This is a genomic window from Halorubrum sp. CGM5_25_10-8B (genome assembly GCF_005435095.1).
Taxonomy (GTDB): domain Archaea; phylum Halobacteriota; class Halobacteria; order Halobacteriales; family Haloferacaceae; genus Halorubrum; species Halorubrum ezzemoulense.
In genome coordinates this window covers 113,632-228,974 of sequence record NZ_SGTY01000005.1, presented here as the reverse complement: position 1 = coordinate 228,974, position 115,343 = coordinate 113,632, and the positions used below count along the sequence as shown (strand labels likewise).

The 115,343-nt window shown below is 57.7% G+C and carries 84 protein-coding genes, 9 pseudogenes and 1 CRISPR repeat array; of the genes and pseudogenes, 57 read left to right on the top strand and 36 right to left on the bottom strand.

Annotated features, from left to right (window positions below):
• Positions 1–11: 11 nt before the first annotated feature.
• Complete coding sequence (locus EXE51_RS06635; protein WP_049933511.1) at positions 12–398, bottom strand: nuclear transport factor 2 family protein; 387 nt, start codon at positions 396–398, stop codon at positions 12–14.
• 902 nt (positions 399–1,300) lie between these two features.
• Positions 1,301–2,458, bottom strand: a complete 1,158-nt coding sequence (locus EXE51_RS06625; protein ID WP_137692293.1) for a Fic family protein — start codon at positions 2,456–2,458, stop codon at positions 1,301–1,303.
• 661 nt (positions 2,459–3,119) lie between these two features.
• Between EXE51_RS06625 and cas6 the strand changes: the two genes are divergently transcribed.
• The 12 genes and pseudogenes from cas6 (at position 3,120) to EXE51_RS06565 (ending at position 21,183) form a co-directional block, all read left to right on the top strand.
• Positions 3,120–3,926, top strand: a complete 807-nt coding sequence (cas6, locus tag EXE51_RS06620) for a CRISPR-associated endoribonuclease Cas6 (protein ID WP_137692292.1) — start codon at positions 3,120–3,122, stop codon at positions 3,924–3,926.
• Positions 3,913–6,075 (top strand): type I-B CRISPR-associated protein Cas8b/Csh1, encoded by a 2,163-nt coding sequence (cas8b, locus tag EXE51_RS06615; RefSeq protein ID WP_137692291.1) that lies wholly within the window; start codon positions 3,913–3,915, stop codon positions 6,073–6,075. Before cas6 ends, cas8b begins: the two co-directional genes overlap by 14 nt.
• A gap of 1 nt (position 6,076) precedes the next feature.
• The gene (gene cas7b / locus EXE51_RS06610; protein WP_137692290.1) at positions 6,077–7,159 is read left to right on the top strand and encodes a type I-B CRISPR-associated protein Cas7/Csh2; all 1,083 of its coding nucleotides are present in this window, start codon (positions 6,077–6,079) and stop codon (positions 7,157–7,159) included.
• A 2-nt stretch (positions 7,160–7,161) separates the two neighbouring features.
• Positions 7,162–7,959, top strand: a complete 798-nt coding sequence (cas5b, locus tag EXE51_RS06605; RefSeq protein WP_137692289.1) for a type I-B CRISPR-associated protein Cas5b — start codon at positions 7,162–7,164, stop codon at positions 7,957–7,959.
• Positions 7,959–10,589 (top strand): CRISPR-associated endonuclease Cas3'', encoded by a 2,631-nt coding sequence (locus EXE51_RS06600; RefSeq protein ID WP_137692288.1) that lies wholly within the window; start codon positions 7,959–7,961, stop codon positions 10,587–10,589. The genes cas5b and EXE51_RS06600 overlap by 1 nt, the downstream gene beginning before the upstream one ends.
• Positions 10,586–11,134: pseudogene (locus EXE51_RS06595) on the top strand (CRISPR-associated protein Cas4). Before EXE51_RS06600 ends, EXE51_RS06595 begins: the two are co-directional and overlap by 4 nt.
• Positions 11,135–11,136: 2 nt before the next feature.
• Positions 11,137–12,132, top strand: a complete 996-nt coding sequence (gene cas1b, locus EXE51_RS06590; protein WP_137692287.1) for a type I-B CRISPR-associated endonuclease Cas1b — start codon at positions 11,137–11,139, stop codon at positions 12,130–12,132.
• A gap of 1 nt (position 12,133) precedes the next feature.
• Positions 12,134–12,394 carry a CRISPR-associated endonuclease Cas2 gene (cas2, locus tag EXE51_RS06585; RefSeq protein ID WP_137692286.1) on the top strand — a complete coding sequence of 87 codons (261 nt, stop codon included), beginning with the start codon at positions 12,134–12,136 and terminating at the stop codon, positions 12,392–12,394.
• 103 nt (positions 12,395–12,497) lie between these two features.
• A CRISPR array of direct repeats spans positions 12,498–16,734; the repeat unit is 30 nt; unit sequence GTTTCAGACGAACCCTCGTGGGGTTGAAGC.
• Positions 16,735–16,893: 159 nt separating this feature from the next.
• Entirely contained in the window at positions 16,894–17,295 is a 402-nt protein-coding gene (locus EXE51_RS06580; protein WP_137692285.1) for a hypothetical protein, read from the top strand.
• Entirely contained in the window at positions 17,292–18,725 is a 1,434-nt protein-coding gene (locus tag EXE51_RS06575; RefSeq protein ID WP_137692284.1) for a hypothetical protein, read from the top strand. Before EXE51_RS06580 ends, EXE51_RS06575 begins: the two co-directional genes overlap by 4 nt.
• Before the next feature lie 713 nt (positions 18,726–19,438).
• Positions 19,439–20,587, top strand: a complete 1,149-nt coding sequence (gene sfnG / locus EXE51_RS06570) for a dimethylsulfone monooxygenase SfnG (protein ID WP_137692283.1) — start codon at positions 19,439–19,441, stop codon at positions 20,585–20,587.
• Positions 20,587–21,183, top strand: coding sequence for an NADPH-dependent FMN reductase (locus EXE51_RS06565; protein ID WP_137692282.1), 597 nt, complete (start codon positions 20,587–20,589; stop codon positions 21,181–21,183). Before sfnG ends, EXE51_RS06565 begins: the two co-directional genes overlap by 1 nt.
• A 1,026-nt stretch (positions 21,184–22,209) precedes the next feature.
• On the opposite strand, the gene EXE51_RS06555 is transcribed toward EXE51_RS06565, so the two are convergent.
• Positions 22,210–23,268 (bottom strand): PAS domain-containing sensor histidine kinase, encoded by a 1,059-nt coding sequence (locus tag EXE51_RS06555; protein ID WP_137692280.1) that lies wholly within the window; start codon positions 23,266–23,268, stop codon positions 22,210–22,212.
• 356 nt (positions 23,269–23,624) lie between these two features.
• Between EXE51_RS06555 and EXE51_RS06550 the strand changes: the two genes are divergently transcribed.
• From EXE51_RS06550 to ppk1, 3 genes are all read left to right on the top strand, one after another.
• On the top strand, positions 23,625–23,843 hold the full coding sequence (locus tag EXE51_RS06550) for a hypothetical protein (protein WP_137692279.1): 219 nt from the start codon (positions 23,625–23,627) through the stop codon (positions 23,841–23,843).
• 169 nt (positions 23,844–24,012) lie between these two features.
• Positions 24,013–24,885 carry a hypothetical protein gene (locus EXE51_RS06545; RefSeq protein ID WP_137692302.1) on the top strand — a complete coding sequence of 291 codons (873 nt, stop codon included), beginning with the start codon at positions 24,013–24,015 and terminating at the stop codon, positions 24,883–24,885.
• A 796-nt stretch (positions 24,886–25,681) separates the two neighbouring features.
• Positions 25,682–28,063: a polyphosphate kinase 1 gene (gene ppk1 / locus EXE51_RS06535; RefSeq protein ID WP_137692277.1), complete on the top strand. Its 2,382-nt coding sequence runs from the start codon at positions 25,682–25,684 to the stop codon at positions 28,061–28,063.
• An 88-nt stretch (positions 28,064–28,151) separates the two neighbouring features.
• On the opposite strand, the gene EXE51_RS06530 is transcribed toward ppk1, so the two are convergent.
• The 3 genes from EXE51_RS06530 to EXE51_RS06515 all read right to left on the bottom strand — a co-directional run bounded on the left by EXE51_RS06530 (position 28,152) and on the right by EXE51_RS06515 (position 30,638).
• Positions 28,152–28,835: a metallophosphoesterase family protein gene (locus tag EXE51_RS06530; protein ID WP_137692276.1), complete on the bottom strand. Its 684-nt coding sequence runs from the start codon at positions 28,833–28,835 to the stop codon at positions 28,152–28,154.
• A 412-nt stretch (positions 28,836–29,247) separates the two neighbouring features.
• Positions 29,248–30,183, bottom strand: coding sequence for a metallophosphoesterase (locus EXE51_RS06520; protein WP_137692275.1), 936 nt, complete (start codon positions 30,181–30,183; stop codon positions 29,248–29,250).
• Positions 30,180–30,638, bottom strand: coding sequence for a hypothetical protein (locus tag EXE51_RS06515; protein WP_137692274.1), 459 nt, complete (start codon positions 30,636–30,638; stop codon positions 30,180–30,182). Before EXE51_RS06515 ends, EXE51_RS06520 begins: the two co-directional genes overlap by 4 nt.
• 146 nt (positions 30,639–30,784) lie before the next feature.
• Here EXE51_RS06515 and EXE51_RS06510 point away from each other — a divergent pair, with 146 nt between their 5' ends.
• The 7 genes and pseudogenes from EXE51_RS06510 to EXE51_RS06480 all read left to right on the top strand — a co-directional run bounded on the left by EXE51_RS06510 (position 30,785) and on the right by EXE51_RS06480 (position 40,643).
• Positions 30,785–32,689 carry an ABC transporter substrate-binding protein gene (locus tag EXE51_RS06510; protein WP_137692273.1) on the top strand — a complete coding sequence of 635 codons (1,905 nt, stop codon included), beginning with the start codon at positions 30,785–30,787 and terminating at the stop codon, positions 32,687–32,689.
• A gap of 83 nt (positions 32,690–32,772) precedes the next feature.
• Positions 32,773–33,813 (top strand): ABC transporter permease, encoded by a 1,041-nt coding sequence (locus EXE51_RS06505; protein WP_137692272.1) that lies wholly within the window; start codon positions 32,773–32,775, stop codon positions 33,811–33,813.
• Between the two features lies 1 nt (position 33,814).
• Positions 33,815–35,248 (top strand): ABC transporter permease, encoded by a 1,434-nt coding sequence (locus tag EXE51_RS06500; protein ID WP_137692271.1) that lies wholly within the window; start codon positions 33,815–33,817, stop codon positions 35,246–35,248.
• Positions 35,245–36,285, top strand: a complete 1,041-nt coding sequence (locus EXE51_RS06495; protein ID WP_137692270.1) for an ABC transporter ATP-binding protein — start codon at positions 35,245–35,247, stop codon at positions 36,283–36,285. The genes EXE51_RS06500 and EXE51_RS06495 overlap by 4 nt, the downstream gene beginning before the upstream one ends.
• Positions 36,282–37,799 (top strand): ABC transporter ATP-binding protein, encoded by a 1,518-nt coding sequence (locus EXE51_RS06490; protein WP_137692269.1) that lies wholly within the window; start codon positions 36,282–36,284, stop codon positions 37,797–37,799. The genes EXE51_RS06495 and EXE51_RS06490 overlap by 4 nt, the downstream gene beginning before the upstream one ends.
• Before the next feature lie 432 nt (positions 37,800–38,231).
• Positions 38,232–38,540 carry an amphi-Trp domain-containing protein gene (locus EXE51_RS06485; protein ID WP_137692268.1) on the top strand — a complete coding sequence of 103 codons (309 nt, stop codon included), beginning with the start codon at positions 38,232–38,234 and terminating at the stop codon, positions 38,538–38,540.
• 740 nt (positions 38,541–39,280) lie between these two features.
• A pseudogene (locus tag EXE51_RS06480) lies at positions 39,281–40,643 on the top strand (restriction endonuclease).
• Positions 40,644–40,656: 13 nt separating this feature from the next.
• Here EXE51_RS06480 and EXE51_RS06475 read toward each other — a convergent pair.
• Positions 40,657–41,227: pseudogene (locus EXE51_RS06475) on the bottom strand (hypothetical protein).
• Between the two features lie 376 nt (positions 41,228–41,603).
• Here EXE51_RS06475 and EXE51_RS06470 point away from each other — a divergent pair.
• The 7 genes and pseudogenes from EXE51_RS06470 (at position 41,604) to EXE51_RS06440 (ending at position 47,234) form a co-directional block, all read left to right on the top strand.
• A complete protein-coding gene (locus EXE51_RS06470) occupies positions 41,604–44,453 on the top strand; it encodes a lamin tail domain-containing protein (protein WP_137692266.1) in 2,850 nt (949 codons plus the stop codon).
• A 363-nt stretch (positions 44,454–44,816) separates the two neighbouring features.
• A complete protein-coding gene (locus EXE51_RS06465) occupies positions 44,817–45,167 on the top strand; it encodes a DUF5821 family protein (protein WP_241990598.1) in 351 nt (116 codons plus the stop codon).
• A gap of 180 nt (positions 45,168–45,347) precedes the next feature.
• A complete protein-coding gene (locus tag EXE51_RS06460) occupies positions 45,348–45,629 on the top strand; it encodes a helix-turn-helix transcriptional regulator (protein ID WP_137692265.1) in 282 nt (93 codons plus the stop codon).
• A 157-nt stretch (positions 45,630–45,786) separates the two neighbouring features.
• Positions 45,787–46,089 (top strand): AbrB/MazE/SpoVT family DNA-binding domain-containing protein, encoded by a 303-nt coding sequence (locus tag EXE51_RS06455; RefSeq protein WP_099289277.1) that lies wholly within the window; start codon positions 45,787–45,789, stop codon positions 46,087–46,089.
• Positions 46,089–46,508: a PIN domain-containing protein gene (locus EXE51_RS06450; protein ID WP_137692264.1), complete on the top strand. Its 420-nt coding sequence runs from the start codon at positions 46,089–46,091 to the stop codon at positions 46,506–46,508. The genes EXE51_RS06455 and EXE51_RS06450 overlap by 1 nt, the downstream gene beginning before the upstream one ends.
• A gap of 134 nt (positions 46,509–46,642) precedes the next feature.
• Positions 46,643–46,840: pseudogene (locus EXE51_RS18225) on the top strand (antitoxin VapB family protein).
• Positions 46,800–47,234: a PIN domain-containing protein gene (locus EXE51_RS06440; RefSeq protein ID WP_241988273.1), complete on the top strand. Its 435-nt coding sequence runs from the start codon at positions 46,800–46,802 to the stop codon at positions 47,232–47,234. The pseudogene EXE51_RS18225 and the gene EXE51_RS06440 overlap by 41 nt, the downstream one beginning before the upstream one ends.
• A 495-nt stretch (positions 47,235–47,729) precedes the next feature.
• Here EXE51_RS06440 and arsN2 read toward each other — a convergent pair whose 3' ends face one another.
• Entirely contained in the window at positions 47,730–48,173 is a 444-nt protein-coding gene (arsN2, locus tag EXE51_RS06435) for an arsenic resistance N-acetyltransferase ArsN2 (protein WP_080508672.1), read from the bottom strand.
• Positions 48,174–48,920: 747 nt separating this feature from the next.
• Here arsN2 and EXE51_RS06430 point away from each other — a divergent pair.
• Positions 48,921–49,649, top strand: a complete 729-nt coding sequence (locus tag EXE51_RS06430; RefSeq protein WP_049933346.1) for a DUF6498-containing protein — start codon at positions 48,921–48,923, stop codon at positions 49,647–49,649.
• Between the two features lie 100 nt (positions 49,650–49,749).
• Here the strand turns inward: EXE51_RS06430 and EXE51_RS06425 are convergent.
• The 3 genes and pseudogenes from EXE51_RS06425 to EXE51_RS06415 form a co-directional block, all read right to left on the bottom strand.
• Positions 49,750–51,030: pseudogene (locus tag EXE51_RS06425) on the bottom strand (RNA-guided endonuclease InsQ/TnpB family protein).
• Between the two features lie 178 nt (positions 51,031–51,208).
• The gene (locus EXE51_RS06420; RefSeq protein WP_241990596.1) at positions 51,209–51,952 is read right to left on the bottom strand and encodes a hypothetical protein; all 744 of its coding nucleotides are present in this window, start codon (positions 51,950–51,952) and stop codon (positions 51,209–51,211) included.
• A gap of 175 nt (positions 51,953–52,127) precedes the next feature.
• Positions 52,128–52,571 (bottom strand): DUF3592 domain-containing protein, encoded by a 444-nt coding sequence (locus tag EXE51_RS06415; RefSeq protein WP_080508728.1) that lies wholly within the window; start codon positions 52,569–52,571, stop codon positions 52,128–52,130.
• 504 nt (positions 52,572–53,075) lie between these two features.
• Between EXE51_RS06415 and EXE51_RS06410 the strand changes: the two genes are divergently transcribed.
• Both EXE51_RS06410 and EXE51_RS17915 read left to right on the top strand, forming a co-directional pair.
• The gene (locus tag EXE51_RS06410) at positions 53,076–53,819 is read left to right on the top strand and encodes a DUF4097 family beta strand repeat-containing protein (RefSeq protein WP_094552384.1); all 744 of its coding nucleotides are present in this window, start codon (positions 53,076–53,078) and stop codon (positions 53,817–53,819) included.
• A 306-nt stretch (positions 53,820–54,125) separates the two neighbouring features.
• Positions 54,126–55,538 carry a DUF6498-containing protein gene (locus EXE51_RS17915; protein WP_241990595.1) on the top strand — a complete coding sequence of 471 codons (1,413 nt, stop codon included), beginning with the start codon at positions 54,126–54,128 and terminating at the stop codon, positions 55,536–55,538.
• A gap of 503 nt (positions 55,539–56,041) precedes the next feature.
• On the opposite strand, the gene EXE51_RS06395 is transcribed toward EXE51_RS17915, so the two are convergent.
• Positions 56,042–56,629: a hypothetical protein gene (locus EXE51_RS06395; protein ID WP_049933343.1), complete on the bottom strand. Its 588-nt coding sequence runs from the start codon at positions 56,627–56,629 to the stop codon at positions 56,042–56,044.
• Positions 56,630–57,217: 588 nt separating this feature from the next.
• On the opposite strand from EXE51_RS06395, the gene EXE51_RS06390 reads away from it, so the two are divergent.
• A complete protein-coding gene (locus tag EXE51_RS06390) occupies positions 57,218–58,126 on the top strand; it encodes a hypothetical protein (RefSeq protein WP_241988277.1) in 909 nt (302 codons plus the stop codon).
• A gap of 83 nt (positions 58,127–58,209) precedes the next feature.
• Positions 58,210–58,614: a 3'-5' exonuclease gene (locus EXE51_RS06385; protein WP_137692263.1), complete on the top strand. Its 405-nt coding sequence runs from the start codon at positions 58,210–58,212 to the stop codon at positions 58,612–58,614.
• 547 nt (positions 58,615–59,161) lie between these two features.
• Here EXE51_RS06385 and EXE51_RS06380 read toward each other — a convergent pair.
• Both EXE51_RS06380 and EXE51_RS06375 read right to left on the bottom strand, forming a co-directional pair.
• Complete coding sequence (locus EXE51_RS06380; RefSeq protein WP_137692262.1) at positions 59,162–60,010, bottom strand: hypothetical protein; 849 nt, start codon at positions 60,008–60,010, stop codon at positions 59,162–59,164.
• Between the two features lie 189 nt (positions 60,011–60,199).
• Positions 60,200–61,672, bottom strand: a complete 1,473-nt coding sequence (locus EXE51_RS06375) for a pentapeptide repeat-containing protein (protein ID WP_080508708.1) — start codon at positions 61,670–61,672, stop codon at positions 60,200–60,202.
• A 198-nt stretch (positions 61,673–61,870) separates the two neighbouring features.
• Here EXE51_RS06375 and EXE51_RS06370 point away from each other — a divergent pair, with 198 nt between their 5' ends.
• The 4 genes and pseudogenes from EXE51_RS06370 (at position 61,871) to EXE51_RS17715 (ending at position 66,658) form a co-directional block, all read left to right on the top strand.
• Complete coding sequence (locus EXE51_RS06370; RefSeq protein WP_137692261.1) at positions 61,871–63,139, top strand: RNA-guided endonuclease TnpB family protein; 1,269 nt, start codon at positions 61,871–61,873, stop codon at positions 63,137–63,139.
• Between the two features lie 51 nt (positions 63,140–63,190).
• Positions 63,191–63,697 (top strand): annotated as a pseudogene (locus EXE51_RS06365) (serine hydrolase domain-containing protein); the annotation flags it as partial.
• Positions 63,698–64,043: 346 nt separating this feature from the next.
• Positions 64,044–64,499, top strand: a complete 456-nt coding sequence (locus EXE51_RS06360) for a tyrosine-type recombinase/integrase (protein ID WP_094494839.1) — start codon at positions 64,044–64,046, stop codon at positions 64,497–64,499.
• Positions 64,500–64,735: 236 nt separating this feature from the next.
• A complete protein-coding gene (locus EXE51_RS17715) occupies positions 64,736–66,658 on the top strand; it encodes a PAS domain S-box protein (protein WP_137692259.1) in 1,923 nt (640 codons plus the stop codon).
• Between the two features lie 198 nt (positions 66,659–66,856).
• Here the strand turns inward: EXE51_RS17715 and EXE51_RS06350 are convergent, their stop codons facing one another.
• A complete protein-coding gene (locus EXE51_RS06350) occupies positions 66,857–68,242 on the bottom strand; it encodes a hemolysin family protein (protein ID WP_137692258.1) in 1,386 nt (461 codons plus the stop codon).
• 351 nt (positions 68,243–68,593) lie between these two features.
• On the opposite strand from EXE51_RS06350, the pseudogene EXE51_RS06340 reads away from it, so the two are divergent.
• Positions 68,594–68,869 (top strand): annotated as a pseudogene (locus EXE51_RS06340) (transcription initiation factor IIB family protein); the annotation flags it as partial.
• Here the strand turns inward: EXE51_RS06340 and EXE51_RS06335 are convergent.
• On the bottom strand, positions 68,866–69,354 hold the full coding sequence (locus EXE51_RS06335; RefSeq protein ID WP_137691765.1) for a hypothetical protein: 489 nt from the start codon (positions 69,352–69,354) through the stop codon (positions 68,866–68,868). The pseudogene EXE51_RS06340 and the gene EXE51_RS06335 overlap by 4 nt on opposite strands.
• 16 nt (positions 69,355–69,370) lie before the next feature.
• The gene (locus EXE51_RS06330; protein WP_137692256.1) at positions 69,371–69,922 is read right to left on the bottom strand and encodes a hypothetical protein; all 552 of its coding nucleotides are present in this window, start codon (positions 69,920–69,922) and stop codon (positions 69,371–69,373) included.
• Positions 69,923–70,167: 245 nt separating this feature from the next.
• On the opposite strand from EXE51_RS06330, the pseudogene EXE51_RS06325 reads away from it, so the two are divergent.
• Positions 70,168–71,145: pseudogene (locus EXE51_RS06325) on the top strand (IS1595 family transposase).
• Between the two features lie 131 nt (positions 71,146–71,276).
• Here EXE51_RS06325 and EXE51_RS06320 read toward each other — a convergent pair.
• Entirely contained in the window at positions 71,277–73,181 is a 1,905-nt protein-coding gene (locus EXE51_RS06320) for an ABC transporter ATP-binding protein (protein ID WP_089309450.1), read from the bottom strand.
• Between the two features lie 83 nt (positions 73,182–73,264).
• Positions 73,265–73,999: a helix-turn-helix domain-containing protein gene (locus EXE51_RS06315; protein ID WP_049933446.1), complete on the bottom strand. Its 735-nt coding sequence runs from the start codon at positions 73,997–73,999 to the stop codon at positions 73,265–73,267.
• Positions 74,000–74,088: 89 nt separating this feature from the next.
• On the opposite strand from EXE51_RS06315, the gene EXE51_RS06310 reads away from it, so the two are divergent.
• Both EXE51_RS06310 and EXE51_RS06305 read left to right on the top strand, forming a co-directional pair.
• On the top strand, positions 74,089–75,201 hold the full coding sequence (locus EXE51_RS06310; RefSeq protein ID WP_094494799.1) for an MBL fold metallo-hydrolase: 1,113 nt from the start codon (positions 74,089–74,091) through the stop codon (positions 75,199–75,201).
• 2 nt (positions 75,202–75,203) lie between these two features.
• The gene (locus EXE51_RS06305; protein WP_137691743.1) at positions 75,204–76,493 is read left to right on the top strand and encodes an MFS transporter; all 1,290 of its coding nucleotides are present in this window, start codon (positions 75,204–75,206) and stop codon (positions 76,491–76,493) included.
• A gap of 199 nt (positions 76,494–76,692) precedes the next feature.
• Here EXE51_RS06305 and EXE51_RS06300 read toward each other — a convergent pair whose 3' ends face one another.
• Complete coding sequence (locus EXE51_RS06300) at positions 76,693–77,502, bottom strand: hypothetical protein (protein WP_137692255.1); 810 nt, start codon at positions 77,500–77,502, stop codon at positions 76,693–76,695.
• 305 nt (positions 77,503–77,807) lie between these two features.
• Between EXE51_RS06300 and EXE51_RS06295 the strand changes: the two genes are divergently transcribed.
• Positions 77,808–78,419, top strand: coding sequence for a GNAT family N-acetyltransferase (locus EXE51_RS06295; protein ID WP_137692254.1), 612 nt, complete (start codon positions 77,808–77,810; stop codon positions 78,417–78,419).
• Here the strand turns inward: EXE51_RS06295 and EXE51_RS06290 are convergent.
• From EXE51_RS06290 to EXE51_RS06260, 7 genes are all read right to left on the bottom strand, one after another.
• Positions 78,331–79,590, bottom strand: coding sequence for an RNA-guided endonuclease TnpB family protein (locus EXE51_RS06290; protein ID WP_137692253.1), 1,260 nt, complete (start codon positions 79,588–79,590; stop codon positions 78,331–78,333). The genes EXE51_RS06295 and EXE51_RS06290 overlap by 89 nt on opposite strands.
• Before the next feature lie 621 nt (positions 79,591–80,211).
• Entirely contained in the window at positions 80,212–80,718 is a 507-nt protein-coding gene (locus EXE51_RS06285; RefSeq protein ID WP_049933232.1) for a hypothetical protein, read from the bottom strand.
• Between the two features lie 63 nt (positions 80,719–80,781).
• Positions 80,782–81,249, bottom strand: coding sequence for a hypothetical protein (locus EXE51_RS06280; protein WP_198943799.1), 468 nt, complete (start codon positions 81,247–81,249; stop codon positions 80,782–80,784).
• Complete coding sequence (locus tag EXE51_RS06275; protein WP_137692300.1) at positions 81,246–82,580, bottom strand: ABC transporter ATP-binding protein; 1,335 nt, start codon at positions 82,578–82,580, stop codon at positions 81,246–81,248. The genes EXE51_RS06280 and EXE51_RS06275 overlap by 4 nt, the downstream gene beginning before the upstream one ends.
• Positions 82,581–82,618: 38 nt before the next feature.
• Positions 82,619–83,710, bottom strand: a complete 1,092-nt coding sequence (locus EXE51_RS06270; RefSeq protein ID WP_080508691.1) for an ABC transporter ATP-binding protein — start codon at positions 83,708–83,710, stop codon at positions 82,619–82,621.
• Positions 83,710–85,233, bottom strand: a complete 1,524-nt coding sequence (locus EXE51_RS06265) for an ABC transporter permease (RefSeq protein ID WP_080508692.1) — start codon at positions 85,231–85,233, stop codon at positions 83,710–83,712. The genes EXE51_RS06270 and EXE51_RS06265 overlap by 1 nt, the downstream gene beginning before the upstream one ends.
• Positions 85,233–86,246, bottom strand: a complete 1,014-nt coding sequence (locus tag EXE51_RS06260; RefSeq protein WP_049933236.1) for an ABC transporter permease — start codon at positions 86,244–86,246, stop codon at positions 85,233–85,235. The genes EXE51_RS06265 and EXE51_RS06260 overlap by 1 nt, the downstream gene beginning before the upstream one ends.
• A 169-nt stretch (positions 86,247–86,415) precedes the next feature.
• Here EXE51_RS06260 and EXE51_RS06255 point away from each other — a divergent pair, with 169 nt between their 5' ends.
• Positions 86,416–88,206, top strand: a complete 1,791-nt coding sequence (locus EXE51_RS06255) for an ABC transporter substrate-binding protein (RefSeq protein WP_049933237.1) — start codon at positions 86,416–86,418, stop codon at positions 88,204–88,206.
• A 463-nt stretch (positions 88,207–88,669) separates the two neighbouring features.
• Here the strand turns inward: EXE51_RS06255 and EXE51_RS06250 are convergent, their stop codons facing one another.
• A complete protein-coding gene (locus tag EXE51_RS06250; protein ID WP_080508694.1) occupies positions 88,670–89,578 on the bottom strand; it encodes a dimethylarginine dimethylaminohydrolase family protein in 909 nt (302 codons plus the stop codon).
• Positions 89,579–90,183: 605 nt separating this feature from the next.
• Here EXE51_RS06250 and EXE51_RS06245 point away from each other — a divergent pair.
• On the top strand, positions 90,184–91,065 hold the full coding sequence (locus EXE51_RS06245) for a ParA family protein (protein ID WP_049933239.1): 882 nt from the start codon (positions 90,184–90,186) through the stop codon (positions 91,063–91,065).
• Complete coding sequence (locus EXE51_RS06240) at positions 91,065–91,493, top strand: hypothetical protein (protein WP_137692252.1); 429 nt, start codon at positions 91,065–91,067, stop codon at positions 91,491–91,493. The genes EXE51_RS06245 and EXE51_RS06240 overlap by 1 nt, the downstream gene beginning before the upstream one ends.
• Before the next feature lie 58 nt (positions 91,494–91,551).
• Here the strand turns inward: EXE51_RS06240 and EXE51_RS06235 are convergent, their stop codons facing one another.
• The 4 genes and pseudogenes from EXE51_RS06235 to EXE51_RS06220 all read right to left on the bottom strand — a co-directional run bounded on the left by EXE51_RS06235 (position 91,552) and on the right by EXE51_RS06220 (position 95,814).
• Complete coding sequence (locus EXE51_RS06235) at positions 91,552–92,775, bottom strand: site-specific integrase (protein ID WP_094583309.1); 1,224 nt, start codon at positions 92,773–92,775, stop codon at positions 91,552–91,554.
• 379 nt (positions 92,776–93,154) lie between these two features.
• Positions 93,155–93,840: pseudogene (locus tag EXE51_RS06230) on the bottom strand (transposase); the annotation flags it as partial.
• A 238-nt stretch (positions 93,841–94,078) separates the two neighbouring features.
• Positions 94,079–94,801, bottom strand: coding sequence for an SDR family NAD(P)-dependent oxidoreductase (locus EXE51_RS06225; RefSeq protein WP_094583308.1), 723 nt, complete (start codon positions 94,799–94,801; stop codon positions 94,079–94,081).
• Between the two features lie 62 nt (positions 94,802–94,863).
• Positions 94,864–95,814, bottom strand: coding sequence for an LLM class flavin-dependent oxidoreductase (locus EXE51_RS06220; protein ID WP_094583307.1), 951 nt, complete (start codon positions 95,812–95,814; stop codon positions 94,864–94,866).
• A gap of 160 nt (positions 95,815–95,974) precedes the next feature.
• Between EXE51_RS06220 and EXE51_RS06215 the strand changes: the two genes are divergently transcribed.
• The 4 genes from EXE51_RS06215 (at position 95,975) to EXE51_RS06205 (ending at position 101,652) form a co-directional block, all read left to right on the top strand.
• Positions 95,975–97,768 (top strand): M28 family peptidase, encoded by a 1,794-nt coding sequence (locus EXE51_RS06215; protein WP_137692251.1) that lies wholly within the window; start codon positions 95,975–95,977, stop codon positions 97,766–97,768.
• A gap of 147 nt (positions 97,769–97,915) precedes the next feature.
• Positions 97,916–98,080 carry a hypothetical protein gene (locus EXE51_RS17510; protein ID WP_158413881.1) on the top strand — a complete coding sequence of 55 codons (165 nt, stop codon included), beginning with the start codon at positions 97,916–97,918 and terminating at the stop codon, positions 98,078–98,080.
• Between the two features lie 242 nt (positions 98,081–98,322).
• Positions 98,323–99,810 (top strand): amidase, encoded by a 1,488-nt coding sequence (locus tag EXE51_RS06210; RefSeq protein WP_137692250.1) that lies wholly within the window; start codon positions 98,323–98,325, stop codon positions 99,808–99,810.
• Between the two features lie 102 nt (positions 99,811–99,912).
• On the top strand, positions 99,913–101,652 hold the full coding sequence (locus EXE51_RS06205) for a M28 family peptidase (protein WP_137692249.1): 1,740 nt from the start codon (positions 99,913–99,915) through the stop codon (positions 101,650–101,652).
• Between the two features lie 550 nt (positions 101,653–102,202).
• Here EXE51_RS06205 and EXE51_RS06200 read toward each other — a convergent pair.
• Complete coding sequence (locus EXE51_RS06200) at positions 102,203–103,933, bottom strand: M28 family metallopeptidase (protein WP_094583304.1); 1,731 nt, start codon at positions 103,931–103,933, stop codon at positions 102,203–102,205.
• A 494-nt stretch (positions 103,934–104,427) separates the two neighbouring features.
• Between EXE51_RS06200 and EXE51_RS06195 the strand changes: the two genes are divergently transcribed.
• Genes EXE51_RS06195 through EXE51_RS06175 form a run of 5 tightly spaced genes read left to right on the top strand, consistent with a single transcriptional unit; the run spans position 104,428 to position 110,265 of the window.
• Positions 104,428–105,885, top strand: a complete 1,458-nt coding sequence (locus EXE51_RS06195) for an ABC transporter substrate-binding protein (protein WP_158413880.1) — start codon at positions 104,428–104,430, stop codon at positions 105,883–105,885.
• 40 nt (positions 105,886–105,925) lie between these two features.
• On the top strand, positions 105,926–106,924 hold the full coding sequence (locus tag EXE51_RS06190; RefSeq protein WP_094583302.1) for an ABC transporter permease: 999 nt from the start codon (positions 105,926–105,928) through the stop codon (positions 106,922–106,924).
• The gene (locus tag EXE51_RS06185) at positions 106,924–107,874 is read left to right on the top strand and encodes an ABC transporter permease (protein WP_094583301.1); all 951 of its coding nucleotides are present in this window, start codon (positions 106,924–106,926) and stop codon (positions 107,872–107,874) included. Before EXE51_RS06190 ends, EXE51_RS06185 begins: the two co-directional genes overlap by 1 nt.
• Positions 107,875–107,878: 4 nt before the next feature.
• The gene (locus tag EXE51_RS06180) at positions 107,879–108,997 is read left to right on the top strand and encodes an ABC transporter ATP-binding protein (protein WP_137692247.1); all 1,119 of its coding nucleotides are present in this window, start codon (positions 107,879–107,881) and stop codon (positions 108,995–108,997) included.
• Entirely contained in the window at positions 108,994–110,265 is a 1,272-nt protein-coding gene (locus tag EXE51_RS06175) for an ABC transporter ATP-binding protein (RefSeq protein ID WP_137692246.1), read from the top strand. The genes EXE51_RS06180 and EXE51_RS06175 overlap by 4 nt, the downstream gene beginning before the upstream one ends.
• A gap of 30 nt (positions 110,266–110,295) precedes the next feature.
• Here EXE51_RS06175 and EXE51_RS06170 read toward each other — a convergent pair whose 3' ends face one another.
• Entirely contained in the window at positions 110,296–111,015 is a 720-nt protein-coding gene (locus EXE51_RS06170; protein ID WP_094583298.1) for an aspartate/glutamate racemase family protein, read from the bottom strand.
• 133 nt (positions 111,016–111,148) lie between these two features.
• On the opposite strand from EXE51_RS06170, the gene EXE51_RS06165 reads away from it, so the two are divergent.
• Complete coding sequence (locus tag EXE51_RS06165) at positions 111,149–112,660, top strand: carboxypeptidase M32 (protein ID WP_094583720.1); 1,512 nt, start codon at positions 111,149–111,151, stop codon at positions 112,658–112,660.
• Between the two features lie 44 nt (positions 112,661–112,704).
• A complete protein-coding gene (locus EXE51_RS06160) occupies positions 112,705–113,046 on the top strand; it encodes a hypothetical protein (protein WP_137692245.1) in 342 nt (113 codons plus the stop codon).
• 313 nt (positions 113,047–113,359) lie between these two features.
• Here the strand turns inward: EXE51_RS06160 and EXE51_RS06155 are convergent, their stop codons facing one another.
• Together EXE51_RS06155 and EXE51_RS06150 are read right to left on the bottom strand one after the other, a co-directional pair.
• Positions 113,360–114,115 (bottom strand): IclR family transcriptional regulator, encoded by a 756-nt coding sequence (locus EXE51_RS06155; RefSeq protein WP_094583721.1) that lies wholly within the window; start codon positions 114,113–114,115, stop codon positions 113,360–113,362.
• Positions 114,116–114,289: 174 nt separating this feature from the next.
• Entirely contained in the window at positions 114,290–115,219 is a 930-nt protein-coding gene (locus EXE51_RS06150) for an alpha/beta fold hydrolase (RefSeq protein ID WP_094583722.1), read from the bottom strand.
• Between the last annotated feature and the right edge of the window lie 124 nt (positions 115,220–115,343).

Here is a 115,343-nt window from a genome sequence, read left to right as displayed (position 1 = left end):
GATCGAGGATCTCACAGCTCGTCAGCCGTGCTAACGTGCATTCCGACGAACTGCCACCCATTAGACGACTTCGTTAGTGTCCCGCTCCACCGTGTGTCGAACTCGTGACGCTCTCCAGATTCTGTATTGATCCAGCCCATTGACACAGTGTCGCTGAACCAGGCGTGAGTCCCGCGCTCACTGACTCGAAGTGCGTGACTAGTTACGGTCCACTCAGCCGTTGTTTCGGTCTGGGTGCGGAGGCCGGTTTGGATCTGTTCGCTCCCGACGAGACGCTCCGAGATACCAAACTTCACGAATGCGTCGTCGCCATCGTGCTCCTCGGCGAAGTACGGGGCAAGCGGGTCACCAGCCCGTAGTGCGTCGTAGTACTCTTTGACTGTCGATCGGGCATCCATGTGACAGACGAGGAGTCCAATAATCAAGTGTTCACGGGTCGCTCACCAGACCGAGATTACAATCTTAAACAAGGTCTCAAGCAAGGATTCCCACGCCGTCATCGAGTTCAACGGAGCGGACCAGTGAGGAGCTAATGTTGCTATTGGGCAAAATCCATACAAACGCTAGAACAATATCTATTGGTATGGTCGACAGCCCTCCTCGAATTGCTCTCATTATACTCGCACTGGTTTTAATCACAGTTCCATTCTGGGCACCCCCGCTAGACATAACAGGAACAGAATACGAGTATAGCGCCACACAGCTCACCGTTGAAGATGACCGAATACAGATTCGACAAGACTCACCGAGACTCAGACAAATCGATGGACTCGACTGCTTCAGAGAGCGGTCCCCGACCAGAATCTGTGGTTTTGAATCCGGGCTGGCCGGTGAGACATCGGGTCTCGCACCGTATCCCGGGGTTCGGCACGTCGCCGGAGACCCGTCGCTTGCTTCCCAAGATCGGTATCTTGCGTTCCCCAGCGACGGGCGTGTCTTCAAACGTGTTACAGGCTGGAACGAGTCGGCGCAATCTTATCGTCTCACCTTGGAGCGAGTAAATGCCTCACAGGCGTTAGAGGACGTTTCTCGCCCCGTTGACCAGTACTCACCAGCAGTCAAGCAGGCGGTTGAGACCGGGGGTAGTCAGTCTCAGACGAATCTTCAAGAAGCGATTGTAGTTGACGCTAGCGGGCGATATTACGCGGTGTACACCTCAGGCACGACGTCGCTTCTCTCCGAAGAGCCAGACTCGGAACGTGTGCTCGGGTTCTTGACAGTCATTGGCGGTGCTATGCTACTGTTCGGGGCGGGAGCGATGGGTACCGATCCAGCATCCGGGGTAGGCGACTAAGCTTTGCTACCGTTGTACCGGCCGTTCAAGAATATCGAATACATCGATAGCTTTGTACTCACGATTTCGCTGCTTGCCAGTCACTTCGATAACAATGCCATCCGATTCGAGTTCTTCAATCGCATTGTAGGCAGTCTGTCGACTTACGTCGAACCGATCCGTGATGTTGTCTGCGGTGAAGTACGGCAGTTCAAACAGTTCGCGGGCGAGTTTGTGACTTGTCTTTTGATTCGGATACTGCGCTTCGTACTCTCGCCGGAGTTCGAGTAATTCGAATGTTCGCTCGTAGGAGTCCTTCGCTTGCTCTTCAATGCCTTTGATAAAGAACGCAATCCAGTCGCGCCATTGGCCTTCTTCGCTAACCGCACGCATCGTCTCGACGTACTCCTGCTTGTTTCGATTAAAATAGGCACTCGGATAGAGGTACGGCTCAGACAGATAGCCAGCCTTGTGTAACTGGAGGACGATTAGAATCCGTCCGAGACGACCGTTGCCGTCCGAGCAGGGGTGAATTGTCTCCAACTGATAGTGAGTGATCGCAAGGTCAACCAGGGAGTGGTACTCGCCGTCCATCTGAATATATGCTTCAAGCGAGTCCATTAGCTCCGAGACATGATCCGCCGGTGGTGGCACAAATGGGGACTGTCCGGGACGGGGCGACGGAATATGAACATCATCATCTCGCCACTCACCAACAACGTCCCCCTCGTTCCGAACTCCGTCGAGTAATGTTTCGTGGAGTGATTTGAGCAGTTCGACCGAAATCGACTCTCCTTGTTTAATTGCGTCAAATCCATCACTGAGTGCGCGCTCAGCGTTCAGAACCTCCTGTAAGTCACGGCTCACACGCCCAGAACTGCCTGATTTCTGGCGTGTATGATACGCGTAGACTTCGTCCATCTCGACATCTGCGCCCTCAATTTCTGCTGTTTCGACTGCTTCGAGCCGGAGGAGCGACGTATACAGTACCGGCGAGAAATCGACAGTGGGACTAATCCCGTCGATACGTCCCAACTGGAACGTCGCATCTGATATCGTCGCTGTGAGATCCTCGTCAATCTCAACCCGCGATGAGAGGGGCAACTTCTCTGGAATATAGTAGGGATGCGGATGCGACTGTTGGTAGTGCCCCGGCGCATCTGGTGGCAAATCCTCTGCTCTCATTTTGAATTACTTTGTCTCTAATACGACTTAATCATACGGGTTATAAACAAATTTGGATAAGCGGGATCGAAGACCGCTCCAAATCAAATTCCAGTCGTTGTGCTACAACTATATCCGCTTAATCTAGCTGAGACAAATAGTGTCGACGGTTGCGCTAATCCCACATGAACAGTGGATACCGACGGTGCCGGCGGTGTGTTGTGATGTCTGAGATTTCATATCGATGGCGGGGTCTTCACTTCGAAGTTGGTGTGTGATGACATTGAAGAGGTAGAGAATTCATTTCGATGGAGGGGTGTTCATATCGACACCACCCCTTTCATCTCGACAAGGGTTATGAACTGGCTGTTTCAGAAGTCGTGCGAAATAGTTCGAGGTCCTTGTCAAGCAGATATGACTCAATATCCGCAATTGGGTGCCCATCTCGGATGAACTGTTTGTAGTCCTCAAACGCGATCAATACGACCCTGACACCGGCGAACTTATGAGACACCGTACGAGCCGTTTATAGATCAGCAACGCCACCCCGACGCGCTCTTGCGTTCAACAGGGCACAAGTAGTTCTACTTTCGCTCAGTATGGGGTTCTTTTTTGTATCTCCTATTTGTATGACAAGTTGTATGATCCCCCGCTACAGAGGTGAGTCATCCAAGTGCGTGTAATGGCCCATTTATCCGCACGGGCAGACGCAGCCTACCAGAACGATTACCACCACAAGCTTCGTGGCCGGCTCTGGGACGCGCTCGACGGTACCGCCTACGACGACCGCCACGACGACGGCGAGCCGCCGGGATTCTCGTATTCGAACCCGTTCCCGCCGCATGATATGCAGGAGGGCGACGACCGCAAGCTGCTGGTCGCCTCGCCCGACGAGGAGTTACTGGCCAACGTCGCGGCCGACCTACTCGACGAGCCGGAGCTGAACATCGGCGAGATGCCGTTCCACGTCGACGACGTGACTTCGCTCGAACCCGATGTCGGCGAGCCGGGCACACGCGGGACGATTGAAACCGGGACCGGCCTCTTGGTTCGGATTCCGCCGTGGCGATGCGAGGAGTACGACATCGACCACCCCGGCGGTGACACCGCCGTCTTCTGGCGACCGGAGCATTCGATGAAACCGCTCCGCAAGCAGCTGGAGGATAACCTCGATCAGAAACACGACCGCTTCGCCCACGACCACCTGCCAGGGCCAAGCGATGTCGACGGCGATCTGTTCGACGGCTACGAACTGAACAAGACGTTCGCCGTCCCGGTGACTGTCACCGAAGGCCAGGAGATGACCTACGTCCTAAGCAAGTGGGAGTTTTCCTACACGGTTCGGGACGATCACCATCGCCGTCATCTCAACCTCGCGCTGGATTGCGGACTTGGCGAGCGGAACTCCCTGGGGCTCGGGTTCGTGAACATCACGGACAAAACACCGCCGGGCGAGAGCGAACTGGAGGGTCAGGATGCTTTCGCCTGATGCGTTCCGGGAGAAGTATCCGTCCGAGGAACTGGAGGCAGAGCTTCCGGACTCACCAATCGGATCGCTCCGTGACCTCCAGTACCTCTACGGGAAACTCTACACGCTCGCCACGACGGATGGTGGTAAGTACGCACCCTACCTCACTCCTGACGCGGCCGATGATCTCCTAGATACCGATGACAGTCTAATTGTTGTTCGAGTTGATCTCTCAGGTGACGAACCGCAGTTGGCTGACGACAGTCGAGGTCCGGTATGGATAACAAGATACACTAAGGATCATATTCCGCTGGCCGGCCATTGCTACTACCAAAATCGAGGTGCAGGGATTGATCACAGTATCACTCACAAATCCGGACAAGACAAATCTCCTGAGAGATTGGGTGAATACGCAAAACACCGTTTCACACGGTGGCCCTCCGAAGACGCTGTACAGGATCTCGTGGAGGATCACAGTGGGGGTTGGATCATTACTGATCTCAATAAAATCGGTGAAAATGATGAGCTGATTGAGGAAATAAAAACGAGTGTTCAACGACAAATCGATGGTGATCAGACCTCGCTTATCACCGTCAAAATAAAAACCGAACCAGATGGAGAGTTCCAGTGGCCCTCCGAACTAGAAATCCTAATGGAAGGAATGCGAAGACAGCGTCTCTCCAAACTTGTGACAAAAAATAAAGCAAAGGATTCCTCTGGGCAAGCTGTTGATATTGTTACCCAGCAAAACACTCGAACGGTGGGAACAGCTCAAGACCCGATCAATTATTACCTCGGGAAACAAGTTGAAAAATTCCCAGGTTTAGATATTGACGAAGCTTGGAGATCACATCCGATATCCGAAGACAGCGCGCTGACTCTAATGAAAGCAGAACAATTCATCGAAACATGCGCCTATCGTACATTCGGTGCAAAGGTGTACTACCTTCCGTATGTATTTGGGACCCCGTCAGTAGAGGAGCTGTATGAATTATACGCGATTCTGTACAATTCGGCTGTAGAAGATTCAAATAAAACGCCGATTGAGCGTGCTTATGACAAACAACAAGACATATTCGGAGAAGATCGGCTGCGCTTTTATATCACTGCAGTTATGCCACATCAAAATTCGAGATATGACGTATTCGGCGAGACACTAAACGGAAAGCTCCATTTTCCGAAAGAATTAGCCTTGAGCCACAACCGTCTCGTCAAAAGCGTATCAGCGTTCAACAGAGCTCCGGATATGGAATGGACAGCACCGCTTCCAACAAATGAAAAATGGGAGCTTCTGGAGACCAACGATAATCAGTTACATTCTGTCTCAACGGGCTGGTATTTCTATCAGACGTTCGCTGAGCGAGACGACGAAGAAGCGGATGCAGATGATCCACGAATCAAAGCATTGGTTAGCGTGCTGAGTGGCGATGCACTTTCGGTTGAAATATTGCTTGAAGAGTACGTTAATCGTATTATTGACGACCAGACTGACGACGAAGAACATGAGGGCTTTCCATCGTTCTTAGTCGCCAGTCAGTTCGCCCAAATCTGTGCGCTGGCCGATAACCAGCTCAATTTGCTGAAAGCAGATGATCCGAGTAGGGAACCGATCACACAAGAACCAACATATGAAAAGCACATCATGCCATCAGTAGATGAAATCCCAATCGCGGATGGGGGCCACCCCGCCGCACCGAAACTCGAATCGTTCATCAACGAAACACCTGCACTGTCTCCCGACAACGACGACGATCCAGACTCTGTAACAAGCCAACGCCGCGGGGCGTTCTTGCTTGGCGCGCTCGTCGGCGATATTGGTAGCTATCAGGAGTACAGCGAGGATCGGTCGACCACACTCGTCGATCAGTACCCGGTCAAATCGATTACTCGCTCGCGGATCAAGAAGGTGACACAGGAAACCGTCGCCAAGACGCTGACCTACACGCGTCAGGAAAAGAAACAGCAGGGGACCTACCCCGGCACGAAGGCGGATCACATCGTCGACCGGCTTCGTGATACGATTCTCAAGCCTGATCCGGAAGAGTGGGAGATTGAAACCGACGATCTCCGCTTCTATTACGCCCTTGGCGTGACGTACGGGATGAACGACCACCCGTGGAACCGAGGCGATACTGATGCCGACGACCCAACCACCGAGGAGGAACACTAATATGTCCGATACACCCGATTCCGTGGCGAACCGCTCAGAAATCGTCTTCCTGTACGATGCCGTCGATGCCAATCCGAACGGCAATCCGTTGTCCGGTGCCAACCGGCCGCGAATCGACCCACAGACCCAGCAGGCAATCGTAACCGACGTTCGTCTGAAACGGTATCTCCGCGACCAACTCGACGACGACGGTCACGGCGTCTATATCCGAAACGTACAGGAAGACGGCGATCAGTACACGCGCGGTCAGCTCCTCGAAGATCGACTCAAGGAGGTCGAGCCCGACGACTACGACCTCGATGATGACGAGGAGATTGAGGAGTTCCGCGACGATATCTTCGGCGAGTTCCTAAACGAAAGCGTCGATGTACGCTACTTCGGTGCGACAATGTCAGTAGATACCGACGAGGTTTACGCCAAGCACCTACCGGATCATTTCACTGGCCCCGTCCAGTTCTCGCCCGGCAAATCGATACACGCGGTCAACGAAAATGAAGAATACGATAGCCTGACGAGTGTGATCGCCACGCAGGAGAACAAACAGCAGGGTGGATTCGATCTCGACGACCACCGGATTCAGTACGGATTGATCCGATTTCACGGACTCGTCGACGAACACGGGGCTACCGATACAAACCTCACCACAGCGGATGTCGAACGGCTCGACACGCTCTGCTGGCGCGCGATCAAAAACCAGACTATCAGTCGGAGCAAAGTCGGGCAAGAACCGCGGCTCTACTGTCGCGTTGAGTACGCCGACGAGAGTTTCCACCTCGGTGGTCTCGACCGCGATCTCGAACTCAACGACGAGCATTCGAAACCCGACGAGGAACTCCGAACGGTTCGTGACCTCACGCTTGACGTGACAGGATTCGTAGACCGACTTGACAGAGCAAGTGACCGGATCGAACGTGTTCGAGTCGTCGCCAGCGACGTACTACAACTATCCTACGATGGCGAACTCGGCGGGCCATCGGTACTTCACGAGGCCCTCGAAGACGCAGTCGGAACGGATGCTGTAGAGGAAATCGATGTCTACGACGAACAGACCGCGACACTCCCGAGTGACGACGACAAGGCGTAACGATGTCGCAACAATCGCTGGATGGTTGGACGACCGACGAAAACGGCGGCCAGCCTGATCGCTGCCTCTCGTTTACCGTTCGCGGTCCGTGGGGTCATTTCCGACGAATTGAGGGAAACATCGTCAAGCAAACCTATCGAATCATTCCCCGAACTACCGTTGCTGGGCTCCTCGCAGCTGTTCTAGGGATCGAACGGGATGGCTATTACGACCTGTTCGCACCCGATCGCTCGGCAGTCGCCATCGAACCTGTTCGAGGGATCAGGACGGTCAATATGCCGATGAACACGCTATCGACCGCTGCTGGGAACTTACAGTCGCTCAACGGTCGTGGAAAAATCAGCGTCAAGCTACCTGATCCGACGACGCTCCGGCAGCAACACAACTACGAGGTGCTGGTCGATCCGGCCTACCGAATCGATATCGCACTCGCCGACGACCAGTGGTATACCAAACTGCGCGAGACGCTTGCTGCCGGTGAATCGCACTACGTGCCGAGTCTCGGACTCTCGGAATATCTCGCGGACATCGAGTATCACGGCGAGTTCGATGTTGCGGACGGGCCGCAGACGGATACTGTGGAAGTCGATTCAGCTGTCCCAAATGCTGTTGATGATGTCGTTCTGGATGTAGGAACTCGCTGTCAGATTGAGGAGTCGCCCGCGTTCATGGAGTCCGATGCCGGTGGTCGGACGACAACTGGATTCACGAACTACGCCTACAATCCCGACGCCGATTCGCTTGAGGTGCGAGACACGACAGCAGCCACTGTCGATGGCCGAACCGTGGTGTTCGTCTGATGGCTGTGTACTCTCATCCGCCCGAGGACGGATATGAAGGTGTCTATCTTCGGGATCATTTGGATGATGTTGCCCGGCGGGCCAGAGCAGTCGTCCCCGATGAAGCGACAACACCTACAGATGAGTCGCTACAGCAGGTCGTCCAGACGCTTGCCTATGTTCACGACTTCGGCAAAGCGACGACCTTCTTTCAAGAATATCTTCAACATGGCACCGAACCTGAACACAAGCCGTGTCGATACCATGCTCCGATCGGCTCGTTCGCCGCGTACTATGCGCTCGACGCACAGGGGTTTGAAACTGAGGCCTGTCTAGCTGGTTTCGTCTCCGTCGCCAAACACCACGGGCGGCTTCCGGATGTGACTCAGTACATCTACGACCGTGCGTACACCTCAGAGAACTCAACGGGAGGAGCCCAGACCAATGATGAACAGCTACAGGCAGCAATCGCTATGCAGCTCAATGATATCGAAGACCACGTTCCGGACTTGGCGGCCGATGTCTTCGATGCTGCCACTGATGGCGATGGATCGTGGGACGGATTTCGCTACTCGTACAAAGAGCTGCTTGATGAGATCGCTGCGGCTGTTGCCACGGAGAGTGGTACGACGATCAGTCGTGAGTCACTGTCGGAGTCCTGTTACGGCCTAACTCTCGAAATATGGGGGTCGCTCGTTCTCGCGGACAAGACGAGTGCCGCAAGCCGGAGTGAGGAGGTGGACGTGGATTCAACCTACGAAGCAACGAAACCGTCGCTACAGGTATTAGACGATTACGTGGCTAATCTTGAAGCTTCTTCGCCCGCTGATCCGGAAGGCTCCAGAACGGAGCGGCTGAATCACTATCGCTCACGTGCGCGATCAGCTGTCGTAGAGAACGCAAAACAGTTCGCTGAAGGTGGCGGCGGAGTGGCGACACTTACTCTGCCAACTGGAATGGGAAAGACGCTCTCCGGGCTGTCGGCCGCACAGACGGTTCGTGACGAACTCGGTGGCGAGCGTGTCGTCTACACACTCCCGTTTACCAGTATCATCGATCAGGTCGTCGATGAAATTGAAAACATCTACGAGACCGATACACTTGGGCGATTACTGACTGCCCACCACCACCTTTCGGAAACCCAAATCGTCGACGAGGACGACGTGGACGCTGATGAAGCGGACAGGAACGACGATGTCGCCGGGATGCTCGCTGAAAGCTGGCGGGCCGGCCTCACAGTCACGACGTTCGTGCAGTTGTTCGAGAGTCTTGCTGGGCCGGCCAACAAGCAGTCGATGAAGATACCTGCGCTCCGAGATAGCGTTGTTATACTCGATGAGCCACAGAGCTTGCCGCTCGACTGGTGGAAACTCGTCCCCCGTCTCGTTGGAATACTGACCGAGCAGTACGGCGCGACGGTTATCGCTATGACCGCAACCCAGCCACAGCTATTCGATGAACCAACCGAGCGAGGAGGTGACGCGACTGAACTGGTCGACGATCCTGATGTGTACTTCGAGGCGACCGAGCGCGTCCAGTACGAACTCGATGCGTCGACCGAGCGGTATATCGAGACGCAAGAAGCCCCGAAATCATACACCGAGGCGGGTACCGAACTGCTAACTGTAGTCGATTCCGGCGCGTCAACGCTTGCGGTCTGTAACACAATCGATAGTGCCCGAGCCCTCTTTGACGAACTCACTGACAACGCGGACTCGCTACCTAGGGTCGGAGACATCTACGCTGACAAACTCAGCACAGTCGAAACGACAGCTGACATCGATCCGAAGACGCTTGCGAGCCGAATCGAAGAGCGGAGCGACCGGTCGGTGCTCCACCTCTCGACACGACTTCGTCCTGTGGATCGTCTCAAACTGATCGAAACCGCAAAAGAACTCACCGACGACGGACATGGTCTCATCACGGTCTCGACACAGCTTATCGAAGCTGGCGTCGATATTAGCTTCGACCGTGTCTACCGTGATCTGGCCCCAATCGACAGTATCGTTCAGGCAGCCGGTCGCTGTAACCGGTCGTTCGAGCGGGAACAGGGGCGCGTCATCGTCTGGTGGCTTGACGTCCCGGATGAGCAACAAAAAACACCTGCAGAAGCAGTCTACAATCGAGGAGCGACCCTCCTTCCTGTCGCGGCGGAAACTCTCGATGCTGTTCGTGAAGGGGATGAATCACTCTCCGAAACCACTGTGGCCCGTACAGCAGTCACAGAATACTACAGAACACTACACTCCGATAAGAACGTTGGCAAACAAGAGTACGCTGAGTATGTCGACGACGTACGCGGAGACAAACTCAAAGATCTATCACTGATCGATCAGCGTAACGCAGTCGACATCATCATCTGCCGAACCAAGGACGAACGAAATCAAGTAGAGCAGGTACGCGAAGCGTGGAGCCAGTACGAGTTCGACCGCGTCCGTCGGCTAATGGATGAGCTCAAGCAAGCGCGGGTCTCGATCCCGGTCTACCGTGGCGAATCTGATAAAAAGGACAAGCTCGGTCAATTGAATCCAGTCCACTCCGACACGGACGTGCTATGTCTTGATGTTCGTAAACACGGATTGAGCGAGTATTTCGATGAGAATACAGGGTTCGTCATTCCGGACAGCACTGCTGAGAGGCGGATCTTATGACCGCCGCTGATCCAGTCGACCGCCTCCTCGCAACCGCCCGCGGCGAGCCGGTCGGCGAACCGTTCCGCGTTACGGGTGTGATGGTGCAATACTACTACGTCTGTAAGCGGGAACTCTGGTTCGAGAGTCGGAATCTCGAAATCGACCGCGAGAACGCGACCGTCGTCCGTGGTACCCGCGTCGACGAGACGGCCTACAGCGACAAACGCGAGAACCTCCATCTCGGCATGATCTCACTCGATTTGCTGGACGACGGCCGCGTCGTCGAGGTCAAACCTTCCTCGACGCTCACGGAACCCGCTGAAATGTAGCTGTCGTACTACCTCTGGTATCTCGACCGCGTCGCCGATATCCAGCGAGACGGCGTCCTGGCGCATCCCCGTGAGCGAAAGCGCGAGCCGGTCGAACTCACGGCGGAGCGAGCGGAGAAGGTCGAAACCGCGATCCGTGGGATTCACGACATCGTCAGCCAAGCCTCACCGCCACCGGCCGAGGAGAAACCATTCTGTGACTCCTGTGCGTACCACGATTTCTGCTGGTGTTAACAATGGACCGCAACTACCACGTCTTTTCGGACGGCCGACTCGAACGCAGCGACGACACGCTCAGACTCGTCCCCGACGACGGTGGGGAGAAGCAGTACATCCCAATCGAAAACGCCGAGGCGTTCTTCCTCCACGGCCAGATCGATTTCAACACGCGGCTGATGTCGTTTCTCAACGACCGAACGGTCGCACTCCACGTGTTCGGCTGGGAGGATTACTACTCGGGGTCGGTGATGCCGAAACGCGGTCAGACATCCGGGAAGACCGTCGTCAACCAAGTTCGCGCCTACGAGGACAGCCAGCACCGACGGCAGCTTGCCGCCGCGATTGTACAGGGTAGCATCCACAATATGCGGACGAACGTGATCTACTATAACGGCCGGGATTACGATCTTGACGATGTCGTCGAGGACTTGGAAGCGGCGGCCGCACGCGTCGGTGAGTCGCTTCCGGTTGATGAGCTACTAGGAACCGAGGCTACCGCAAGAAAGGCCTACTATCGAAGCTTCAACAAGATCCTCCCGAGCGAGTTTCAACTGACTCGACGAGAATACAACCCACCACCCAACGAGATTAACAGCCTTATCTCGTTCGGGAACTCGCTGGTCTATGCCAACTGCGTCTCGGCGATCCGTGCCACGGCGCTCGATCCGACGATCAGCTACCTCCATGAACCGGGGGAACGTCGATACTCACTGTCACTCGATCTCGCCGATCTGTTCAAACCCGTTCTCGCCGACCGTGTCCTGTTTCGACTGGTAAATAGAAACCAGATTTCGGATGACGATTTCGAGACAGAGCTCGGCTCTTGTTTGTTGAACGAATCTGGACGAAAGACGTACACGAAGGCGTTCGAAGAGACGCTTGAACGAACGGTTGAACACCCTGATCTGAACCGCAAGGTTAGCTATCAGTACCTGATGAGGCTCGAAGCGTATAAACTTAAGAAACACTTGCTCACCGGTGAGGAATACGAGCCGTTCCAGCGGTGGTGGTGAGATGTACGTCGTGATGGTCTACGATCTTGAGGCCGAGCGGACACAGAAAGCACTCAAAATTGGGCGGCGGTATCTGACTCATGTCCAAAACTCCGTGCTCGAAGGCGAGATCTCTGAAGGTGATCTCACCAAGCTCAAAAATGAGATCGATGACCTGCTGAAACCCGGGGAGTCGACAATCATCTACGAACTATCTTCTGATACACTGCTCAATCGGACGGTCTACGGTGACGACCCAACTGAAGATCAGCGATTTCTGTAATCGACTCCGTCAACCCCATGGGGGACACTGCCTATTGACGGTTGACGGAAGGACTTTATTGTAACCAGGCGTTAGAATGCCTATGCTCCGTATATCGGGCATGGTTTCAGACGAACCCTCGTGGGGTTGAAGCCTCCGGCGTGTGGTCCGACTACTTGCCGGAGGAGGAGTTTCAGACGAACCCTCGTGGGGTTGAAGCACCCCGAACATCGACGAGCGCGACTTAGGCCGCGAGTTTCAGACGAACCCTCGTGGGGTTGAAGCGGGCCGTAGCCGGACGCACGCTTAAGGTTGCGGCGGGTTTCAGACGAACCCTCGTGGGGTTGAAGCGTCGAACTCCGCGCCCCATTGGCGCTTGTGTCGAAGTTTCAGACGAACCCTCGTGGGGTTGAAGCCACGAGGACGGCAGCACCGAGTCTATCCCGACCACGGTTTCAGACGAACCCTCGTGGGGTTGAAGCTGAAGGGGATGTTCGGGATGAGATTAAGCGCCTCGTTTCAGACGAACCCTCGTGGGGTTGAAGCCGGGCGGCGTCCTCGTCGGTCATGAGCGGTTCGGTTTCAGACGAACCCTCGTGGGGTTGAAGCGGTTTGCCCGTCCGTCGTGATCACGCCGCGCGATAGTTTCAGACGAACCCTCGTGGGGTTGAAGCGTCTGTTTGGACCCGACCATCCACACGTCCATATCAGTTTCAGACGAACCCTCGTGGGGTTGAAGCTGGACGTTACCGATCGCGTCGTCGACGCCGTCCGGAGTTTCAGACGAACCCTCGTGGGGTTGAAGCGCTCGTCCCGCTCGCAACTGTCTCCGTCTCGGTGCTGCCGACTCGGAGCGTTTCAGACGAACCCTCGTGGGGTTGAAGCCCCGGCGGCGTCGACCTCATGGAAGTGTCGATCGTGTTTCAGACGAACCCTCGTGGGGTTGAAGCGAGCCGCAAACCGACGAGACGGTCGAACTCGGCGAGTTTCAGACGAACCCTCGTGGGGTTGAAGCGAGCGACTCTTTGATCGAGTCGACATGGTAGCCGTAGTTTCAGACGAACCCTCGTGGGGTTGAAGCCGCGGACAGCATGAACTCCTCTACGTGGCGACCCGGTTTCAGACGAACCCTCGTGGGGTTGAAGCCTGACGGACGCGCCCGACGAGCCGATCGACGCGACGGGTTTCAGACGAACCCTCGTGGGGTTGAAGCCGGTTTGGCAAGGGCCGCGAGGAGACGAGCGGATGGTTTCAGACGAACCCTCGTGGGGTTGAAGCGCGGCGCGCAACGGGGCGGGCATCGTTGAGATACTGGTTTCAGACGAACCCTCGTGGGGTTGAAGCCACGTCAACGACGGTCCGGGTGGTGGCCTTACGTAGTTTCAGACGAACCCTCGTGGGGTTGAAGCGTGAGTCGGTACTCCACCACGTCCCACGTCTCGCCGGTTTCAGACGAACCCTCGTGGGGTTGAAGCCACCGGAGGTGGTCGGCGTGGTGGAGCGTGAACCGTGTTTCAGACGAACCCTCGTGGGGTTGAAGCCCGATGAACCAAAGGCGTCTATTTCGCTTGCGGGGCGTTTCAGACGAACCCTCGTGGGGTTGAAGCGGTCAGTACAGATAACCTCAATGGCGGGTATCCGTGTTTCAGACGAACCCTCGTGGGGTTGAAGCGATTAATCTGGAACCGACACAAGGCACGGTGCCGGGTTTCAGACGAACCCTCGTGGGGTTGAAGCGAGGGGCGAACACGACGCGCGCGAAGTTGACGAGGAGTTTCAGACGAACCCTCGTGGGGTTGAAGCCTCCTCGGTCAGTCCGTCGTCGTCGGTGTCGGTGTGTTTCAGACGAACCCTCGTGGGGTTGAAGCGCGCGGCACGCAGCCAGCGTCGCGTCCGGGGCCAGTTTCAGACGAACCCTCGTGGGGTTGAAGCGCGTGACGTGGGGCGAATAGGCGAACCGGAGGTTTGTTTCAGACGAACCCTCGTGGGGTTGAAGCACTTCGCCGCCGCCGACGCCGTCCGCCACGACACCCGTTTCAGACGAACCCTCGTGGGGTTGAAGCACGCTCCAAGAACTGAATACCGACGAGTACGCGGGTTTCAGACGAACCCTCGTGGGGTTGAAGCCACGAGTCCGCCGTCTCACTGCGGGAGGTGGACAGTTTCAGACGAACCCTCGTGGGGTTGAAGCACGAACTCGTCATTAATGCCGCGGAGGTACGCGATTGTTTCAGACGAACCCTCGTGGGGTTGAAGCGACGTTATCGCTGCGGCCGCGAAGGGGCTCCTCCAGGTTTCAGACGAACCCTCGTGGGGTTGAAGCGCGGTCACGTCCCGCGCCGGCACGCGGGCGCTGGAGGGTTTCAGACGAACCCTCGTGGGGTTGAAGCCCCTCGGGGGCGCCGCCCGAGTCACCCACGTCGCCGTTTCAGACGAACCCTCGTGGGGTTGAAGCGTAGGTAATTACGTCCGCCTCGGGCTTCGGCTCGGGTTTCAGACGAACCCTCGTGGGGTTGAAGCCATCGGGCGTTACGCCGTCCGCGTCGTTGTGGCACCGTTTCAGACGAACCCTCGTGGGGTTGAAGCGCCTCCGACCATGGCCGCGCGGTCCATATAATAACGTTTCAGACGAACCCTCGTGGGGTTGAAGCCCTGACCACTCCGCGAACGCGACCCGCCCGCGCGTGTTTCAGACGAACCCTCGTGGGGTTGAAGCAAAATCTGGGAGTTCTAACCCCGTCAACCCCTCCGCGTTTCAGACGAACCCTCGTGGGGTTGAAGCTTGCGCGGGCGGCACCCACCCACCCCACCACTCATGTTTCAGACGAACCCTCGTGGGGTTGAAGCGCGACCTCCGACGCGAGCCGGTCGATGATCGTTTGGAGTTTCAGACGAACCCTCGTGGGGTTGAAGCAGTCGCACGATATGGGCGTCGCCGACGTGACGCCGCGTTTCAGACGAACCCTCGTGGGGTTGAAGCGGTCGTTCGCGTCCGTCACCGACGAGCCGGCGCTGGTTTCAGACGAACCCTCGTGGGGTTGAAGCCGCACGTCGGTCCCGTTAATCCCGAACAGGTCAATCGTTTCAGACGAACCCTCGTGGGGTTGAAGCGCACGACACGCGGTAAGCGTTGCGTCCGGCTCAACGTGTTTCAGACGAACCCTCGTGGGGTTGAAGCGGTCGCGCCGGGGAGGAGTACGTCCACGTCGACGCGTTTCAGACGAACCCTCGTGGGGTTGAAGCAACTTTGAGGCGGTCCAGAACGCGCGCGCCACGCTGTTTCAGACGAACCCTCGTGGGGTTGAAGCGCGCGGATGAACGCCACGGCGGGCGGACAACACTCGTTTCAGACGAACCCTCGTGGGGTTGAAGCCCGCGAATGGTGTGCGGCGACGTGCCGAACTCGAAGGTTTCAGACGAACCCTCGTGGGGTTGAAGCATCATGCCTTCAACAAGCGCCGAGAGCTTCGCTTGTGGTTTCAGACGAACCCTCGTGGGGTTGAAGCGACGTAGTCTACTACAGTATCATCGTCAAACGTGTGTTTCAGACGAACCCTCGTGGGGTTGAAGCAACTGTAGCTGTTCGACCGCCGGAACAGGGTGTGTAGTTTCAGACGAACCCTCGTGGGGTTGAAGCGGCTTTGCTCCTAGACGAGATAGGAGCGGGAGCGGGTTTCAGACGAACCCTCGTGGGGTTGAAGCGATTCGTGACAGCTGTCACCGTAGTCGCACCGACGGGTTTCAGACGAACCCTCGTGGGGTTGAAGCCGCTGCCCGTTCGACGCCGCTCGGGCAACCGTCTCCGTTTCAGACGAACCCTCGTGGGGTTGAAGCAACCCGCACCACACGATCCCCGACGACGTGGCAGGGTTTCAGACGAACCCTCGTGGGGTTGAAGCGACAACGGCGCCGGGATGCTGCCGACCGAGTAACCGGTTTCAGACGAACCCTCGTGGGGTTGAAGCTACGACCAAGACGTCGAGACCTCGGTCGGCAACGAAGTTTCAGACGAACCCTCGTGGGGTTGAAGCAGCGGCGACACGATCGACCTCCGCAACGTCGACGCGGTTTCAGACGAACCCTCGTGGGGTTGAAGCGAGCAGCTGGGCGTAGCCAGCGAACGCCCCCGACCGCGTTTCAGACGAACCTTCGTGGGGTTGAAGCGGAATATCAGCTGTAATCCCGACTAGTTTCTCGGATAGTTTCAGACGAATCCTCGTGGGGTTGAAGCGAACACCTCCGTGCCGCCGTCGGCCGTGGCGATGGTCTCAAACGAACCCTCCTGGGGTTGAAGCGATCGCAGAGCCGAGCTCGGGATCGAGCTGATCAGCGTTTCAGACGAACCTTCGTGGGGTTAAAGCGAGCAAGACGTCGAGTTCTTCTCCATGTTAGATCCGGTCTCAGAAGAGCCCTACATGTCGAGATAGGGGCCGTAAGCCCGAAACGTGGGACGGTAGCTGATTATCATAAACATTGAATTTCAGTACCAGATTTAAATGCTTAGCAGATAGCAATTTTGTATGGCTGGAGTTCAAGCAATCTTGCTTGCTATCTGCTTCCCAGTTCTTGCGATAGGACTCCACGAACTGACCCACCTAGCAGTCGCCCGGATTGCCTGCCCGCTTTCGATTGAACAGACCTCGTGGGTCCCGTTCCGACTTCGCCTTGATTTTGAGAGACTGCCGGCAAAAGCCACACTCCGGATGATTGCACTTGCTCCTCTATTTGTCGGCGGCGTGGCTGCTGCCATCGCTCTTCAAGCTGGAATTTGGCAACAGATTAAAATCGCTGATCCGTACTATCTCCATCACCTTATGATAGTGTACTGGTTCCTCTATATTATTCCCAGCCCTGCAGATATTCGACTAGCCATCTGGCCGTCGGTAGACGACACACAGGGCGTTCAGGTGAATCCACAATGAGTGACTACCCAATTGGCACACCAGTGATAGACGACAATCGAGCTGTTTCGACAGTAATCGGGGTCGTTATTTTGTTTGGGTTCCTGATCCTTGCGCTCTCACTATACCAGGTAGAAATCGTTCCACAGCAGAATGCAGAGACCGAGTTCCAACACTCCGGGGAGGTCCGCAACGATCTTGTTGAGCTCAGAGCGGGTATTCTACAAGCCGGGAGCATCGACCAGCCACAGTATCAGACGGTTGAGCTGGGGACTACATATTCAACCCGTGTATTCACAATAAATCCACCACCGCCAGCTGGAACAATCCGGACGACGGAGTCGTATCCGATCACAATTGCGTACGAGTCAAACGGTACGGTGATCGAGACTATCCCCACACGGTTCATTGAGTACCGCCCGGGCTACAACGAGCTTGATCAGTCCCCAACGTGGTACGACGCGTCTGTGCTCTACCTTGACGCTCGTCAAGAGGGTGATGGTATCGCGGTGATCGAAGATCAGAGTCTTGTTAATGACGGGAAAGTACAAATTACAGCTCTCCAGAACGAGTTTCGGCGAAGCGGGACCGGTCGGGTCACAGTTGAACTCCGCCCAGCAGAGAGCATTACTGGAGATATTCCCGAGGGTGATCTCAACGTCACGATTCCGACGCGGTTGAGTGATGAAGAGTACTGGAATGGTACTGACATCTCAAGCGACATCTACAGTATCACGGACGACGAAAATGGAGACAATGTACATAATCTAACACTTGAGACAACCACTACCAACCTGACCGTAGATACGGTCGGCGTACAAGAAGCACCTGAAGAGCCGAGTCAAAATGATAATGCGCGTCTTGGTGGTGGCGGTAGCGACAGCAGTGGTGAGTCGCCCGTGGGACTAGTATACAATAATGATGCTATCGCGATAGATGGAAATGATGACCCTAGTCCAGACAGGAGTGGTGGGGTGGAATTCTCAGTCACGAATCAGTATGAGCAGCCAGTCACGATAACGAGCATGACAATCGATCCAGATAGCCCTGACATCAATGAACTAGATGACGCCGTGCCCAACGATTTTACCGGCAACCGTGATCCCTCTGCTGACGAAGTCGAAATTTGGACTGAAAATAGTTCTGGGAGCATTCAGTATTCAGAGTGGACCACCAGCTTTGGAGATAGTGAGGCGCTCGCGATTGATGATCAAGTAACAATATCGCCAGGAACAGACGGGGATGCGAATTCTGACACACTATCTAGAATTCAGTCTGGGCAACAACTTGGACTTAGCATGTATGAGTTTTATGAGGAGGGTGGAAGGGGATTCCCTTACGATCAAAACAATAATATAAATATGAGTGGGGAACAGCTTACAATCACCCTTGTATACGAATTCGATGATGGTACCGCGGATTCGACAACATATCAGATGACGCCATCCTGATAATTATTCAAGAATCAACGCTTGATAAATTCCTAAAAGAAACTAGTCACAACTACCTTCCGATGCGGCTTGACAGTACAGTCAATTCTGAGCAGTCTCTGTTTCTCGTGTTGGGTGTCGTGTGTTCGATGTCAACTCTAAGTCTGAGGAACCGGCATCCGTTGTAGTTTAACACCTCACGCCAGCGCTGTCTCCTGATCTAAATTCCGTTAGGACTGCCTGTCAGAGAAACCCGGTAGCTGCTGTGAGTTACTAACCACTGGATTCAGGAGTTGTTGACCGGATCAAAAAAGCGCTTCTCTCTGATGAGCTGCGCGAGCGCGCTCGCACAACGAATCTCGCCTAGGTTCAAGAAGAGGTTTGTTCAGTTCGGCCAACGAAAGGGGACGTATTCTCTACTATACATAATTCCAATTGTGTCTAGAAGGAAGTGGTTTTCGCAAAGCTGTGTAAACCCGTACGGGTATATACAAAATAGACCTACACGAGAACACAACCAAGGTTGAGCCGTGCGAGCCACAACACACCTAGGTATCGATAACTGCCCGAGACACCCCTCTGAAGTGTCTTTCTCTCGACCGCCGACAGCGACTGAGCTATCCTCAACGCTTGCCGGCGATCGCGTCCCTGTACAAATGCGACCGCTATCACGGACCCCCGACAGCGTTCGCCGTCGTGACCCTGGTTAAACCGATACGGGCAGATGGGCGGGTATGGACACAGAGTTCGCGTACTGGGTCCCGAACATCAGCGGCGGGCTGGTCGTGTCGGACTGGGAGACGGAGACGGACTGGACGTACGACTACAACCTCGACCTCGCTCGGACGGCGGAGTCGGTCGGCTTCGACTACGCGCTCGCACAGGCGCGGTTTTTCGGCAGCTACGGCGCCGAAAAGCAGTTGGAGGCGCTGTCGATCGCCAACGCGCTCGCGGCGCAGACCGACGAGCTACACATCATCGGGGCGGTACATCCGGGGCTGTGGGAGCCCGGCCCGCTCGCGAACTTCATCGCAACCGCCGACCGAATCAGCGACGGCCGCTTCTCGATCAACGTCGTCTCCGGCTGGTTCAAAGGGGAGTTCACGGGATTCGGCCAGCCATGGCTCGCGCACGACGAGCGGTACGCCCGCTCAACGGAGTTTATCGAGGTCCTGAAGGCGCTCTGGACCGAGGACCGGGCGAAATACGACGGCCGGTTCTACACGGTCGGGAAGGACATCGACGGCTTCGAGGGCGCGCCGATGGAGCCCAAGCCGGTTCAGGACCCGTACCCGCAGGTATTCCAGGGCGGGAACTCGCAGGCGGCCCGGGAGATGGCCGCGAAACACGCGGACGTCCTCTTCATCAACGGCGGGAGCCTCCAAGAGATCCGTGCCGTCATCGAGGACGTCGAGGAGTACGCCGCGGAGTCCGACACGGAACCGCCACGATTCACCGCGAACGCGTTCGTCATCCAGCGGGACACCGAGTCCGAGGCCAAGGCGGTCCTCGAGGGAATCATCGAGAACGCCACCGACGAGGCAATCGACGCGTTCAAACAACAGGTGAAACAGGCCGGGCAGTCGACGGCCGAGGGCGACGGGATGTGGTCGGACTCCGAGTTCGAGGACCTCGTCCAGTACAACGACGGGTTCAAGACCGGGCTCATCGGGACCGACGAGCAGATAATCGAGCGCATCCGCAAGCTCGACGCCATCGGCGTCGACATCGTCCTCGCGGGTTTCCTCGACTTCGAACCGGAGCTTGAGCGCTTCGGTGAGACGATCATCCCGGCGATCGAGGAGGCCGACCCGCTCGATCCCGACGTGGTCGACGCGGACGACGAGATCGTAGACATCGGCGGCGCGAAGGTGGCGAAGTGATGGCCGACCGAACGCTCCTCGGGATCGTCGGCAGCGTCTCCGCCGACTCCCGGACCCGGACCGCGGTTGAGGTCGCGCTAGACGCGGCGGCCCGCGGTCACGACGTGGAGACCGAGGTGCTCCACCTCGCCGAGTACGACCTCGCGACTGCGGACGGGCGCGGGATCGACGACTACGAGGGCGACACCGCCGACGCGCTTGACCTGATCGTCGACGCCGATGCGTACGTCGTCGGCACGCCCGTCTACCGCGGGTCGTACTCGGGCGCGCTGAAGAACCTCCTCGACATGGTCCCCCGCGGCGAGTGGCAGGGCGACGTCGCGCCGTTCGAGAACGCCGCGGTCGGCCTCGTCGCCACGGGCGCGACCGACCACCACTTCCTTGCGGTCGACCAAGAGCTCCGCCCGGCGTTCGCGTTCTTCGGCGCCCACGCGGTCGGGGGTACGACGTACGCGAACGGCGACGACTTCGATGACGGAGAACTCGTCGACGAGGGAGTTCGCGAGCGGCTCGCGACGCTCGGCGAGGCCACCGTCGAACTTGCGGCGGCGATCCGCGACTCGAAAGCGCTGGGATCGCTCGGACCGGCGATCTGAGTCGGAACGAAACCGGCACAGAGAGCGGACATCGCCCTTGTTGTCCACGAGCGATCATTAAAATCAGAGACGCCGGTGTAAACGAATTCCTTGGACTCGGGGTCGTCCGCGCTGTCGACGCCCTCGGTGTTGTTAAATTCGATCGAGGCGCCGGTCTCCTTGGCCGCTGCCCGCGTTTCCACAGTCTCAGTACATCACAAAGCCGGTTAGTTGAGACGTCTACTTGCTGAAGGTGTGTCTAATACCAAGCAAGCAGACGGTGAGATCCACGAGGACCAGCTTCTTAACTTCCTCGTCAACACTGCCGCCGACAGCGACAGCTCTCCGTCGGCTCGTCGACGATCTTCTCGTCAAGGCCACCCAGCACAACCGCTCCGCCACAGAACTCAGGCTTCAGAAACAGCTAGCCGAGGATGTTTTGTGAGGTACTGACGCTTCGCATCTTCGCGCTCCGGGTAGTCGTCGAGGCAGATAGTAGTTTTAGCTAGTTGGGCCTACAAAAAACCATGTAGAATAGGGCGGTAAAGTGTCAAATTGGGGCCATATCAGGGCGTACAGGTAGTCGAATACCGGATTCTAACACACCCAGAGACGGCTTTATTGAAATCCGTGGTCGCTGATAGTTCGCTGACGCCGTACTGAATACAGAGCGCGAGTCGATCAGACGGCTATCGGAACGTGACGGCTGCCCGCTTGACACCCCGCTTCGAACTCGAATCGTACCTCAGAGACGGATTCGAAGGCGGAATTATCGATGAATGAGATCTCCACGAGAAACACATCACTTTCGGCTCAATAGACATCCGTTCCACTCCGTATATTCCGGTACGGGCTTGCGATTATCAAGGTGATTCACAAGTCCGGTCGCCTCGGTTGTTTTTGTGAACCCCCCCGTTTCGCCTCCGGATATGTCGCCGCCGACAGAGCTCGGATCGATATTGGAATGGAGCGAATTGGAGACCGATTCGTGCTGACTGAGGGAGGGTAACTCCCATCAAGACGTACGCGCCGTCGCGAACAGCGAACTCAATCGGTCATCATCGAATCCGAGAGCTGCTTAGGCGGCAGGAGTACACAGACGGCGTTTCCCCCGGAATTCCGCGATTCGAACAACACTTCTCCGCCGAGCGATTCGACGCACCACTTCATCACGAACAGGCCGATCCCGGACCCGTGGGACGTGTTCGTGGTGACGGTCGGCGAGAACAGCGCGGCGATCTCTTCGGGCGGGATCGGCGGATTCGTGTCTTCGATGCGGATCTCTGCGCGACCAGTGTTGGGAGACGGGCCGACCGTTATTTCGACTGCCGGCGCCTCATCGTTGCTGTGGACAATCGCGTTCTCAATGGCGTGTGCGAGCGCGTACCCAAACGCGTCGTTTATGTCGATCCACATTTGCCTTCGTTCATTTACCTGGATGTCCGCGCCGGGATGTTCGGCGCTGATCCGGCTCACGACGTTCTGTACGGCGCTCACGGCGGAAACTCGGTTGAGGTTTCCCTGTGAGTCGGTCACCGCGTGTTCTATTTGTTTCACGGACATCGCGATGTCCCCGAGCTTCTCGCCTCTAGAAAGAATGGTTGAGACCACTTCTTTGGGCGGTTCGCTCTCAGAGCCGTTCATCACCTGCTCCGCACATCCGATGATAATCGCGGCCTCGTTCCGGAGGTTGTGCCGAAGGACCCGCCAGAACAGCTCCGCTCGATGGTGGGTGTCGTAGTGACGCGTAATGTCCCGTACCTCAACGTGGACACAGCGGTCCGCCGTCGGGCGCTGTCGAGAAGTAAACACCTGAATCCAGATGAGTTCGCCGTCCGCTCGTTTGGCTCGCCACACGAACTGCTGCGGGCTTCCGTTGGCGGCCCTAAAGAGTCTATTGTGGAACTCAGACTCGGTGTGTGAGTGTGTGTTCGCCGTGTATTCGGCCACGGAGAGCTCACGCAGTTGGTCCGAACTGTATCCGAGGATTTCCTCTAGTCGCGTGTTCGCGTCAAGAACGGTTCCGGAGGCGGCGTCATAGATCGCCACGCCGGTGTGGAGCGTGTCGAGTACCGGAGATAGCGTCCCGCATTCGGACGAAGACATACACCCGAGAATTTCACCGAGGCACGGTTTTCGTTGCTATGAGTGATATATATCGCTCCGTACGAAGTCAGCGGATGAACGGGCGTTGTCTGATCATGAGAGAATCGAATTTGTATCAAACAGATTATAACATAATATCCAATATCCCGAGTCCGTCCGGGGCCACGCCATAGTCTGATTATTTCACTCTAAAAACTGCGAGCTAAATGTCAGAGAGGACTTATTTTGTTGAGCGGGAACGGGCACAACAGACCGGTCACGACGAGTATATATCCCACCGGTCGGCTTCTGACGCGTCCGTTCACCTATTATAAGGGTTCAAGCACAGGCTGCCGAATAACCCGAACGAGTAACAAATGACAACGGATACCAACCGGGAGTCGAGGAACGACGAGACGACCGGACGGAAATCGGTGAGCCCCGCATTCACCGGTCTGGTACATCAGGTCGACAGGCGGTCGTCGGGTCCCGATCGGGTCACGGTGTTCCCAGCTGAGGCGACCGATGACGAGCGGCTGTCGACGTGGGTGACGGTGGACGTCGACTCCGTCGTCAAGCCCGAATGCTTCCGATAACCACCCGGATGTACCGCGACCGCGTCGGGCTAGACGGTCGAGAGGCCCTGCGGTGCCGACCAGTGTCGGATCCGATGCCCCGGTCAATGCGGACTCGGATGTTTCGCCTGCCGCCGATTCGGACGCCTGTACCGGTGGCGAACGAATCCGAGGTGATCCATCGGTGGGCATGAAACGGCGGGGACTCCTCAACAAAGCGCTAAACCGAGTCGCGCTCGGGGTCGTCGCTTCCTCGGTTGTCGAACTGTCCGATCTGTGGTCTGTGGCGTTGTCTCTTTTTTCGAGCGAGCCGACGCGGCCGACACCCATCGACACGGGAGATTCGGTCGCTCGGGAACGGACCGCGGACGGCTACGCCATGACGTACGAGTGGACGGACTGGTCCGGAAGGGAATGGCGTCTGGAGTTTCCGATTGAGCGGTCCGCGTACAGAGAAGCGGCCGACGACACGCATGGATATCTGAGTGGCTTCGAAGCAGCGAAGGGGAGCGCTCATGCCAAGCGGCTCACCGAGGCGCTCGTCAACGAGAGCGCGACGAGCAAGGATACTCGGCGGTCGCTTCCCGAGTCGGTCCTTCTCGATAGGGCGATCGGACTCGTACACTCGCTCGAATACGCGACGGATGCGGAATCGACGGGAGTGCCGGACTATATCCGAACCGTCGAGGAGACGCTCGTCGATGGCTGCGGTGACTGCGAGGACCTCACGTATCTGCTGGTTGCGATGCTTTCGCAGCCGGCGTTCGGCTACCGGACCGCGATGGTGATACTCCCCGGTCACATGCTCGCAGGCGTTCACAGGGACGATCTCCCGGAGGTGTACGCCGACGCGCCCACCCTCCCGGGAGGGACGTACGTCGCAATAGAGTGTACCACATCTCGCCCGATCGGCGAGTTCAAACACAAGCCCGTGCTAGCGGTGTACGGCGACGATGTCGAATACATCGACCGGTCGGCGATCGCCAACACGGGCGAGGAGTTCCTCAAACACCCGACGCAGTTTCAGACGATTGCCGACGCGTCGGCGAAGCGCCCCCACTAACCGGAGCAACCGTGGTCGACAACCCTACCTTACCTCACTCAGTCTACCGACTTCGCTCGGTGAGGGAGGTTGTTATCCGTGAGCTTAGCCTCGAACCCGCCAAGTAGACGGTGATTTGCCACTCGGGATCGCCGGTTCCAGACTTCAGGGCGAGTTCAATACGGACGGTTTCAATGGCGTCAACTATATCTGGACGTTGGGACTGAGCGCGGCAAATACATTGAAATTTTAACCTTTACATAGTAGTATATATAACTATTGATCGGGCTTCTTGTAGTTAGCGTAGCATCTGTAAGTCATGGAATCGGCTATGGTCCTTAGCTGTCCAATTTGTAACGCCGTTCGCGCACTCGAAGGGCGACGAAGCGAGTATTCGAAACAGGATCTGTATGCTCGCGTGAAGCCACATCTAGGTAGGCACGATCTCAATGAGCCCAAAATGGCGATTCGAAAGTACGGGATCATTTCTGACGCTACTGAAATTGTCATTCCCTCAGAGACTACTCAGCGACTTCCGATCGAAGGGTGGACGGAACGTGACGACACATGGCTTCCCGATGGTGCCCTGTCCGGTGGCGAAGGGTCTCTGTCAGCACCCGAACCGTCAGTCGAGATCTCGCCCCGCTAACTCGATGTCGAAAGGTAACCGATCACAGTCGGGTGAACCCGGAAAATGAGTGCTACTCTCTCATTTGTAAGGTGTCGTTTCCGCTGACCCGAAAATGATAGGAGGATTTCAGTCTGACAGGTATAGGAGCCGCCTCACGATATCCACGTTCACCTTACGGGTGATTCTGTGACCGACAGAGACCTCACGGACCCAGAGTACTACCTCAACAGGGAACTCTCCGAACTGGCGTTTCAGGAGCGAGTTCTTCGAGAGGGAATGGACGATCGGAATCTGCCGCTCGAACGGCTCCGATTTCTCGCGTTCTTCACAAAAAACACCGACGAGTTCTTCATGAAGCGCGTCGGCGGACTCAAACAGCAGATCGACGCCGGTGTGACGAAGACGACGCCCGATGGACGGACACCGAAAGAGCAGTGGGTCGAAGTACTCGACACCGCACGCCCGCTCTTTGCGCAGCAGTCGGAATACTGGCAGTCTGTTCTCAAACCGACGCTCGCCGACGAAGGGATCGAGATCTGTACCCCTGAGGAGTTATCCGAAGGAGAACAAGAACAGCTACGGACGCACTTCGAGGAGTCTATCCTGCCGACACTAACGCCGCTCGCGTTCGATCCTGCTCACCCGTTCCCGTTCATTTCCAACCTCTCGCTTTCGCTCGCTGTGCTCTCGTCGAACGGGGGTGACGAGCCGACATTCACCCGGATCAAGATTCCGCCGAATCAACCCCGCGTCATCAGCGTTTCTGGCGAGGCTGACAGGTACGTTCTTATCGAAGACCTCATCGAACGTAACCTCGACTTGTTGCTCCCCGATCTCGACATCCGTGACGTATCGAAATTCAAGGTGACGCGAAACGCCGAGGTGCGGCGGAACGAAGAGGTCGCCGAAGACCTCGTCGATATGGTTGAGGAGGTTATCGAACAGCGACGCTTCGCGACGGTAGTCCGGCTAGAGGTTGACGCCGATATGCCCGACGAGTCGCTGGCGATTCTCAAAGATCAGCTCGGGGTCGACGACCGAGAAGTGTTCCACCGTGAGGGACCGATCGACTTCGAGGACTTCTTCGAGCTCATCGATCTCGATCGCCCCGATCTCAAGCCGCCGGCGTGGTCACCAAAGCCTCATCCCCGATTAGGCTCACTGGCGAGTGATACTAGAGACGAGACGAAGAGTATCTTTGACGAAATTAAACACGGGGACATTCTCGCGCACCACCCGTATCACTCGTTCGAGGGGACGGTTCAGCGATTCCTCAACGCGGCCGCGACCGATCCCGACGTGCTCGCGGTGAAGGCGGCGATCTATCGAACCGCGAGCGACTCGAAGGTAATTCAGAGCCTTATAAATGCCGCCGACAACGGCAAGCAGGTCGCGGTGATGGTCGAACTGAAGGCTCGGTTCGACGAGAAAAACAACCTCGAATGGGTTCGGCAACTCGAAGAGGAGGGCATCCACGTCGCGTACGGGACTGTAGGGTTGAAGACGCACACGAAGACGGCGCTCGTCGTGCGTCGAGAGGACGATGGCGTTCAGCTCTACTCGCATATCGGCACCGGAAACTACCATTCAGGAACTGCGAAAGGGTACTCCGACTTGGGGTTGTTGACCGCTGATCGAGACATTGGATTCGATCTCACGAAGGTGTTCAATTTCTTCACCGGACCGACGCTTGACGACCGCTTCCGAAAACTCTTGATCGCACCCGTCACGATGCGTGAGCGGTTCACGGAGATGGTCAGACGAGAGGCCGAGCATGCTCGTGCTGGTCAGCGAGCACGGATAGTGGTCAAAATAAACGGGCTTGAAGACCCGTCGATGGTCGAGGAACTTTATCGCGCTTCGATGGCTGGTGTCGAAATCGATTTAATCGTTCGAGATATCTGCCGGCTTCGTCCCAGTATTGAAGGACTAAGCGAGAATATCACCGTCCACTCGATCGTCGGCCGATTCCTCGAACACGCTCGGATATTTTACTTCGAGAACGGAGGCAGTCCCGAGTGGTACATCGGCTCCGCCGATTGGATGACCCGGAATCTCGATTATCGAGTAGAAGCGGTCACGCCGGTCGAAGACACGCAACTGCGCGAACAGCTCCGATTCATTTTGGAGGCGTCACTAACAGATAACCGCCGTCGATGGGTGATACAAAGCGACGGAACCTACGAAGCGGTCTCTTCCGACGACGACCCGGTTCGAGACATCCAAGAGATATTGATGGCAGCGACGGAAGCAGCACTCGACCACGGCTACGGTCCGGGAATGATCGTCGATACGGATCTGATCGAGGAAGCGCTTCTCGTTGAGGAGGTCACAGAGAGCGAGACGGACGCTCGATCCGAGGGGTCGGACGAAACCGGTCTCGATGCCGATGAAGAACAGACCCACTCGGATGGGGGAGACGTGTCTGTGTTCGACGCGTACTCTGATCGCTGGTACCGTCCTGATAGCGAGACGTACGACTGGGCTGTTCGGACGGCGGCGGGCGACCGACGATACTTCAAAACGCGAGAGGGAGCACGGGATCGTCTTCAGACTGAGTACGAGTAATTCAGCTCAGAGTGGCGTTTAGCACGGTGTCGCTTATTCACCGCCAACAGCTTTTCGCGTATCGGGAGGGAGGTCTGAATGGAGTCACTCAGGCCGGATCGACAATTTTCGAGTTGGCGCGTTCTTGATGCGTCTTCGCCTCTACGGTGAGGAATTCGTCGTTCCGGTAGTCGTACGCGGTGAGCGTTCCACCGTAGACGCAGCCGGTATCGAGGCCGACGGCGTGTTCTCGCTCCACCGGGTGGTCATGAACGGTATGACCGAAGAAGACGCGGTAGGGTCCGTCGTAGTCGTCATACCAAAACGGTCCGTCGTACCCATCACCATGCGGGGAACGCATCGTCAACAGTTCCTCAACGGTGTGGTCTGAAAGCGACCGTTGGGGGTCAATACCACCGTGGACGACGAGCACGTCATCGAACGAGATGGCAACCGGAAGCGATTCGAAGTACTCGCGGTCGCCCTCGCGGAGCCAGTCCGGGTGCTTGTCACCGCGCACGATCTTCTGCTCGTTGTTTCCGCGGACGCTGACGAGACGCGGATCCCCACGGACAAGATCGATAACACCGGGACTGTCTGGCCCTTTCCGCACGAGGTCACCGACGAAGACGACAAGATCGTCGTCCTCTAACTCGAGTTTTATGAGGAGCCGCTCGAGAATTACTCGGCTGCCGTGGACGTCTCCGACAATGTAGATCTCCCCGTAGCTGTCGGTTTCGAACCGTTCATGTTGTGCTTCAACGCCGTCACCGAACTGTGGTTTCGTGTTCATGTGGGTGGGTCCAGAGTCGAAACAGTTCGTCTGAGGATTAGACTCAATTGAAAGTATTACACTCCCGAATTAATCAGTTTGTATTAGTGGACTATACTGCTATGTAGTTCTTGATGGCGAAGTGTCCGAGTCGACTGACCCTTTCTCGATCGTTCTATTGTATTTTGAACCGGAGGCCGGTCGCCAGTCCACAGGTTTGACACTCGGATTCCTGTGTTGTCGGTACCGACGATACTTGACGATCCGCTTCGTCAGCGGATTCGCTCAGCGTCATCGCTGAAACCAGCCACATCGCGTCGTCGAGAATCGCTACATTTCGGCCGCGATGTTCCACCACCACCTGCGGCGCGCGAGCGAGCTGCTGGTCGGGGCGGACCTCAGCGACACGGACCCGTCGGAATCGGAGGGGTAGCTACTCGTACACGAGCGGGAAGCTCGCGAGGCGCGCCGCCGCGATTGCGGTCAGCCCGCCCGACGTGACCGAGTCTTGCGAACGCTCCGCGTGGCCGAGTTCGAGCCCCGTCTCGTCCGTCACGGGAACGAGCCGGACGGTCGTGCCCTCAGGCGACGTCTCGCAGAGGAGGTAGGACTGGGGGAACGAACAGGTCGTCGGCGCCGCGAGCTCCCGAACGCCACGATACTCGCCGGTGGCGGGCAGGTGGTAGTGACCTGTGAACACCAGTTCGGCGCCGCCCGCGGCGAGCACGTCGGCAAACGGTTCGGGATCGCGCATCACCGGAGGGAGGCCCATCTCCGGTTCGACTTCGCGGTGGGCCTCGATCTGGTCGCTCACCGGCGGGAAGTTGTGATGGACCAGGATGAGGGGGTTCTCCGCCGTGTCGAGCGTTTCGGCCAGCCACTCCAGCGACTCCGCCGTCACCTGGCCGTCGTGGGACTCATAGAGGCGCTCACTCGTCCCGGAGCTGTTCAGTCCAATGAGGTCTAGTCCACCGAGTTCGACGTGATAGGGGATCTCCCCCGGACCGTATTTTTCGGCAAACCACGAGACATCGGGGGAGTCGTGTTCGTCGCGCTTCTTGGGTACGTCGTGGTTGCCCGGGACAGCATAGAAGGGAACGTCGAGTCCCGCGAGTGTCTCATCGACGGCGTCGTAGTTCCACGGTTCGCCGTCCTTGGTCAGATCGCCCGGCGAGAGCACCGCATCGACGTTGCGGGTGGCGATGTCCGCGAGTGCGTTCTCGAAGTGTTCGCGGGTGTGTTCAAAGAGTTTGGAGGTCCCCGTTGCACGGACGCCAACGTGCGGGTCGGCGACGACGGCAAAGCGGGTGTGTTCGGCGGCCGGCGCGTCGAGACGGGCCATCAGCGGGCCGGCGGACTCGTCGCTCATACGTCCTCCGGGAGGAAGTCGCTGGGATCATCGTGGCGGAAGCTACTGAGGTGGGTGCCGTCGAGCAGCTGAACGTGGGAGTACATTACCCCGCGCTTGCGGGCAGCCGTGGCGAGATCGCCGGCGTGAGCGAGGTTCACGGCACCGACCAGGAGAACCGCGAGGTCGCGCTCCGCGTCGGTCAGCCGCGTGAGGACGAAGAGGTCCTCGCCCTTGCGGCGGTTGAAAACCTCGTAGCCGTCGAAGGCGGCGCGCTCGACGGCGTTGGTGAAGTTGTCGGCGTCTTCGCCCTGTGCGAGGTAGATTAGCCCGAAGCGGTCGGTGTCGCCGTGTGCGGGCGGTTCGGGCGCGACGTGCCCCGCGCGTACGGTGATGACCTCCCAGCCGTCGTCGCGCAGCTCTGTTTCCATCTCTGTTGCCGACGCGAGCGTTTTCGCCCACCCACTCTCGGTCATGAGTGGCGGTTCCCGAGAGGCGGTAAATGAGTTTGTATTTCATATATGTGTCTCTATTTGGAACTATATATTAATACTTTACACCCTACCCCGACACTTATTGGAAATAGCAGCAGTAATTATGGCATAAGCGATACAATCATTTGATGGTTCAAAGCGAAACGCGGCGGGGGTTTCTCACGGCGGCAGGCGCTGGTGCGGTAACGGCGCTCGCGGGCTGTTCAGGAGACAGTGAGTCGAGCACCGACGGTGAGTCGAGCAACACCGAGACCAGCAGCGGTAACTCAGGCGGCAACGGGGAAGAGGCGGAGTTTGGGTCAGGTGGTACCCTCCAAATGATGGCCACCGGATCAATCCAGACCCTTGACCCTATCAACGCGAAGGGTTCCGGAGCGGGATACAACCAGTACAACAGGCAGTTGATGCACTTCCCGAACGGACTGTACCCACCAGAAGGGGCGTTGGCCGAGGACTACTCGATGTCTGACGACGGCCTGACCTACACTTTCCAGCTCCGGGATGACGCCGTGTTCCACAACGGCGACCCGGTCACGGCCGAGGACTTCGTCTACTCCTACCGACGACTGGCTGGCTCCGAGAACTCCCGAAATCAAGACGATATCATCGGGCAGACGATGACTATCGACCATGAGAAGGAGGCCTCTCGGGCGGCTCCCGAAGACGAGACGACGCTTGCCGATTACATTCCAGGGTCGCTTGCGGTCGAGGCCGTCGACGAGACGACCTTCGAGTTCACGCTGCGCTCGCCCTTCCAGTACACGCTGTTCCAGATCGCGGGCGGTGCGTTTGCCGTGCTCCCTGAGAACGCTGTCGGTGACATCGAGGGGTATGACGGCGAGTACGAGTACAACGAGTTCTTCTCAACCGCCAACGGCGGTCCGACCTTCGCCGGCGCAGGCCCCTTCCAAGTTGACTCGTGGACGAAGGGGAACCAGATCCAGCTCACAGCGTTCGACGACTTCTACGGCGGCAGCCCTGACCTCGATGCTATCACCTACACCGTTGTCGGGAGCGGGAACACCCGGTTAAGTCGGTTCCGTAACGAGAACGCAGACATCCTCGAAGGGATGCCGACGGCCTCGTTCAACCCGAGCAACGTCTCCATCGAGTCGACTGAGGGTAACCGCTCGGTCGGGACCTACGAGTTCGACGACGGGATGACCGTCAACTACGGCGAGATACCATCTCTCTCGACGGAGTATCTCGTCTTCAACACGCTCGAAGTCCCCATTGCGGTGCGGAAGGCGTTCGCCTACGCAATGAATCAGGACGACATCGTCAACAACGTCTATAAGGGCAACGCGTTTGCCGGTTACCACATCACGCCGCCTGCGCCGTATCCGACTTTCGAGGACGGCGTCAGTTCAACGGAGACGTATAATCGCCACGCTGAATCTGGGTATCAATCCAATCTGGAGGCTGCGTCTGACGGTTACCCCTACGGCTACGGCGAGACGGACCTGGAAAGCGCCCGCCAAGTGATGGAAGAGGCCGACTACGGCGAGGACAATCGCTTCTCAATCACAGGTACTACCATTTCGGGGAACAGCGCCTACCAGTCGGTGTTCAGCCGCCTCCAGTCGAAGCTTAACTCCGCGTACATCGACATGGAGATCGAGGAGGCTGAGTTCGGGACCATCATCAGCCGCGCAATTTCCGGCGATATGGAGGTGTTCGGCCTCGGTGACGGTATGGAGTACCCTGGCCCCCAGAACTTCCTCCGGTTCCTCTATGGGCGCAACCCCGGCGGCCAGTTCACCCGCTGGGGCGCCGAAGGAAGTTACCACGACGACGCGCTCCGCCAGCAGGCGCTTGAGGCCTGGGACAACAACTACGCTGCGGACGACGCCACTAAGGAGAGTCGGAACGAGGTGTTCCAGACCGTCGAGGAAGTCAACTGGCTCTCGATGCAGGAGCTCCCCTTCGCTCATACCACCAGCCAACGCTTCTGGCACGACCATGTCGACGTGGAGATGTACGGCGTTATGGAGAATCAGGCGTTTGACGGAACCCAACTCGCCAATCAGTAAGACGCCCCCATTGGATTCCCCGGCGACACCCGTTTATCGATAATGTACCCGCGACAGAACCCCTACCGCGACGAGACGGAACCGTGAACAAGCTCAAATATCTCGGCAAACGCCTGCTGATGAGTGTTCCTGTGGTATGGCTCGGGGCCTCCATGACGTGGTTCATCATCTTTATGGGCCCCGTTGACCCGGCATCCCGGCTGCTTAGCGAGGGTCAAACCCGGAACCCAGCCGCCTACGAAGCTGCCCAGATCCAGTTGGGGCTGAACCAACCCCCGCTTCAACACTACCTCAACTGGATGTCAAACCTTGCTGTCTTCGATCTGGGCCAGACTTGGCTTCTTTATCAAGGATCAAACGTGAACGCGCTCATCCTTGACTTCCTGCCCCGTACCCTTTGGTTAGGCTTCTGGTCCGTGTTCATCGCGGTGTTCGTCGGCGTCCCCCTCGGCTTCTACGCGGGGATGCGCTCGAACACAGCCTCGGACTACGTCGCCTCGATGGGCGGTATCGTCTGGCGTGCCATGCCGAACTTCTGGCTCGCTATCATGCTGCTGACGGTGCTCGGGAGCGCGTACACCCTTGCCGCGGGCGACTTCTTCGCCTTAAATCTCGACTGGCAGACGATCGGGCCGAGCATAGACGCCATCAGCGGCAGTCCGGACCTTTCCCGTCTCAACACCGTCGACGGCTTCCTCGCGGCGACAAAGAAGGTCCTCCCGGCGGCCGTCGTCCTCGGCTCAGCCTCGATGGGCAACGAAATGCGCATCGGGCGGACGGCGGTATTGGAGGTCAGAAACGAGGACTACATCGACCTCGCGAAAGCGAAGGGGGTCTCGGACCGCGCGCTCGTCTGGAAGCACATCCTGCGCAACGCGCTCGTTCCTCTCGTGCCGATCATCACCAGCGAGGCGTTCCTGCTCATCGGCGGGTCGGTGTTAGTGGAGACGGTCTTCGGCATCAACGGGATCGGCAACCTGTTCTACCAAGCGGCGATTCAGGGCGACCTCCCGCTCGTGGGGACGCTCATGTACGTGTTCATACTCATGATAGTCGGCATTAACCTCATCCAAGACCTGTTGTACACGCTCATCGACCCCCGCGTCGGGCTGGAGGGTAACTGAGATGGCGCGCGCACACGAAACAACCTCTGGAACGCTGCTTCCGACGAACTCACCGGCCGCCGTCTGGGCCGCAATCGGGGCCGTCCTCTTGATGATAGAGGCGGGGGCGTTGTTCGGCTTTATTATCGGCGTTTTCGGGGATCTCCTCGCGGTGACGCCGTTGCCCGGAGCCGCGTTCGTCACCGCCGTCGAGACTGCGGTGGAACAGATCCCCACGTTGCTCTCCCGGGAGGTAATACCCAACGACGGCTACTGGAACGGGAGCCGCTGGGTCGGTACATTCCTCGGGTTGCGTCCCGGCCTTGCGTGGGGGATTCGAGCCGCGCTGGTCTACCTCTACGCCTTCGCGTTCGCCGGCTGGGTGATTCTCGGCTACCGCCTCTACCGCCGCGAGTATCGCACGGCGGACTGGACCCCCCGCGACGACATGGTTGACCGATTCCGCGGGCACAAGTGGGGTATCTTCGGGCTCGTGGTTGTGTTCATGTTCGTTGTGATGGCCGTTTTCGCGCCGGTGCTCGGGCCAACAACTGTCGACGAGAACATGCGCAACTCCTACTCCAACGAGATAACGTACTGGGACAGTGAGGCCGAAGCGGTACAGACGACGCTCGTCGGGGAGGCGAATCTCGCCTCCCAATCGCGGGGCGACAACCCCGAGCGGGTGCTCCCGATGGAGTACGACGATTTCGGACGGTTCCACCCCTTCGGGACACTCCCTTCGGGACAAGACCTCTTCACGTTCATCGTCTCCGGTTCGCGACTCTCTTTGGTCATCGGGCTCCTCTCCGTCGGACTGAGTGCGGGTATTGCGGCGTCACTGGCGCTGGTGGCAGCCTACTACAAGGGTCGTACTGACTTGGGGTTAGTGCTCGCATCCGACTCGGTGATGGCGATGCCACAGCTGCTGCTTCTCATCATGCTCACGACAGTTCTTAGTGGGACGTGGTTGGCCGAAATATACAGCGGCGGCTTCGTGTTGGCGCTCATCTTTGCCGGAACCGGATGGACCTACATGTGGCGCTCCCTGCGGGGGCCGGCGTTACAGGTCTCCGAGCGCCAGTGGATCGACGCCGCACGGAGCTTCGGCCAGCGGCCGCTAACCATCATGCGCAAACACATGCTCCCTTACATCACGGGCTACCTGCTCATCTACGGGTCGATGACGCTGGGGGGTGCGATAATCTCTATCGCAGGGCTCTCGTATCTGGGGTTGGGCATCGCGCCCCCGACGCCAGAGTGGGGGCGTGCTATCAACCTCGGCCAAGACTACGTCGCGACTGGGTCGTGGCATATCTCCCTGATCCCCGGCCTTCTCATCACGCTGGTCGTCACCGGCTTCAACGCGCTGGGTGACGGCGTCCGTGACGCCATTGACCCACAGAGTGACGCCACGACCGAGGACGGCGCGGCCGGGCGGGGTGGTGGGGCATGAGTGTCGGCCCAAACGAGGAGCCACTCCTTGCCGTCCGCGACTTAGAGGTTGTCTTCCACACTGAGCACGAGGAAATACACGCCGTCGACGGCGTCTCCTTTGACATCCACGAGGGTGAGACGGTCGGGCTCGTCGGTGAGAGCGGCTCGGGTAAGTCGGTGACTGCCCGCTCCATACTCGGGCTTGTGGACTCGCCCGGCAGCATCGAGGGAGGCGAGATCGGTTTCCGTGGCGATGATCTTACCGACGACAACTGGGAGCGCCACCGGGGAGATATCGCCATCGTCTTTCAGGACCCCTCCAACTCGCTGAACCCCGTCTACACCGTCGGTAATCAAATCAAGGAGGCCTTACGCATCCATCAGGGCCTCCGTGGGAACGAAGCGACAGAAAGGGCGGTCGGACTCTTGGAGGACGTGGGAATTCCTGACCCGCGCCGCCGCGTCGAGGAGTATCCCCATCAGCTCTCGGGAGGAATGCAACAACGCGCCGTTATCGCGATGGCGCTGGCGTGTGACCCCGACCTACTGGTCTGTGACGAGCCGACGACGGCGCTGGATGTCACCATCCAAGCCCAGATTCTCGACCTACTTGCTGACCTCCAACGCGAGGAGAACCTTGCCATCCTTTTCATCACCCACGATATGGGCGTCATTGAGGACGCCACCGACCGGGTGAATGTTATTTACGCGGGCGAAATCGTTGAGCGCGCCCCAACTAGGATATTGTTTTCGGAGCCGGCCCATCCCTACACGGAGGCGCTGTTACGGAGCATTCCCGGCCGGACGAACGCCGCGGAGCGGCTCCCGACGATCGAGGGGGAGGTTCCGACGCCGACCGGCCGGGCCGAGGACTGTCGGTTCGCGCCGCGCTGTCCATACGCCTTTGCCGAGTGCCGTGAAAAGCCCCCGGAACATGTCGACGTTGGAGCCGAACGCTCTGCTGCCTGCCTGCTCCACGAGGACGGAAGCGGGGGGGCGGCCGAACGGACCGTCTTCGACGGCAGCGAAGCCGTCAGCGGGGGTGATTCGGCGTGACCACCGCCGAACCCCCCGTGATCTCCGTCGAGGAACTGAAAACATACTACGAAGAGGATGGATTCATCCGGTCGTCGCCACCTGTAAAGGCGGTTGATGGCGTCTCTCTCGACATCCACGAGGGCGAGACTATCGGGCTCGTCGGCGAATCGGGCTGTGGGAAGACGACGCTCGGGCGGACGATTCTGGGGCTGAACAACGCCACCGACGGAACCGTCACCGCAGCGGGGACAGACGTGACCGATCTGAGCGGGCGTGAACGACGGCGCTGGCAACGCCGCGTCGGGATGGTGTTCCAGGACCCACAAGAGAGCCTGAACGAGCGGATGACTGTTGGCGAAATCATTAAAGAGCCTCTGAAGACCCACGATTGGCCGTTCCTCCGGGTCGCAGTAGAGGACGTCGATGCGGAGGTGCAGGGGAGCGACGTGACGCCGTGCCGCCCCGACCGGGCCGCCGACATCACCGTTCGGCTCCGCAGCGACGGCACCAAGGTCACCGTGCGCGAGGGACTCCCGCTCACGGCTGAGGACCTGAACGTCAGCGTGAGGCGTGACGGGACGACGACCGTCTCGGTCGCCGTCAAGCGGCACAAATCGGAGCTACGCCGTGAGCGCGCCTTCGAACTTCTTGAGCAGGTGGGGTTGACGGAGGATCACTTCTACCGTTACCCGCACCAGTTCTCGGGCGGGCAACGCCAGCGTATTGGCATTGCTCGGGCGCTCGCGTTAGAGCCGGATTTCCTCGTGCTCGACGAGCCCGTGAGCGCGCTCGACGTATCCGTACAGGCGCGCATCATCAACCTGCTGGAGGATCTTCAGGACGAGCTTGGGCTGACCTACCTCTTTATCGCTCACGACCTCAGCGTCGTGCGCCATATCGCGGACCGGGTCGCCGTGATGTATCTGGGTAACATCGTGGAGCTGGGCCCAACCCGTGAGGTATACGAGAATCCCGCACACCCCTACACTGTCTCGCTACTCTCGGCTATCCCCGGAAGCGGCTCGCCATGGGAGGGTGGGCGCGTCACCCTGCGTGGAACGCCCCCGAGTCCGCGGGACCCTCCTGCTGGCTGTCCGTTTGCGACGCGCTGTCCCGCCAAAATCAGACCCGACGAGTGGGAGTTCCCGGAACGGACGTGGCGTGCGCTGGACGAACTGCGCGTCCTTTTCCGGACCCGCGCACGATCCGAGCGCTCAGCGACCGCGGCACTCAAGAGCCTCGTCGGTCTTGACGCCGCCGGGGAGAGTCTGACCGAGACTGTCGAAGAACTCCTCGCGGAGCACGACCTGTCGCCAACAGCTAAATCCGTCATCGAAGAGGCACTCGAACACGCGCGAGCCGGTGACGACGCGGTAGCCGCCCAACGACTGCGCGAGGCATTTGGATCGCGCTGTGACGAGGAACACCCCAGCGGCTACGATGAGGGGCCGGGACGGACGAGCGCGTGTCTCCGTCACGAACCCGAGTACGAGAGTGTCGCAGAGGTCATCGCGGCTCGGGAGGACGAATGACCGGGCAATCTAACCCGGACGCCGCTATCACCCGAACGCCCCGTGCCGGGGCTGTGTACGTCCGTTTCCTGTTCTGCGCGGATATCGCCGTCAAGACGAAATCAAAAAGCGTGGACACAGTCACGTGAACCGATCGCGGTGACGACCGCTCTGTCCGGACTTGGACCGATGCTTCAGTTATCACGACCGTTTCGTTCTGGTATCGTCGTTCGTTGACTGTTAGACGCGTTTAGACTCGTCCTGTGTCGGTAGCGCCTCCTTCGAACGCCTGCGCCAGCAGACGGGGTTCGAAGGGGAACCCGAGACGGGCGATTGCGCTTGAGGGGGCGTAGCGCAATGAGCTGTCCCAAGAGGTACCCCCGGTATCCTTACTGCTCGCTGTCTAGTGACGGTACCACACCATTTATTTAGGCCCGCCTAAAATAATACGTGATGACGCAGTCCGACGCTGACGCTCAAGACGAGACACAGAGCGACCTGACTCTCATCAGAGAGGGTCGAGACTTCGAACAGGAGTACCGCCTCTCCGCCGCTGAGGCAGGGCGTTTCTTAGTTGAAATCGGTGAGCAGCTTCAGGAGAGTGATGAACTAACCATAACCGGTGATGAGTGGAAGCTCCCCTTCAGTTTCGGTGAACCAGTTGAGCTTGAAGTCGAGTACGAAGGCTACGGCGAACAGGAGCTGGAAATAGAGGTTGAAATCCCTGGGCGGACCGACGAGACGGCACCGTCCGTTGAGTGATTGGCTCTCTCGCGATTGACTTCCTCGCCGCCATAAAGCGCGAGGCCCTCCCCCCGAATTCTCCGTAACCGGCCTCCGAGTGCCGACGCCGAACAGCCAGCGCCCGTGACGATATCTGAAAGCTCTCGGCCGCTCGGCATCCTGCGACCGCGCGAGACTACGTCTCGCTGGCTCTCGTTCGCTCCTGAAGACTCACTCCGTTCCTCTTCCGTGCTCCCGCTCGTTACACTCGCGGGAACTCCGCTCATGAGGACGCCGCTGCGCTCCTCGTGCCTGTGGTGCTCGGAGGGTTGGGGACGACCAAGATGGCCCCACCCTTTCTGAGTCCACCAGAATGTCGGCTGTGTGACTGAGCATCCCGGTTGAACAGGTTCTTTCTTATGACATGCCCCGCTCACCGCTTCCCCCCTCCGCGTCGCTCGTGACCGCCCCTCCCGAGCATATGGGCGCTTTCTGTACCGCCCGCGCCCATTTCAGGCTAAAATGAATCTGGTTTCGACGACAGCCTTGAGCGCGTTTTCGGTTTCGCCTCTCGCGGGCTTTCATGTTCCAGCCCTTTGGGCCGTTCCGCGACACGCCTCCGTACATGGCGCGTTCGACGCGCTGATCCATGGGGCCGTGCCGACAGAGTTTCTCCAGCGAATCGCCCGGCGAGGGAGCCCGCCCCCCATCGTCGCGACTTTATCGCCACCGTCGGCAATGTATTTAGTTGTAGCAAGATACTGTCCGATAACCATCGGATGGCAGTACTGGACGACCTCTCGGGGTTCGAGTTTGAGGACGTGATAGAGGACGTGTTCCGCAACCTCGGCTACAAAAATGTTCGTCAGGCTGCGAAGACCGCCGACGAGGGTCGCGACGTCATCATGGAGGAGGTCGTCGACAGCACCCGGCGTGCGATCATCGTTGAGTGTAAGCACACGGAGACAGTCGGACGGCCGGTCGTCCAGAAGCTTCACTCGGCGATCGCGACGTTCGACTTCGACGGCCCGAAACGCGGAATGGTCGTCACCACGGGTCGGTTCACGAACCCCGCTCAGGAGTACGCCGACCGCCTCCAGCAGAACGACGACCCACATCCAATCGAGCTACTCGATGGCGAGGACCTCCGGGAGATCGCCGACGAGATCGGCCTCGACCTCTACAACGGTCGCATCGAGATTCTCTGCGACGAGACGCTCCGCCCGTACGATCCGGCCGCCGACGTCGACGCGCCCGTCATGGAGGCGTTCCGCGACATCGAGAACATCGAGGCCGCCGACCTCCCAGACCCACACTCATCGGTGACGTTCCGCCCGGTGGTCGCGGTCACCGCGGACACGAACGCTGTCTTCGAGACGTCGGTGGGCGTCGTCCACCGGATCAACGACCGGAGCCGATTCGTCGCCCACGCCGAACGCGGGCAGCCGCAGGTCGTCGAGGAGGACGTCGGGACGCTGGTCACCGAGAATCTCCACGCGACGGTCGACCTCGATGCCGAGCAGTTCGGAGAGGTGTTCGACGACGTCGAGGAGCACCGGTTCGGGCAGACCCACGGAGTACAAGGAGTGGGCCGTCGAGCGGCTCCAGCAGCACCACACAACGACGGTGACCTACACGGGCGACAACAACGTCACGTACAACAAGACCTGTGAGCCGAACCGCTCGGATATCTCCGTCCAGTCGATCGAACCAGTGTACCTTCCCGAGGTTCGACACACCACCGACGTCCAGGAGTACACCTATCCCTACGAGTACTACGCGGCAGGGCCGTCACGAGTGACCGCCGAGGACGGCATCCATCGGTGCGTCCACTGTGACGCGAGCGGCGTCGATGAGACGTACACCTACTGTCTGAACTGCGGGGCCATCGCCTGCTCCAGTCACATCAAATCGGAGCGGCTGGAAGGCGAGCCGGTCTGTACGGGCTGTGCGGTGACGGAACGGTTCGCGCTGAAGATGAAGTACTTCTACGACGAGGAGAACCTCGAGGCGTTCCGCGAAGAGTACGCCGCGATGCCACTTCACGAGAAGGCGATGGAGAACAAGTGGCTGGCCGGGGGAAGTGTTGTCGCGACGCTGCTGGTCACCGTCGGACTACTCGTCATCGGCGGCATCATCTGAGCGAGCTGAGCGTTCACGCCGGCTCGGCGACGATCTCTTCGAGCGCATGCTCAAGCGGGCCGTGGAACTGCCAGCTGGCCTGCTCGAAGGCCTTGTCGGTCGGGCCGTCCCAGCGGGGGAACGCGGAGTGACCGCTCACTTTGACGGTCCACTCGGTCGGCTCGTCGAACAGGTTCCGTGTAGGGAGTTCGACGACGTAGAGATACTCCTCGTCGCCATGGATACCGTCAGCCGGATTCTCGACGCCGTGTCCCAGCAGGAACATCGGCTGGTCGAGATGCTCCATATTGGATGAGTCAAGGAGATCCGCTGGCTGTGTTGCTTCGATCGTTCGATCTGGGTCACCATCCAGATACAGGTCGATCGTCGAGAGCTTGTCGAGGAACACGAACGACGCTGCCGTGTACCCCGGTCCTCGCTCGGCGAGGGTCGAGTCGAGAAGTTCCTTCAACTGCGCAAGATCGCGAAGCACGCTCTCCGGGTAGCCGTCCGAATGTCGATACACCTGAGCGACGCGGTCGTTATCAGCTGGTTCGCCGTCCTGGTCCACGTTCGACGAATCTGAGTTGGCTCCGTGTCGACATCGATCATCGCCGGCACGTGTGCGCCGGCACCCATCACCGGCGCAACAATAGACTCTGTATGTCCGCGATCTGTAGCACCTCGCCTTCTGCACCGGGAGAGTGCCTTGATAGCCCCCCGAGACTGTCACCAGCAGCGAATTTGTCCTAAACTGGTGTTCGCGAACAGCAAATTAGTACCTCTATTATGCTATCTATACACGAGGGGGGTGGAGATACCAATGTTTAATATCAATTAAACATACTCTCGTTATGTGGACAGACGGGGGGTAGTCAGTCGTGTGGGAGTGGCAGTCGGCACTCAGCGCTGTTTTCGCAGTGTCGGTCACAGGAACCACAGGCACACCGGACGCCAGTACTCAGTAGTCCACGGTTACCAATGAGACGACGCACGATTTTGCTCGGCCTTGGCGCAGCGACCGGCACCGGCGCAGCACTTGGCACCGGCGCCTTCTCAACAGCATCGGCGGACCGACAGGTGAACATTAGCGTTGCCGACGACGCGAACTCGTTTTTAGCCCTCATCCCGGGCGAGGAAAACGGGCAGTTCACCGACGACTCCGGTGACGCATTAGTGATTGATATTAGTGGTGATGACGGCTTGGGTGTCGGTGTTGATACGGAGTACACCTTCGACGACATCGTTGAGGTCACGAACAACAGCCAAGATCCCACGTTCGTCTGGACGACTATTGGCAGCGCAGCTTTCAACGACGACCAGCTAACTCTGTACACAAATAATCCCGAAACGCCGCTTTCGGACGCAAATGCCGTCGAACTCGGCGCTGGCGAGTCGGTTTCGGTCGGCCTGTATCTTGACACAACCGGGATCGAGAGTGATGAGTACGCTCCCACACTGACAATCGAGGCAGCAGATGACGATCCCAACGGAGAAGATCCGGACGAGGAGCCGGCCCCGCCCACAGAAACAATTCCATCGGTCCAGCTCGACTCCGTCAGCAGCCTGCTGGATGCGAACCAAGAGCCGCTCACTGACGAATCTATCATCCCAATTCAGGCTGAGCCACCTGCGGTCAACAGTGACGAAGACGGAAACGATGATGCGGTGTCGTACCCCGACGATGTCGACATTCCTGTCGTTGCCGTTGACGGCAGTGTTGTCGGCGTAACTGGACCGTTTGTAGCAACCGATACCAACTTCTTCGAGTTCGGCAACGAAGAGTTCTTACTCAACCTCTACGACCAACTGCTCGGAGGGACCGGAACCGTGCTCCACGACGAGAGTCACGGTCAATTCTATACCGTCGCACCGAACGATGGTGATGACTTCCAAGCGTTTGGTGAGTACGCTGAAACCAACAGCTACGTCTACGAAGTGACAGATAATATCGAAGCCGATCTAAGTGGGGCTGATGCGGTAGTCATCACCTCACCGTCCAACGGGTTCACCGAGAGCGAACTCACCACGTTGTCGGGATTCGTCGATGGAGGAGGTATCGTATTCCTTCATGATCAGTCGGACTTCAACAACTTCGACGCGACCGACAATCTGAACGAGATCGCCACGGAGTTAGACGTTGACTTCCGATTTAACGACGATCAGGTACTTGACGACCAGAACAACACGGGGGCACCATTCGTCCCGACGACAGCGAATTTCAACACCGAGGCGTTCCCCGAGCTGTTCGTGGATCGTGATGGGCTTGGTGTCGAATTAGACCTATCAGAAACGTATGAAGTCGATGTGACTGATGTCGCAGACGGTGACACCGTTGACATTGTCTTCGAAAACGGCACCGTTGATACGGTTCGTATTGTCGGCATCGACACCCCGGAAACAGGAGACACCACCGAACGCCTCCAAGAATACGAGGGGATCGACGACGGGCCAGCGCTGAAAAGTGAAGGTGACGACGCAACAAATTACGCAGTCAACGAACTTGCCGGCGAGACGGTGACGCTGTCATTCGACGAGGGGGAAGGCCTACGCGGCAACTTCGGACGCCTCCTCGGCTTTCTTGAACTCCCGGATGGGACCGTGTACAACGAACAGGTGATCGAAGCCGGCGAGGCACGGGTCTATGACTCGGGCCTAAGTCAGCATGATGCGTATTGGGATCTTGAACAGGACGCGCGTGCGAGTGGTGAAGGAATCTGGGAGATCGCCGATCAGGCGGCTACGGATGAGCGGCGTGACGACCCCGTTGACGAGCTGTTCTTCCCGGAGCCGGTCGCTGTCTCTGGACCCGAAGAGCCGGTTGCGTCAGAGGACGGCGAGTCACTGGTCGCCGTTGATCCCGACGCAAACGTCGCTGCGGTCGGAGGGCCGCTGATCGAAGAATCCTTTGAGGCTGGTGAGGGCGGGCCTGGCATCCGGGCCTACGGCGTCTTCCCGTTCCTGACGAACGTGATCGACTACGTTAGCGACGCGACCGGCCCGGTGATCGTCGACGGCGGGCACGGCCAGTTCGCGGCTGATTTCGCTGTATCTGCCGAGGACGCCGCGTATTATCTGCGGTATCTCGAAGGACAGGCGCCCGGGGACGAGGCGTTCATCGATCTCGAAGGCGTCGTCGATCTGGCGAGTGATCCTGGCCCAGATCTGCTTGCCGCAGACGGCACTCCGGCGGCCCGCGCGCTGATCCTCTCGACACCGACTCAAGCATTGAGCTCAGCGGAGGTGACGGCGGTCGCTGACTTCGCTGCCGCCGGTGGGGCGGTGATTCTCCTTGGGAGTGCGGCCGACACTGACGCACTCAGCAACTTTGATCCGGTAGTGAGTGAGCTAGGCACCGATGTCGAACTCACGGATACGGCGGTGACCGACGCACAGAACAATCTCACCGGAGTCGAGACAGTTCCGACAACGACAAACTTCGATACGGCTGGGTTCAGCGAGCTGTTCACACCGTTTACTGCTGATGATCCTTCGGCAGGCGGCTCGTTAGACCTCGTTACGGTAAACGAAGATACCGAGGGTGACGACCTCGCGGAGCCACAGGAAAACGTTGTTTTCGAAAACAGCGGTGACAGCGCGTTAGATCTCACCGGCTACACTGTGTCAGATGCGACGTCGAAAGAGTACCAGTTCCCCGACGGGTTTACGCTTCAGTCGGGCGCGCAGGTGACCCTGTACTCCGGGACTGGCGATGATATGGAAGCAGAATTGTACTGGGGCCAAAGCGCAAGGGCGATCTGGAACAACGGTGGCGACACGGTCAACGTAATCGATGATACCGGCACCACCGTGATCGACGAGTCGTACTAGTGAGACAGCCGTAGCACCGCTTGACGCTGAGATTCTCAGCGCCGAGGTTTCGATCAGACACGCCGGTATCGAAGCCGCGTTAGCGGTGATCACACGGTATGAATACGGCTCGCGGTGCGGATCTGTCACCGCAGAGAGTTGGGTGAGCTTCGCGTTGATATCACCTCGACGTTGAAATACAAGGGATTCTCCGCGAATCTCCGTCATGATTTGCGCTTGGTCACGCTCGATTCGGAGTCGACACGCAGCCGTGCGAACGAAGCGTGTGTGCGCTCGCCAGAATATTTTGTTCTCGATGGGTGGGAGCATGGCTGAATCCTATTCGAGCGGGCTGGTCACCTCCGGGCACCTGCCCTCTCAGTAGTGAAACAGACGCTCCGAGAAGAGATCGGTGACGATATCGCAGCCGAGCTCGACGAAGTCCTCGCACACGCTGAAGAAATTTCCAACAGCAACGAATACCTCAGTATCGTCGAGATCATGCTTATCCTCGCAGCCCGCAACGAGGTCTTCCTCTACGACGTCTCGAAATGGGGAGAGGATACAGGTATCGCTTCGAAAGCAACCTTCTCACGGGCCAAATCAGCACTCGAAGATGCTAGCCTCATCGAGACTGAAAAAGTCCCACCAGATATCGGTCGCCCCCGACTTCGCCTTATCGCAACCGACGAGCTCGCGACAGCAAACCTGAAAACACTCTCCACCGAGATCTAGTCTCTGCTGTAGCATCTGCCCCACGATAGCCAGACTATGGAGACGAAAATACGGTACTCCTCCGACTTAAGCGTGAGATGAAGCAGTCAAAAATCACTGTTTAAACGGTGTGAAACGTATTCTATAACACGCAGTCACCAGATCAATAGTGTTTCAAAACCCGAATGAATAAATTGAGACATGTACGATCTCACTGGCTTTCAGCGCGATCTGCTGTACGTAGTTGCTGGACTTGATGACCCCCACGGACTCGCGATCAAAGACGAGCTCGGGGACTACTACGAAAAGGAAATCCATCATGGGCGGCTCTATCCCAACCTCGACACGCTCGTTGAGAAGGGACTCATCGAAAAAAGCCAGCGGGACCGACGGACCAACGAGTACAGCACTACTCGCCGGGGCACGAGAGAGATCGAAGCTCGGACTGAATGGGAAGCCGGATATATTGACCACAACGGGTAATCGAACCGCTGCGTTCGAGGACTGTTTGACTCTAGTATTTCGCGTTCCTCAAAAGCCGAACCACACCTCGAACTCGACCAAAACATCCGACAGAGGAGTAACAACTATTTGTCAATAAGAAGAAAATTTGATTATGATTGAGATCTAATTATGAACTATGAGTAAGTCAGAACAACCAAATGACTCTGAAAAAGAGATTGTCGCCGTCACTAAGCACGGCCAGGCGACCATCCCAAAACGGTTCCGCGAAAAGCTCGGGATCGAAGCGCCTGGGAAGGTGTTGTTCCGGGAAACCGAAGATGGAGAGGTGATCGTTGAACAGGTCCGCTCACCGAGCGAGATGCGCGGCTTTGCCGCCCGTAGCGAAGCGAGTACAGACAAGCCTGCGTCCGAGATTCTCGAAGAGAAACGCGACCAGGACCGGAATGAACGTGACTCGCAGTTCTCAACTGAAGAATAATGTCGGCTCCTGACCGCGTTGTCTTCGGCGCTGAGCCGCTGATAGCACACGCCGACGATGAACTAGGCAGCGAGGTTGTAGAAGAGTATCTCGACGCGGTCGCAGTCGAGGACACCGTCGGCTACGCCAGCTACGTGAATTTCGCTGAGATCCGGTACACAATCGCCCGAAAGTACGACCGCGACACAGCCGACGAGTATCTCGACTGGCTGACTAATCTCGGTATCAAAACGGTAGATGTCGCCGATACTTGGACGGACGCCTCGGAGTATACGCTCAAGTATAATCCTACGCTTGGCGACTCGTTCGCGCTGGCAACGGCTGAACATGTTGACGCGACGCTCTTCGTTGGCGGTGACGACGATTATGATGACGTCTCCGATATCCCGATCGAACGGTTCCGCGACGGTTCCGCGTAGGCCCGTTCGAAGATCTGGCTTGTCTGTGACCTATAACTGTACCACGGGAAGCCTCGGGGCTTGACCCTGAGGCGGTTCACCGGTCCAACGATAGCGCCAAAAGATAATAACTCGTGTATACAGTTTGTATACACATGAGTACGTCAATCCGCGTCTCTGACGACACGAAGGAGATGCTAGAGAGCCTGAAACGGGATGACGAGACGTTCGACTAGCTGCTCGAACGCCTCGCTCAGACCGAGAATCCGATCAACATCGGCGCGTGGAGCCCGGAAGCCGCCGACCGCGCACGTGACGCCGTCAAGCGCTCGCGAGAGAGTTTTGAGCGGTGATCTTCCTCGATACCTCCGTCGTCATCGACATGCTCGAAGGCGTCCCGGACACCGTCAATTCGTCGAGGACCGCGGACAGCCCTACCTCACGTCCGCGCTCTGCGTCTTCGAGGTGCTCAACGGGAAAATCAGTGCTGGGACCACCGATGTCGTCGCGATCCGGCAGGATTTCGGTGGCGTTCAGTCGCTCGAACTCAACGACCAGATCGCCCTCGAAGCCACGCGGATACAAGACCAGTTGATGGATGACGGTGAGCGCATGGCTGCCCGCGATCTCCTCATCGCCGCGACAGCGCGCTCCACCGGTGCCGAACTCATCGTCGCCGATTTTGACTTCGAGACGAGACTTCTCACCGACTTGATGGACGTGACGAACCTCCGGACCCACGACTGACTGACGGCTCTTCTCCGGGCTCCTCGAGGTCGATATTTCACACGCCTTTCGCACCGGCAACAAGCAGCGCCGCAGTGGCCGGACCACCGCTCCCGAATGCGAATGCCGCAGTGAGCATCGTCGCGAGCAGGCCGCACGCCACGAGGACAGAGGCGGCGTGCTGCGGCGTCGCCGCGTTTGGGTCATGCTCCATCGCGCACTTCTCGCGCCGCGCGCGTCCCTACAGGTCGCTTCCGCCCTGTGTAGCGAAGGAAGCGGCGGCACCTGCCAGTGTCACCGCTCCTAGCGGTGGCATGTCACCGTCGAGATACAGCAGGTGCGCGAAAAGGTTACATTCGCAGATGTCGTCGAGCACATCCTTCTCGGGGGTGTCTAGGGCTCATGAGTTGGCACAAACAGGTGGTCATCGAAGACCCCTTACACATAGTGGGAATCGCTCAGTACAGATGACTCACGAATCGTTCAGTACAGAAGAGCTAGAGAACAGGTCTGGTGCTACAGAGTTTTTTTCATACAGGTAGCTGTTGAAGGGCAGATATCGTCGAATTCTGTAGTTTGCTGAATAGCCCTTGGAGCTGTACTTCGATCTATTTCCACGTATCCCAAGTCGACAAAGAAACTAGAAGCGTTTGTTGTCAACAGGTACAGCGTATCAACGCTGGCAGACTGCGCTTCCGTTTCCACAACCGCACAGAGTGCTGCTCCATATCCCTGGCCTCGCACAGCTTCTTCGACGACAACCGACCGTAGAAGACCGTCAGTCCCATACAATTCGATACCTACGACGCCTATCCGTTCGTCGCCGTCGTAGCCGATGTAGAAGCAGTCTGGCTTCGACCGTACGTCCTGAGACGGCAAGCCATTCGCTTCAAGTCTAGTTTCGACATAAGAGAGAGTGGCTTCGTCCGCTCGTTGGAGCCTGAGGGGTGCCCCAGTCATAATTCAGGAAGGTATCCGAAGCATTTGACATCCTCCTCCGCGTAAACGCGGAGGAATCCTGAGCGTTGGAGATTTCAGGTTTACAGTTCCACCGAACTCCGACACGGTGAGAATCCGTGTGGGGTTCACGGACTGTGACGGGTGGGACTGCTGGGAGTGCCAAGCCCCCGGTACTCCTATCCTCTATCGTGTTCGGACTCCCGGAGTTGTTTTTTCCTCGGGGAGTCCGGCAGACTTCGCTGGACTTGGAGTTACTTTCTGTGGTGCGTACAGCAGTCGGGCACTGTATCGGTTCATTATAAGAACCGACCGCTCACCCAACTGGTTCCGATTACTGTCTCATTGCTTGGGGCGGACAGGCCGCCATCGTAGGACTAACGGGAGTCGCTCTGTTCCCAGTCTGATTCCTATCTATACGTGGGATTGCCTGTCACTTTAAGATGCGGATTGCCAAATCTCAGTGTGGCTATTGTAGTGTAGATTGACTCCGAGTTGTCGGATTCATCCTGCGGCTGAAGCCGCAGGTATTCTCCTTGATCTATATAATATCTTCACTCATCGTCGGGTCGTTCAATGTTGCTCAGTTTCGACCGGTAATAGTGGTTGTATCGAATTGGGTTTGCTGGGGCGAGGCGACACCGGAGTCGCGTCTTATTTCACCAAACGTGCTGGCCACAGACCTTAGCTAGCAGGTTCTGTTTGGAAATGAAAATAAGCATGAACGTGTGAAAACAAACCAACTAGCAAATGGGTGAACGCAGCTGGACATCGGTTGTTGATACCACGTTCAGAGAACTGGGAGAGTCTAGCGACTTTTTCCTTGGGCTCATACTGAATTTTGGACTCATTGTTGGAGTGGTCGTGTTTCAGTGGAACCTCGTTGAGATCGCACTGGTGTATCTCATCGAGGTAGCGATTATCCAGCTCTTCTTTTTTCCTATTGCGTTGTTTACTCCGAAACCAGTAGACGGTCGGGACGGAGACATGTGGGACACCGACCCGACCCCACGTCAGCTGATTGGCTTGTTCCCACCAGTATACTGCCGAAATATCAAATTTGTCTGGTCCAAAGTTGTTTTCAATGCCGTGATTGTCGGCGTTATAATCCGCTCTGTTGCCTCCAGATACAGTCTTGGTTCGGACCTACCCGCGTCAGTCGGCCTCGCGATCGCTGGCATCGTGCTGTTTCAGCTGAGCCGTGTTTGGCGGCACTTTGTTGCTGAGCAATCATACAAACAGAAATCACCGACAGACCCGCTGGCGTTTGTGTACGCCCCACTCACTGAATTGTACTTGATATTTGTATACGTACTCGCCCCCGTGACGTTGGTTTTAGCCGGTATCGCATTCACAATCGATAGCGACCTCAGCTCATTGCCTACATTACTGGTATATCTGATCCCAATGGGATTTATTCGGGCGTGGATAGGAAGCTTGGATCCTCAGACAGACGATTTTGAGGTGAGTTTTAATTGAAGAGTGCGGCCTTGTGGAACTCTTCAGCAATTGACATCCTCCCCGCGCTGAAGGGCGAGGATTCCCATGGCACCGCACCGCTGGGTTGGGATATTGTGGTTTACGACGTGACCTGTTCTTGAGGTACAAACGCACCAGTTTCTTTGTCAAACAAGAACGTCGATGGCTGTGCCAACCAGCCGTTACTCCTATCACCGCCATCCGTGGCAGGACTTGGAGATACTTTCTGCCGAATGTTCTCAGCACCGTTCACGTCCGCGTTCGCCACAGTCTCGCACTCATCGCAGACATACAGTCCGCGTTCAACACGGTTTGCGTCACGCTTCCGACCACGGCACGAACACGACTTCGAGGTATCCCGCTCAGACACTTGTTCAACCGTAATACCTTCCATTTCGGCTTTGTATTCGAGAAGGTCTGTGAAACGGTCGAACGCCCACGAGTGTAGATCAAGATTCCCGTGTATGCCCCAGTCCTTTGACTCGGCGTTCTCCTCATCCTCACGGATGCCAGAGAGATCTCCCACCACGATAGTTCCAACTTCCTCGTCAACACACCGCTGGACGATACGTTTCGAGAGTGTGTGGAAGTAGTGGGTACGGCGAGCCGATTTCTTCTGGTTCAGCCCGGTGGCCTGATCGGAATTCGAGTCGTCACACAGAGCGATTCGCTTGCTGAAGTAGTAGTCGTCCTGTTTCAAGCAGTTCAGCGGGTACAGCTCGCTGTGACCGTCTTCATACGCGAGCGCGGCAAAGTTGTTAATACCGAGATCAACACCCACCGTCTTCTCACCGGGGGCTTCATCCACGTCGATCTCGACCTTACAGACGAAGTGTAGTTCCCAGTCGTCGCCCGTCCACACAATCTTAGCTTGTTGGACGTTCTCCACGGCGGAGAGGTCAACGTCGGGGCGAGTTTGGTACGTACACAGGACAAAATCCGACCAGTACTCTTTCAGGTTCGATCCTTTTGAGAGTCGGACGCGGTTGTACTGGGTATCGAGTTTGAAGCCAGCGGCTTTGAACGTGACTGTGGAACGCGGGTGTTCGTCGCCGTGTTTACGGTAGCCGGGCGGGTTCGCTCTCGTGTCTCCGTTACGTCGTTTGCCGTACCAGTCGTTGAACGCCTCAGCGAGTTCTTGAAGGACTCGCTGACTTGACTGCGAATACAGGTCATCATAGCGTTCGTGGGTTTTGAGGTACGTGGTGAGTTCGTTGTGGTTGGGAATGTGACCGATTTCATCCCAGATCCGACTACACGTCCACCGTCCGACGTTCCAGAGTTTCGAGGCGGCGAACCCGAGCGAATCAAGGTCGTCTTACACCCGAGACTGGTTCCGTATGGAAGCAGTATAGGTGCGGGTAACGACCTGTTTCGCTATACGTAACCTATGTAGACTAACTTGCTTGAAGCTATGTATTTGCTCAGCGTGGAATATCCAGCCGTGCCATCGAACGGTGGACTGTGACGGGTAGTGTCGGATTCATCCCCGCGCTAAAACGCGAGGCTTTCTCCTCAATTCTCCGTAACCGTACCACTGCGATTACCGTCGATACAATCTACGATGTCACCATCTCTTTTTTACTCTCTCGCAGTTGGGTGAACGCTTCTGCTAGGGTCGCAAGGATGAGTAGCGAAAACGGGAGTCCGACAACACCAGACAGCAGGATTCCTATTCCTTCCCCGGCAATGGCACCGACCACTAACGATGTCATGGCTGTTAACACACCTGAGATGAGCCCAATCCCAGCGACAACTACTAATAATAATCCGAACAGCCGCAGCCAATGACCGCGTGTTAGCTGCCAGCTATTCCGAAAACCGGCGATGAAGTTCTTGTCCTCTACCGCGACGTACACGAGCGTAAAGATGAACGCAACGTATGCGATGATTCCAGGAATAACAAAGAGCACTGACCCGACGAGCATGAGAACCGCGTATATGAGCCCCCCAACAAGCGAGTTCAGGACGACCGGCACAATGTTTCGCGTGTAGTACTCTGACGGAATTTCCTGTGTATGACCGCCGACAAACGTTCGAATCGTGACAATCGTGAGCCATTGAAGCCCCAGCAACAGGAGAATAGCTGCGCTCACGGAAACAGCAAGCGGGGCGTCGATTGCCGGGAGAGCTACGTTCCCTGTCGGCGTACCTGACTGCTCAAGCCCCGTGACGACAGCACTATAAAACGGAATCTGCCACGCAGCCCCGATCAGCAAATATGCGACCAGCAACAGCAAGCCGTTACGATTCGCGACACGGCTGATTCCTCCCGCAAGCGATGAACCAATATTGAGTGTCACGCTAGATCCATCTCGTGTTGATGTGATACATTGTACTGACGCGTTTCACTATCTGAAACTCGGCGTTTCACGGAGGCGTGTTGGAACTTATCAGGTGCGAGACTTAGAGCCAGAATATGAAGTAGTAATTTAGCAACCAAGCGGAAGGACATCACCCTAACGGAGCGGTTCGAGGTTAAGAAGCGACGGATTTGTAGACTGGTCTTCCGATCAGGAATAGGCCTAAGATGCCGAATATAAGTGGTAGAGGGCTACTCTGTTTCTTAAGATACGATTTCGAGGGCGAGCCTTGTACGACATAGGCCGTGGTTGTCTCCCCGACATTGTACCGGTCAATTCTGTCTCCCGCGGCAGTCCTTGTGTCGGACGCTTTTGTTCCTATTCCCGGTCTGATGTTGTCGGAAGTGTATTCGGTTCCGTTGTACGTGTAGCTGTAAGTGACGTGGGGGGTGTACCTGTCCCCCCTTTTTGAGGAATCCATGGTGACTTCTTTGCTCTCTACCGTGGCTTCAATCTGTACCCCGGATGAGAGACTTTGTTGCTGAGAGTATCCCATGTATCCAGCAACTCCGAGCAGCACAATCCCCAGTATTATACTTATCAGAGACAGCTTCGACATATTGGCGATTGTTTAGACTATTGAATAGTAATTTCGACGTATTTCTCACTACGCAACACATACAGCTCTCATTAACCGCTGTTTCAGGCGAAAATATATCTGAAGAATGGGATTTCAACAGATCCTTTCTCCGTAATTTTACTACTGTGATGGCGTTATAGTGTACACTATGGAATCGGTGAGATGCCGACCCGAACCACAAGGGGCGGTGAACTGCGGAGGTTCACCCGGCAATGACACGGATTCCGATGGGGCGTTGTTGACCGCGCCACAGCCGTATAAAGGAGAGAAAACGAGAGTTTCGCCCGTATGTTTGGGGGGTTCCCCATGAGGCGGGTTGAAACCAAAGGGCACTGACAGCCCGAATCCGGTGGACGGATTCCACGTCCTTCAGGGCGTGGAAGAGGTCAATAGCTAAGCAGCCACCCACCGGTTTGCGAGTACGTGCTTCTGAGCCTGAGACACGAGTAGCCGATTTATTATCGATGTATGCCATGGGCCCGTATGAGCAGTCCTGACTGGGCGGGACAAAGACTGTCGAGACGCAATCTGCTTGGTGCGTGTATCGCTGCCGGAACTGCCACTCTCGCAGGATGTACGTCCGGATCTCTCGAGGCTGAAACTACGGTTACCAGAGAGTATGACGGAACCGACATCTCAGAAATTAATGTCCAAGGCGTAAACGGTGACATTGCGATTCGTGATACACAGCGTGAGACGATCCAGCTCAACGGCACAAAGCGGGCAGCAAGCGAAGATGATCTAGAACGCATCACGCTACAAGCCGACCAATCCGACGATCGCCTGTCGCTCACCGTTGACACGGAGGATAGTGGCTTCCTTCCCTTCGGTTCGTCCCCGCTACAGATGGATCTGACACTGACCGTTCCTGAAGGATTACACCTTACTGCTGAGGGGATGAACGGTGATGTCGATATAGAAACTAGCGGGGCCGAGAGCGTCACTGCCGATACAACAAACGGTGATATCACACTTTTAGCATCTGAACTTGTTGAAGTCCAGACCGACACCACAAACGGTGATATCTCAATTACCCTGCCAGCAACCGCGGAGCCAGCAATATCGCTTGACACAACCAATGGCGACACCACAATCAACGGGTTCCAAGCAGATTTAACTGAGTCCGGGTCAGCGGTCGACCGGATGGTTGGAAACGGTACGCACCGTGTTACAGCAACTACTACGAACGGTGATATTACTATCCGCGGTAGGGAGAGAAACGAATGATCAGGTGGTTCCAATCAAAGGACCTTGCGGTTCAATTGATAATCCTCGCAGTAGTTTTTGACCCGCTAGGATTTGCTAGCGGGTATTTGATTGCTCCCTCCTTGGAGATCGCTCCGCTCTATGGTGGAATAGCCGGCCTAATTGCCGGGAGTTCGGTGCTTTCTATTCATGTGCTTTACACATCTATGAATAAATAAGTAAGATATCATTTGTGTCGAGTCAGTCAGTCGAGAACCCGGAGAGATCAGCCACGACAAACACGTAAACATCGACGCAATATCACGGGAACATATCTACCACGAGCAAATGATTCGCGATATGCGCGGTGTGCCCTCCACGGTACCGAACCGATCAGCTACAGATCTTGTGATCATCGGTACAAATCTGCTCCCTTTGGCTGGCATAGTCTATAGCGATTGGAATGTTTGGACTCTTTTGCTACTCTACTGGATTGAAGCATTTAGCACGGTCCTCTTCGGCGTGCTAAAGTCGTTGTTCGCAAAGCAAGGATCCCCCGATGTTGTCGGAGAACGAGAACCCCTTCATGAACTACGGCACAAACGAGGTGGCTGGCGCCCTCTCTCAACGCTTCCACCAATATATCCCCGCAATGTGCCCTTCGCATTGTCAATCCTCGGTATCTGGGCTTCTACCATACTGCCTATTACGATACTCTCCTGGGTGCTGGTTGAGACATCGATAGCGCTTTCTTGGGAGGTCGCTGTAAGTGTTGGTGCCCTCATAGTCGCACACGGCATCGAGTTTCACCGTGAGTATCTGGGAGCCAAGACATACAAGAATGTGTCCGCCCGTGAAATTCTACAACAACCGTCCCAGCTCACGCTTGGGGTGATGTTTTTGGGGATAATCGGCCTGTCAATGGGCCAATCAGCCGGAGTAACTGTACTTGGAGGATTTGTGATTGTTAAGACAATTCTCGCTGTATCGTGGGAATCTACCGGTCCAATAGCAAGCGCATTTCAAGAGCTCTTTGACCGACTCAGTGCTGACCGTGAGTTTAGTCGGTCACAACCAGAGCTAAGCCTCCCGGATGAGCCGGTTGAGGCGCGAGTGACAGTCAGCCCGCAATCTGTCCTACTTGGAAGCAGTACCACGATACTACTCACGGTGGTTAATCGCGGTGTCGCGCTGCTGCTGGCTGGTGTTGTCGCCGCAATAGTTACAGCGCGTTTTTTATGGGTCGGCATTGGCCTCACCGTGCTACTGGGAATTTTTATTATCCGCGCCGGGAGCTACTACTTCCGGTACGGCACTATTGAGTACCAACGGCGTGGTGAGATGCTTGTCGCGTACGACACCGTACTTGATGCGCCACAGTGGCTGGTTCCGATTCACTCGCGAGCACGATTTGAAATCAAGAACGCCATTCCTGACCGCCTATTTGGTACCGGAACACTACAGATTTCAAACGTTGAGACAGCCCCGACAAACACAGTTCAGTTTGGTCCTGTCGCTGATCTTGACCACGCGACCGAGACACTTGATCTGCCGATCAGACACGAGGAACGCCCTGAGCAGGATCCCGCAGTCGTGGGTGCCGCACTCGTGTTGGCACTAGTTTTCCTTAGTGTTCCACTACTGCTGCTTGGCTCCCCTCAGGTGAGTGGCGCAGAAATGGCAGCTGTCATGGTGTTGATCGCACCGTTTTTTATGATTTTACTCAGCGTCCTCATATATGCGATGCTCGCTCGAATCTAAATGATCTGCGAGGGCAAGCTCATCGACCCACCGGGGTCGAAGAGAGGCCAAACACTCGACCCATGTTTTATATACTCAAGATACCGTTCAATCACTTCTCCCGACACCGCTCCCGTCGTTCCTGCGTAGCATCCGGTTGTAACCCCACAGAGCGGGAAATTGTATCAGCTGTTGAGAGTTTCAACAGAGCCGAAGGTGTCATAGAACGTTTCACACAGAATTATGTTTCACTCCAGCATTCGATGAACTGTCTGGTAAGTAGGGTTGTGGGGGTGTCATAGAACTCTTCTCACACCTCGTTGACTGACCTGTGGATCACTCAGTACAGAGGATTCATACACCAGAGTCGACCGACGCCTCCTTCATTTCTGTTAGGAACGCTTTGCGAGATACAGAGCGTGAGTTCAGCAATCAAACCGATTCCGCCTTACCGGGGAGCAGTAAATATAACCGTTAGATAACTGGTGGAGTTGTCCAAACAATTCGGTGGCGTCTGCGATGGATCAATTGCCCTGGATTGCATCGATAACCACTGTTGCCACCACAATCGGATCTATCGGAACCGAACTACTATCGCTGAGCTTGATCTCGTATTGGTCACGTATTGCGAAATCGCTCTCAATAGTACCAATAGAATTGCCGGCTGCATCAGCTATCTCGAAGTTGTGCCCGATAAATTGTCCCACTGGCAGGAACTTTCGAGCTATAGTGATAAGTCCACCACCCGAGGTGACTTTGGCGACAAGGGAGCCGTCCTGAGCATCGTGGATCCGCCAGGTGTCTTGGAAGAAAGAAAAGTCATTATCCAGAACGACGAGATCATCTCCAGTCTGGCTATCTGTTAGCAGGTAGTCACCAGCGATATCCAGCGTACCACTAGGCGCTATAGTCAGCAACTCATTATCGTCGTCATCAACGAAGGAAGTTTCCCCCTCGTACGTATTATAAGTACAGCGGAATATTGTCTGTCCAGTGATATTTCTGGCTTCATACTCAGGTCGAAAGTTCTTGTCCTGTCCTGTCTGTTCGACTGTATATTTGTTGCTAGATAGGCCAAGGCCAGTAATCTCGTATTGTTGTGGTGTTTCCATCTTCTGAATGTTGTCTCGACAACATATAAATCCGGGATATCCTACCCGAGGTGATGTGAGTCAACTCAATTCATTTCGCTCGTTTCCGGCGTTCTCTGTGGAAACAGTCCGCAAGACTCGCGCTCTGTACCTCGCACGAGTCTTCAAACATTATCTCAAACTATCAAGAATCTCAGCGGTCAATTCGCAAGCGCGTTTTATCGGCTGATTCGGCTGTGAATTCACGAATCTCCATTTGGTAGGAGTCGGGAGGGCCCTGACCGGCAGCCTGCTGTTGTTCATATCGGGGCAATCAGTTCCTGCTCTGACGGCGCTCACTCTTGCAGCAATCACTGGATTTTCTTTTACCGGATGGCCGAAAATCAAGGAGGAGGTTCCGGAGTAGCACGGTTCGTCAATTCACTGTATTTACCAGCGCAATAGAGTCAAGCAAGGTTTGAGAACAGTTGTATGACAGCCTCACAGAGCCGGCTAAGTCAAAAGTGTATGATAAGTAGACGAGTTCTAACTAGATTGTATTTATCGCTGCTGTTGCGGGCTGTGTAACACGGCCCCCAGCTATTTGCCAGAAAGAGAACGACTTCTGATATGGAACGAAAAGCGCTCGCAGCGCTCGGCTTACTGGCGCTAGTGGCGCTCGCAGGCTGCTCAGCAACAGGATCGTTGTCGATGGAGGCCGCCAACGACGCGGAGATAGCAGAAGCCGCCAGCCGGCCGGCCGTCGTGGACAGTCCGGCCCCCGACGACCGACGGGTGGTTCGAGAGGCGATCGAGAATGGCTCGGGGACAGCCACGGCTACTGATCCGCCGGTCCAACGGGGATTACCGCTCGCATACGAGGGCAGCTACTACGAGATCGACTGGAACGTCACCGGCACCGGGCCCGGGACCGCATTCGCTGTCGGCGTCGATCTCAACGGGACGGCGCCAGCCGACCAGACCGTCGGATTCGAGGAACTCTCAGAGCGTGACCGCCGACTGTTGGGTAATCTACTCACGGCTATGAGCGAGCGTGAGCCCCGGCTCAGTCCCGGCCCCGAAATCGCCATCCCAGAGGAGTACACAATGTCAGAAACCAACGAGAGCGTGTTGTTGTCCGGCGAGTACAGCGCCGTTCGGTACAATGGCACCGTCTACCCCTTCGTGCTGGAGGAACGCAGAGAAGAAACCCTGACTCGGTACCGTTACACCGTCGGTAGGGTCGCCGAAAGCACTAACGCGTACGCGCAGCAGCTTCGCGATGAGCATCTATTCAGACTGTCAGGGCTCTCGGAAGGCGAGCGGTCAGTAATGAATGAGGCGATCAACGGTGTCTATTACGCCGAGGGCACCGACGACGAGTCGTTCCAGTCGATAATGGACCAGTTCTCGGCGGAGTCGGCGATTGAGGCTGACAGCTACGATGGCACCTGGCTGGTGCGCTACGATGGGAAGGTGTACACCGCGGACCTTTCGTACGGCGGTTTCGACCAAGACGAGCGACCCATTGCCGGGTAGTACCGGCTCTGCCTACCCAGATAGCCTACTACCCTGACGGCCTCGGGGTGTCGAGGCCACAACGGACATGTCTCCCGACCGCCATGGACCTCGCCGGTCTCAGCGTTGTCCATGTGAAACGGTCGCAATCGGGGGTCGGTCACCATGAGCCAGAGACGCCCGGGAACGATGCCCAGTACGAGACATTCGCCCGCAGCAATCACGGAATCTCAGACGAGCAGGACCTCGTCACGACGGCGTTCAGCTATATCGACGAACTCGACGGCGACGTGCTCGTGGGCTACAACGGGATCGACTTCAACATGGATTTTCTTGCCAAGCGATGCGCCCACTTCGATCTGGCGCCGTCACCACCAGCCCTCCAGACATCGGGCCAGCATATCAACCTCTTCACTGATCGAAAGGCAGCGTGTGGCGCAGGCGAAAAGTGGCCCTCGCTTGAAGACTGTCTCGACAGTTACGGGTACCCGGTCCCGAAGACGACCTGAAACGGCGTCCCGCTCGATAATTCCCGCTTCGGCGACGAGTTTGGGCCAGCATTTCTAGACGTCGTCGCAACTGGTGATGAGCGAGTGATCACTGGGTATCGTGAGGTCCTCGACCACTACCTGAAAACCGATCTTGAGGCCAACATTGCGCTCTACTACGCTGACCAAGGGCTCTCTTTTGACCCAGTTATGCTCGGTGTGCTCGGAGAATTTACTACAGAACTGCCTTGAGAACCCTTTCGGGGGACGGTCTTTCCACAGTCGATCTGCGAAGAGACGAAACCGCTGGCATCAAGCTCGTGAACGCACTCAATGCTGGTGGGTACCCACCGATAAGTTTGGCAGGGCGAGTCTCCCACTCATCCACGCGGTACCACAGAACTCGCGGATCATCTGAAGACCGCCTCTCTTCACCGACTACCCCTGAGTCGGCTATCCCTCGACGGTCCTCGAGCATTACACACCGAGCAGCCCGCATTGAAGCTACGAAAACAGTCTGTGGGTTACGTGCTACCGTCTGAGGTGACACCCAAACGTGAGGCCTGTTTCACCCACGTTCCATTACCCACTCCCGTTCAACATCTCCACTCGACTCATCACTACTGTCAGGGTCGCTCTCGGTGTCAGCCAAGGCAGCAGTGCTACGATTGAACCCTCCAGACGGGTTAGTAATGTCCACCATCAACCGTGGGTACCAGCGGGAAGTCTCGGCTTGTAGCTGAACGTGTAATCGATCCGCTTCTGAGATGATATCCTCCCGCCATTCGCGGCGCCTCTGAAAGTTAGACTCGAACTCATTGAGGACTCCTTGGACTGGATTCCCCGCCTCCAGTTGCCGATGGAGGTGTTCAGCCCAAGAGTCATTCAGTCGGTCCCAGAAGTCGATGTTGAAATCCCGTTCCGCACCCGTTTCCTCGATCTGTGATCGGATCTCCTCACGGAGTTGTGCCGGTGAATCCCTAGAGAACAGGGCAGGCCCGCACAAGTGGATCCATTCGACATCCTGGATGTAATGGCCATCGAGATTATCCGCACGACACGCGTTTTTGAATTGTGCTTGCCTGCCGTTTGTCCGCGTGAGTCGCTCCGGCAGCAGCATGCCCGTGTCAACGTCTGATTCTCGAATCGCTTCGCGTAACTCTCCTTCAAGCTCTGCGTCGAATTTCTGGAATTCACGGAGATCGCGCTCAAACGCAGCGATATCGGCTCGTAGTTCCTCACTCACCTGTGCCCGCTGCCACGGCTGAACAGTCTCCCACTCCACCTCGATAGATGCCCCCCGCCCGATTAATTTACAGCCGGATGCGATTTGGTAGAGATCGTCTCTAACGTCGGAGAGGGCGGTGTTCACTTCCGTCGCTCGGCGGTCGTACATGGTGTACACGACAGTGAACATGACTGAGAGCGCAGTGAGCGAAACTGTGACCGCTGTCGCGGGATCAATCCCGATCCCGATCTGACTGGGTACCCGCCCATCCCGAAGCGACTGCCAGTCGACCGACTCCAAAATCAGCACCTCAATACCTTCTCGGAGAGAGGTACTCGTTTCGGCGTGGTCGGGAAGAGAGGAACCATCCATGAGTGATCAGAGTGTCTGTAATCGCTGGGCGACGAGGACGGCGAAGACACCGAGCAAAACCAAGCCGATCGTCGACTCGATCGTCACGAGCATCGTCCCGATCCGGGTCGCCTCGACTACGCTCGTCGTTACGCCGGGGCTAAACGCTTGGAGGCTGAACACCAGCGCCCCGATGAGGTCTGTCTCTCCCGGTACCACACCGATCCCAATCGTAGTATATACAACCGCAAAATAGGCGACCACCACAATGCTCGTTGTCAGTACCCGTGCCGGCCGTTGTCCGTGTCCCGTCACCACTCCGTTCAGTAGGAGTCCGAAATAGCGTCCGTACTGACCGTCGAGCTGTGCTTGTCTGCGTTGGAGTGTGTAGTACTCCGACCGACGCCGAAACGCGGCGTCAGTTAGATCCTCATCCTCAAGCAACCCCACAAGCGTTCGGTACAAGCCGAGCATTTCTGGAACCTCGAGACCCCTCTGTTCAAGCTCGGTCAGCGAGGGGAACCGAGTACTCCGGTTGATCGACGCGTCCTGTAATCGAACGCCACTGAGATCACTCTCCTGTAGTGTTGCTCCATCGAGGACCGCACCTGAGAGATCGGCATTCTTGAGGCTACTCCCGGTAAGATCACTATCGGTAAGGTCGGTACCGGACAGGTCAGCCCCACGAAAGCTAGCGTCATTAAAAGTACACTCTCGACAGCGAGCACCCGAAAGTCGCGTAGCATCAAATTCGACACTCACAGCGGATGTCCCATTTAGTGTGGCATCGCGGAGATCACACATTGCGAACGAGCCAGTATCAAGTGCTGTCCGTCGGATAACCGCCCCTCGAACGCGGCACCCTTCAACTCGAATATCACCGACATCAGTCGTGATGAGTATCGCGTCGGAAAGATCAGTGTCAGTGGCTCTGATAGCCCCGCATATTGTCTCCGTCAGATCAATCCCCGTAGCAACGGTATCATCGAGTGTGAGGCTATCGACAGTCGCTCGGGTAAACACCACATCGTCGAGGTTGCTATTACGAAACTCAACCCCTGCGTCCGCGACCGTCTGATTCAGTACTGCGTCCTCGAACGACGAATCGATGGCAGTAAACCCATCAAGTCGCGCCTCACTCAGCTCCGCCTGTTGGAACGTCGATGCGACGACGGACGCATCAGTGAAATCACACCCGTCGAGTTCTGTCCGAGCAAGGTCACACTCGCGGATCGTCGCTCCGGCGAAGGTCGAGTCGCTGAGATCAACACCGGCACTAAACTCCACCCCTCGGAGTGTCGCGTTGGCGAGCTCGGCACCACGCAACTTTGTGTCGGGTGGAACCGTATCCGGAAATCCATCTGTCGGCCGCTCACTCTCTGGACAGTGCCAGACGCACAATCCTGTATCCGACATCGACGGCTGGGTACAGCGGTACTGACTCTCATTGTCCTCAGCCGCACTGAGTGTAAACGAACACTGGCCCCACCCTCCACTCATTCGCTCTGTCTATCTACCGGGTCTCATATATGTGTACCGCTGAATTATGGAAGATTCAAGGCTAAAACCCCGCCCTTCAGGGCGGGGATACAGCCGACAATTCCTCCACTAACCACGTTCGATGGCACTGCTGGATATTCCACACTCAGTCGTTACTTTAACACGTAATCTTCTATAACTAGTTACGAACACAGTCTGATGCTGGAGACCACTCGTACCTATCGGGCGAAAATCGTCAACCACTCTCAGGTGAGTGGCGACCTTGACCAGTGTGGGTTCTCTGCATCAAAACTGTGGAACGTCGCCCGATACTACACACAAGGTCGGTGGGATGAAGACGGGGAAATACCTGACGACGGCGAACTCAAATCCGAACTCAAGGAACACGAACGATACAGTGACCTACATTCTCAGTCAAGTCAGCGAGTTCTCGAAGAGCTTGCTGAGTCGTTCACCAGTTGGTACAAAGCACGCCAACGCGGAGATGAGGACGCCAACCCACCCGGCTATCGCAAACACGGCGACGAACACCCGCGCTCCACCGTGACGTGGAAGCAGAAGGGCATCAAGCACGATTCCAAACACAACAAACTCCGACTGAGCAAGGGCTTCAACCTGAAGAACCACCGCTCAGACTTCATCCTGTGTGAGTACGAGACGCGACCGGACGTGACCGTGGAGAACATCCAGCAAGTGCGAGCCGTGTGGAACGGCGACAACTGGGAACTTCACCTCGTCTGTAAGGTCGAGATACCTGTTGAGGACGCACCCGGCGAGAAGACGGCGGGTATCGACCTTGGCATCAAGAACTACCTCGCTATCGCCTACGACGACGGTGAGGCAGAGTTGTATCCGGAGAATGTGCTGAAACAAGACAAGCACTACTTCACCCGCGACGAGTACGACACAGAGGGCGAGAATGGCCCGTCGCGCCGTGCCCTTCGTGCCCGTCAGAAACTCTCACGCCGGAAAGACCACTTCCTTCACTCACTCGGCAAGCACGTCGTAGAGCGGTGTATCGACCACGAGGTCGGACACATCGCCATCGGTGACTTGAGCAAGATTCGTGAGGACGAGAACGGTGAGTCTCGGAACTGGGGTCGAAGTGGAAACAAGAAGCTCCACGGTTGGGAGTTCGACCACTTCACCACGTTGCTCGAATACAAGGCTGAGGAACACGGTATCCTCGTTGACCGAAAGAGCGAGCGCGACACGTCGAAGACGTGTTCGTGTTGTGGTCGGAAGTGTGACTCAAACCGTGTGGAGCGTGGTTTGTACGTCTGTGAGTCGTGCGGTACAACGATGAATGCGGACGTGAATGGCGCGGTGAATATTCGCAGAAAGATAACTCAGAATCCCCCCACACGGGATATGAGTAACGGTCGTTTGGCACGGCCAGTAGCCTACCTGTTCAACCAAACCTCTGGGTCGTTCCACCCGAGGGAACAGGTGGGTTGCGAATCTTAATATCCCAACGCTCGGGAATCCTCGCCCTTCAGGGCGGGGAGGATGTCAACCGGCTTCGAGATGTACGACCGCTGCCGCGATCCCGGTGAGGGGTTAGGGATCCCGGCGTCCGAATCAGCGGACGCGTTCAATAATGAAGCCGTTCGACGGGCAGTGATCCCAGCAGCAAACGGTATCAGCACTGCGCGAGATATGGCCCGATTTTACGCGTGTATAGCTAATGGCGGCGAAATCGATGGCACGCGCCTGCTCGATGCGGAGACAGTTTCCGAAGCGACCAAGACTCACGCTGAAACAGACGCAGACGGCACACTCTCCCGGCCAGCCCGGTATGGGCTCGGATTTTGGACCGGCGGACTGGCGAATGACATGTCCGGATCCTTCAGCCGCGAGCGGATGTTCGGCCATGCCGGGCTCGGGAGTATCTTCGGCTGGGGGGATCCGGAACTCAACGTTGGCTTCGCATACGTCACCAACGGCATCCGCGAGGAATCATGGGAGCACGCCGCTCGCATCAGTGGAATGTCCGATGCTGTCCGATTAGCGCTCTATGAGTGAGGTCTCGCAGGATTTGACTTTCCTTGATAGGGTACTTTCGGCCTATCTGAGCTTATTGAATCCCTGGCTTGTTGATGTGTTTTAGCGGTCCTGCTGAATACAGGGCGCTTATCGGTCACGACACTGATTTCTCATTCGAAGACTGACGGAATAATATGCCAAATGACCAGTATCAGTACGAGTCAATTGGGGTAATTCGGACACCCTTTGGATCGTCGGAAGGGATGCCAATTCAACCAGCTGGAGCAGATACCGTAGAGGGAACTGTCGAGGTAAAGGGGTCATACGTTAATGCGTTGAAAGACTTGAACGGGTTCTCTCACTGTATTTTGCTGTCTTCCTCCGCGTGTGGAACGACTACGCGAAGCGGGGGAAGTACCGCGAGACGCCGATCCCGAAGGAACTCGCCAGTTCCATTCGGACGCTCTCATACGAACGCGACCCCGACGAGCCGATCGTCGACGTCGAACCGAACTCGATTTATCGCTGGGTGAAGCGCGCCGGCGAGCGCCGGTACGCCGGGACCAGCGATGAGGGGTGGACATACCTCGATGTCCACGACCTCCGGCGTACTTGGGGCGGTCATTTGCTGTGGGACTGCGGTATTCTTCCTGCCGTCGTGATGAGTTTCGGCGGGTGGGAAGACTGGGAGACGTTCAGAAACCACTATCTCGGAGGGATGAGCCCGATAGCTGCGGAACGCGAGCGCGAGAAGATCTCGTTCGTCTCGGGGAACGTCGAATCCGACCCGGGTGCGGATCCGGTTTTTGAGCCGACAGTTCAGTCGCGTTCTTTGTACTGATTTATACGCCTAATGATAGGCCAATTTGTAGATGGCTCTTGTCCAATCTGGCGAAATAACGATTCGATATGTGATATGGGCTGCTACTGACTGCTGAATATAGAGGTTATAGTCAGCATCAGAGCATTGTTATTTCAAATTAGCAGAATCAGGACAGAAATTGACTTTGTTGATACCGAGAAATTAATTCATATTTAGCCAGTAGTTTTTTTAATAATAGTAACACATTACAGACCATGCCGTTCAGTTTACACCGAGAGATTCAGGTTCTCCACGTCGATGACGACCCCTCCATCACGGACCTGACAGGGACGTTTCTCGAACGCGAGGACGACCGCTTCGCTGTCCAGACAGCGACCAGTGCCGACGAGGGGTTGGAGAATATTAATGACCGCCCGCCTGACTGCGTCGTCTCGGATTACAATATGCCCGGCACGGACGGCATCGAATTCCTACAGGCTGTCCGAGAGGAGTATCCCGACCTCCCGTTTATCCTCTTCACCGGCAAGGGCAGCGAGGCAGTCGCCAGTGACGCCATTGCTGCCGGTGTCACCGACTATCTCCAGAAGGGGAGCGGCACCGAACGGTACGAACTCTTGGCCAACCGGATCCGCAACGCCGTTCGGACCCGCCGCGAGGCCGAGCGGGCCGACAGACAAGAACAATTGATGCGATTGACGGAATTCAACGGTGATACCGGTGGTTTCGAACTGGACACAGAGAGCAATACTGTCGTGCTGACGGCAGGTACCCGGCGAATCATTGGCCGTCGTAACCAACACGAAATGTCTCTGGAGGAGGCGCTGAAACTGTTCCATCCAGACGACCGCGAAGACATCCAGCATACACTCGACAAGGTGCTGGAGACGCGCGAAGAACTGTACGACACATGGCGACTCCAACCGGGTGACGGCGAGGAACGTCTCCTCGATATGACAATTACTCCGGTTGTCGAGAATGGGGGGGAGGTAACGAAGCTCCGGGGGGCCGGTCACGATATTACTGAGCGTGAGGAGCACGAACGGACCGCTCGGCAGCGACAGAAGCAATTATCGCTGTTTTTTGAAGAATCACCACTTGGGGCAGTCCAGTGGGATTCTGAATTCCAGTTTGAACGAATGAACAGACGAGCCGAAGAGATTCTCGGCTACAGTGAGGCAGAGTTGTGTGGCGAGTCATGGGAGGGGATTGTCGCTGGTGACGACCGCGGACAGGTGGGTGATGCTGTAGAAAAACTCCTTGACGCGGACGGCGGAACCCACGTGATCAATAGGAACGTCCGGAAGGATGGCGAGGCAATCACCTGTGAGTGGCACAACCGTGTCGTCACCGGCGCAGATGGGGACGTCCAGACGATTTTTTCGAAGTTTCAGGATGTTACCGACCGAGAGCGGCGGAAGACTGAATTAGAAGAGTACGAGACGATTATCGAGGCACTCAGTGATGCGGTGTACGTGCTTGACGAAAAGGGGCAGTTCACTTACGTTAACGACGAGTTGGTGGAATTAGTCGGCTACGACCGGGAAACGATTCTCGGGAACACACCATCGCTGATCAAGGACGAAGAGGCCGTACAACGGGCCGAGCAGGAATTGGGACGGTTACTATCGAGCGATGGCCCGGAAGCGGTAACATTCGAAGTGACGGTCTACCCCCGCGAAGGCGACCCAATCGTCTGCGAAGATCATATGGGCGTCCTTCCGTACGATGGCGAGGAGTTCAACGGGTCGGTCGGCACACTCCGGGATGTCACCGAGCAACGAGAACGTGAAGCCGAACTCCGCCAGACCACCAACCAACTACAGGGTGTTATCGATAGCGTTGAGTCAGCGATGTGGATTCGAAACACCGATCACGAGTACGTGTATATGAATCAATATCATCGGGACCTGTTTGACATTGCTGACGATACCGACATCGCCGGAAAACGGGTAGCAGATTTACACTCGGCGGAAGTGGCTGAGAAATTTCAGCAGAACGACCAAAGAGTGTATGAGACGAGAGAACAGGTCGAGATCGAAGAGGTCATTCAGACCGACGACGGTCGTCAGTACTTTCTCACCCGGATTGTCCCACTGTTTGACAATGGCTCCGTATACGCCACCTGTGGCATCGCCACCAACATTACTGAGCAGAAAGAGTACGAAGAAAAATTGTAACGACAGAACGAGCGTTTGGAAGAGTTCGCCAGCATCGTCAGCCACGATTTATGGAACCCACTCTGTGTGGCCTAAGGATGGTTGGAACTGATTCGGGACGAGTGTGCGAGTGACCATATCGACGTCGTAGCACAGACATTTGACCGGATGGACGCGCTCATTGAGGACCTGCTGATTCGGGCGCTCAGGTATTCCCGGTCACTCGGAACTGCCCTCGCCTACCGGCGTCTCCTCTTCGATCTCGGCGGTGTCACGATCGACAGTTACCCGGACCTTCTGGATACGTGTGTCATCCACCTGTTCGGCCCGGAGCGTGACGTTCTCGTAGTTGAACTCTTCGTCCTGCTCGACAAGGCGGCCCGCAAGGTTGAAAACGAAGCCCGCGATACTCTCGAACTCTTCGCCTTCTGGCAGTACAATGTCGAGCGCTTCATTGATTACCTCGATGTTAACCCCACCGTTCACGAGGACGGTGTCATCGTCAACGAATTCGATCGGATCTTCTTCGTCACCCGCCAGTATTTCGCCGACGATTTCCTCGGTCATATCCTCCATCGTGATGAGGCCCTCAGTGGCACCGAACTCGTCGACGACGATAGCCATCTGTATCCGTTTCTCGCGCATTTCCGAGAGGAGCGCGTCGACGTTTTTCGACTCGGGGATGTGGAGCGTCGGAGCGATTACGTCCTCTACGTCGAGGTCGTCGAAAGTGTCGTAGTTCGAATTCTGTAGGTCACGGATGTCGAAGACGCCGATCACACTGTCTAGCGACCCATCGTAAACTGGTAGGTCTGCGTGACCACTTGAGATACACTTCTGGATTGCCTCCTCAACGGTCGCATCACTGGAGATAGCCGCCACATCGAGGCGGGGGGTCATCACCTCCTTGGCAGTGGCATCGGTGAATCGAAGGGCGCGTTGGAGCCGCTGGTGTTCCTCCTCGTCGAGGACCCCCTCACGCTCGCCCGTTTGAATCATATTTCGAATCTCGTCTCGGCTGACGTAGGTCGACTCGATGGACGGGCTGCCGCCGGTAAGTCTGTTCACGACGCCTGTCAGGTAGTGGAATACGGTGATAAGCGGCCACAGTGGCTTCTCCACGATCTTTAGCCCCCGGGCGACACGCCGTGCGTGTAGTTCAGTGTTCTCTACGGCGTAGGATTTGGGTGCGCTCTCGCCGAATATTAACACCACCGACGTGATGCCGAGCGACGAGACGATAACTGCCGTGCCCGCGTCGAAATAGAAGCCAACGATAGTCGTCGAGATTGAGGACATCGTGATGTTGACCATATTGTTCCCCACGAGAATTGTTACGAGAAGGCGGTGGGGATCCTCCTTGAGAGATTTGACCGCCCGTGCGCCACGCAGGCCTTGCTCAACCATCGCATCTACCTGATGGGACGGCAAGGAGAACAGCGCAATCTCCGACGACGAGAAGAATCCCGACCCTACCAAGAGAAGCAGAATCAAGCCGATACCGACCGTGGTGACTGCCGTTTGGCTCAGTTCGGCGCCGACGACTGGCACGGTGTACTGGAGGAGGCCGCCCCTGGACAGTACTGTGAGGAGAGATATCCACATGCGACCACCTAATGCGTGAGCAGAAAAGTAACCCGTGGTAACAGAGTATGGATTCCTTGAGTTACACCCATACGAGAGCCTGTCATAGAAACCATCTCATAGCTTGAGCTTCTCGCGGCCAGGGTCGTCTCCCCGCTCGAAGTTGGTGATTACAACAACGAGACGGAGACACCAACCATCTGCTCAGACAATAGTGAGGCACCGGCCTGTGACAGTGTACACCCGTCACCGGTGAAGCGGACTGTTTCGACTGTGGTCCTGTCGACGCGCCACCGCCGTAGCGTCGCATGTGTGTCGATCCTGGAGGACGGCGACACCGACCACGTCTCCCAGCTCGCGGAGGTGCTCGTCGAGCCCGTCTCCCCCAGCATGTTCGTGCCGCGACTCGCCTCGGACCTCGAGTGTCCGGGCGAGATCCGACAGCGGGCTCGGGCGCTCGCGGAACAGACCGAGGAGCGGGGCGTCACGAAGGGCGTCCATCCGGCTGGGTTCGCAGCGGCCTGCCTCTACAAAGCGTGACAGGAACAGGGAAAGTGGGTGACGCAAAGCGACGTCGCAGAGATCGGGAACGTCACGCCAACGACTGTCCGGACGCATCACGAAACGCTCGATCAACTCGCGGTCTAGACAGGCCAAGTAGGAAGCGACGGCGTCTCGTTCTCCCAGCGAATCGCTTCTACCGCCGCCGGGAACTGTTGGAGTCGGTCATCGAGGACAGCGAGCGGGTGCGCATCGAGAAACGATGCGCGATGTCGATCAACCGGCGTGTCTTCGTGACTGAGTTGGATGTGACAGGGGCCAAGGTCCGGATGATCGGCGTCTTGGTGGAAGCCGAGCATCAGATTCCGGTCCGGTTCGACCCAGTTGATGCGGTAGTATTCCTGGTCGACGCCGGCGGGGTACCAGAAGCGAACCTCGAGTCGTGCGGTCGTCGCATCGTAGGAGTTACTCAGGAAAGTCGTCGGATCGACATCCGCGATAACGTACCGGGTACGGCGTCGAGACGGTCGATAGCGCACATCCACACACCCAGCTTGATTCGTCAATCGGTCGTGAACGTCGCGGAGGAGAGTCCGCTGTGTATAGCGGTCGCGACCGGCGAGAAAGATCATTCTGGGAGAGAAAGGATTAATTCGTGGCGCGGTCGGCCACGTCGGTCATCTGTTCACGGGCGGCTTCGACGTCAGAGTAGAGTTCCAGTGCGTGTTTGATGAGGCGGCGATCCTCCTCGTTCTCGCGCCAGAACGCGATGACGTCGCGGCGCTCGCGAAGATCGGCACTTGCGAGGTCACCGTCGGCGAGCGACTGTTCGAGCTCCTCCCACGTCTCGACGTCGTAGGTCGCCTGCCACTCCTCGATCTCCTCGGTGATCGCGGCCAATTCGCTCCGCAGCTCCTCGCGCGTGTTTTCTTCGATGAGCGTGCGGATCTCCTCGAAGAGCAGTCGCGTGTAGTCCGGCTGGTAGCGCGTGGTTTCGCCGGCCTCAACGCAGCGCAGTTGGCCCTGGTCGACGAGATCCTGAAGTTCCTCGTTGGTCGTGCTCCAGGCGGCATCAGCCTGTTCGCTGATCCAGTTGACCGACCGCGGTTCGCGAAGCGTCTCGGCGACCGCTCGAATACGGTCACGGGCACTCATCGACTCACTCCACGACTGGACCCCATCTCGCGAGGATTCAGACATGCTTGGCACCTCTTACGACAGTGTTGGGGATAAGCTCTCATATATATTTGTTCCCTCTCGTATAATCAAGAGGATATTGCGAAAGAGGGGGTCGGGACGTTGAAATACGAAACCGACAGAAATTATGAGCCAACCTCGCCCGCCTCTGTACCGACAGGATCGACGAGTACGAAGGGTACTCTCGCTCTTATGTAGAAACGCGGAAAGCCCGTATAATTACACTCAGACAGTTCTAATCTGGCAATATGCCTTCTGCTCAGCCAGTGTTTGGTGGGATGTTTCGGCAGTTGATCGAGCTCGGAGTTATCGAGATCAACATCGAGCCGCTCGATGCCCGCATCGAGCGGCGGCTCAAGCAGTTCTAGGAGAATACATCCTGTCCTCGCTGCGGTCGCCAGAGCATTATGACGTGGGAAAAACACGACCGAGTTCGGTGCCGTAATTGCGAATTTAAGCCAGTATACACCCATGGAACGCCATTTCACGAGAAGCACCTCACCGCAGGAGAGGTGCTTCTCGCTTTCACCCTCTACGCAGATACACTGCTGAGCATCAACCAGATTGCGCCACTGCTTGGTCGCGCTTACAAAACCATTCCCACAGCGATTCGGGAGGCGGAAGCCGCGGTTCAGCGCGGCTTCCCCCTCACCTGGGAACTGTTTAACCAGACCGTCGATGGACCGACACAGGTCGACGAATCTGGCAAAGTCTGTTCTGGTTACAAAGGTCGAGAGCCGCCGCGAAACAGCCGTTCTCGCGGCGGCTCGTCGCGCACTGGCCGGTCACGCTGGCGAGGGCGTCGCGGTGACCAGCTGACGCTCGTCGCGGCGTGCCGCGACTCGCTTCGTGTGATTCGCGGACAGCGCGGGATCGATTACGAAGGCGATCTTGAGCCACTGATTCAGGAAGCTGAAGACCTCTCCCAGCGGCTGGGAGAGGTCTGGACAGATGGACTCCAAGCGTACCGCGAGATGGATCGGGATCACCGAACGGTCGTCCACAAAGAGAGGTACGTATCGCCTGACGGAGTCCACATCAATCAGGCAGAATGTCTGTTTTCGCTTGTTCAACCGTGGCTGCGGAAGTTCCGCGGCCTGTCCAAGCAAGGCTTGGAACAGGCCGCTCATACATTCGGGATCATTAGATCGCTGAATCTCACAGGCGCATCCGTCGATATCACCATTGACTGCCTTGTTATGGGGGCTTTCCGTAGTTCTACATAAGAGCGGGAAAAGATATCAAGACACGGAGTCTCGTGACCCCCACCCCCCGTCATCGATGTGTAAACAGCAGGGGTGGAAAGGGGAACTCACGTAGAATAATTCGGGGAACATACCGACACCCCGGTCGAGCGTCAGTCATCGGCAGCAGCAGCGTCAGCCTGCCCCTGCCAGAGATCCGCGTATATTCCCTCGCCCGCAACCAGCTCGTCGTGCCCTCCCTGCTCGACGATCCGGCCCTGATCCATGACAACGATCTCGTCCGCGTTCTGGATCGTCGACAGTCGGTGGGCGATGATGAACGCGGTCCGCTCCTCGACCAGCCGCTCGAGGCTTTCCTGAATCAGTTCCTCGGTCTCCGTATCAACGTCTGAGGTGGCCTCGTCAAAAACGATGATCTCGGGATCGTTGAGCAGTGCCCGGGCGATGGCGAGGCGCTGCCGCTGGCCGCCCGAAAGTTTGACGCCACGCTCGCCGACTTGCGTGTCGTATCCATCCGGGAGATCTTCGATGAACTCGTCGGCCGCGGCGGCCTCGGCCGCCCGCTCGACCCGAGCGCGGGCGCTTTCGTCCGGTTCTCCCGCCCACTCGGCCTCAAGCGTCTCGCGGTCGCCGTACGCGATGTTCTCCGCGACGGTCCCCGAGAACAGGTACGGATTCTGTTCGACAATGGCGATGGCGTCCCGCAACGACTGTAGATCGTACTCCCGCACATCGGTCCCGTCAACCCGGACGGCCCCATCGTCGACGTCGTGGAACCGGGGAATAAGCTTCAGGAGCGTCGACTTCCCGGCCCCGGTCGCCCCGGCGAGCCCGATCGTCGTCCCCGCCGGCACGTTGAGCGAGACGTCGTGAAGGACGGGCTCGCGGTCCCCATAGGCGAACGTAACGTCTTCGAACGTGACCTCTCCGTCAATCGACGCAGGGGTATGCGGCGAGTCGGGGCTGGTGATCGTGGGCTCGCGGCCGAGCAACCCGAACACGCGCTCGGCGCTCGACTTCGCGAGCTGGTACTTGTTCGCCGACTTCCCGACCCGGCGCATCGGCGAGTACAACCGCCGCAACAGGAGGAAGAAGAGCGCGAACCCGCCGAGGGTCAGCGCCCCTGCCTCGCCGGGAACGCCGCTGATGATATCGGTGCCACCGATGTAGAGCACGAGGACGAATACGACGCCGGTCAACAGTCGCAGGGTCGCGAAGAACCCCCGTCGGATCCGAAGCGCCGCGACCTTCTCGTCGTGGTACGCCTCGCTCTGCGTAGCGACTCGGCTCTCCTCGAAGCTGTACCGGTCGAACGATTTGATCACCGCGGCGCCACCGAGGTTGTTCTCGAGCCGCGTGTTCAGTCGAGCGACTGTCTCGCGAATCGATTTATACCGAGGTTCGATCCAGGTGAGAAACTGGCTACTGGCCAGTCCGATGACCGGGACCGGCGCGAGCGCGATGAGCGCCAGCTTCGGCGAGTACGTCCACAAGATGATCGCGATTCCGCCGACCGTCGCGACCACGCGGATGAGCTGTCGGAACTCCGTGTTCAGGAACTGCTCAAGCCGATTGATATCGCTGTTGAGGATCGACATCATACCGCCGGTCTGATGATCGGCGAAGAAGTCCATCGAGAGCCGCTGGAGATGGTCGTACGTGTCGTTTCGCAGATCACGCTGAACCTTCTGTGCGGTCGCTTGAAGCAGATACCGGGAGATAAACCGCGCAACTGACCGGACCAGGTACGCGAGCACCGCGATGAGCACGAGCTGTTCGAGCACCGCGAGCCGAGCCGCTTCGCCGGTGATTTCGCCCTGCGGCAGCAAACCCACGTCGGTCAGCAGTCCCGCGTCGGCCGACCCGCGGATCGCTCGATCGATCGCAGCCGCGACGACAATCGGTGGGACCAGTCGGGCAAACCTCGTGAGAAACGCCGCAAGCACGCCGAGCGTAAGGGTCGGCCAGTAGCGCTTGGCGTAGCCGAGCAGACTCACCATCGGGTGGCCGTCAACGTTCTCTCGGGCGTGTTCAAACCCGCCGTGGTCGTCTGTCACTGTGTTCGGTAGCGCTCTTGTGTGTAAGTATTCGGTGACATGGCGCTATAAGCTAGATGATTGTCTGGCGAACTGATGACAGACTAGTCGGCGGCTTGTTCGGTTCGTCGGGTCTCCTCTACTTGTAGCGGGTCGGCTGCCGATGTCGCGGTAACCAATCGGAGGAACTGTCCCGCGTTCGTGAGGAGTTTATTCTCCGCTTTTCGAAGGTGCTCTTCATACGTTGAGCGAGCGACTGCCGTCTGATCGGCCAGGTCTCGAAGCGAGGTCTTCCGTGGTTGCTCGTAGTACCCACTCTCCAGTGCTAATTGGAGCGCTGCCAACTGTCGGTCAGTGATGTTCTCGAACAGTTGGTTCGCCGGAGCCAGCATACTGTGTGGAATCTGTTTTTCCGAAATCGACGTTTTCGAGAGCAGTTCGATTTCTCTATCAGAGCGAAGATCACCGAGCAGCTCTCGAATGTCCTCGCCGTCGAACGCGACTACCGTGTAGTGCTCCCAGCCTTGACGGTAGATCGTTGGCGACTGATACAGGCAGTTGTGTTTCTCAAACCGGTCGATAATCGACTGTTCGAGTGAACAGAGACACGACTGTGTGACGATGTGATACCCTTCGTTACCCTTCGATTCGTGCAGAACGGTTCCGAGTTGGTCAATATCGTCACGCAGCTCATCAGTCGGCGTCGTCTCTGACGTGATTTCCAGTACTTGACAGTCGCTTAGCGGCCACTCACGGATGGTCAAGTCCGGGTGTCGTTCCGAGATCTCCCGGTACGGGCACTCGTGTTTAACCCGAATCGTGGCCTCGTACAAGCTCATACTAATTATTTTGAACCGGTCAAAATTAACAGTGCCGGTCATGTCCGGCAGTACTCATATGCGAATATACCTCCTCTCCACAAGCACCGATGCAAGAGATCTCGCCGGAAAAAATCAGCGAGCAGTTGCGAAATGGCGACGGCAAGCCACTGGTCCTCGATATTCGCCACCGAGAAGACTTCGAAGAGTGGCATATACCGGGTAGTATCAACGTCGATGTCTACGACGAATTAACTGACAACCCTGAACAAGCCAAGGGGCCTCTTTCGGACCTTCCTCGTGAGGAGGAGATAGTTACAGTCTGTGCCGCAGGTGTCGTCTCGGAGACAGCGACGGAAGTGCTCCAAGAATTGGACTACAATGCGGTGACGCTCACCGATGGAATGAATGGCTGGAGCCGCGTGCACCGCCACGCAGAAGTACCAGCGAATCTCGATGGCACGCTCATTCAGGTCGCGCGCCCAGGGAAGGGCTGCCTCTCACACGTCCTCATCTCGGCCGGTGAAGCCGCGCTCTTCGATCCATCACATTACCTCGCTGAGTACGAGGCAATTCTCGATGAATACGACGCCGAACTCGTCGGCGTCTTCGACACGCACGCCCACGCTGACCACGTCTCGGGTGCTGTAGAACTCGCCGACCGACACGGCGTTCCTTACTACCTTCACCCGGAAGACGCGCTCGCCATCGACGCAACGCCGGTTGAGGATGGACAGAGCGTGACGGTCGGCAGTCTCGATATCGAAGTCATCCACACACCGGGACACAGCGAAGGAAGTGTCTCATTCGATGTCGACGGTGTAGCGTTGATCACGGGCGATACGCTCTTCCACGAGAGCGTGGGACGTGTCGAACTCGGCGTCGAAGCCGGTATCGAAGACGCCGAGGTCGAACAGAATGCTGCGACGCTTTACGAGAGTCTTCAGCGCCTGTTGAACAGGCCAGACGATACGGTTGTGCTGCCAGCACACGATCCCGGCTCGCCTGAACCACCGGTGACTGCGACCCTCGCTGAAATCAAAGAACGCAACACGGATCTCAGCCGCGACCGCGACGAGTTCGTCGAAGAACTCGCGTCGGATATCCCGGATCATCCCCCGAATTTCGAGCGTGTCAAGCGAACGAATGTCGGTCAAGAGTCGGTTCCCACCGACGAGTTGGCTGAACTGGAGCTGGGTCCCAACAACTGCGCTGCCGAATAAACATGAGTACGGGAACTGAAATCAAACAGGGAATCCGCGAGCACCTCGGGCAGTTCTCGCTCCACGTCCTGCTGGTGTTCGCCACCGGGTTGACCATCGGGTCCGAACGGACCGTCGTCCCTGTTCTGGGAGAGGAGGGCCTCGGCGTCACGTCGTTCCTCGTTATCGGTTCGTTCGTCGTCTCGTTCGGGATCGTGAAGTCGATCCTCAACCTCTACGCTGGTAAATGGGGCGAGGAGTACGGCCGGAAGCCAGTTCTCGTCGCCGGATGGGCGACGGCACTCCCCCTGCCGATCATCCTCATCTTCGCTCCGAGTTGGGGGTGGATCACGGTCGGAAACATCCTGCTAGGTATTAACCAAGCGTTGACGTGGAGTATGGCGATCAACGCGAAGATCGACCTTGCAGGACCCGACCAGCGCGGCCTCGCGGTCGGCATCGACGAGTCGTTCGGCTACACTGGTGTCGCTGTCGGTGCGTGGCTCACTGGCGCCATCGCTGGGCAGTGGAGTCTCCGGCCCGAACCGTTCTACTTCCTCGCAATAGTCGTCGTGCTGGCGTTCCTCATCTCGATCTTCCTGATCAAGGAAACCGTCCAGTACGCCCAAGCCGAAGGCGACGACGATCACCACGACGCGAACTTGCCGTTCAACGAGGTGGTGAAGCGAGCGACCTACGGCGACAGAACGCTGTTCGCTGCGGCGCAGGCCGGCCACATCGAGAACTTCGTGGACACACTGTTCTGGATTGCCGTCCCGCTGTATCTGGTAAGCCAAGGCCTCGGTATTGCGGCTGTCGGTGTCGTCGTCGGCGTCCACAGCGCGATGTACTTCCTCCAGATTGCGACCGGTGGGCTCGCTGACCGTATTGGCCGCCGACCGCCCGTCATCTTGGGGATGTTCCTCGCGGGAGCCGGCGTCCTCGGAATGGTACTTGTAGAGGGGTACCTCGCGTGGGCCGTCATGGCCGCTGTCTCAGGCTTGGGAATGGCGTTGCTGTATCCGAACCTGATGACTGTGCCGAGCGACGCCGCTCACCCGACGTGGCGGTCAGCGGGTATGGGTGTCTATCGAATGTGGCGCGACTCCGGCTACGCAGTCGGTGCAATCCTGATCGGGCTTTCGATGGAGTTCGTCAGCGCCGAAGCCGCATTCTACATGACGGCACTTCTCATGTTCATCTCTGGAGGGATCGTGTACGTCTGGATGGAAGAAACTCACCCGGACTTTGGGACACACGAGCCGCCCGCCCCTGCGAGGGAGCAACCAAGCAAAACAGTCCCCCAAGACTAGTTCAGTACATACGCAGGCACGTTCTATCGGGTGGTTCTGGATTAAGATGGAGAAAATAACGTAGTTCCCGTGCTGACTACAGCCTCTATATTCACCACGCGGCTTGGGATATATCAGCGTCAAAGGATTTCAGCAGAGCCTCGCGAGTACATCTCTGTCGCTGACAACCTGCTGGCCGGAAACTCGTATAGGATTGTGGTTAGTCGGCCGCCAAATACGTCCGACACTCCTGCCGGATCACGTCAAGGGCGACCGGGGGCTCAACCTCGATGACAGAGCCAAACACCTCATGCCAGAGGTGCTCGTGAACACGTGTGGCCAACTGTTCAACTGTCACGGGGGGAGAAATTGTGGCTGTGATCCGATCGAGACACGCTGGTGTCACGAACTCTGTGACAAGCGTCTCAAGATCCGTCTCATGCGGGACGTTGCTAGTCGGGGCAGTGTCAGGCCAGATAACGCCCCGACCGGTCGTCTTGTTGCGGACAACGACACCCGCAGCGGTCCTGTCACCCCACGCAGATGGCGGGACTGTGTAGGTCGTCGGGTCAAAATCGCGGGCATGTCGCTCCCGGGCGATGGTGTTGACAGCTTCGAGCCCGAGTGTTTCGAAGATTGTGTCGACAGCATCTGGGGGCCGGTACTGCTCGGCGTCGCTAACCCACACATCGTGGCCCACAAACGGGGGAAGCCGATCCCAATCGTAGGCGAAACCGGTGGTAAACGTTGCGACACCATGAAAGACAACAGCGGACGGGTCAATGTCGGCCGTACGAAACGCGTCCCGATCGAACTGCTCGCGGACGGAGCGGACGGCGAGGCGGTACTGTGGTGGAAGCGCCTCCGGATCGTCATACACCGTGGTTCGGTCGCCGAACTGTAGCAAGCCGGACGGCTGCATCCGGAAGCGCAGGTGGCCGCCAGCAAGATATTCGGTAAGCCAAAGATGGCCCGTGAGCACGCCGTCAGCAACCGCCGCAAGCGACGGAAGAGAGCCGAACTGATGCATAGCTCCGTGTTCACGGACGAGCGTCTTAGTGTACCCACCTCCTACGTCTCTGTAGCGGGTGTCATCGAACTGTCGCCGTGGTGTGGATCTGTTAACATCCCATTCTTCAGACAGATTCTTAGCTAAAACAGTCGGTCGATGAAGCCTGCGTATCGAACACCGACGGTTCTGCCATTTCAGCGAAATGTCTCGCCAGCCGTGCGAGATACAAAGCGCGTATGTTGTATGAGGGTTGATCAGAGTAATCCAATCCGAAGAACGCAGTCCACACAAGCAATTATTGGTTTGTTCGCTAAGACTGCGATATGGATATCTCCGTGCGCGAGGCAGTAGCCGAAGATGCCCAACAGATCTGTGATGTACATCTCTCCTCGATCGAGGAATTAGGAAAGCAAAGTTATACCCAAGAACAGGTGGCAGCATGGGCCCATGGCCGCGACCCGGAGGAGTACCCAATCGAATCCGAAGACACGTATTTTGTTGTTGCCGAGGATGTAACTGATGTAGTCGGATTCGGATGGATGAAACCCGAGGCGGGCGAGTATCTCCAGACCGAAGTTGAGGGAGAGATTACAGCCATCTATATCCATCCATCGGCCGCTCGGAACGGAGTAGGGTCGCGTATCTACGGCGAGTTAGAGAGGAAGGCGCTCCAGCAGGATATCGAGTCGATAGGGGTGTGGGCCTCACGCAACGCAGTGCTGTTCTATGAGGCACAAGGGTACGAACAAGTGGGAGAGCACAGCTACGAGTTTGACCTCCTCCTCCGCGTGAACGCGGAGGAATCCCACCACGGGATTTCAGGCCGAGCGAAGCGGCCTGTTGATTTCAAGACGCATACGTTCCAAGCGTCGTCTGCTGGGTTTCAGCATCGGCTTGGCTGTCTTGTGGCCCGGTCAAAGAGGCCCCATCCGTAGCCGAGTCATCGGCACCAGCCTTCTGCCGGGAAGCCCAGTCGCTTTGGCGGTGACTCTCTCCACTACGGTAGCGGTCTGCAATGTTTATCGCCCCGTTCACGTCGGCTTGATACTCACCGACCCAACAGCCGTCGTTCGAGCATCTAAACGTCGCCTGTCGTGGCCGGTAACCGTGTTCACCGCAGGCGTGACACGCCTTCGACGTGTTCCGGGGATTCACCGTCTCGACGGGAATCCCCTTCTCGGCGGCTTTGTAGCGAATCTGTGCGTGGAGCTTGGCAAAGCCCCACCCGTGTAACCGCCGATTCATGTACTCGCCGTAGTCCATATTCTCGCGGATGTACGTCAGGTCTTCCAGCACCAACACTGGGTTGTCGACGGACTCGGCGTAGTCCACGACTTCGCGGGTCACATGGTGGAACACATCGTCAATCTGGTCCCACAGTGCGTCACCGAACGAGTCTGCGATTCGCTCACTACCACGCTTCTGAAGCCGTCTTGTGGCGGTGAAGTAGGTTTTTCGGAGCCGACGAACGGCTTTGCCGTCGGCGGCCCACAGGCGGGGGCGAACCGGAGAACCGGAGCCGTCGCGGTGACACACCGTGACGAGGCTCGCTTCTCCGATGTCCACACCAACCGGTGTCCGCTTATCGGCGGACGCCTCAGATTCGTCCTCCACGTCGCGGGTAGCGGTGATGTGGAGGCACCACGTTCCATCCCGCTCGAACAGCCGACTTTCACCCATCTCGGCGTCGTCTGCGTACAACGCTTCAAGCCAATCCCGCTGGTCGGGATTGGCGCGTGCTGGTATCCAGAGGTGGTAATCCTCGTGGTGCGGGACTTTGGCGTACCACTCGATAGCGTTCTGTGGCTGGTGGTCGAGTTGTAGGCCCTCGTTTGTGAACCGCACTGGGTGGTCGTCGTGGATCTCGTTGGCGTCGTAACTGTTCCCACAGAGTTGTGGGACGTACTTTTTGAGGGCATTTTTCGCGTAGCCGCTCAGGTCGTACTCGACAACCACATCGTTGGTTGCTGACTGCGTGTCACAACCAGTGTCAAAGGCAGCCTGAAGCGCCCGTCGATAGGCATCGCGTGTCTCACGAAGTTTCTGTCGCTTATGGAGGTTCGGGTCCACAAGCTTCAGTTCGAGGGTTTTCGTGAGTTCGCCCATCGTCACCGTGCGAAGATTTTGGTTGTGGCAGATATATATCCCAGCCATCCGGAGTGGAAGTGAACCCGTGGGAAATCCGGCACTACAATAGAACGGTGGCTTGTCACACTATGATGTCCGCTCGACCCCCGCCTGTTCGTTCCTCGGTTCCGACACTCTGTCGGAACACTCGTCACTCACGGCAAGGCGGGGGTATGCGCTCGTATCTCTATCAGTACAATGTAGGCAAGATTATCGGTTGACGGTACTCACACTCAGTTCAACGGTAGTCCACCGCCGATCGATTAGCAGAACAGATTCGGTCTGCTGTACTCAGCCTCTGTACTGAGTGATTTGGAGTGTAAAATATCAAATTCTGAGTGTTTCAACAGAGCCAATGAAACGGTGACATAGTACATTAGTAGTTCCATCCCTACTGACAGTGAACTGTACTGGAGGCCGAGGTCACCTATCCGGAGGGACAACGGTGATATAGTAATTGTCACGACCGGCGAAGGCGGCCGCGTGCTTGAGGAGACCCACTCAAAAACGGGCGATAGTTCTTGTTAGGCTACGCCAGGACATCGATTCTTCGATCACGGTCAGCCAAACGAGTGCGATTGGGTTCGATCCCGGTGATGTTCAGTTTTGACGGCCAGTCAACCCCCCTGCGTCGGACGGAAGGAACTTCTCGCTATCAGTGTGTTCGAATGATGCGACGACGGTGCCGTCAAGCTGCCGGATCCGTGTCTGAACGGGATGGTCACCAATTGTTTCGCTAACGCCACCAATCGCAGTAAGTGGATATGCGGCGGCGATGAGGAGACACCGCTCCTGTTCGGGGTCCAAGATTTCGATGACGAGAAAGACGGTTCCAGCTTTTGTGGCCCTATGGACATCGTACTGCGGAAAGTCTCCGTCTGCGACCCAGTCGCTAATCTGGTCGGCATCCTCATCGGGTACGAGATGGCGGAAGGCGTACTCCTTTTCATCAGGGTTAGTCACGACCGTCGTCTCACTCGACTGCGTATACAGAACAGTCCACCCTGCTGTCTCGCGACGTTCGGCAAGGTCGGCGGCATCTGTAAGTGTCCGCTTCCAGGCCTCTCGGGCTTGCGTATCAACGCCTGCTGATTCGTCACGTGTCATGTCCCTACGGGCGTGGGCACCTTCCAAAAGTCTGTTCCACATTGGGGCCGCGTCCGCTAGCAGCTACCAAACAAACAGCGCTTCAATTCCGATCGACGTCAACAGGATACAGATTCCAGCGGCAAACAGCTTTAGCGCCGGCGAATACCGCTCTTCCGGTGGGAGCATGTACCATCTGAGCGGCGGAACTGACTGTACGACGGCTTGAAAGCGAGTCACCTCACGGCTACCGATAGTTTGCGTTCGATCATGCCGAGTCAGCTCCATGCCCGATTCAGTGTGCTCAACATGCCACGGCCTTCCAGGAAGCAGACAGTACGTCGCGTACCCCAGAACAACGATCCCGAGTATGAAAGTAAACAACACCACGTCCGCCACTGTTCCAGTAATTGTCTGAATCACACCACCGACAACGAGTGCTATGGCTGTTACGACGAGTGCGTACACCGTTGCGTCAAGCACCCGCCGGGCGATTACCTCAGCCCAGCTCAACTCCGAGACCCATTCATCAGATCGATCTACTGAGCTCACGACTGGGGACTATCCGATCCGCTAGCGTCTGGGTCAGCGTACTCCTCTTTGTGGCGATGGCAGCGACTGGATCGGCCGCTGTCAGTCCGGCCAGTCGCCAGCAGCGAGGGGGCTTCACGATCGCAGACACTACCGAGTGCTGCTGTAATGATCTCTCTCGCGTGCTCCTCATTCCCGTCGTTGGCGGCCTCGATGGACTGTTGAATTGGCTCTTGTACATCAGAAGGGAACGACCGGCTGGCAAACAGTTCCCCAGCGGCTTCCTCGACATCCGGGAGCCGGGTCTCAAGTCCCAGTAGCTCACGGGCTCGTTCGGAGAGAGATGGATCTGTTCGTGAGCGCTCGCGGAGCACCTCGCGGAACACTTCGATCGCATCCCAGTCATGTTCGGATAGCTCTTCGAAGCCGTCGGGTCGAATCTTCGCTGGGCAGCGGGTCGAGAACACACACCCATTAGGCGGATCACGGGGACTCGGGGGTGTCCCGCGAAGGGTCGTCCGATCGCGTTCGACCGTCGGGTCTGGGGTTGGAACAGCCGATAGTAGTGACCGGGTATATGGGTTCTCGGGCTTTTGGAACAGCTGCTCTGTCGGTCCGAACTCCATTATTTTTCCGAGGTACATGACGGCGACGCGATCACAGATGTGGCGGACGACGGAAAGATCGTGGGCGATGAACAAGTACGTGAGATCAAGCTCCTCTTGGAGGTCCATCAAGAGGTTGAGAATCTGCGCTTGGACGCTCACGTCGAGCGCACTAACCGGCTCGTCGAGGACGACGAAATCAGGCTCGACGGCGAGTGCCCGAGCGATCCCGACGCGCTGCCGTTGGCCACCGGAGAACTGGTGCGGATACCGGTAGTAGTGCTCCTCACGAAGGCCGACGCGCTCGAGGAGATTTCTGACGCGTTGTCGGCGCTCGGCGGGCGTCTTCCAGTTGTGGACATTCAGGGGTTCTCGAATGATTTCGCCTACCGTCAGGCGGTCATTAAGACTCGATTCTGGGTCTTGGAATACGATTTGTGCGTCGCGTCTCCAGCGTTGGAGGGCATCACCCGACAGCGTAGTGATGTCGTCACCGTCGATGACGATGTTGCCATCGGTTGCTTCCTCAAGCCGGACGAGCGTCCGCCCGAGCGTCGTCTTTCCACAGCCAGACTCACCAACGAGACCGAGCGTCTCGCCCCGCCTCACATCGAAACTAACACCGTCCACGGCTCGGACCGGGTCGCCGCCGAACAACGAGCGTTCCTCATAATGTGTCTTTAGATCACGGACCGACAGCAGTACATCGCCATTAGCTGTGCTGTTGCTGTCTGAAATATTGCGCATCTCGGGGCTGGTCTCGCTACCTCCAGAACTCTCGCCGCTCATTGCTCGCCCCCATCATCAGCTGGCCGGTGATGAGCTACTGCCTCGTCGGTCGTCATTGACTCGGGATAGAGCAGACACGCCGCGTCATGATCCGGGTCGTCACCCACAGCGGTCGGGATTGGTGCGACCTCCGAACACTCCTCGAATGACTTTGGGCATCGTGGAGCGAACCGACAGCTGCTTGCGGGTTCATTCGGTGTTGGCACCTCGCCTTTAATCGTCTCGAGGCGGTCGCCACTAGTTTGAGTGCTGGGGATACTTCGCAGTAGTCCTCGCGTGTACGGATGCTTTGGCTCCGCAAATAGCGGTTCAACCGGCGCTGATTCGACTATCTCTCCGGCGTACATGACATTGACACGGTCTGCTACCTCGGCGATGACACCCATGTCGTGCGTGATAAACAAAATGCTGAGGTCGCGTTCTGCCTGGATGTCCATGAGGAGGTCAATAATCTGTGCTTGAATCGTGACGTCAAGCGCAGTGGTAGGCTCGTCACAAATCAAGACCTCCGGCGCACAGGCGAGCGCCATCGCGATCACAGCTCGCTGGCGCATGCCTCCGGAGAACTGGTGCGGGTACTCAGTGACCCGGCGGGCCGCATCCGGAATCCCGACCTCCTCGAGCAGTTCGATTGCGCGTTCTGTCGCCGCAGTACCACGAAGGTCTTGATGAAGCGACAGAGCCTCCTTAATTTGGTTTCCAACGGTGTATACCGGATTCAGCGTCGAAAGGGGGTCTTGGAACACCATCGCGATCCCGTCGCCGCGAATCGACTCGTACTCTGACTCAGTGTACTCCGTGATGTTATCTCCCTCAAATCGAATTGCGGATGCTGGATCGATCTCACCCGGCGATTCAATGAGTCCGAGTATTGACCGCGCAGTCACGGATTTTCCACTGCCAGACTCGCCGACGAGTCCGACGGTTTCACCGCGTCGAATATTGAATGAGATACCGTCGACTGCGTGGATCTGTTCGTGTTCAGTGTGGAAAACGGTACGTAGATTTTCCACCTCGAGCGCTAGGTCACGGCTCGATGTCGCATCAGCGTTCAATGGCACGTTGTCATCGCGTGCGTGTCGGCTCATCAGGCACCACCCCCAGCAGCGACGTTCTCGTTGCCACCGTCACCGATGTCACTCTCTGGGTCGATCGCATCTCGGACCCCATCGCCAAGCGCGTTGAATCCGGTTACGATGATCACGACGAGAATGCCCGGAATGAGCGAGATGTGCCATGACTGCGTGGCGACATACGGCTGTCCCGCGCTCACCGCTCGGCCCCACTCAGGTACCGGTGCTTCGATTCCGAGGCCAAGGAATGAGAGCCCCGCAATGCCGATAATAACGCCGCCGAGTGAGAGGGAGGCGTAAATGAGGAAGTAGCCAACGACGTACGGTAGCATGTGCTTTTGCATCGTCACTCGCGGGCGCTGCCCGTACGATTTCGCAGCGTCGATCCACTCACGCTCCGACACTTGGAGTGCCGGGCCACGGACGGCTCGCCATAGCGCCGGCCAGCCGGTGATACCGAACAGTATCGCGAGGACGAGCCCGCCGTTATACACCTCTGCGATCCATGTGTCGGAAAGGACGAACGACGCGAGAATGATAAACAACAGTTGGGGCATCGCTTGGATTGAGTCACCAGCAATCACAACTCCAAGGTCAACAAGTCCCTTGTAGTATGCCGTCAGCATCGCAAATACCATCGCAAACCCACCGGCAATGCCGAGGCTGGTGAGCCCAACAAGCAATGACACCCGAGCTCCCGACGCCATGAAGGTGAACAAGTCTTTGCCGTCTGGGAGTGTTCCGAACGGGTGGAACCGGTCGTACTGATCGTATTCAAGCGGTCCAACGTTGTTGTCGCCCTGTCCGCGAGACTGTGTATCACCGTTGGCTTCGCCGACGAAAATCGATTCGACTTGTCCCGTCTCATCGTTGTAATAATCAATGCGGTTCTCGTATGGATTCTCGATGTTCTGATCAACAGTTGTCGGACCCAGCACCGGCGCAAACAGCGCCATGACGACAAACGCGAACACGATTGTGAGACCAAATAGCCCCCACGAGTGTCGGCGGAATCGGTTCACAACGTCGTCACGCGGCGTCCAGTCAGGAATCCGGTAATGACGCCGGTACAGCGTGTACCCCCACCACCCGACGAGCAGCCAGGTGAATGAGTACGTGTAAATTACAGCCACCCGGAGGGCCCACGCTACCGCTGGTGAAAGGCCGAGCGTTGTGCCTTCCCAGCCACTCGGCGTTTGGTATCCGGTATTGTCGATGACAGAGCGAGAGGTGATTGTCGGCAGCTCGGCTCCCCGCTCGGCGACTGTGGCGAGGAGTGCCGCAACCGGTTCGACGACTCCTGGGACCAGCCCGCCGACCCACCCCCACGGGGGCACTGACAGCAACCCGCTGACGATCGCACCAAACTCGGCTGCGATGAGGACGGCAACAACGGCGGCCCACGTCGCTGCGGGACCTGGATTTCGCGTAATCCGTTCAGACAGCGGTAGGTCGCGATCGCCCTCAGGACGACTAGCCTCTTCTCGGAACTCACCAGTGCGAGTCGAGCCCGACCCGACGTCAGTGTCAGCTCCCATTATGCGCCTCCGTCGTATCCAACACGTGGGTCAATCACGGTGTACAGGAAGTCCTGGAGAATGTTGATCCCGACCGAGAGCAGAATGAACAAAAACATCAACGACCCGACAAGCGGGACATCACCATTAATCGTTGCTTGGAAAAAGAGGTAGCCGAGCCCGTTAATTGCGAACACAGTTTCGACGAGCACGGATCCACCGAGAAGGAGGAACGCCTCTCCAGTAATGACAGGAACGAGCGGGATGAGTGCGTTCCGGAACATGTGCTTCCAAACGACGAGTCTCCCGGGCACCCCCTTCGCTTTCGCCATCTCAACATAATTTGCGTTTTTTGTTTCAAGCACCGCCGTACGCCCGATTCGCATCTCATTGCCCATGGACGCAGAGCCGAGGACAAGGGCTGCTGGAAGGATCGCTTTCAACGCACCAAGAAACTGTGTCGGTTCCCACAGCCCCGAAAGGTCGGGCGGGGTAACGATCTGTGTTTCAACAAGCCAGTCCCCCCAACTGAATCCGAACAACGCGTCCGATTGCGTGAGGACACTGACGAATATCACGGCTAACCAGAAGTTTGGCATTGCTCGCCAGACTATCCCGCCAAAAGAGGCGATGTAGTCAGCGAGCGTATTCGGGTTGAGCCCAGCATAGAACCCGAGCGGGAGCCCGACAAATATCGGGATGAGGATAGACCAGAACCCAAGCCACAGGGTTCGAGGGCCATAAACCCCGACGAGTTCCCACACTGACTGGCCGCGGACAACGACCCACGATTCTCCCAACTGGAGCGTCAGGAGGTCGCGCATGAACTCCGCGTACTGAATCCAGAGCGGTTGATCGAGTCCAAGGCTATCCCTGATAGCGGCATACGCCTCCGTGTCGCCGCTTGGCCCGATGATCGCGGCCGCGGGGTCAATTGGTCCCACCCGAAGGATGAGAAACGTTACAGTCGTACCGAGAAAGACAATCGGCACCATCAAAAGCACGCGCTTGAGAAAATACTCCCATCGTCCCATTTGCTAAGACATCGTATAATCTTATCATGTAATAATACTTGTCCTTACACCAAAAACGGCTAACCACATCAGGATTTAAATTCCTACCATATTTGTCATAGTCATGCCGAATTCCGATTCGGACCGCACAAGAAGAAGGTTCTTACAGTCGACTGGCGCGCTCGCAGCAATGACGGCCGTTGCTGGGTGTTCGGGAGGAAGCGACGAAGAGGTCCCAGACGAGTTGGACGATGGTGGAAACGCGACTGATGGTGAAGACAACGATGAGAGCGCTGAGACAACCAGCGATGGCGAGAAAACGCTGCGCCTGTTGAACGCGTCGATCAACACGTTCGACCCGCCAGCAAATGTCCTTTCATCTGCCAATGAGGTCATCTTCCAAGTTTTCGACGGGCTTGTTGGGAAGCCGGAAGGAAAGTCAGGCGTTGTTAACCAGCTCGCGACTGAGTACGAAATTTCCGATGACGGGCTGACGTACACCTTCACACTCACTGAAGACGTAGTTGCTCACAACGGGAGTTCGGTCGGGGCTGCCGACGTTGTATACTCTTGGGAACGCGTCGCAGCGTCTCCAGATTCCTCGTCGGCGTTCCTGTTGCTCTCAGACCTTGGGATCGAACACGAGACAAACGAAGAGGGAGAGTACGTCCCCGGATCGATGGCCGTGGAGGCTGTTGACGACAGGACGGTCGAGGTGACGCTGTCATCACCATACTACGCGGCGCTCGATATCATGTCAGACGCGACGTTTGCCGTCCTTCCAGAGGGAATCGTCGGTGACATCGAGGGGTATGACGGTGAAATGGAGTACGACGAGTTCACTACGTCCCCGGTTGGAACCGGCCCCTTCGAGTTTGACACGTGGACGTCTGGCGAGGAGATGGCAGTGACTGCCTTCGACGAGTACCACGGCGAGGCGCCAATGGTCGACCGCGTCCACTGGCAGGTGATCGAAGACACCAACGCCCAGTACAACTACGCGATGAACCGGAACGTCGACGCGTTCTCGATCCCGACCGCCCAATATGATCCTGAGCTGGCGACGGTCAACGAGACGCAAGACAACGGTCTTCAAGTTGGTGAGTACGGGCCGGTACAGAACGGTGATATGGTCGATTACCTCCGGATTTCCGGGTTGAGCACGCAGTTCATGTTGTTCAACAACGACCAAGTGATCGAGCCAGCTCGGAAGGCCGTTGCGTGGGTGATGGATCACGAAGAAATCGCCAACAGCGCGTACAAGGGCCGAGTCGAGCCGGGGTATCACATGACGCCTGCGACCCTCTTCCCGGGCGGCCCGGAAGCGGCGGAGGAACACGCCCGCGAGAACTACCCGTACGGATACAACGAGTCGAACATCGAGGAGGCCCGCCTGATCATGGAGGAGGCCGGCTACAGCGACGACGACCCGTACGAGTTCGAGATTCTCAACGTCGAGGACACCACCTACGAGCAGATCTCCAATGACCTCCGGGACCGCCTCTCGGCTGCGCACATCGAGGTCTCCATCAGCACGGCTCCGTTCTCGACGCTGCTTGACCGCGAGTTTGCTGGCAACCGACCGGCCGGGCTCGGCGAGTGGGGGATGTCGTGGGCGGATCCGCTCAACGTCCTCGCGCTGCTGTATCCGCCGAACACCCGCTCGACGGACAACGAGGGGGTCAGCGGAAACCCGCTCGTCGCGCTCAACTGGGTCGACACCGAGGCCTCACAGACCGCTCGCGACTCGTGGAACACGATGCAAGAGAACTCGACCCGCGACGACGCCGCCAGGGAGCGCTGGGAGGAGGCGCTCATCCAGATGGAGGAGGCCAACTGGGAAGATTGCGCGATGATCAACTACGCGTACCCGGCCGCAGAACGGTTCTCGTACGACTGGGTGGACATGCCCGAGTTTGGCGAGCTAGGGGCTCTGAGCCGGTACACTGGCGTCGATATCGATACTGACGCACAGCCTTGACACCCTCCCCGCGCTAAAGCGCGAGCCGCTCTCCTCGATTCTCCATAAATACCACGCTGCTGGCAGCTCTTTTTTTACTCATCGGGCTCTGTTGAAACCCTGTCCTTCAGATATATTATCGTCTGAAACAGCTGGTCGCTGAAGGGTGCTTACCCGTTATTTGTCGAGTGACTGATCACATCTCTGAGAAGCACTCCACCGCTACTGATGGCGATTAATCCACCGGTAGCTTGGAGGACAGCTGGAAGGGCACCATTTGAGGGCCCGGAAAAAACGAGTACGAGAGATAGCCCGATTAGCATCAAATACAACGGAGTCTCATACATATCTGAACGTTCTCTCTTCATTGTTTAATATCTGTGAATTGACCTCGACCGAGCCGAAATATATCACTCGGTAAGGATTTCAACAGAGTCACTCATCGCTATTGTCGACAGCGCAGACGATACTGGCGCGTTTCCGCCTAGTACGGAAACGCCATACACGCCACCGAGCCGCCTGCTTTCATAAATTCATCTGTTGATACATGGAGAGTCTCATACCCGTGTGACTCGAGCGCGTGGATAGTTTGGTGGTTTGACTCTTCGATGACAACGACGTCACCTGACAGCGAGTGGCAGTTACACGCGAAGTGATCCTGTGCTGCCTCTGGTGAGACTTCTATCAATGTTTCAAATAACGTGTCAAGTTTTTCTCGGCCTGCGTCAGTAAACGCGTCAGGACACACAACGGCCGTCTGTTCGTCGATAGCTGAAAAGCAAACATCGAGATGGTAGTATGAGTCGTCAGTGAGTTCAAGCGGAACGACGCCGACATCGTAGCGGTCTGCTATTTCCCGGTATGCCTCGAGGTCAGTTCGTGGCCCGTAACCACCCCAGAGGAGGCGACGCCCCGGATGCCAGCGGGCATCGCCGCACCCCTCGAACGGAACATCCGTACGAAGCTGCTCAGTTGGAATATCCCGGTTGGTACACCACTGCTTGAAGTAAGCAGGCTCATCATGTCGTTCTTCAGTTGCCATCTGCGCGAGCAGGAACCCGTCGCGATCTGGAAGCGAAAGGGCATGATTCGAGCAGAAGGTAATATCTGGGAGTTCCCCGGGCGGGGCAACTTCGACCTCGCTAAGATCGTCCCAAACTGCGTCGACATCCATGATCGAAACGTCGGCCAGATCCTCATATCTGGATACGAGATCGTGCCACTGTTGGTTCGCAGTGGAACTGTCCACGCCGGACACCATGTACGGATTAATCTCGTAGTCGACGGAGAAATGCGTCGGAGTAGTAAATAAGACTGATTCGTCTCTGGATCGTCGTGAGAATGAGTCAAGTGGCGGAAGCGCATTCGGGTCAACGTAGAGGTTGTCAGTCATCGTGAACAGACACACTACCTCATCACCTGCTAATAAGACTTGGGCAACAGTAGCTTTCGCATGAAATTCCAGCCGTTTGTTTGCTAATTTGGCTACGAAGTGAGTCAAATAGTCAGTTCTGGTGGTGATATCTGTCTATATAAATATACACAATTAGAGCGACCCGTATCAACTTGGGCCCCCTAGAACGTCAGTGGAGGACGTCAAAAATACTGAGTAGAGCAATACTGAGGGAGGCAGTCACTGCGCCACACAATACAGGTTATGTTACCAAGATCATGTAAACGAAATATTGAGTCCAAGCCAATTCCCAGCTGAGGGTGGCGGTATAAATTTATATTTTTCTAATAAAAGATCAACTACCGTAGTCGTGGGGGAGCTATCACAGGTCGGGTTTGGGCCTTGAGCATATCACATACAAATATGTGTTAGATGCCTTATTACTCTATCTGAGAAATCTAGGGTAGATTCCTTTCATACATATCTGAGTATGAAACCTAACTCAGTAGTCTTACTTAGAGATCTTACTTAGAGGTCTAAGATAGATAAGAGTCATAGATGAATGTCTGACGTATATTTATGTGGTATGTCTCTAATAATGCTGTATGCTCTCGTACACGGTTTACAGCGAGGCTGGCGGCGTCGGGAAGACGTCGCTAACCGCGAATATCGCCTGTGCGCACGCCCGAGCGGGGCTTGATGTGTTGGTGATTCCGCTCGATCCACAGGACGGGAACCTGAGTCGGCTGTTCGACGTCGACGACGACCGGAGTGATTCAGCAGCAGACAGTCTCGTGCGACACCTTGTCGATAACCCGGGCGGCGACTTCGACGATCTGATTCGGACGGCAGAGGGTATTGATATTATTCCGGAACACAACACCCTTTCAGATCTCTCAGACCACTTAGCACGAGAGAAAAGTCGGGCCGAAGACTTCGGCGATGCGTACAACATCTACGCGCAACTCCGGCGTGTCCTCGTTGAGAACGATGTGCCGGACCGGTATGATGTTCTTATCTGTGATCCTCCAGCAACGGAGTCAGATCATCTCTATAATGCGATCTATGCGACGAGGAACCTCCTCATTCCGTTTGAGCCGTCCGCAAAGGGAGAAGCGTCCGTTGAGGGCTTAGAGGAGCTTGCGACGAACTTCGCGGATGAATTGAATATCGAAGTTGGGGTGCTTGGAGCCGTCCCAATCGAGTTCAAGGGGACGAGAGATCAAAACGAGATCGTCGAGGACGTGCCCTTCGAGGTTCCGGAAGTGATCGGCGACCGAACATCGATGATGGAGGGCTGTTGGCGACACCAGTGTAGTGCGTTTGAATTTGTGCGAACGCACCGGAGCCGACGCCGCGACTACGAGGTTGAGACGCTGGCAAAGTTCGATCGAATTGCTCGCTCGCTTGAGACGCAGGGCGGCATTGTGGCGCCCTCGCCGCCTGAGCCAGGCGCGTTGGACGATCCTGAGGAGGTGACCGTCTGATGGGGGGATTCAAAGAGGGCACTGTGAATGGGTGGGAGGACGAGGAAGAGGACGACGATGAGCCGGAGGTCGAACCCGCTTCCTCGTCCGACGTGGACTCGAAAAGCGACCAGGCAGAGACAACTGAGGTGGAGATAGAGACTGGAGCGAGCAGCAGCGCCGACAATAGCGGACGCGACACAGCAAGGAGTGACATTCCGTGGATATTACGCCGAAACAGCATCACAGACGGGCGAGAACAAACGGTCCAGCTCCACCTCCAAGAAGACACGCTGAACGTCCAGCGGACACAGAAGTCGATTATTGAGAGCCGACTCGGAGAAAGCGTGCGGAAAGCGGATCTCCGTGAGGCAGCGCTCCTGGTTGGACTTCAACACACGGATGATGTTGTCGACGTGCTCGAAGGGTGGGGATACGCGCTCGAATGATATCGCAGTATATGGTTTATTAGACAGTCAGCATCCACGGACAGCCGGCCGACGATAGCTACTCATCCGCTGAGAAAATGTCGCTGCCCACGTCAGAGAGTTCACCCGCCTCCTTGTGGGCATACATCTTCGATGTCGTTGATGGATCCTCGTGTCGGAGGACCCGTTGCGCGTCACTGAACCCCGCTACATCGTAGTACGCCTCACCAACGCCACGGCGAGCGCCGTGGAGGGTGAGATACGCTTTCGAGTCGTCTGAACAGTCCACAGCGGCTGCCTGAGAGTGCTTTTTGAGCGTGTATCGGCCGCCTTCCGTAGTTAGAGCCGGCGGGGTGAGGTCCCGTTCACGAAAGGCATCAACGAGGTCTGCGGTGCCGAGACTCGTAACCGTGTCAATAGTCTCTGGATCGGCGTCACGCTCCTGAAGTTGACTTCGCGCAGCATCCCGCAGGGATGCGAGGTGGAACGAAGGGAACACGGGCCACGCATCGGTGGGCGGGTCGAGGAGCGTCTGCCAGCGGTTGAGGGCACTAACGGGACGATCTGTCAGCGGTGCCTTCTCGATTTGCTGGCTTTTGCCGAGGACTGTCAATACCTCCTGGTCAGTATCGATATCCCCCCATGTGATTCCCGTCCGCCGGTCATCGCGACTAGAGGCGAGGACCTCGGCACCGCGGACGCCAGAGAATCCGATGACGTAGACGAGCGCCCGGTCACGGGCAGCTGTGAGTGCTTCTCGGCTCTGCGGATCCGCATCAATCGCCGCATACGCTCGCTCGTCGACGTACGAGACGATTGTCTCGCGCTGCTGGGTCGACCAGAACTGCTGTTTGCTAGAGTCGGTTGCGGGCCGGTCAGGCATTTCGTCTTTTGCGCGGTCGGTATCCGCGGGGTTCTCTGGGATGTACTCCCACTGCTGGCAGTAACGGAGGTATGCGGAGACGAGCGAGTAGTAGTTCCACGCAGTGGCTGCTGTGATCCCGTCCGTGTCATTGCTGGCTCGACGGGCATTCACCCGTCGGGCGAGGTGACCGGCATACCGGGCGAGGTGACGACTGTCGACCGCTTCTACGGTAGTCACGCCTTGGCCATTCATCCATTCGATCCAGTCCGGGACGACGCGTTCGAGCGCTTGAACGTAATTGCCGGATCGCTGCGTCGTTCCGTCCTCGGACTCGCCAAGCGTCTTCGCCTTGGCGTCGAGAAAATCGGTCAGGGGCTCGTCGAGTGGTGTTCCACTAGTCGTGTCCCCGGGTTGAGGGCCGTCAGTTGGCTGTACCATCGATTTAGCTTCACCGACAGCGGGCATCCTCAAAAATCTACTTGTGACTACTACACTAATCCAAAGTAGGTGCGGGTATTAGCTATAATAGCGTATGAGCTCTTCTGAAGCTGATTTTCATACGATCAAGCCTCACTACTTGTCTGATAAATCTTATTTCGATATATAGAATCTATAGGTCGAGAAGTTTTACAGTTTCGGAGGATAAGCTAGTTTCAGGTCGAATTAGCATCAATTCGTGGTGATTTGGAGCGTTCTGGGATCAATTTTGAATCACTACTCTCGAACTACCAGACGAGCGTACGAAATTGCGTGGATTTTGGCGCTGCTGGATACGGTTGTCACTCTTGAGCGGCGGACCCAGCGAGAGCTCAGCCGATTAGTCGTGCGGGATCAACGCCGAGGCAACGAGCTCAACACACTCACCCGCAGTAATCACAGGCGCGTAGTCCATCTCCTCGTCGACACCTGCTTTCAGCAGGAAGTCGGTCAGCCGCCAGATATTGTATAGGAGTACTGCGAACACGAAGTAGAACAGGCGAACGCGGTAGTCTTTCGAGGAGGTCTTGGCGAGAAAGTCACCTTTGATCGATTTGTACTCACTCTCGATCTGCCACCGGCGGCTGTAGCGCTGAAAGATTGTCTCGGCTTCCTCGGGACCGACTCGAAGATTCGTCGCGAAGACAGCCGTTCCCTCTTTGCTCGTCGACGGTACGTATAGGAGCCGCATTGGATACGATCCAGATTCTACATGGACAGAAGCCGACTCAACAGCCACCTCTTGGTCGTCTTCCTCTATTTGTTCGAGTACATCCTGTTCGGAACTGGAGACTCGCTTCGGGATGAGGTAGTTCACATCAGGGTTTGAGAGCGTCTGAAACACTTGTATCGAGTCAAGCTCTCGATCACACAGCACCGTCTCGATTGGAACGTGTTCTTTCGCTCATTAAACCAATCGTCGCACAGCACGATATATCTGATTCGACGGTTCTCGTCCTACTCAGAACTCTCTCGGACTGGCTCAACCGCCAGAACGAGCGGGATGTTCCGCCCGATGATCTCCAGATCATCCTAAGAGACGAGTTCTTGCCAGCGGTGTATATTAGTTGTCGCGACTATGAACATAAACCGGCGCTGCCTCGCGAACCGCTCCCGGAACTCAGCCGTTGTAGGCGTCGATGGAACTCAACGTCAGGAATGGTCCACAGAAACTACGCTAATTCGCGGAGTTACGTGACCCCAACACCGGCTCCAGCAGGTGTAGGAAACGACCAATTCGTTCTTCACTATGCGATAGCGGGCATTAAAGTGTCGCTCCGCCATCTACGTCGACGACTGCGCCGGTCATATAGCTGGCTCGTTCTGAACAAAGGAAGTCGATCAGTGCTGCGACCTCCTCGGGCTGGCCGAGGCGGCCAAGCGGTACATCGTCGGTGAATGCATTAATCTCTTCATTAGTCCAGAGCCCAGAGCCAGTCGTCAGCGGTGTATCAATCAAGCCGGGGACGATACAGTTCACCCGGACGTGGGGACCGAGCTGTTTGGCCAACCCCTTTGTGAGCCCGAAGATGCCGGCCTTCGAGGCAGAGTAGTGGACTCCGCCGCTGGCGGACCCGCGCTTCCCAGCACCCGAGGAGACGTTCACGATCGCGCCGTGCTCGCGCTTGTACATCCGCGGCGCGACCGCGTGAACGAGGTTGTACTGCCCGGTGAGGTTCACGTCTAGTACCTCCTGCCACTCTTCGGGGCCGAGGTTACCGATCCACTCGTAGCGGGAGATTGCGGCGTTGTTGATGACCGCGACCACGTCGCCCTGTCCTTCCACATCGTCGACGATCCCGTGGACGCGCTTGTGGTCACGCACGTCGGCGACGTATCCCGCCACATCGTCAAACTCGGCGGCAACCTCATCTATGGCGTCGTCGATATCGATGCCAGCGACGAGGTCGTAGCGCTCCCGCAACTGGTCGACTGTCGCGCGTCCGATACCGCTCGCCGCACCCGTCACGATTGCTGCGTCGGTCATACGCGGAGATCGGCATGAGATGACTTACATGTTCCCCGATGGCCAGCGGCAGCGACTAACGATCAGTCGAACTGCTGGGCGACCTCCTTCGCGAACAGTTCCGGCCCGGTGGCGTCGGGAAAGTCGACGAATTCGAGAACGATCTCCTCGAAGCCCGCGTCGCGATAGCGTTCGAGGTCCGCTGCCACCTGCTCAGGTGTACCCACGAGGTGGAACTCGTCGTCGTCTAGGTTTTCGGGGCGGAACCGTGGGACTGCGTCAAGAATTTCCTCGACTTCTGCTTCCGTCTCTCGAATCACACACCGCGCGAACCACGACTTCTCGATAGCCTCGAAGTCGGTCTCATAGGTTTCACAGTGATCTCGTAACACGTCGAGTTTGCCGCGCAGCATCTCAAGATCTCCCCAGTAGTTCCACGTATCGGCATGCTTAGCGGTGATGCGGAGCGTGAACTCCTCGCCGCCCCCGCCGACCATGATCGGCGGGTGCGGATCTTGGATCGGGTGGGGGCGGCCGTCGGCGTTGTCGAGCTGGTAAAAATCACCGTTGTACGCCACATTACTACCGGTCCAAAGCGCCTCACAGACCTCGATAGTCTCCTCGAGCCGTCGTAAGCGCTCAGGCGCGCTGGGCCAGTCGTAGCCGAACGCTTCCGCCTCGTCTTGCTTCCAGCCGGCGCCAAGCCCCACTTTCAGTCGCCCCTCGGAGACGTGGTCCAACTGCGCGAGTGCCTTCGCTAGCAGGGGGCCGTGGCGGAGTTGATCGTTGAACGTTTTGGGGTAGAGATAAACGTCCTCGGTGACGCCCGCAAGGCCGGCGAGCGTCGAGAACCCCTCAGTCGTCGGCCCGGAACCAGCCATTATGTGATCAGGAACTGCCAGGCCGTCGAACCCAAGTGACTCGACAGTCCTAGCGTAATCGCGCTGATCGCCCCATGATAGTTCGTCGCAGAACGCGAGCGTACTGTACTCCGAGCTACCCGCACAGACGGGCACGTTGAGGGCGAACTCCATACTTATCTCTCTATTTCACGTTACTTGATACCATCTATCGCGGCGAACTGGACCTCCCACGGGAACGACGGGAGGGTCACCTACTCACCATAGTGAACGGCGTGCAAACACGTACCAATGTTTATATTAGCTCCTATCCACCCAGCGAATGCGAGCTACAATGAGCCGACCGACCACCAACAGAGACGCCCTCAGCCAGTTCGAACAGCGTCTCTACGATGAGGCATCGCTTGACGAGCCGTGGAATCTTCTTGAGGAGTTCTCCACGCTGAACCGCGTCTCCGGGAGTGCGGACGAGGTCGCGGCTGCCGACTACGTCTGCGATCGACTCGACGCCACCGGGGTCACCTACGAACGCTACGAACCCGAACTGTACATCAGCCAGCCACATGACGCCACAATTGAGACCCTCAACAAGGAGTTCGAGTCCGGACCTGTCAAGACAGTCTCCTTTTCGGATTCGACGACCGTTTCCGGCCCTGTCGAGTACGTTGGCGCCGCAGGCGGTGACTTGCTCGCGAACGACAACGACCCCCGGGAACCGTACCACGATGTGGGCGACCTGACCGGGAAGATCGCGCTGGCAAAAGCCGGCAGCCTCTCGATCCGCGCGGTGAGCAAACTCTCTGAAAAGGGCGCTATCGGCGTCATCACCATCCACAAACACGACCGCGAGCCACACAACGGCATCGCTACACCAATCTGGGGCGGTGCGCCCCGCTACGACGAACGGAATAAGATCCCGGACGTACCGATCGCGAACGTCAACAGCCCTGATGGCGAGACGCTGATGAAGTGGGCCGAGAGCGACGTGGGACTGGAACTCGAACTCTCGACCGATCTCACGACCGAGTGGATGGAGTGTCCTGTCGTTGTAGCCGAGATTGAGGGTGAGGCCGACCCCGACAACGACGATTTCGCCCTCCTCCACGGGCACTACGACTCGTGGTACGTCGGTATCACCGACAACGCCACCGGCGACGCCGGCCTCCTCGAGGCCGCCCGGGTATTCGAGGAGCACAGCGACAAACTGGAGCGTAACCTCAGAGTTGCATGGTGGCCAGGCCACTCGACCGGACGGTACGCCGGGTCGACGTGGTACGCCGACGAGTTCGCCCAAGAGCTGGCAGAGAACTGCGTCGCACAGGTCAACATGGACAGCCCAGGCGCGAAGGACGCGACTGAGTACAAGGACATGTCCTGCTGGTGTCCCGAGGCTCACGACCTTGTGGGCGAGGTCATCGACGACGTAACGGGCGCGCCGTACGGCGAGCAGTTCCCGTTCCGTGCGGGCGACTATTCTTTCGACAACCTCGGGATAACAGGCTTCTTTATGCTTTCCTCGAGTATTCCAGCGGACATACGTGAGCAGCGTGGATACCACAGTGTTGGCGGCTGTGGCGGCAACTCCGACGCTTGGCACGTCTCGACGGACACGATGGACAAAGCAGGCGAGGAGGAACTCCTACGGGACATCCGGGTGTATCTGGTCTCAGTCGCTCGCGTTCTGAACGCGGATGTGCTCCCATTCGACCACGCTCGGAACGCTGCGAAGCTCCGGGAGGCCGTCAAACGCTACGACGATACTGCCGGTGACCACTTCGACTTCTCGCCGACGGTCGATCGCCTCGACACGCTAGAAGCGGAGATCGATGCGTTCCAACAGGCCGCACGGGCCGGCGAGATCGAACCGGTGACAGCCAACGAAGCCATCAAGTCGCTCTCTCGGGTACTGACACGGCTCTACTTGGTCGAACGTGGCCAGTTTGAGCAGGATTCTGCAACTGGCCGTGAACCGTTCCCACGATACTCGGTCGCTCGGAAGTTTGAGATCGTCGACGGTGACGAGGCGAAGTTCGTCGAGACGCAGCTTACTCGTGAACAGAACACCGTCATCAGTGAACTTGAGCGGGCACGTGATATCGTTACGGACGTTACAACGGGTGGTGCCTGACGATCGATGTCTGCTATCCCGTCCCTAGAGGTGGCCTGTTGGGCGAGGAGAAGGAACGACGCAGGCGAGTCGCGAACGAACTCACCTCAACGATGTTGAGGTGACAGTGATTGAGGCGGGTGGCCTTGGCCCGGTACCGTCGAACGCATGGTGCGCGAGGGGACCGCACCGGTCGTGGAGAATGACGCCAAGACGCTGTTTCCGGGCTACATGAGCCTCTCCTCCGCCCAGGGCCACGGCGAGATCAGGGAGCGTGTTCGCGTTCGGTTCCCCAACCTCGCAGGCCTCGTACTCGAGACGGCGGCCGGGTAGGCGGGCCACGACGTCGCTTAGAGCTCGGCGACGTACCTCGTACCGGAGTTCGAGAATTCAGTGACCTGTTGAGTGGGACACAGGTCGCGGCCGACGACTATTAGCCACGAGGGGGGCTAGTCAACTCCAGAGTCTGCGACGGCTTCGGAACAGGACATCGATGCCCACGGGACCGGCCCGCCCCGACTCAGGCAACCCGTCGCCTGCGAAGCTATTTGATGCGTCCGCTGTGAACATCTCTCATGAACGACGAGCCAAGTGTCACGGCTGACGACATCGGTCGGTACGCCGAACGAGCACGACTCGACCCGAGCCGGTTCGACCCGGAAGAGCAGGCAGCCGCCATCGAGGCACAGGATAACATCGTCGGCCGTCTCGACGACCTCGAGGCGGCAACGACGCCGGATCGGGAGTACTGGGAGCCGGACGAGGCGGCCGACCCAAACGCGGCGTTTCTGACACGCTGTGACCTCCGCCGAACCGACGATGGCGTCCTATCGGACCTGACAGTTGCTGTCAAGGACAATATCGCGGTCGCGGGGCTCCCGATGACCTGTGGGTCGCCGCTGCTCGAGAACCACGTCCCGGCCGAAGATGCTACTGTGGTCGAGCGAATCTTGGATGCGGGCGGACGAATCCGCGGGAAGGCCAACATGGACGAGTTCGCCCTCGGCGGCGACGCGGCGACAATGCGGTTCCGGTTGGCGCGGAACCCCACTGACTCTTCACACCAACCCGGCGGTTCCTCGGCCGGGAGCGGGGTCGCTGTCGCTGACGGCCTTGTGGACGTCGCGCTGGGGAGTGACACCGGTGGCTCTGTTCGGTTCCCAGCGTCGTTCTGTGGCGTCGTCGGCGTGAAACCCAGCCGGGGGCTCGTTCCCCTGACTGGCTTCGTCCAGTTCTCGAAGCTCAACGACGAAATCGGTGTGCTCGCCGACACGGTAGAGGATGCCGCCCGAACACTTGACGCGATCGCAGGGCCGGACCCACATGATGCTGCCACGGACGGGTCGACCCCCGAAAGATACGTCGGCACGGTTGACGACATCGACACTGGTGCGGTCGAATCACTCACCGTTGGTGTTCCCGAGGAGCTGTTCGGCGGTGACCCGGCCGTCGACGAGACGGTGCGGGCGGCCGTTGACGACCTCGTGGCCGCTGGTGCGACCGTCCAGTCTGTGTCAATCCCGAACTTCGAATACGCCATCCCGGCGTGGTGGGCTATCGCGATGACCGAGTTCGCCGCCTACGTTGAGCGAGACGGGACAAACTTCTGGCAACGCTCGGTCGCAGACCCGACGTTCGCGACGGCCGTCAAGGAAGCGCTCGCTGATCGGTCCGACAAACTCGGCGACTACCCCACGGATGTGTTCCTCTACGGTCAGTACCTTCTCGCTGAAGACGGACCCGAGTACTATGCGAAAGCTCAGCGTGCCCGGGAGTTGGTGACAGCCGGCGTAGCCGAGGCACTCTCGACGGTCGACGTGCTCGCGGGGCCGACGACGCCGATGGTCGCGCCGGTGTGGGAGGGCGAGAACTACTTGGAGGACAGTACACTCGACGAAGCGGTCCGGACGACGGGGCCGTTCAACCTCACCGGTAACCCAGCGGTATCGGTGCCCTGTGGCACACACGATGGGCTCCCGGTCGGCCTACAGTTCGTCGCCCGGCGAGGCGCCGACGCGACTGCGCTCCGCGCGGCGGCGATCTGGGAATCGCTCGACTGGTAAGCAGCTCGATCGCCGTCGAAACACGCAGTTTTCGCACGGTTCGTTGGCGGAAACCGGACCCGGTCCCGTCAGGCTTATTTTACTACTCTCCTCCTTATGCGTGTGATTGATACAGTTGACCGAACGACGGAAGACGGCCTCGTCGACGAGATCGACCGGGGTGCGCTGGAGGCGCATATCGACGCGCTGGCAGACCTCCGGCGGTATCCCGGGACGGACGACCAGTGGGAGGCAGCCGAGTACATCGTTGACGAACTCGCCGCTGACGGCGTCGACGCCGAACTACAGACGGTGGAGGCGTACACGAGTGTCCCGGTGTCCGCGACGGTAACCGTCACCACCCCGGTCCGGAAGCGCATCGACGACTCCATCACCACCGCATTCAGTGCGAACACGCCCCCAGGCGGGGTCAGCGGCGAACTGGTCGCCGTGGATTCGGTCGGCCACAGCACGACCGACCTGCCCGATGTGGTGGGGAAGATTGTCTTCACGCAGGGACTCCCGACGCCGGGAGCCGTGCGGGCCATCGACCAGGCCGGTGCGCGTGCGGCCGTGTTCCAGTCGCCGACAGCGGGACAGCTCCATGAGATGATCGTCTCTCCCATCTGGGGATCGCCGTCGGTGGACGACGTCAACGAGCTCCCCGACCTGCCGGTGGCGGAGATACGTCAAGTCGACGGCGAGTGGCTGGCGGCGCGGCTAGCCGGCGACGACGTCGTAATTACAGTCGAGACGGAAGCACGGACCGAGCAGCGGGAACTACCGTGCCCCGTCGCGCGCATCGAGGGCACCGAGAGCGACCGCTACACGGTCATCGGCAACCACATCGACTCGTGGCACGAAGGCGTCACCGACAACGCCACGGCGGTCGCCGCCTCGATGGAGCTGGTCCGCGTGTTCGCCGAGAACCCGCCCAAACGGGGTGTCGTCGTCGGGTTCTGGCCCGGCCACTCGATGGGACGTTACGCCGGGAGCGCCCGGTACGCCGACCAGAACTGGCTCGACCTCCGTGAGAACGGGATCGCATACATCCACCTCGACCTGAACGGCCTCAACGGCGCCGACCACCTCTGGGCACAGCATATGGCCGAGGTCGGCGACGAACATCTCGACGTGCTTGAGGACGGGCCGCTCCCGCTCGACGTCGCAGGGGATGACGGCGGGCTGCTCGGCGACGGCAGTCGGCCGGGCCGGAACTCCGACCAGTCGTTCTGGGGCGCGGGGCTCGCCTCGCTGCTCTCCGGCGCACGCTTTAGCGGGGACCACGACGACGGCGGCCCCGTCGGCGGCGGCTGGTGGTGGCACACGCCCGAAGATACCCGCGACAAGGTCGACTTCGACCTGATGGCGGAGGAGGCCCGACTGTACGCGGCCATCGTTTCCCGGCTCTCGAACTCCCCAGTACTCCCTCACGACTACCGGGAAACTGCGACGGAGATCCGCACCCTCACCGAGCAGATTGACGCCGAGGCCGAGGGAGAGATTGACTTCGAGCCGGTATACGATCGCCTCGACCGGCTTGACGCCGCTCTTGAGGAGTTGGTCGCGGTCGCGAACGACGTCGACGCCGACGGCGTCGCAACCGCCGTCGAGGACGTTCAGGTCCGGCTCGGGAACCTCCTCATCCCGGCGCTGTACATGGAGGCACCGGCGCACGAGCATGACCCGGCGCTGCCACACGAACTACTCCCGTACCTCCGGGTCGCCGAGTCGCTCCCGGACCGCGCCGGCCCGCGAGAGGGGTTCGCCCGGACGAAAGCCGTCCGCGGCGTCTCGAAGCTCGCACAGCGCGTCGGGAAGGCCGCCGACGCCGTCGAGTCGTTCCTCGACGATCGGGTGTAGGCGTACTCGGGTCCGTTCAGGGGCGCAGAAGCGAGGACCCGCAGCCACCCCGAGGGCTCGGTAGAACCCCGAGACGACCTTGTCGGCGAACAGTTCTACGCCGGTCGCTTCGGGGAAGTCACGAACCCGAGCACGACTCCGTCGGCACCAAGGTCGGCGCCCACCTTCGCGAACAGGGGGTCGTGGCGAAGCTTGTTTTTCACCGTTCTGGGGGCAGCGTCACGGCCTCGGTTGCCTCCGCGAGCGCGGTCAGCGTCGTGAAATACTCGGCTGTCGCGTTGTCACCCGCGAGCAGATGTCGGGGACGCCGCTGCCGTCGAACCCCGGGGCCTCGGTGGCCAGGGCGAACGACCGCTGTTTCTCACACGAGATCGGGTCACAGAACGCCAACGTGGAATACTCGGACGCGCCGGCAGCAGTCGGAATGTTGGCTGCGAACCGAATCACTTCACCACTCCCGACCACCGTTGACATCCTCCCTACGCTGAAGCGCGAGGCTTTCTCCTTGATTCTGCGTAAAGAACTTCCCCTGTAACGACGGCGGAGTCGCCTACAGCGACCGGCGCAGCCGTCGGAGCTCAGCCAGAATATCGTTTCGCGCACGCTGGAGCTGGAGTTCGAGGAACCGCTCTTCGTCGCCGTCGAGATCGGCGAGCCGCTCGACGGGCGCGAGCCGTGGGAACGGCGGGCGACTCTCGGCCGGGTCCTGCTTGAATTCGCCCTCCGTGACGAACTGGAGGCGGGTGACCCGCTTCACCAGCCTATCGGCGGCGTCGGGGTAGCCGTCGGCGTCGTCGAGGAACGCCATCGTCGCCCCCCGGAGCTCGTCCAGTTCGTCAATCACCGGGCCGAGGTCGAAGCCGCTGGCCGCGTCGTACTCCGCGGCGACCGACGCGAGCCGGTCGATGGCCCGAACCGGGTCAGCGGGGCGTTCGGCTCGACTCAGCCGGGCCGTAGCGAGAGTGTACACTTCCGTGTCCCGCTTGAGCACGTCGGGGTCGAATTTCTCGATCGTGTCCGTCGTGAGGTGCCATGCGTCGGCGTGGCCGCCCGAGCCGCCGACCGGGTGGTAGCCCCGTTCCTCGCGGACGGGCTCAGGGATGCTCGACTGGAGAGACATTCCCGGCACCCCGAGGTTATTAAACGAGTAATCGCCGGCACGCGCCGGCCGGAACTCCGCGGTCGCCTTACCGCTCACATCTTCAATGGCACCGACCGCGACGTCGTGGACCGCGGCCATCCACTTCACGCGCTCGTCGTACGCAGTCGCGTCGGCGACGCCCGGCGAGTCGACATTCACGTGTGCGACGCAGCGCTCAGCCAGCGCAGCCGCGAACTCGTCGGTGAACCACGTGGAACCGGCGTATCTCCCCGTCGAGTGGCCGGGCCACCACGCTACCCACACGTCTCGACGGAGCTCCTCGCGGTGGTCGTGAAGGACTCTGGCTAGTTCAAGAAGGGCGGCGTCGCCGGTCGCGTTGTCGGTGACGCCTTCGTGCCACGAGTCGATGTGGCCGTGTGCCAGCACGAACTCGTCGACGGCCGGCGCAGCTGCGCCGAGGATCTTCGCCACCACCAGCGGCGCAGCCTTCCACTCGGTCGTCGTCTCGGCGGAGACGGTAACTTCGGCCCCGTTCGCGGCTCTCTCACGGAGTTTGCGGCCGTCGCTCGCGGAGACGTTTGCGACCAACAAGTCCGGAACCCGCTCACGGTCCTCGTACGGCGGCGCGCCGCCCCAGACTGGGGTGACGATTCCCTCGTGCGGCTCGCGCTCATGGGGATGGATACCGATGAACGCCTCGGCCCCTCGGTCGGACAGCTCACCGATCGCGCTGATCGGGATGATCGACTCGCTCAGCACGACGGTTCCGGAGAGGTCTGACGGCAGTCCGTCAAGCGAAACCGAGAGCATGGACTCGATCGACTCCATCTCGTCGTCGTTCTCGACGTAAACGAGGTCGCCCCCGACCGTGCCGTTCGCTGAGAACGAGACCGTCTTGGCCGACGCCGCCGTCCATCTGTCGTCGGTTTCGATGCTAGCCCCGTGGGGCGTGCTCAGATACAGCGACGGCTCGAACAGTTCGTGGTCAATGCTGAACCCGTCGAGCCGATCCGTCACGTACGCAGCCGCCGACCGCTCGCCTTCGGTGCCCGAGACGCGCTCGAGTTCGGCGAACCGTTCGACGAGCGACCACGGCTCGTCGGCCGACACGTCGTCGACGATGGCGGCGTCGACGCCTGATAGCGATGGCTTTCCGCCCTCGTAGAGTCTCCCATCCATACCGCATCTTCAGTACCCCCTCTGTAATAGTTTCTCGTACGTGACATTCTACCGGTAGAACGCCCAGAACACGGTGGCAGATGTGGCGCCGGCCAGCCTGGCGGAGCAGTACCAAGGAGGTCCGAATCCGGATTGCCGTCATCTTAGCGACAGCACAGTTTTATTCGGCATTCTACAATTAATATTTTTATGTTATAAGCTGTTCGGAATCAGTTAATTATGTTAGGACAACAGGTCGCCTGAGACAAACATTTATATAAGACTGGTGAATCGTTATAGCTATGCCTGAGAATGATTGGCAAGATAACCGTCGGAAGTTTATCCAGGCCGCCGCATCGGCCGGCCTCGTAGGTGTTGCGGGCTGTACTGGTGGTGATGACACTGAGACGCCGACTGATAACGATTCCAGCTCTTCCGGGGACGGCGACACAGACGGACAGACGTCGACGGCCACCCGTGGGGGCTCGCTGAAGTTCGCCCAGACGTCGTCACCGGTGGAGCTCGACCCCGTCAACAACAACGGCGGGAACTATTCGATCATGCTGAAGAACCTGGTATACTCACCGGTACTTGGGTACGACCGGAACACCAACCTCGTCCCGATCTTGGCTGAGGAGATTCCCACCCTCGAAGGTAACGAGTTCACGCTCAACCTCGACGCCGACGCGACGTTCCACAACGGGGACGCTGTGACCGCAGAGGACGTGAAGTACACGTTCGAGGCGACTGTCGAGGAGCAGACCAGCTATTCCTCGAACTTTAGCGTTGTCGACACCATCGAGGTCGAAGACGAACAGACCGCTCACTTCACACTGAACGAACCGTACGTCCCGATCCTCCACGCCATCGCACACCCGGTCGCACCGAAGAGCGTCCGCGAGGAGGACCCCGAGGGGTTCGGTATCGACACATTCGTCGGTTCCGGCCCGTTCGAAGTGACGGACTTCGAGGAGAACGACCACGTGACGATGGTCGGCTGGGACGACTACTGGGGCAGCGGCAGCCCCAACCTCGACGAGGTGAGGTTTACGCCGATTAATGAGCCTACCAACCGTGTGACGCAGCTCCAGACCGGCGAGCAGGACGCGATCAACCGCATCCCACCCCAATTCTGGAGCACCATCCAAGAGATGCCCGATGCGGACGTCATCGAGGGTCCCTCGTTGAGCTATCAGTTCGCCGCGTTCAACCAGAACGAAGGGGAGTGTGCCAAGCGCGACGTACGGCTAGCCATCGACCACTGCGTTGACCTCGATCAGGCCATCGACCAGTACATCAAGCCGGGCGGGGGTCGGATCCACAGCCCGCTACCCGCCTCTGTCGCGGAAGCGTGGGATATGCCCCTCGACGAATGGACCAACAGCTGGGCCGAAAAAGACATCGACCGCGCACAAGAGCTGTTCGAGAGCGCTGGCGTCCCCGACGACTGGACCTGTAACATCATCGTCTCCTCGACTGAGAAACGCCGACAGGTCGCGGTTTCCATCTCCAACGGTATTCAGGAGGCTGGCTACGACGCGCAGGTCCAGTATCTCGACTTCGCGACGATGCTCGACCGGTTCGACTCTGGCGACGCCAGCCAAGTCAACATCTATCTGCTTGGTTGGACGCGTGCCCCCGAACCGGACCGCTTCATGTACGAACTGCTCCACATGGACGGCGCGTTCCAAGGGCAGTACTACGACAACGAGCGGTTCAACGAACTGCTGGCCGAGGCCCGAGTTACGACCGACCGCGAACAGCGCCGCGAGATGTACATCGAGGCGATCGACCTCTTCATCGAGGACCGCGTCCATCTCCCGCTGTACTACACCTCCGTGTCGATGGGCGTGAAGGACTACGTCGAGAGACTGAAAACACACCCTGTCACAACGTATAACCCATACCTCTACGGCGACCGAAACAACACCAACGCCGACACCGAAGGCTCGAACGTCTGGATGGATCAGTAACTCTTCCCCGACGACCGTTTTCGCACTCACGACGACATAGATGTCGCACTTACGATACACTATCAAACGGCTGCTCCAGGCGATTCCGGTGCTCCTCGGCATCACATCGATCACGTTCCTCCTGATCAACGCGATGCCCGGCTCGCCGGTGGAAGTGATGCTCGGCCCCACCGCGAGCGAGGAACTCATCGCTGCCGCCGAGGACCGCTACGGGTTCAACCAGCCATTGTACGTACGATACGTCAAATACATTTTCGCGGCATTAGGCGGTGACCTAGGACGCAGTATCCACTACGGCGTCCCGGTCACGACTAAGATCTTAGAGCGCCTGCCTGTTACGCTCTTACTACTGGCGTCGAGCTTCGCCTTTGCCCTCAGCGTCGCAATCCCACTAGGCATCGTCTCTGCACGTCGCCGGAACCAGCCGGTCGACCACGGCTCCCGCGTCGTCTCCCTAATCGGTGTTAGCACCCCTAACTTCTGGATCGGACTGCTCCTGATCATTGTGTTCGGCTACCACCTCCAGGTGCTCCCGTCGAACGGGCTAGTGATGCCACTGAGTCCGATCTCGGAGGTGGAAGGAGCCACCTCTAGGATCGACGTGCTGGTCCAAACCGCCAAGAGCCTCATCATGCCCACCGTCGCGCTGGGGACGCTCCAGATGGCGGCGGTCTCCCGCATCGAGCGGTCGTCGATGCTCGAAGTGCTCGGCCGGGACTACGTCAACCTGGCCCGTGCGTTCGGGGTGAAGGAGTCCGTCATCACCCGGAAACACGCGTTCCGCAACGCGCAGTTGCCCGTCGTCACCATCATCGGGCTCCAGCTCACCTCTGCGTTGGGCGGGGCGGTGCTGACCGAGACCGTCTTCAACATCAACGGGATGGGCCGGCTGATCATTCAGGCAGTTCGCACGCAGGACTATGCGCTCATCATGGGGACGACGCTGTTCTTCGGCGTCATGTTTGTTATCGGGACGCTGCTCACCGACCTGACCTACGCGTACCTCGATCCCCGCGTCACTTACGAGGGTGAGGAGTGATGGCGACTGAAACACAAGAGGCCGAAAGCGAGGAGTACGAGTCTCGTGTGGGAGCCTCCTATGCCCTCTCTCGTCTGCTTCAGGACACGACCGCCCGGATCAGCCTCGTACTGATCGCGATCATCTCGGCGATGGCGCTGTTCGCGTTCGTTGACGCCGAGCTCCTCGACTACCGGCTGGCAGAGACATACCTCTATCACCCGCTACAGAACAATGCTGGCACCCGACCGCTCCTGCCGCCGGCTGGGCTGAGCAACCAGTTTGGCGATGGCGTGCTGGCCCACCCGCTGGGAACCGACACACGAGGTCGGGACATTGCGATCCGGTTGCTCTACGGCTCCCGGATCGCCATTCAGATTGCGCTGGTCTCGACCACCATCGGCGTGGTCGTCGGAACCACTGTCGGCGCTGTCTCCGGCTATTACGGCGGCTGGGTCGACGACGCGCTGATGCGGTTCGTGGAAGTACTCTACTCCATCCCGTTCCTGGTGCTCGTGATCGCATTTATGGCCGCGTTCGGCCGGGAGCTCATCTACGCTATGATCGGGGTAAGCATCATTTCGATTCCGATCTTCGCCCGGCTGATTCGTTCGGAGGTGCTCAGCATCCGCGAGGAGACGTACGTTGAAGCCGCCCAAGCCGCGGGCGTGAAAGATCGGAACATCCTGTTGCGCCACATCATCCCGAACAGCTTCGCGCCGGTCGTCGTCCAGACGACACTCCAGATGGGGACCAACATCCTGATCGTAGCCGGGCTGTCATTCTTGGGGTTCGGCGCCCAGCCCCCGACGCCGTCGTGGGGCCAAATGCTCTCGATCGCGCGCAACTATATGCTTCCGGCTCCGTGGTTTTCGGTTTGGCCGGGGCTAGCCATCCTGACCACCGTGATGGCGTTCAACATTCTCGGCGACGGGCTTCGCGACACGCTGGACCCGCGCCTCGAAAACTAACATAATGGCAACCAACACACCACTACTCTCAGTCGAAAACCTTCAGACACAGTTCGAAACCGCCGAAGGAACCGTCCGCGCCGTCGACGGCATCTCATTCGACGTTCACGAAGGGGAGACCGTCGGCCTCGTCGGCGAGTCTGGCGCTGGAAAGTCCGTCGCTATCTCCAGTATTCTCAGGCTGGTCGAGTCACCAGGTGAGATCGTCGGCGGCGAGATCCAGTTCCGCGGCGAAACCCTCATTAGCTTTGAGCAGGGCCCAGACGGGCAGCGCCGACGGAGCCCGGAGACTCTCTCAAATAAGGAGTTCCGGAAACGCATCCGGGGCCGAGAGATCGCGACCATCTTCCAAGACCCGATGGAGAGCCTCAACCCGGTTTTTACTATCGGTAGCCAACTCCAGGAGTTCATCGAAATCAACCGGAACCTCCCGCCGAAGGACGCACGGGACGTGGCGATCGAGACACTCCGGGAGGTCGACCTCCCCAAACCCGAGGACCGGTTCGATGACTATCCACATGAGTTCTCGGGAGGGATGCGCCAGCGGGTCCTCATCGCGATGGCGATCGCGTGCCAACCGTCGCTGATCTTGGCTGACGAGCCGACGACAGCGCTTGACGTGACCGTAGAGGGCCAAATACTGAATTTGGTTTCTGACCTCCAGGACGAGTACGGCACGAGCTTCGTGTGGGTCACGCACGACCTCGCCGTCGTCGCGGACATTTGTGACCGCGTGAACGTGATGTACCTCGGGCAGATGGCCGAACAAGCGGAGGTACACGACCTGTTCGACAACACCGAGCATCCCTACACGGAGGCCTTGTTGAACTCCGTCCCCCGACCCGACAAGACCGTCGAGTCACTCACCCCGATCAAGGGCGTCATGCCTGAGGCCATTGACCCACCCTCCGGCTGTCGGTTCCACCCGCGGTGTCCCGACGCCCGAGAAGTCTGCCGGGAGTTTAACCCGGAGCCACGGAACGTCAGCGACACCGCCAACCGACACAACGCAGCGTGTGTAAAACACGATGCCTTCGACGTCGACTACGAGCACAGTACGCCGATACAGTCCGACAGTGACCAGTTTGGTGAGGAATTACAGGTGACGGAGGGGAACGAATGAGCGAGGTCGAGAGCGAGGAACCGATTCTCCGCGTGGAGAACCTCAAAAAATACTTTTCGACAGGCAGTGGCGTGTTTGACACTCTTGAGTTCGACCTGAGCGGTGGGTTTCCACTCAAGCGTAACGTCGAACAGGTCCAGGCAGTAGATAATGTTTCCTTCGAAATCGAGCGCGGGGAGACGTTGGGACTTGTCGGTGAGTCCGGATGCGGCAAGTCCACGCTCGGACGGACGATCCTCCGGCTACTCCAGCCCACCGATGGGGATATTTACTTCAAAGGCCGGAACATCGCTGACCTCACAAAGAGCCAACTACGCCGCACCCGCAAGGACCAGCAGATGATATTTCAGGACCCGCAGTCCTCACTCAACCCTCGGATGAAGGTTGGACCGATTGTGGAGGAGCCGATGAAGGCTCACGACCTCTATGATAAGGTGGGGCGCGAGGAGCGAGCCCGGGAACTGCTGGAAGCAGTCGGCCTGGACCCCCAGCATTACAATCGCTATCCACACCAGTTTTCGGGCGGGCAACGCCAGCGGATCAACCTGGCACGTGCGCTCTCGGTCGATCCGGACTTCATTGTCTGTGACGAGCCAACTAGCGCGCTGGACGCGTCCATCCAGGCTCAGGTACTCAACACGATGCGAGAGCTACAGGATGATTTTAACCTCACATACCTCTTTATTAGCCACGACCTGTCAGTGATTCGCCATATTTCCGATCGGGTTGCGGTGATGTACCTCGGTCAGATCGTGGAACTGGCAGAGAAGGAGGAACTGTTCGAGGACCCGAAACACCCCTACACCCGCTCACTACTGTCGGCCATCCCGGTTCCCGACCCCTCGAAGGCGGGATTACGGACAATCCTACAGGGCGACGTGCCGAACCCGGTCGACCCGCCGTCAGGCTGCCGGTTCCGTACACGCTGTCCCGAGCTTATCGCCCCTGCGACCTACGACCTTGACGACGACGCGTGGGCGGCAGTTCGGAAGTTCATGCGCACGGTCAAGCGTCGAGCCTTCGATCCAGACGACCGCGCATCCGTCGAGAGCCAGTTCTTCAACGGGGTGACTATCGGTGCCGAAGCGGGCGCCGTCGTCGACGAGGCCGTCGACTACGTCCTCGCTGAGGAGTGGGAGAGGGCCACGAACCTACTCACCGAGTCCTTCGCCGAGCAGAGCATCTGCGCACGGGAGGAACCGGCGTACGAACTGCAGTCGGCGCAGGCAGCGAGTCGGTACGCTGCCTGCCACCTCCATCGGGAGTAACCGAACACCGGGGTGGCCGCGTGGCCGGCCCTACCCAAACAGGCTCGCTTCCCGCTCTTCCGAGAAAGCTGGGTAGGTAACCTGACTATGACACAGCTCCTGTTCGGCCCACATTGCGGCTGTCCCGAGGCTTATACGCACAGGATCCAGGAACGGGACTCCGAGGTCATCGGCGACCCGGTCGTGGACCTGCATGAACGCGAGACTCATACAGCCCGGGACGACTGACTCGGCGTTGTCCTCCTCGACGGCCGTCTCGGCCTCACGTCGCATCTTCTGAATGAGTTCCGCCGACTCGTGGTCAACGCTGAGCACACCCTGTTCGACGACGCGAACACTCGCCAGCTGTGAGCCGAGGTGGTCGGCGAATATCTGCCGCCGTTTCGAAGCTGGTGTCGAGCGGATTGTCAGACACGAGAACCGATCGGAGAGTTGTGCCGCGGTGTGAAACGTCGCCGACGCAGGCCCGACAACGGGCTTGTCGACGAACTCCCGAGCCGCTGCCAAGCCTGGGTCGCCGAAGCATCCAATGACGAATCCGTCGTAGCGGTCTCGGTTCTCTCTCAGTAGACGGAGCAGGCTCCGCACACACCATTCGTGTTCGACTTCGCTCTCGATCGAGAGCGGCCCGTCGTCTGCGTCGACGACCGTCACGTCGGCGGTAATCAGTCCGTTAGCAATACGCTCACGGCGGTCCAACTCGGCCGATTCCAATCCTTTCCCGGGGACGAGATACGCAATATCTGTCACGATCAGACCTGACGATTGTACTGAAATAAACCTATCTCCAACCTGTCCCGGGAGCAGTTACGACCGACGAAAAGATAGCGGCCAGAGTGGCGGGTAGACGTACTGTTTTATTGTCGTACGGTAACATGTATCTATGGACTCCGTACCCCCAGCAGACGCGTACCAGAAACTCCTCAACCGGGCCGAACGAATTGGCACGCTTGAGACGATGGACAATCTCCTGTTCTGGGACCAGCAGGTGATGATGCCACCCGGCGGGACGCCTGCGCGGTCGACCCAACGTGGGCTCGTTTCCTCGCTACAACACGAAGCACTCACTGGCGACGATGTCGAGGCATGGCTCGATACCGTCACCGACGCCGACCTAGACGATGACAAGAAGGCCGTCGTCCGGGAAGTCCGGCGGCAACACGAGCGGAAGGCGGCCGTGGACCAGGGCCTCACAGAAGACATAAACACGGTCATCTCCGAGGCCAACGACGCTTGGGAGGAGGCCAAGGCTAACGATGACTTCGACACGTTCGCCCCCTACCTCGAGGAGTTACTGGAACTCAAACGCAAACAGGCCGACCAGATCGACTCAGACAAGGAGCCGTTCGCGGTCATGTTGGAGGAGTACGAGCCCTACGTCGGTGTCGAGACTGCCGAACGAGTGCTCGACAATCTCAAGGAGGCGCTCGTTCCCCTCATCGAGGAAATTCGGGATAGCGATGTAGACCCCTCTGGCCCCTTTATCAAACATGGCCCTTATAACGCAGACACGCAGATGGAGCTGTCGAAAGACGCTCTCTCATTCGTCCAGTGTGACTGGGACCGCGCGCGCCTCGACACGTCGCCACACCCGTTCTCCTACGGCAATCGGTACGACATGCGTATCACGACCCGATTCCACGACCACTCGCCCGTCGATGGGCTGGACAGCTCACTTCACGAGTATGGACACGCAACCTACGAGATGGGGCTCGATGCCGACGAGTTCCCCGGTCCACTCGGTCAGTCCCGGAGCCACTCGATTCACGAGTCGCAGAGTCGTTTCTGGGAGAACCACGTTGGTCGTTCCGAGGCGTTTTGGGAGCAGTTCCTTCCCGTCGTTCAGAAACATTTCCCGCGGCTCTCGGACGTGACTCCACGGGAGGCCTACGAGGCCGCCAATCAGGTGTACGAGAACAACCTCACGCGTGTCGAGGCCGACGAGGTCACGTACCATCTTCACATTGTCGTCAGGTTCGAAATCGAGCGTGCGCTCCTGAACGGCGAACTCGAAGTTGAGGATGTCCCTGAAGTTTGGAACGATAAGTACGAGCAGTACCTCGGTATCCGGCCCGAAAACGACAGTGAGGGCTGTCTACAGGACATTCACTGGAGCATCGGTCGCATCGGCACGTTCCAAGGGTACTCACTGGGGACGGTGTTCTCCGCACAACTTCAGAGGTATCTCGAGGCGGACTTCGATACGTCGCTTGAGGAGTTGGTTCGGGACCGTCGGTTCGATGAGATCCAAGAGTGGATGGAAGAACACGTCCACCGCCACGGAAAGCGCTACCCAACCGACGAACTGCCAGAGGTGGCCACTGGTGAGCGACTCACAACCGAGTACTTTATCGACCGCATCGAGCAGAAGTACGCTGATATCTACGACCTGTAAGGTCGCATGAGCCCGCCGGTATCGAACCGACGGAGTCTCACAGATTGCCGACCATTTCGACCCGCAAACAGGCCGCCGTATGCTCGCTGTCCGGTGTTTGGCAGGCACCGAACTACAGTTCCTCGAAAGGCGGAACCGATCCTGAGATCGCAAACGGTGCGATTACAGAACCCTCCCGAACTCTGGCATGGCTCTACCTCGTTGAAGACGGCCAGTTCAAGCAGGACCCAGCGACGAGCCACAGCCTCGTTGCTCAGTACGACCCGACGTGTGGCTTCGCCCACGCCGACAGCGATGACAGGCGTTTCGTGAGGGGCTGGTTGAAACAAACGTACGTTCAGACAGCCCACGAGCTACAGGAGCCACAGGACAACTTCCCGGACTAACGGCAGTCTGTTCATCATATCACTTCCGCGTATTTTTGTTTCGGATAGTAGAACAGAGTACGTCCAAGCTGATGTGATCCTGCCGAATTCCAGTAGAAAGTGTCAAAATTTAATTATTGTGTTTAAATTACTGAGAGATCATGTAAGAGCCGCATTGTTATCCCATAAAACAGAATTTACATTCTGTATAACGGACTGAATTCAAGGCCATTACAATCGTACTGGTGTAATAGTCGGCTTATTTGAGATTTTAAATGTGTGAACGTATCACAAAACGGAACGCCGTTTTATCATGCTAACATTTGCCATACACTCACAGCAGTCGGATTGTGAGCTCTAGCTCTTTTTTTGCGTCAAGGAGAATTTGGGGGTACTCACTGTCCCCGTTGAGGACACGGTTGATTGGTCCTGAGATGCCCAATGCACCGATCATTTCCCCATTCGGGTCTTTTATTGGAACTGAAACCGCTCCAAGTCCTTCGACAGTCTCCTCACGGTTGGTTGCGTAGCCTCGCTCCCGGACTTCTTCGAGTCGCTCGAAGAGGGTCGAAGCACTGGAGATCGTCCGCTCGGTAATTGTTTCAAGACCGTTCCGATCGATGTACGCCTCAACTTTCTCGCGTGGCCACGTCGAGAGGATAGCCTTCCCCCCTGCGGTCGAGTGAAGAGGCCTGAAAGTTCGTGCGTCAGATCGGGAGAAAAGGCCGTTGCGTCCAGTCTGCTTGAACAAATAAACGAGTCGCCCCCTTTCGTCCGTCGTGAACTGAACGAGTTCCTCGGATTCGTCGGCCAATTCCTGAACCTTCCGGTTGATTATCGGATAGGAGGGATCTCGGAGATGGATTCGATTCGCGTAGCTGAGGAACTCACAGGAAACACGGTAGACCCCATCCTTCCGAATCAGGTAACCAATAGAGACCAACGTAGAGAGGTGACGATGTATTGTACTCTTAGATGCGTCGAGTTCTTTCGAAATCCGTGTGAGAGAGACGGGCTCATTATCCCTGACGAACTCCAGAACTCGGAACGAGCGTTCAACAGATTTCAGCGAGTTAGAATCGGTTTTCATAGCTTACCACACTCTTATCTAGTAGGAATAAATAATTCCGCAAAGCGGAAAATTCTATCTACACGGTTACGATAGCCAATATGGCCAACATCGCTATTGAATTCCCTGGTCCTCCATTGTGCGACGCCTGTGGAACGGTTTGTGAGTCAGTTCGATGGCGTCGCGGCGGGTAACTTATGTGCTACCATCAGCCTCTGTTTCAGCCCCGTCGTCTTCGTACTGCTCTCCAAACCCAATCTCCTCGAAGAACTCCCGAACTCGGGCGATATATTTGTCCTGCTGATCGAGATTTGGCGAGTGGCCACTCTCCTCGAAAATCTCAAGCCGGGAGTCGGGCAGGAGATCGGCAATTTCGATGCTGGCTTCCGGTGGTGTAATCCAATCGTGGCGGCCAACAGTCACCAGCCCTGGAATCTTCAGGCCTGGGAGGTCTTCGGTGTAGTCCATATTCGGATATGCGTTAGTGAACATCTCGTTGTGGGTCTCGTAGTGGAACCTTCGTTCGGCAATCGCCTCTTTAGCTGCTTCCTCGTCGAACTCGTCGAGGTTTGGCGCGTACAGCGGAAGCATTCCCAGCCATATCCGCTCGAATTCCTCATCGGACTCGACATTCCCGTCCATCACTCTCATGAACTCTTCCCACGTGATGTCTGGCAGATCGAAATCTCGGGCCTTCATCGCGTCCCAAGACTCCCGAGCGTTCTTGACCGAGTTGTTCTCATAGGCGTTCGACGCCGCGGTGTCCCGGAGCACGAACCCCTTGAAGTGATCGCGGTCGCCAAAGCGGACGGCGTACTCTTGCGTGATGAAGCCTCCGTACGAGCCGCCGATTAAGACTACTTCGTCGAGGCCAAGATGCTGAATTAGCCCCTCGCAGTCCTTTGCGTACTGTTCATTCGAGTAGGGCTCGGTCACACTAGACTGGCCGCAGCCCCTATGATCGTACACTACCAACCGGTAATTGTCGGTAAGCGGCTTGAATGCCTCCTTCCCCTTCTGGTGATCACTGATGCCGGGCCCGCCATGTAGTGACACGATGGCTGGCGCGTTGTCCGGGCCATGAACCTCGTAGTAGAGTTCGATCCCGTTGACTTTTGCGTACACCAACCGCGGTTTCGGACGAATTAATAAATATCTTGTGACCTTGTCACACGGATTACGATCATGGTAGAAACGAACGGTTATTACAGTACTTCCGCATGGAAAAAGAGTCGAATGAGACGAGGGG

Excerpts from the sequence above, each read along its gene's own strand:
- EXE51_RS06635 (WP_049933511.1), bottom strand. The coding sequence starts at position 398 with ATGGATGCCCGATCGACAGTCAAAGAGTACTACGACGCACTACGGGCT.
- EXE51_RS06625 (WP_137692293.1), bottom strand. The coding sequence starts at position 2,458 with ATGAGAGCAGAGGATTTGCCACCAGATGCGCCGGGGCACTACCAACAG.
- cas6 (WP_137692292.1), top strand. The coding sequence starts at position 3,120 with ATGGCCCATTTATCCGCACGGGCAGACGCAGCCTACCAGAACGATTAC.
- cas8b (WP_137692291.1), top strand. The coding sequence starts at position 3,913 with ATGCTTTCGCCTGATGCGTTCCGGGAGAAGTATCCGTCCGAGGAACTG.
- cas7b (WP_137692290.1), top strand. The coding sequence starts at position 6,077 with ATGTCCGATACACCCGATTCCGTGGCGAACCGCTCAGAAATCGTCTTC.
- cas5b (WP_137692289.1), top strand. The coding sequence starts at position 7,162 with ATGTCGCAACAATCGCTGGATGGTTGGACGACCGACGAAAACGGCGGC.
- EXE51_RS06600 (WP_137692288.1), top strand. The coding sequence starts at position 7,959 with ATGGCTGTGTACTCTCATCCGCCCGAGGACGGATATGAAGGTGTCTAT.
- cas1b (WP_137692287.1), top strand. The coding sequence starts at position 11,137 with ATGGACCGCAACTACCACGTCTTTTCGGACGGCCGACTCGAACGCAGC.
- cas2 (WP_137692286.1), top strand. The coding sequence starts at position 12,134 with ATGTACGTCGTGATGGTCTACGATCTTGAGGCCGAGCGGACACAGAAA.
- EXE51_RS06580 (WP_137692285.1), top strand. The coding sequence starts at position 16,894 with ATGGCTGGAGTTCAAGCAATCTTGCTTGCTATCTGCTTCCCAGTTCTT.
- EXE51_RS06575 (WP_137692284.1), top strand. The coding sequence starts at position 17,292 with ATGAGTGACTACCCAATTGGCACACCAGTGATAGACGACAATCGAGCT.
- sfnG (WP_137692283.1), top strand. The coding sequence starts at position 19,439 with ATGGACACAGAGTTCGCGTACTGGGTCCCGAACATCAGCGGCGGGCTG.
- EXE51_RS06565 (WP_137692282.1), top strand. The coding sequence starts at position 20,587 with ATGGCCGACCGAACGCTCCTCGGGATCGTCGGCAGCGTCTCCGCCGAC.
- EXE51_RS06555 (WP_137692280.1), bottom strand. The coding sequence starts at position 23,268 with ATGTCTTCGTCCGAATGCGGGACGCTATCTCCGGTACTCGACACGCTC.
- EXE51_RS06550 (WP_137692279.1), top strand. The coding sequence starts at position 23,625 with ATGACAACGGATACCAACCGGGAGTCGAGGAACGACGAGACGACCGGA.
- EXE51_RS06545 (WP_137692302.1), top strand. The coding sequence starts at position 24,013 with ATGAAACGGCGGGGACTCCTCAACAAAGCGCTAAACCGAGTCGCGCTC.
- EXE51_RS06530 (WP_137692276.1), bottom strand. The coding sequence starts at position 28,835 with ATGAACACGAAACCACAGTTCGGTGACGGCGTTGAAGCACAACATGAA.
- EXE51_RS06520 (WP_137692275.1), bottom strand. The coding sequence starts at position 30,183 with ATGAGCGACGAGTCCGCCGGCCCGCTGATGGCCCGTCTCGACGCGCCG.
- EXE51_RS06515 (WP_137692274.1), bottom strand. The coding sequence starts at position 30,638 with ATGACCGAGAGTGGGTGGGCGAAAACGCTCGCGTCGGCAACAGAGATG.
- EXE51_RS06510 (WP_137692273.1), top strand. The coding sequence starts at position 30,785 with ATGGTTCAAAGCGAAACGCGGCGGGGGTTTCTCACGGCGGCAGGCGCT.
- EXE51_RS06500 (WP_137692271.1), top strand. The coding sequence starts at position 33,815 with ATGGCGCGCGCACACGAAACAACCTCTGGAACGCTGCTTCCGACGAAC.
- EXE51_RS06495 (WP_137692270.1), top strand. The coding sequence starts at position 35,245 with ATGAGTGTCGGCCCAAACGAGGAGCCACTCCTTGCCGTCCGCGACTTA.
- EXE51_RS06485 (WP_137692268.1), top strand. The coding sequence starts at position 38,232 with ATGACGCAGTCCGACGCTGACGCTCAAGACGAGACACAGAGCGACCTG.
- EXE51_RS06470 (WP_137692266.1), top strand. The coding sequence starts at position 41,604 with ATGAGACGACGCACGATTTTGCTCGGCCTTGGCGCAGCGACCGGCACC.
- EXE51_RS06460 (WP_137692265.1), top strand. The coding sequence starts at position 45,348 with ATGTACGATCTCACTGGCTTTCAGCGCGATCTGCTGTACGTAGTTGCT.
- EXE51_RS06455 (WP_099289277.1), top strand. The coding sequence starts at position 45,787 with ATGAGTAAGTCAGAACAACCAAATGACTCTGAAAAAGAGATTGTCGCC.
- EXE51_RS06450 (WP_137692264.1), top strand. The coding sequence starts at position 46,089 with ATGTCGGCTCCTGACCGCGTTGTCTTCGGCGCTGAGCCGCTGATAGCA.
- arsN2 (WP_080508672.1), bottom strand. The coding sequence starts at position 48,173 with ATGACTGGGGCACCCCTCAGGCTCCAACGAGCGGACGAAGCCACTCTC.
- EXE51_RS06430 (WP_049933346.1), top strand. The coding sequence starts at position 48,921 with ATGGGTGAACGCAGCTGGACATCGGTTGTTGATACCACGTTCAGAGAA.
- EXE51_RS06415 (WP_080508728.1), bottom strand. The coding sequence starts at position 52,571 with ATGTCGAAGCTGTCTCTGATAAGTATAATACTGGGGATTGTGCTGCTC.
- EXE51_RS06410 (WP_094552384.1), top strand. The coding sequence starts at position 53,076 with ATGAGCAGTCCTGACTGGGCGGGACAAAGACTGTCGAGACGCAATCTG.
- EXE51_RS17915 (WP_241990595.1), top strand. The coding sequence starts at position 54,126 with ATGATTCGCGATATGCGCGGTGTGCCCTCCACGGTACCGAACCGATCA.
- EXE51_RS06395 (WP_049933343.1), bottom strand. The coding sequence starts at position 56,629 with ATGGAAACACCACAACAATACGAGATTACTGGCCTTGGCCTATCTAGC.
- EXE51_RS06390 (WP_241988277.1), top strand. The coding sequence starts at position 57,218 with ATGGAACGAAAAGCGCTCGCAGCGCTCGGCTTACTGGCGCTAGTGGCG.
- EXE51_RS06385 (WP_137692263.1), top strand. The coding sequence starts at position 58,210 with ATGGACCTCGCCGGTCTCAGCGTTGTCCATGTGAAACGGTCGCAATCG.
- EXE51_RS06380 (WP_137692262.1), bottom strand. The coding sequence starts at position 60,010 with ATGTTCACTGTCGTGTACACCATGTACGACCGCCGAGCGACGGAAGTG.
- EXE51_RS06375 (WP_080508708.1), bottom strand. The coding sequence starts at position 61,672 with ATGAGTGGAGGGTGGGGCCAGTGTTCGTTTACACTCAGTGCGGCTGAG.
- EXE51_RS06370 (WP_137692261.1), top strand. The coding sequence starts at position 61,871 with ATGCTGGAGACCACTCGTACCTATCGGGCGAAAATCGTCAACCACTCT.
- EXE51_RS17715 (WP_137692259.1), top strand. The coding sequence starts at position 64,736 with ATGCCGTTCAGTTTACACCGAGAGATTCAGGTTCTCCACGTCGATGAC.
- EXE51_RS06350 (WP_137692258.1), bottom strand. The coding sequence starts at position 68,242 with ATGTGGATATCTCTCCTCACAGTACTGTCCAGGGGCGGCCTCCTCCAG.
- EXE51_RS06335 (WP_137691765.1), bottom strand. The coding sequence starts at position 69,354 with ATGATCTTTCTCGCCGGTCGCGACCGCTATACACAGCGGACTCTCCTC.
- EXE51_RS06330 (WP_137692256.1), bottom strand. The coding sequence starts at position 69,922 with ATGTCTGAATCCTCGCGAGATGGGGTCCAGTCGTGGAGTGAGTCGATG.
- EXE51_RS06315 (WP_049933446.1), bottom strand. The coding sequence starts at position 73,999 with ATGAGCTTGTACGAGGCCACGATTCGGGTTAAACACGAGTGCCCGTAC.
- EXE51_RS06310 (WP_094494799.1), top strand. The coding sequence starts at position 74,089 with ATGCAAGAGATCTCGCCGGAAAAAATCAGCGAGCAGTTGCGAAATGGC.
- EXE51_RS06305 (WP_137691743.1), top strand. The coding sequence starts at position 75,204 with ATGAGTACGGGAACTGAAATCAAACAGGGAATCCGCGAGCACCTCGGG.
- EXE51_RS06300 (WP_137692255.1), bottom strand. The coding sequence starts at position 77,502 with ATGCATCAGTTCGGCTCTCTTCCGTCGCTTGCGGCGGTTGCTGACGGC.
- EXE51_RS06295 (WP_137692254.1), top strand. The coding sequence starts at position 77,808 with ATGGATATCTCCGTGCGCGAGGCAGTAGCCGAAGATGCCCAACAGATC.
- EXE51_RS06290 (WP_137692253.1), bottom strand. The coding sequence starts at position 79,590 with ATGGGCGAACTCACGAAAACCCTCGAACTGAAGCTTGTGGACCCGAAC.
- EXE51_RS06285 (WP_049933232.1), bottom strand. The coding sequence starts at position 80,718 with ATGACACGTGACGAATCAGCAGGCGTTGATACGCAAGCCCGAGAGGCC.
- EXE51_RS06275 (WP_137692300.1), bottom strand. The coding sequence starts at position 82,580 with ATGCGCAATATTTCAGACAGCAACAGCACAGCTAATGGCGATGTACTG.
- EXE51_RS06270 (WP_080508691.1), bottom strand. The coding sequence starts at position 83,710 with ATGAGCCGACACGCACGCGATGACAACGTGCCATTGAACGCTGATGCG.
- EXE51_RS06265 (WP_080508692.1), bottom strand. The coding sequence starts at position 85,233 with ATGGGAGCTGACACTGACGTCGGGTCGGGCTCGACTCGCACTGGTGAG.
- EXE51_RS06260 (WP_049933236.1), bottom strand. The coding sequence starts at position 86,246 with ATGGGACGATGGGAGTATTTTCTCAAGCGCGTGCTTTTGATGGTGCCG.
- EXE51_RS06255 (WP_049933237.1), top strand. The coding sequence starts at position 86,416 with ATGACGGCCGTTGCTGGGTGTTCGGGAGGAAGCGACGAAGAGGTCCCA.
- EXE51_RS06250 (WP_080508694.1), bottom strand. The coding sequence starts at position 89,578 with ATGACTGACAACCTCTACGTTGACCCGAATGCGCTTCCGCCACTTGAC.
- EXE51_RS06245 (WP_049933239.1), top strand. The coding sequence starts at position 90,184 with ATGCTCTCGTACACGGTTTACAGCGAGGCTGGCGGCGTCGGGAAGACG.
- EXE51_RS06240 (WP_137692252.1), top strand. The coding sequence starts at position 91,065 with ATGGGGGGATTCAAAGAGGGCACTGTGAATGGGTGGGAGGACGAGGAA.
- EXE51_RS06235 (WP_094583309.1), bottom strand. The coding sequence starts at position 92,775 with ATGGTACAGCCAACTGACGGCCCTCAACCCGGGGACACGACTAGTGGA.
- EXE51_RS06225 (WP_094583308.1), bottom strand. The coding sequence starts at position 94,801 with ATGACCGACGCAGCAATCGTGACGGGTGCGGCGAGCGGTATCGGACGC.
- EXE51_RS06220 (WP_094583307.1), bottom strand. The coding sequence starts at position 95,814 with ATGGAGTTCGCCCTCAACGTGCCCGTCTGTGCGGGTAGCTCGGAGTAC.
- EXE51_RS06215 (WP_137692251.1), top strand. The coding sequence starts at position 95,975 with ATGAGCCGACCGACCACCAACAGAGACGCCCTCAGCCAGTTCGAACAG.
- EXE51_RS17510 (WP_158413881.1), top strand. The coding sequence starts at position 97,916 with ATGGTGCGCGAGGGGACCGCACCGGTCGTGGAGAATGACGCCAAGACG.
- EXE51_RS06210 (WP_137692250.1), top strand. The coding sequence starts at position 98,323 with ATGAACGACGAGCCAAGTGTCACGGCTGACGACATCGGTCGGTACGCC.
- EXE51_RS06200 (WP_094583304.1), bottom strand. The coding sequence starts at position 103,933 with ATGGATGGGAGACTCTACGAGGGCGGAAAGCCATCGCTATCAGGCGTC.
- EXE51_RS06190 (WP_094583302.1), top strand. The coding sequence starts at position 105,926 with ATGTCGCACTTACGATACACTATCAAACGGCTGCTCCAGGCGATTCCG.
- EXE51_RS06185 (WP_094583301.1), top strand. The coding sequence starts at position 106,924 with ATGGCGACTGAAACACAAGAGGCCGAAAGCGAGGAGTACGAGTCTCGT.
- EXE51_RS06180 (WP_137692247.1), top strand. The coding sequence starts at position 107,879 with ATGGCAACCAACACACCACTACTCTCAGTCGAAAACCTTCAGACACAG.
- EXE51_RS06175 (WP_137692246.1), top strand. The coding sequence starts at position 108,994 with ATGAGCGAGGTCGAGAGCGAGGAACCGATTCTCCGCGTGGAGAACCTC.
- EXE51_RS06165 (WP_094583720.1), top strand. The coding sequence starts at position 111,149 with ATGGACTCCGTACCCCCAGCAGACGCGTACCAGAAACTCCTCAACCGG.
- EXE51_RS06155 (WP_094583721.1), bottom strand. The coding sequence starts at position 114,115 with ATGAAAACCGATTCTAACTCGCTGAAATCTGTTGAACGCTCGTTCCGA.